Annotated in this window: 114 protein-coding genes, 5 tRNA genes and 1 pseudogene (1 of these 120 running past the window's edge); 30 read left to right on the top strand and 90 right to left on the bottom strand. The window is 40.7% G+C overall.

The window, feature by feature from the left end; all coding sequences use genetic code 11:
- The 3 genes from B5D47_RS08380 to B5D47_RS08370 form a co-directional block, all read right to left on the bottom strand.
- Positions 1-288 carry the beginning of a CDP-alcohol phosphatidyltransferase family protein gene (locus tag B5D47_RS08380; RefSeq protein WP_078931381.1) on the bottom strand. It extends 351 nt beyond the left edge of the window, so 288 of the gene's 639 nt are visible here — the first part of the coding sequence; its start codon is at positions 286-288; the stop codon falls past the left edge of the window.
- A 189-nt stretch (positions 289-477) separates the two neighbouring features.
- A complete protein-coding gene (locus tag B5D47_RS08375; protein WP_078931380.1) occupies positions 478-1,275 on the bottom strand; it encodes a hypothetical protein in 798 nt (265 codons plus the stop codon).
- Entirely contained in the window at positions 1,272-2,096 is an 825-nt protein-coding gene (locus B5D47_RS08370) for a cytidylate kinase-like family protein (protein ID WP_078931379.1), read from the bottom strand. The genes B5D47_RS08375 and B5D47_RS08370 overlap by 4 nt, the downstream gene beginning before the upstream one ends.
- Positions 2,097-2,289: 193 nt before the next feature.
- Here B5D47_RS08370 and B5D47_RS08365 point away from each other — a divergent pair, with 193 nt between their 5' ends.
- Positions 2,290-2,856: an NUDIX hydrolase gene (locus B5D47_RS08365; protein WP_078931378.1), complete on the top strand. Its 567-nt coding sequence runs from the start codon at positions 2,290-2,292 to the stop codon at positions 2,854-2,856.
- A 55-nt stretch (positions 2,857-2,911) separates the two neighbouring features.
- On the opposite strand, the gene B5D47_RS08360 is transcribed toward B5D47_RS08365, so the two are convergent.
- The 8 genes from B5D47_RS08360 to rpoN all read right to left on the bottom strand — a co-directional run bounded on the left by B5D47_RS08360 (position 2,912) and on the right by rpoN (position 10,638).
- Positions 2,912-3,616, bottom strand: coding sequence for a LysM peptidoglycan-binding domain-containing protein (locus B5D47_RS08360; RefSeq protein WP_078931377.1), 705 nt, complete (start codon positions 3,614-3,616; stop codon positions 2,912-2,914).
- The gene (locus B5D47_RS08355; RefSeq protein WP_078931376.1) at positions 3,616-4,695 is read right to left on the bottom strand and encodes a hypothetical protein; all 1,080 of its coding nucleotides are present in this window, start codon (positions 4,693-4,695) and stop codon (positions 3,616-3,618) included. The genes B5D47_RS08360 and B5D47_RS08355 overlap by 1 nt, the downstream gene beginning before the upstream one ends.
- A gap of 138 nt (positions 4,696-4,833) precedes the next feature.
- Entirely contained in the window at positions 4,834-5,850 is a 1,017-nt protein-coding gene (gene holA / locus B5D47_RS08350; protein ID WP_078931375.1) for a DNA polymerase III subunit delta, read from the bottom strand.
- Between the two features lie 18 nt (positions 5,851-5,868).
- Entirely contained in the window at positions 5,869-6,489 is a 621-nt protein-coding gene (gene lexA / locus B5D47_RS08345; RefSeq protein ID WP_078931374.1) for a transcriptional repressor LexA, read from the bottom strand.
- A gap of 302 nt (positions 6,490-6,791) precedes the next feature.
- Positions 6,792-7,058 (bottom strand): HPr family phosphocarrier protein, encoded by a 267-nt coding sequence (locus B5D47_RS08340; protein ID WP_078931373.1) that lies wholly within the window; start codon positions 7,056-7,058, stop codon positions 6,792-6,794.
- Between the two features lie 152 nt (positions 7,059-7,210).
- A complete protein-coding gene (gene hprK, locus B5D47_RS08335; RefSeq protein WP_078931372.1) occupies positions 7,211-8,197 on the bottom strand; it encodes an HPr(Ser) kinase/phosphatase in 987 nt (328 codons plus the stop codon).
- Between the two features lie 231 nt (positions 8,198-8,428).
- On the bottom strand, positions 8,429-8,713 hold the full coding sequence (locus B5D47_RS08330) for an HPF/RaiA family ribosome-associated protein (protein ID WP_078931371.1): 285 nt from the start codon (positions 8,711-8,713) through the stop codon (positions 8,429-8,431).
- 434 nt (positions 8,714-9,147) lie between these two features.
- Positions 9,148-10,638, bottom strand: coding sequence for an RNA polymerase factor sigma-54 (gene rpoN / locus B5D47_RS08325; RefSeq protein WP_078931370.1), 1,491 nt, complete (start codon positions 10,636-10,638; stop codon positions 9,148-9,150).
- A gap of 231 nt (positions 10,639-10,869) precedes the next feature.
- Here rpoN and B5D47_RS08320 point away from each other — a divergent pair, with 231 nt between their 5' ends.
- The 3 genes from B5D47_RS08320 (at position 10,870) to B5D47_RS08310 (ending at position 13,939) form a co-directional block, all read left to right on the top strand.
- Entirely contained in the window at positions 10,870-11,691 is an 822-nt protein-coding gene (locus B5D47_RS08320; protein WP_078931369.1) for a restriction endonuclease, read from the top strand.
- Between the two features lie 12 nt (positions 11,692-11,703).
- On the top strand, positions 11,704-12,894 hold the full coding sequence (locus tag B5D47_RS08315) for a site-specific DNA-methyltransferase (protein ID WP_200806565.1): 1,191 nt from the start codon (positions 11,704-11,706) through the stop codon (positions 12,892-12,894).
- A gap of 352 nt (positions 12,895-13,246) precedes the next feature.
- Positions 13,247-13,939 carry a DUF6261 family protein gene (locus tag B5D47_RS08310; RefSeq protein ID WP_078931368.1) on the top strand — a complete coding sequence of 231 codons (693 nt, stop codon included), beginning with the start codon at positions 13,247-13,249 and terminating at the stop codon, positions 13,937-13,939.
- Positions 13,940-14,121: 182 nt separating this feature from the next.
- Here the strand turns inward: B5D47_RS08310 and B5D47_RS08305 are convergent, their stop codons facing one another.
- Positions 14,122-14,340: a hypothetical protein gene (locus B5D47_RS08305; protein WP_078931367.1), complete on the bottom strand. Its 219-nt coding sequence runs from the start codon at positions 14,338-14,340 to the stop codon at positions 14,122-14,124.
- A 159-nt stretch (positions 14,341-14,499) separates the two neighbouring features.
- Here B5D47_RS08305 and B5D47_RS11455 point away from each other — a divergent pair, with 159 nt between their 5' ends.
- Together B5D47_RS11455 and B5D47_RS08300 are read left to right on the top strand one after the other, a co-directional pair.
- Positions 14,500-14,655, top strand: coding sequence for a hypothetical protein (locus B5D47_RS11455; RefSeq protein ID WP_159443514.1), 156 nt, complete (start codon positions 14,500-14,502; stop codon positions 14,653-14,655).
- 207 nt (positions 14,656-14,862) lie between these two features.
- Entirely contained in the window at positions 14,863-16,179 is a 1,317-nt protein-coding gene (locus B5D47_RS08300) for a DUF1015 domain-containing protein (protein ID WP_078931366.1), read from the top strand.
- Between the two features lie 77 nt (positions 16,180-16,256).
- On the opposite strand, the gene B5D47_RS08295 is transcribed toward B5D47_RS08300, so the two are convergent.
- Positions 16,257-18,239, bottom strand: a complete 1,983-nt coding sequence (locus B5D47_RS08295; protein WP_078931365.1) for a RecQ family ATP-dependent DNA helicase — start codon at positions 18,237-18,239, stop codon at positions 16,257-16,259.
- Positions 18,240-18,324: 85 nt separating this feature from the next.
- Between B5D47_RS08295 and B5D47_RS08290 the strand changes: the two genes are divergently transcribed.
- Positions 18,325-18,407: transfer RNA gene (locus tag B5D47_RS08290), tRNA-Leu, on the top strand.
- A gap of 84 nt (positions 18,408-18,491) precedes the next feature.
- On the opposite strand, the gene B5D47_RS08285 is transcribed toward B5D47_RS08290, so the two are convergent.
- Positions 18,492-20,060, bottom strand: a complete 1,569-nt coding sequence (locus tag B5D47_RS08285; protein WP_078931364.1) for a YifB family Mg chelatase-like AAA ATPase — start codon at positions 20,058-20,060, stop codon at positions 18,492-18,494.
- 228 nt (positions 20,061-20,288) lie between these two features.
- Positions 20,289-21,167, bottom strand: coding sequence for a PHP domain-containing protein (locus tag B5D47_RS08280; RefSeq protein ID WP_078931363.1), 879 nt, complete (start codon positions 21,165-21,167; stop codon positions 20,289-20,291).
- Between the two features lie 177 nt (positions 21,168-21,344).
- Here B5D47_RS08280 and B5D47_RS08275 point away from each other — a divergent pair, with 177 nt between their 5' ends.
- A complete protein-coding gene (locus B5D47_RS08275; protein ID WP_078931362.1) occupies positions 21,345-22,586 on the top strand; it encodes a Crp/Fnr family transcriptional regulator in 1,242 nt (413 codons plus the stop codon).
- Between the two features lie 2 nt (positions 22,587-22,588).
- Here B5D47_RS08275 and B5D47_RS08270 read toward each other — a convergent pair whose 3' ends face one another.
- On the bottom strand, positions 22,589-23,356 hold the full coding sequence (locus tag B5D47_RS08270) for an exodeoxyribonuclease III (RefSeq protein ID WP_078931361.1): 768 nt from the start codon (positions 23,354-23,356) through the stop codon (positions 22,589-22,591).
- 297 nt (positions 23,357-23,653) lie between these two features.
- Between B5D47_RS08270 and B5D47_RS11935 the strand changes: the two are divergent.
- Positions 23,654-23,869 (top strand): annotated as a pseudogene (locus B5D47_RS11935) (hypothetical protein); the annotation flags it as partial.
- Positions 23,779-24,669, top strand: coding sequence for an NAD(P)/FAD-dependent oxidoreductase (locus B5D47_RS08265; RefSeq protein WP_407701153.1), 891 nt, complete (start codon positions 23,779-23,781; stop codon positions 24,667-24,669). The pseudogene B5D47_RS11935 and the gene B5D47_RS08265, both read left to right, overlap by 91 nt.
- An 85-nt stretch (positions 24,670-24,754) precedes the next feature.
- Here B5D47_RS08265 and B5D47_RS08260 read toward each other — a convergent pair.
- A tRNA-Thr gene (locus B5D47_RS08260) sits at positions 24,755-24,827 on the bottom strand.
- Positions 24,828-24,944: 117 nt separating this feature from the next.
- On the opposite strand from B5D47_RS08260, the gene B5D47_RS08255 reads away from it, so the two are divergent.
- Both B5D47_RS08255 and B5D47_RS08250 read left to right on the top strand, forming a co-directional pair.
- Positions 24,945-26,345 carry an MATE family efflux transporter gene (locus B5D47_RS08255; RefSeq protein WP_078931360.1) on the top strand — a complete coding sequence of 467 codons (1,401 nt, stop codon included), beginning with the start codon at positions 24,945-24,947 and terminating at the stop codon, positions 26,343-26,345.
- Positions 26,346-26,359: 14 nt separating this feature from the next.
- Positions 26,360-27,610: a deoxyguanosinetriphosphate triphosphohydrolase family protein gene (locus B5D47_RS08250; protein ID WP_078931359.1), complete on the top strand. Its 1,251-nt coding sequence runs from the start codon at positions 26,360-26,362 to the stop codon at positions 27,608-27,610.
- A gap of 48 nt (positions 27,611-27,658) precedes the next feature.
- On the opposite strand, the gene B5D47_RS08245 is transcribed toward B5D47_RS08250, so the two are convergent.
- The 5 genes from B5D47_RS08245 to B5D47_RS08220 form a co-directional block, all read right to left on the bottom strand.
- Positions 27,659-28,582 carry a M15 family metallopeptidase gene (locus B5D47_RS08245; RefSeq protein WP_159443513.1) on the bottom strand — a complete coding sequence of 308 codons (924 nt, stop codon included), beginning with the start codon at positions 28,580-28,582 and terminating at the stop codon, positions 27,659-27,661.
- A 170-nt stretch (positions 28,583-28,752) separates the two neighbouring features.
- Entirely contained in the window at positions 28,753-30,384 is a 1,632-nt protein-coding gene (gene groL, locus B5D47_RS08240; protein ID WP_078931357.1) for a chaperonin GroEL, read from the bottom strand.
- Positions 30,385-30,626: 242 nt separating this feature from the next.
- A complete protein-coding gene (locus tag B5D47_RS08230) occupies positions 30,627-32,144 on the bottom strand; it encodes a SpoIIE family protein phosphatase (protein WP_078931355.1) in 1,518 nt (505 codons plus the stop codon).
- 26 nt (positions 32,145-32,170) lie between these two features.
- The gene (locus B5D47_RS08225) at positions 32,171-32,833 is read right to left on the bottom strand and encodes an EAL domain-containing protein (RefSeq protein ID WP_078931354.1); all 663 of its coding nucleotides are present in this window, start codon (positions 32,831-32,833) and stop codon (positions 32,171-32,173) included.
- Positions 32,834-33,121: 288 nt separating this feature from the next.
- Positions 33,122-34,561, bottom strand: a complete 1,440-nt coding sequence (locus tag B5D47_RS08220) for an anthranilate synthase component I family protein (RefSeq protein WP_078931353.1) — start codon at positions 34,559-34,561, stop codon at positions 33,122-33,124.
- 167 nt (positions 34,562-34,728) lie between these two features.
- Here B5D47_RS08220 and pepT point away from each other — a divergent pair, with 167 nt between their 5' ends.
- Positions 34,729-35,895, top strand: coding sequence for a peptidase T (pepT, locus tag B5D47_RS08215; RefSeq protein WP_078931352.1), 1,167 nt, complete (start codon positions 34,729-34,731; stop codon positions 35,893-35,895).
- A gap of 41 nt (positions 35,896-35,936) precedes the next feature.
- Complete coding sequence (gene murA, locus B5D47_RS08210; RefSeq protein WP_078931351.1) at positions 35,937-37,220, top strand: UDP-N-acetylglucosamine 1-carboxyvinyltransferase; 1,284 nt, start codon at positions 35,937-35,939, stop codon at positions 37,218-37,220.
- Between the two features lie 132 nt (positions 37,221-37,352).
- On the opposite strand, the gene B5D47_RS08205 is transcribed toward murA, so the two are convergent.
- The 4 genes from B5D47_RS08205 to B5D47_RS08185 form a co-directional block, all read right to left on the bottom strand.
- The gene (locus B5D47_RS08205; RefSeq protein ID WP_078931350.1) at positions 37,353-39,176 is read right to left on the bottom strand and encodes a hypothetical protein; all 1,824 of its coding nucleotides are present in this window, start codon (positions 39,174-39,176) and stop codon (positions 37,353-37,355) included.
- Positions 39,173-40,174, bottom strand: coding sequence for a hypothetical protein (locus tag B5D47_RS08200; protein ID WP_078931349.1), 1,002 nt, complete (start codon positions 40,172-40,174; stop codon positions 39,173-39,175). The genes B5D47_RS08205 and B5D47_RS08200 overlap by 4 nt, the downstream gene beginning before the upstream one ends.
- Positions 40,175-40,746: 572 nt before the next feature.
- Positions 40,747-41,295, bottom strand: a complete 549-nt coding sequence (locus tag B5D47_RS08190) for an STAS domain-containing protein (RefSeq protein WP_078931347.1) — start codon at positions 41,293-41,295, stop codon at positions 40,747-40,749.
- A gap of 219 nt (positions 41,296-41,514) precedes the next feature.
- A complete protein-coding gene (locus B5D47_RS08185; protein ID WP_078931346.1) occupies positions 41,515-42,273 on the bottom strand; it encodes an SDR family NAD(P)-dependent oxidoreductase in 759 nt (252 codons plus the stop codon).
- 114 nt (positions 42,274-42,387) lie between these two features.
- Here B5D47_RS08185 and B5D47_RS08180 point away from each other — a divergent pair, with 114 nt between their 5' ends.
- Positions 42,388-43,137: an RNA methyltransferase gene (locus tag B5D47_RS08180; protein WP_078931345.1), complete on the top strand. Its 750-nt coding sequence runs from the start codon at positions 42,388-42,390 to the stop codon at positions 43,135-43,137.
- On the opposite strand, the gene B5D47_RS08175 is transcribed toward B5D47_RS08180, so the two are convergent.
- From B5D47_RS08175 to B5D47_RS08160, 4 genes are all read right to left on the bottom strand, one after another.
- Positions 43,085-44,080 (bottom strand): sigma 54-interacting transcriptional regulator, encoded by a 996-nt coding sequence (locus B5D47_RS08175; protein WP_159443512.1) that lies wholly within the window; start codon positions 44,078-44,080, stop codon positions 43,085-43,087. The genes B5D47_RS08180 and B5D47_RS08175 overlap by 53 nt on opposite strands.
- Before the next feature lie 132 nt (positions 44,081-44,212).
- Positions 44,213-44,986 (bottom strand): WecB/TagA/CpsF family glycosyltransferase, encoded by a 774-nt coding sequence (locus B5D47_RS08170; protein ID WP_078931343.1) that lies wholly within the window; start codon positions 44,984-44,986, stop codon positions 44,213-44,215.
- Entirely contained in the window at positions 44,971-45,780 is an 810-nt protein-coding gene (locus B5D47_RS08165; protein WP_078931342.1) for an RsmE family RNA methyltransferase, read from the bottom strand. Before B5D47_RS08165 ends, B5D47_RS08170 begins: the two co-directional genes overlap by 16 nt.
- Complete coding sequence (locus B5D47_RS08160; RefSeq protein WP_078931341.1) at positions 45,777-47,285, bottom strand: S41 family peptidase; 1,509 nt, start codon at positions 47,283-47,285, stop codon at positions 45,777-45,779. The genes B5D47_RS08165 and B5D47_RS08160 overlap by 4 nt, the downstream gene beginning before the upstream one ends.
- A gap of 132 nt (positions 47,286-47,417) precedes the next feature.
- Between B5D47_RS08160 and B5D47_RS08155 the strand changes: the two genes are divergently transcribed.
- Positions 47,418-48,557 carry a P-loop NTPase gene (locus B5D47_RS08155; protein ID WP_078931340.1) on the top strand — a complete coding sequence of 380 codons (1,140 nt, stop codon included), beginning with the start codon at positions 47,418-47,420 and terminating at the stop codon, positions 48,555-48,557.
- 42 nt (positions 48,558-48,599) lie between these two features.
- Positions 48,600-49,604: a prolipoprotein diacylglyceryl transferase gene (gene lgt / locus B5D47_RS08150; protein WP_078931339.1), complete on the top strand. Its 1,005-nt coding sequence runs from the start codon at positions 48,600-48,602 to the stop codon at positions 49,602-49,604.
- Positions 49,605-49,788: 184 nt separating this feature from the next.
- Here the strand turns inward: lgt and tkt are convergent, their stop codons facing one another.
- The 9 genes from tkt to B5D47_RS08105 form a co-directional block, all read right to left on the bottom strand.
- Complete coding sequence (tkt, locus tag B5D47_RS08145; RefSeq protein WP_078931338.1) at positions 49,789-51,756, bottom strand: transketolase; 1,968 nt, start codon at positions 51,754-51,756, stop codon at positions 49,789-49,791.
- Between the two features lie 34 nt (positions 51,757-51,790).
- Complete coding sequence (locus B5D47_RS08140) at positions 51,791-52,252, bottom strand: PTS sugar transporter subunit IIA (RefSeq protein WP_078931337.1); 462 nt, start codon at positions 52,250-52,252, stop codon at positions 51,791-51,793.
- Between the two features lie 18 nt (positions 52,253-52,270).
- The gene (locus tag B5D47_RS08135) at positions 52,271-53,725 is read right to left on the bottom strand and encodes a hypothetical protein (protein ID WP_078931336.1); all 1,455 of its coding nucleotides are present in this window, start codon (positions 53,723-53,725) and stop codon (positions 52,271-52,273) included.
- Positions 53,726-54,027: 302 nt separating this feature from the next.
- Positions 54,028-54,675, bottom strand: coding sequence for a CBS and ACT domain-containing protein (locus B5D47_RS08130; protein WP_078931389.1), 648 nt, complete (start codon positions 54,673-54,675; stop codon positions 54,028-54,030).
- 78 nt (positions 54,676-54,753) lie between these two features.
- Positions 54,754-55,458, bottom strand: a complete 705-nt coding sequence (locus tag B5D47_RS08125) for an ABC transporter ATP-binding protein (RefSeq protein WP_200806567.1) — start codon at positions 55,456-55,458, stop codon at positions 54,754-54,756.
- A 38-nt stretch (positions 55,459-55,496) separates the two neighbouring features.
- Positions 55,497-56,300: an ABC transporter ATP-binding protein gene (locus tag B5D47_RS08120; RefSeq protein ID WP_078931334.1), complete on the bottom strand. Its 804-nt coding sequence runs from the start codon at positions 56,298-56,300 to the stop codon at positions 55,497-55,499.
- Entirely contained in the window at positions 56,300-57,331 is a 1,032-nt protein-coding gene (locus B5D47_RS08115) for a branched-chain amino acid ABC transporter permease (protein ID WP_143592643.1), read from the bottom strand. Before B5D47_RS08115 ends, B5D47_RS08120 begins: the two co-directional genes overlap by 1 nt.
- Positions 57,332-57,344: 13 nt before the next feature.
- Positions 57,345-58,244, bottom strand: coding sequence for a branched-chain amino acid ABC transporter permease (locus tag B5D47_RS08110; RefSeq protein WP_078931332.1), 900 nt, complete (start codon positions 58,242-58,244; stop codon positions 57,345-57,347).
- Positions 58,245-58,509: 265 nt separating this feature from the next.
- Positions 58,510-59,646 (bottom strand): ABC transporter substrate-binding protein, encoded by a 1,137-nt coding sequence (locus B5D47_RS08105; protein WP_078931331.1) that lies wholly within the window; start codon positions 59,644-59,646, stop codon positions 58,510-58,512.
- A gap of 238 nt (positions 59,647-59,884) precedes the next feature.
- On the opposite strand from B5D47_RS08105, the gene B5D47_RS08100 reads away from it, so the two are divergent.
- A complete protein-coding gene (locus B5D47_RS08100) occupies positions 59,885-62,338 on the top strand; it encodes a methyl-accepting chemotaxis protein (RefSeq protein WP_078931330.1) in 2,454 nt (817 codons plus the stop codon).
- A 259-nt stretch (positions 62,339-62,597) separates the two neighbouring features.
- On the opposite strand, the gene B5D47_RS08095 is transcribed toward B5D47_RS08100, so the two are convergent.
- From B5D47_RS08095 to B5D47_RS07885, 42 genes are all read right to left on the bottom strand, one after another.
- Positions 62,598-62,834: a hypothetical protein gene (locus B5D47_RS08095; protein WP_078931329.1), complete on the bottom strand. Its 237-nt coding sequence runs from the start codon at positions 62,832-62,834 to the stop codon at positions 62,598-62,600.
- 11 nt (positions 62,835-62,845) lie between these two features.
- Positions 62,846-63,343, bottom strand: coding sequence for a 50S ribosomal protein L17 (gene rplQ / locus B5D47_RS08090; RefSeq protein ID WP_078931328.1), 498 nt, complete (start codon positions 63,341-63,343; stop codon positions 62,846-62,848).
- The gene (locus B5D47_RS08085) at positions 63,333-64,391 is read right to left on the bottom strand and encodes a DNA-directed RNA polymerase subunit alpha (protein ID WP_078931327.1); all 1,059 of its coding nucleotides are present in this window, start codon (positions 64,389-64,391) and stop codon (positions 63,333-63,335) included. The genes rplQ and B5D47_RS08085 overlap by 11 nt, the downstream gene beginning before the upstream one ends.
- A 176-nt stretch (positions 64,392-64,567) precedes the next feature.
- A complete protein-coding gene (gene rpsK / locus B5D47_RS08080) occupies positions 64,568-64,948 on the bottom strand; it encodes a 30S ribosomal protein S11 (protein ID WP_078931326.1) in 381 nt (126 codons plus the stop codon).
- A gap of 20 nt (positions 64,949-64,968) precedes the next feature.
- Entirely contained in the window at positions 64,969-65,340 is a 372-nt protein-coding gene (gene rpsM / locus B5D47_RS08075; protein WP_078931325.1) for a 30S ribosomal protein S13, read from the bottom strand.
- Positions 65,341-65,350: 10 nt separating this feature from the next.
- A complete protein-coding gene (rpmJ, locus tag B5D47_RS08070; RefSeq protein ID WP_074641226.1) occupies positions 65,351-65,464 on the bottom strand; it encodes a 50S ribosomal protein L36 in 114 nt (37 codons plus the stop codon).
- A gap of 133 nt (positions 65,465-65,597) precedes the next feature.
- Positions 65,598-66,932: a preprotein translocase subunit SecY gene (secY, locus tag B5D47_RS08065; RefSeq protein WP_078931324.1), complete on the bottom strand. Its 1,335-nt coding sequence runs from the start codon at positions 66,930-66,932 to the stop codon at positions 65,598-65,600.
- A 20-nt stretch (positions 66,933-66,952) separates the two neighbouring features.
- Positions 66,953-67,417: a 50S ribosomal protein L15 gene (gene rplO / locus B5D47_RS08060; RefSeq protein WP_078931323.1), complete on the bottom strand. Its 465-nt coding sequence runs from the start codon at positions 67,415-67,417 to the stop codon at positions 66,953-66,955.
- Positions 67,417-67,602 carry a 50S ribosomal protein L30 gene (rpmD, locus tag B5D47_RS08055; RefSeq protein ID WP_078931322.1) on the bottom strand — a complete coding sequence of 62 codons (186 nt, stop codon included), beginning with the start codon at positions 67,600-67,602 and terminating at the stop codon, positions 67,417-67,419. Before rpmD ends, rplO begins: the two co-directional genes overlap by 1 nt.
- A gap of 2 nt (positions 67,603-67,604) precedes the next feature.
- Complete coding sequence (gene rpsE, locus B5D47_RS08050) at positions 67,605-68,120, bottom strand: 30S ribosomal protein S5 (protein WP_078931321.1); 516 nt, start codon at positions 68,118-68,120, stop codon at positions 67,605-67,607.
- Between the two features lie 9 nt (positions 68,121-68,129).
- Entirely contained in the window at positions 68,130-68,492 is a 363-nt protein-coding gene (rplR, locus tag B5D47_RS08045; protein WP_078931320.1) for a 50S ribosomal protein L18, read from the bottom strand.
- 10 nt (positions 68,493-68,502) lie between these two features.
- The gene (rplF, locus tag B5D47_RS08040; protein WP_078931319.1) at positions 68,503-69,042 is read right to left on the bottom strand and encodes a 50S ribosomal protein L6; all 540 of its coding nucleotides are present in this window, start codon (positions 69,040-69,042) and stop codon (positions 68,503-68,505) included.
- Between the two features lie 12 nt (positions 69,043-69,054).
- Positions 69,055-69,453, bottom strand: a complete 399-nt coding sequence (rpsH, locus tag B5D47_RS08035; protein ID WP_078931318.1) for a 30S ribosomal protein S8 — start codon at positions 69,451-69,453, stop codon at positions 69,055-69,057.
- Positions 69,454-69,468: 15 nt separating this feature from the next.
- On the bottom strand, positions 69,469-69,654 hold the full coding sequence (locus B5D47_RS08030) for a type Z 30S ribosomal protein S14 (protein WP_078931317.1): 186 nt from the start codon (positions 69,652-69,654) through the stop codon (positions 69,469-69,471).
- 10 nt (positions 69,655-69,664) lie between these two features.
- A complete protein-coding gene (gene rplE / locus B5D47_RS08025) occupies positions 69,665-70,216 on the bottom strand; it encodes a 50S ribosomal protein L5 (RefSeq protein ID WP_078931316.1) in 552 nt (183 codons plus the stop codon).
- Positions 70,216-70,530 carry a 50S ribosomal protein L24 gene (rplX, locus tag B5D47_RS08020; protein ID WP_078931315.1) on the bottom strand — a complete coding sequence of 105 codons (315 nt, stop codon included), beginning with the start codon at positions 70,528-70,530 and terminating at the stop codon, positions 70,216-70,218. Before rplX ends, rplE begins: the two co-directional genes overlap by 1 nt.
- Before the next feature lie 11 nt (positions 70,531-70,541).
- Positions 70,542-70,910, bottom strand: coding sequence for a 50S ribosomal protein L14 (gene rplN / locus B5D47_RS08015; RefSeq protein WP_078931314.1), 369 nt, complete (start codon positions 70,908-70,910; stop codon positions 70,542-70,544).
- A gap of 17 nt (positions 70,911-70,927) precedes the next feature.
- A complete protein-coding gene (gene rpsQ, locus B5D47_RS08010; RefSeq protein WP_078931313.1) occupies positions 70,928-71,203 on the bottom strand; it encodes a 30S ribosomal protein S17 in 276 nt (91 codons plus the stop codon).
- A gap of 10 nt (positions 71,204-71,213) precedes the next feature.
- On the bottom strand, positions 71,214-71,426 hold the full coding sequence (rpmC, locus tag B5D47_RS08005; protein ID WP_078931312.1) for a 50S ribosomal protein L29: 213 nt from the start codon (positions 71,424-71,426) through the stop codon (positions 71,214-71,216).
- A gap of 10 nt (positions 71,427-71,436) precedes the next feature.
- Complete coding sequence (rplP, locus tag B5D47_RS08000) at positions 71,437-71,853, bottom strand: 50S ribosomal protein L16 (RefSeq protein ID WP_078931311.1); 417 nt, start codon at positions 71,851-71,853, stop codon at positions 71,437-71,439.
- A gap of 6 nt (positions 71,854-71,859) precedes the next feature.
- A complete protein-coding gene (gene rpsC / locus B5D47_RS07995) occupies positions 71,860-72,612 on the bottom strand; it encodes a 30S ribosomal protein S3 (RefSeq protein ID WP_078931310.1) in 753 nt (250 codons plus the stop codon).
- Between the two features lies 1 nt (position 72,613).
- Complete coding sequence (gene rplV / locus B5D47_RS07990; RefSeq protein WP_078931309.1) at positions 72,614-72,970, bottom strand: 50S ribosomal protein L22; 357 nt, start codon at positions 72,968-72,970, stop codon at positions 72,614-72,616.
- Between the two features lie 11 nt (positions 72,971-72,981).
- On the bottom strand, positions 72,982-73,257 hold the full coding sequence (rpsS, locus tag B5D47_RS07985; protein ID WP_078931308.1) for a 30S ribosomal protein S19: 276 nt from the start codon (positions 73,255-73,257) through the stop codon (positions 72,982-72,984).
- A gap of 15 nt (positions 73,258-73,272) precedes the next feature.
- Positions 73,273-74,097 carry a 50S ribosomal protein L2 gene (gene rplB / locus B5D47_RS07980; protein ID WP_078931307.1) on the bottom strand — a complete coding sequence of 275 codons (825 nt, stop codon included), beginning with the start codon at positions 74,095-74,097 and terminating at the stop codon, positions 73,273-73,275.
- Positions 74,098-74,123: 26 nt separating this feature from the next.
- Positions 74,124-74,402, bottom strand: a complete 279-nt coding sequence (locus B5D47_RS07975) for a 50S ribosomal protein L23 (RefSeq protein WP_078931306.1) — start codon at positions 74,400-74,402, stop codon at positions 74,124-74,126.
- On the bottom strand, positions 74,402-75,037 hold the full coding sequence (gene rplD, locus B5D47_RS07970; RefSeq protein ID WP_078931305.1) for a 50S ribosomal protein L4: 636 nt from the start codon (positions 75,035-75,037) through the stop codon (positions 74,402-74,404). Before rplD ends, B5D47_RS07975 begins: the two co-directional genes overlap by 1 nt.
- Before the next feature lie 17 nt (positions 75,038-75,054).
- Complete coding sequence (gene rplC / locus B5D47_RS07965; RefSeq protein WP_078931304.1) at positions 75,055-75,675, bottom strand: 50S ribosomal protein L3; 621 nt, start codon at positions 75,673-75,675, stop codon at positions 75,055-75,057.
- A gap of 114 nt (positions 75,676-75,789) precedes the next feature.
- Positions 75,790-76,098, bottom strand: a complete 309-nt coding sequence (gene rpsJ, locus B5D47_RS07960; protein ID WP_078931303.1) for a 30S ribosomal protein S10 — start codon at positions 76,096-76,098, stop codon at positions 75,790-75,792.
- 63 nt (positions 76,099-76,161) lie between these two features.
- A complete protein-coding gene (gene tuf, locus B5D47_RS07955) occupies positions 76,162-77,352 on the bottom strand; it encodes an elongation factor Tu (protein WP_078931302.1) in 1,191 nt (396 codons plus the stop codon).
- Between the two features lie 707 nt (positions 77,353-78,059).
- Positions 78,060-78,530 (bottom strand): 30S ribosomal protein S7, encoded by a 471-nt coding sequence (rpsG, locus tag B5D47_RS07945; RefSeq protein ID WP_078931300.1) that lies wholly within the window; start codon positions 78,528-78,530, stop codon positions 78,060-78,062.
- Positions 78,531-78,549: 19 nt separating this feature from the next.
- On the bottom strand, positions 78,550-78,924 hold the full coding sequence (gene rpsL / locus B5D47_RS07940; protein WP_078931299.1) for a 30S ribosomal protein S12: 375 nt from the start codon (positions 78,922-78,924) through the stop codon (positions 78,550-78,552).
- A gap of 173 nt (positions 78,925-79,097) precedes the next feature.
- Positions 79,098-83,363 carry a DNA-directed RNA polymerase subunit beta' gene (gene rpoC, locus B5D47_RS07935; protein WP_078931298.1) on the bottom strand — a complete coding sequence of 1,422 codons (4,266 nt, stop codon included), beginning with the start codon at positions 83,361-83,363 and terminating at the stop codon, positions 79,098-79,100.
- The gene (gene rpoB / locus B5D47_RS07930; protein ID WP_078931297.1) at positions 83,356-86,898 is read right to left on the bottom strand and encodes a DNA-directed RNA polymerase subunit beta; all 3,543 of its coding nucleotides are present in this window, start codon (positions 86,896-86,898) and stop codon (positions 83,356-83,358) included. The genes rpoC and rpoB overlap by 8 nt, the downstream gene beginning before the upstream one ends.
- 294 nt (positions 86,899-87,192) lie before the next feature.
- Entirely contained in the window at positions 87,193-87,570 is a 378-nt protein-coding gene (gene rplL, locus B5D47_RS07925; protein ID WP_078931296.1) for a 50S ribosomal protein L7/L12, read from the bottom strand.
- A 161-nt stretch (positions 87,571-87,731) separates the two neighbouring features.
- A complete protein-coding gene (gene rplJ, locus B5D47_RS07920) occupies positions 87,732-88,274 on the bottom strand; it encodes a 50S ribosomal protein L10 (RefSeq protein ID WP_078931295.1) in 543 nt (180 codons plus the stop codon).
- Between the two features lie 3 nt (positions 88,275-88,277).
- The gene (gene rplA, locus B5D47_RS07915; RefSeq protein WP_078931294.1) at positions 88,278-88,958 is read right to left on the bottom strand and encodes a 50S ribosomal protein L1; all 681 of its coding nucleotides are present in this window, start codon (positions 88,956-88,958) and stop codon (positions 88,278-88,280) included.
- A complete protein-coding gene (gene rplK / locus B5D47_RS07910; RefSeq protein ID WP_078931293.1) occupies positions 88,958-89,392 on the bottom strand; it encodes a 50S ribosomal protein L11 in 435 nt (144 codons plus the stop codon). Before rplK ends, rplA begins: the two co-directional genes overlap by 1 nt.
- Positions 89,393-89,534: 142 nt before the next feature.
- Positions 89,535-90,095 carry a transcription termination/antitermination protein NusG gene (nusG, locus tag B5D47_RS07905; RefSeq protein ID WP_078931292.1) on the bottom strand — a complete coding sequence of 187 codons (561 nt, stop codon included), beginning with the start codon at positions 90,093-90,095 and terminating at the stop codon, positions 89,535-89,537.
- A 16-nt stretch (positions 90,096-90,111) separates the two neighbouring features.
- On the bottom strand, positions 90,112-90,300 hold the full coding sequence (gene secE / locus B5D47_RS07900) for a preprotein translocase subunit SecE (protein WP_078931291.1): 189 nt from the start codon (positions 90,298-90,300) through the stop codon (positions 90,112-90,114).
- A 31-nt stretch (positions 90,301-90,331) separates the two neighbouring features.
- Positions 90,332-90,404, bottom strand: a tRNA-Trp gene (locus tag B5D47_RS07895).
- Between the two features lie 53 nt (positions 90,405-90,457).
- Positions 90,458-90,634 carry a 50S ribosomal protein L33 gene (gene rpmG, locus B5D47_RS07890; RefSeq protein WP_078931290.1) on the bottom strand — a complete coding sequence of 59 codons (177 nt, stop codon included), beginning with the start codon at positions 90,632-90,634 and terminating at the stop codon, positions 90,458-90,460.
- 53 nt (positions 90,635-90,687) lie between these two features.
- Positions 90,688-90,760, bottom strand: a tRNA-Thr gene (locus B5D47_RS07885).
- Positions 90,761-90,906: 146 nt separating this feature from the next.
- Here B5D47_RS07885 and epsC point away from each other — a divergent pair.
- Entirely contained in the window at positions 90,907-91,773 is an 867-nt protein-coding gene (gene epsC, locus B5D47_RS07880) for a serine O-acetyltransferase EpsC (RefSeq protein ID WP_078931289.1), read from the top strand.
- A gap of 273 nt (positions 91,774-92,046) precedes the next feature.
- Complete coding sequence (radA, locus tag B5D47_RS07875; RefSeq protein WP_078931288.1) at positions 92,047-93,396, top strand: DNA repair protein RadA; 1,350 nt, start codon at positions 92,047-92,049, stop codon at positions 93,394-93,396.
- Between the two features lie 149 nt (positions 93,397-93,545).
- Here the strand turns inward: radA and B5D47_RS07870 are convergent, their stop codons facing one another.
- Positions 93,546-94,745, bottom strand: a complete 1,200-nt coding sequence (locus B5D47_RS07870) for a TraB/GumN family protein (RefSeq protein ID WP_078931287.1) — start codon at positions 94,743-94,745, stop codon at positions 93,546-93,548.
- Positions 94,746-94,781: 36 nt separating this feature from the next.
- Positions 94,782-96,164 (bottom strand): tetratricopeptide repeat protein, encoded by a 1,383-nt coding sequence (locus tag B5D47_RS07865; RefSeq protein ID WP_159443511.1) that lies wholly within the window; start codon positions 96,162-96,164, stop codon positions 94,782-94,784.
- Positions 96,165-96,212: 48 nt separating this feature from the next.
- Here B5D47_RS07865 and B5D47_RS07860 point away from each other — a divergent pair, with 48 nt between their 5' ends.
- Positions 96,213-97,967, top strand: coding sequence for a hypothetical protein (locus B5D47_RS07860; RefSeq protein WP_078931285.1), 1,755 nt, complete (start codon positions 96,213-96,215; stop codon positions 97,965-97,967).
- Positions 97,968-98,210: 243 nt separating this feature from the next.
- The gene (locus B5D47_RS07855) at positions 98,211-99,695 is read left to right on the top strand and encodes an MGH1-like glycoside hydrolase domain-containing protein (protein ID WP_078931284.1); all 1,485 of its coding nucleotides are present in this window, start codon (positions 98,211-98,213) and stop codon (positions 99,693-99,695) included.
- Between the two features lie 139 nt (positions 99,696-99,834).
- Here B5D47_RS07855 and B5D47_RS07850 read toward each other — a convergent pair whose 3' ends face one another.
- Positions 99,835-101,211, bottom strand: coding sequence for an ATP-dependent 6-phosphofructokinase (locus B5D47_RS07850; RefSeq protein WP_078931283.1), 1,377 nt, complete (start codon positions 101,209-101,211; stop codon positions 99,835-99,837).
- A gap of 499 nt (positions 101,212-101,710) precedes the next feature.
- Between B5D47_RS07850 and B5D47_RS07845 the strand changes: the two genes are divergently transcribed.
- The 3 genes from B5D47_RS07845 (at position 101,711) to B5D47_RS07830 (ending at position 106,489) form a co-directional block, all read left to right on the top strand.
- Positions 101,711-102,220: a hypothetical protein gene (locus B5D47_RS07845; protein ID WP_078931282.1), complete on the top strand. Its 510-nt coding sequence runs from the start codon at positions 101,711-101,713 to the stop codon at positions 102,218-102,220.
- A gap of 133 nt (positions 102,221-102,353) precedes the next feature.
- Positions 102,354-105,389 carry a hypothetical protein gene (locus tag B5D47_RS07840; RefSeq protein WP_078931281.1) on the top strand — a complete coding sequence of 1,012 codons (3,036 nt, stop codon included), beginning with the start codon at positions 102,354-102,356 and terminating at the stop codon, positions 105,387-105,389.
- Positions 105,390-105,808: 419 nt separating this feature from the next.
- Positions 105,809-106,489 carry a tRNA-uridine aminocarboxypropyltransferase gene (locus B5D47_RS07830; protein ID WP_078931388.1) on the top strand — a complete coding sequence of 227 codons (681 nt, stop codon included), beginning with the start codon at positions 105,809-105,811 and terminating at the stop codon, positions 106,487-106,489.
- On the opposite strand, the gene B5D47_RS07825 is transcribed toward B5D47_RS07830, so the two are convergent.
- The 3 genes from B5D47_RS07825 to B5D47_RS07815 all read right to left on the bottom strand — a co-directional run bounded on the left by B5D47_RS07825 (position 106,486) and on the right by B5D47_RS07815 (position 109,339).
- Positions 106,486-108,177 carry a glycoside hydrolase family 3 protein gene (locus tag B5D47_RS07825; protein ID WP_407701152.1) on the bottom strand — a complete coding sequence of 564 codons (1,692 nt, stop codon included), beginning with the start codon at positions 108,175-108,177 and terminating at the stop codon, positions 106,486-106,488. The genes B5D47_RS07830 and B5D47_RS07825 overlap by 4 nt on opposite strands.
- Before the next feature lie 5 nt (positions 108,178-108,182).
- A complete protein-coding gene (gene trxB / locus B5D47_RS07820) occupies positions 108,183-109,136 on the bottom strand; it encodes a thioredoxin-disulfide reductase (RefSeq protein WP_078931279.1) in 954 nt (317 codons plus the stop codon).
- A gap of 130 nt (positions 109,137-109,266) precedes the next feature.
- Positions 109,267-109,339 (bottom strand) — tRNA-Cys (locus tag B5D47_RS07815).
- 75 nt (positions 109,340-109,414) lie between these two features.
- On the opposite strand from B5D47_RS07815, the gene B5D47_RS07810 reads away from it, so the two are divergent.
- From B5D47_RS07810 to B5D47_RS07795, 4 genes are read left to right on the top strand one after another with little or no spacing between them, the layout of a single operon-like run.
- Entirely contained in the window at positions 109,415-110,266 is an 852-nt protein-coding gene (locus tag B5D47_RS07810; RefSeq protein ID WP_159443510.1) for a GNAT family N-acetyltransferase, read from the top strand.
- Positions 110,267-110,297: 31 nt separating this feature from the next.
- Positions 110,298-110,831, top strand: coding sequence for an NUDIX hydrolase (locus B5D47_RS07805; RefSeq protein ID WP_078931386.1), 534 nt, complete (start codon positions 110,298-110,300; stop codon positions 110,829-110,831).
- Positions 110,832-110,857: 26 nt separating this feature from the next.
- The gene (locus B5D47_RS07800) at positions 110,858-111,394 is read left to right on the top strand and encodes a hypothetical protein (protein ID WP_078931277.1); all 537 of its coding nucleotides are present in this window, start codon (positions 110,858-110,860) and stop codon (positions 111,392-111,394) included.
- Positions 111,395-111,409: 15 nt separating this feature from the next.
- Positions 111,410-112,480 carry a threonine aldolase family protein gene (locus B5D47_RS07795; RefSeq protein ID WP_078931276.1) on the top strand — a complete coding sequence of 357 codons (1,071 nt, stop codon included), beginning with the start codon at positions 111,410-111,412 and terminating at the stop codon, positions 112,478-112,480.
- A 169-nt stretch (positions 112,481-112,649) separates the two neighbouring features.
- Here B5D47_RS07795 and B5D47_RS07790 read toward each other — a convergent pair whose 3' ends face one another.
- The 3 genes from B5D47_RS07790 to B5D47_RS07780 all read right to left on the bottom strand — a co-directional run bounded on the left by B5D47_RS07790 (position 112,650) and on the right by B5D47_RS07780 (position 113,786).
- Positions 112,650-113,006 carry a hypothetical protein gene (locus B5D47_RS07790; RefSeq protein WP_078931275.1) on the bottom strand — a complete coding sequence of 119 codons (357 nt, stop codon included), beginning with the start codon at positions 113,004-113,006 and terminating at the stop codon, positions 112,650-112,652.
- 35 nt (positions 113,007-113,041) lie between these two features.
- Positions 113,042-113,368: a hypothetical protein gene (locus B5D47_RS07785; RefSeq protein ID WP_078931274.1), complete on the bottom strand. Its 327-nt coding sequence runs from the start codon at positions 113,366-113,368 to the stop codon at positions 113,042-113,044.
- A gap of 94 nt (positions 113,369-113,462) precedes the next feature.
- Positions 113,463-113,786: a hypothetical protein gene (locus B5D47_RS07780; RefSeq protein WP_078931273.1), complete on the bottom strand. Its 324-nt coding sequence runs from the start codon at positions 113,784-113,786 to the stop codon at positions 113,463-113,465.
- A gap of 69 nt (positions 113,787-113,855) precedes the next feature.
- On the opposite strand from B5D47_RS07780, the gene B5D47_RS07775 reads away from it, so the two are divergent.
- On the top strand, positions 113,856-114,101 hold a 246-nt coding region (locus tag B5D47_RS07775; RefSeq protein ID WP_078931272.1), incomplete at its 3' end, for a transposase.

Raw genomic sequence — 114,101 nt, 5'->3', positions numbered from 1 at the left:
CATTTTTGCGTCAAACGAATTAAGAGCCGAAATAAAAACCGTCAAATTGAGCATTACGTCGGCAAACGGGTCAAAAAGTTTTCCTAAATCACTTACCTCGTTGTGTTTTCGCGCATAATGCCCGTCCCAATAATCCGTCAGTTCCATAACGATAAGCGAAGGAATCATGACACAGGCAGAAATAAACGCAAGAGTTTTATTGCCGGTCCAAATCGGAATATTATAAAGCAGAAAAAAAATCGGTGCAAAAATCAACCGGGCAACAGTAAATTTATTAGAAACTTTCATATTCCTAAGTATTCTGACAAGCCGTTAAAAAGTCAAGTAATAAAAAGGGATTGTAAAAATATGGGCGTATCGGCAACAAGTTGCCGCCGGCTGTTCCACCCCTCGCTGTCCGCTCGTCCGCCTTTGGCGGATTGCCTTGCAAGGGTTCCATAGCCTTACGCAAAATTTAATCTTAAAGCAAAAATTCCGCTACAGATTTTTTTCAAGCCTGCACGAAAGAATTTCTGTTTTTCTTTTAAATTTAAGCGTATAGACAGAAGGCAAAAGCTCATTCTGAGGAAGCGGAACAAGCAGGTTTTTGCGGGTTTTTAGAACCCATTCCCTGTAAGCCTTTATTTTTTTCTCAAAAAAAGAATCTTTCTGTCTATTTTTTGAATTTTCGTCTGGCAAAAGCTCACCAGAAAAATCAGATGAAAGCCGGATATTTTTTCCATCATCAATATAAGAAGAATCAACAGTTCCAATTACGCGGTACCAGACTCTCGGCAGAGGAATTAAAAGTTTTTTTGGCAAAATATAAACTTCGACCGCAAGACTTTTATTTTCCGGAGAATCTACAAAAAAAGTCGATTTTCCGGCTTCGATAAAAGTTTTATTCAAAGTAACGCTCATATTGTCCGGCAAAATTCCAAATTCAGAGTAAAGGGCAATTCCTGTAAAAGCCGAAAGCGCAATATAAAATGCAATCAAAGCAGGAAAAACAGTTTTCCAAAAAACAGCTCCCAAAAAGCCGGCGGCAAAAATAGCAAAAAAGAAAAATTTTTCCGTCAAAAATACAGAAAACTCAAAAGCTGGATTTTTAATAAAAATAAAGCCGCCGGCTCCAAACGCAACAACAACGCTTAAAAGCAAAAAAATTACAGAAATTCTCGCTTTTAAAAACTTTTTATGAAAAATTCTGGCAAAGCCTGCGCAAAAAAGGCAGCCGGCAACTCCGCCAAGACATAAACTTATTATTGCGAATGAAAGACAGGCGTAAAAACTCATTGTGGATAAGCCTTAAAATCCTGAACAACGTTTATCGCAGATTCAACCTTGTATTCCGGAAGTTCAGCCTGAGTAATTGTAAGAGCCCGCTCAACAATCGCTGTAGAATCTGCAACTCCGTGCAATATTACTTTTCCGTCACGCGCAGTCGCATGCAAGAAATTTATATTCAAGCAGTATTCGAGAATCAGCATATTTACAATTCGCTGGCAAACAAGCATCTCGTCAAGGCGCAAACGTCCAAGCTCTTCTTTTTTCTGGGTGATTGAAGCTTTTACAAGTGTAACAATCATTTCTGCGGCAGCATCCAAGTCCACAGCCGAAGTGTTAATCACAGCATGATAAAGAGTCGGGTCGTCAACCTGACAATTAAAAAAACTTTTGTAAAAACCAGACTTCTGTTTGTCTGCAACCGCAAGTTTTTTTTCAGCACGTTTTTCGTCAAGCTGCAAAAGCTCGTTCAAACGCTGAATTCGGTCATTTTTTGAAGCCAAGACTCTAAAGCAAAAATGGTTTTGAACAGAATTAAGAATCACAGAAGAACCGCGGCCAACAATCACACAGTTGTTTTCATCGGCAACTTCCAAAACGGCCGTCTGCAAATAATCAAGATATTCATCGCGGTCTTTTGCAAGAGAAGCAAAAAATCCCGGCGATTTTTCATCGTATTTATGAAGTTTTTCCTTTGGAAAGCCAAGCGCAACTATTTTCTTTTCCAAATCTTCACGACCAACAAATGTATAATTCATTTTTTTTGCAACAAGTTGACTAAGTTCATCTCCAAGTGCTGCCGACTGTCTAGAAAAAGTAATTATTGCCATAAATCCTCCATTGGAAAACTGCAAGGGCTAAAAATTCAACAATTTTAAATGCTGTAAAATTTAATTTTGAACGATTTTTTTCCCTTTAAACTTTTATCACTTTAAATATAATAAAATAAAGTCGATTTTAAGTCAAAACTTTAAAAATATTGCAAAAAATTACAAATTTTTTATAAAAACAAGGAAAAAAACAATGGCAAATTCTTTCAGCGACTCGCAGCTCGTATGGACAGAAGGCGAAAAAGAAATCCTTTTAAAAACTCCGATAGCAACAGTCTGCCAGACACCTGCAACTGCAAGCGACGGTCAAAAACACAATTACATTTCAATTGATTCAAGGGACTGGGTTGCCGTAATTCCTGTCAAAGATGAAAATTTTATAATGGTCAAGCAATGGCGGCACGGAGAAAAAGCGCTTAGCATTGAATTTCCGGGCGGCGTAATTGATGACGGCGAGTCTCCACTTCAAGGAGCAATCCGCGAATTAAAAGAAGAAACTGGCTGTGTTGCAGAAAAAATGCTCTATCTTGGAAAAATAAATCCAAACCCGGCTTTTATGACAAACCACTTTCACGTGTTTGCGGCCTTTGACTTAAAAGAAACAGGCTCTCAAAATTTAGATTCTGACGAATACTTAAATTACCTTGAAATGCCAAAAAACGAAGTTTACGAAAAAATGGGAACTCCGCAAATGCCTCACGCTCTTATGTGCAGCGCGCTAATGATTTTCCGGCAGGCGGAAGATTCTGGAAGTTTTTAGATTAAAACAAAAAAGGCAGAAAATGAAAATTTTCTGCCTTTTTTTACGCATTTTTTTATTTTTCAGCATTTACGGCAGAATAGCCGTCATACTTTTTTGAAGGAGAATAAACGCCTTCGCGATATTCACCTGTCAAACTAGGAATTTCCATTTTCATTCCAGGCATAATCAAGTTTGGATCGCTTGGTTTTGGCATATTAGATTTGTTTGCCTGATACAGATTTTCCCAAAGCAATGGATTGTTGTAAACATAAGGCCGGCCGGAAATATTCCAGTAACAGTCTTTTGTTTCTTCCCATGGACGAACAATATAATACTGCGGAAGCGGCGTAATTTCTTTTATATCGGCAAGAGCTTCTAACACTTGTTTTGCATAGGCTGCGGCTGTCGTGTAATCTTCTGTCTTGTAAGCATCATCTGCACTTGCATAAGCTTTTTGAGCGGCTGAATACGCCATTGGGAAATTTTTATCTGCATTGATTGACTTTGCATAATCAAGACGCTTTGAAGCATTTTTCATTACAGAATCAGCTTCCGATTTTGCAAGCATTTTCTGAATATATGCCTGAGAAAGGGCCGCATTTTCCTCTGCTTTTTTTGCATAGTCTTCAGCAAGAACATAATCTCCTGCATCCAAAGCATTCTGGGCCTTTTTTGTATATTCGTTAGCAAGCTTTTGATAAGTGTTATTTTTATAACTTACAGCAAAAAGCACAGAGGCAGAAATTACCGCCAATAAAACTGTAATACTTTTTTTCATTATTTAGCCTCCGATGTATTCTGTGAATCCTGAATTACCGATTCAGCGGCATTTGCGGCCGCATTTTCAACAGCAATTGCAGTTTCTGCGACTTTTTCTGCCGTTTTTGCAGTTGTACCGTCTTCAACATTGATTACCGCATCTTCCGGATTAGCAAAATTATCTTCTTCAAGCAAAACTGCATCTTCTGCTTCGATTCCTGCAACTACGCCTTCGAGAGGAGCGATTGTATCTGCTTCTTTTGCATAATTTTCAGAATCAGCAACCTTCTGTTTTGCAGCATCAATTAAAGCCTGCGCGGCAGCACGTTTTTCTTTAATCTCTTCGTACAAAGCGGAATATGTTTCTTTTGCAGTTTTATATCCGTTAAATGCGCCTTCGATATTCGCTGTCACATAAGAAGAATCCGCCTTCTTAAAAATTTCAGAAGCTTTTTTGTATTCTTCTTTTTTTGCAACACCAGCTCTTACCTTGTCGGCGTTTCTTTTTGCTTCGAGCGCAGCCTGTCTTTCGCGGGCCGCATTTGCCTTAAGACCTTTATTTACAACGTCATTGTAAGCGGCAAGCGCTTCATTTGCCTTTGCAAGAAGAGTTGCTCCGTCTTTGTCTGCTCCAAAAGCAGAATATTCTTCAAGAGCCTTTTTTCCATCGTCGTAAGCTTTTTGATTTTCGTTTGCAAGAGAAAGCGCATCTGCCTTTTCTTTAAGGGCGCTGGCCTGGCTTGCAGAAGCAAGAGAGTTATAACGGGCAGTAAGGTCTTTTATTTCCGCAGAATAATCTTTTGAAGAATCTGTTTCGACATTGTTTTTTATAGAAGTATATTTTGTTTCTGCAACAGAAAATCCGTCAGAAAAATATTTTTCCGCTCCAAATTCGATTGCGCTCTGCCGGGCAGCTTCCGTCAAAGCAAGAAGAGATTTGTTTGCCGCTGAAAAATCAACAGTCTCCTCTACATCTTTTTTAATTTCCTCTACTGCATCTTTTACAGTCGGCTCCGGCTCAGCTTCTGGAGTTGAACCGCAGGAAATTACAAAAAGAACAGCCATAATACATGCAAGTGCTGAAATTAACTTTTTCAATTTTTCCTCCAAATAAAAATTCAAAAAACAAAATGAATTTCATCATTACTCTGTTTTTTAATTTTTCTCATAATAAAAAATTATAACCCAAAATCAAGAATAATTATAATTAAGTTATCGGCATAGAGCAACATTCATTTACTCGTATTCAGAACAATAAGCGCCGTTTTTTATTATAATTTCGTAAATCATTAGAGATAGTAGAGTATCTTGAAATGCTGTTCCCGAAGAACGAATATCAATGTCTGTTTTTGAAAGCAGGGCGACAATCGCAGCAACCTGACCGCTAGACCAGATTCTGCTTGCCGAAGAATACTGAGACCGTGCGGTTTTTGAAGTAAAGCCGTTTTTCTTTAACTCAGCTTCGTTTGGAGAGCCTGCCGCATGCAACGACTGCCAAAGCGCAAGTTTTCTAAAGCAATACAAAAGCCCCGCAATTATTACAACGGCATCGCTGTCTTTTTTTGAAAGCCTGATTTTCTGAAGAATTTCCAGACAGTCTTCAAACCTTTTTCGCGGCAACTTCTGCTCAACCATTGCCCCAAAAAGTGTAAAAGCCGATTCTTCACGATTGTGCGCCAAAATCTGTTCAACATCGGCGGCAGTAACAAAATGTCCCGGCTCAAAACACATAAAAAAGCGGCTGCATTCATTTCTGAGAGCCTCGGTATTATTCTCTACCATTTCCAAAATCGAAGCCGCGGCGTCTGGCTCAAGGGCATAACCGTTTTTCTTAAAAAAAGAGTACAGCCATTGCTCCTTGCGATTTTCAAACATCTCCCAAAAAACTTTTTTATTTGCAGCGGGAACAAGTTTTTCAAGTTTAGAATCAACTTTTAGCTCATCAGAAACAAGAACCAGCACTGTCGTCTCTTTTTTTGTTTTTTCGGCAGTCTGAACCCACTGTGCCAGCATATCGATGTCTTTTTTGTCTTTTACAAGCTCCGCATTGCGGATTGTAACAAAGGTTGCAGGAATAAAAAGCGACTCTGTCATCAACTGAGCGACAACATCGCTCATATTCAAATCCGTTCCGTAATAAACAAAATCGTCACTGCTGCCCATTTTTTTGCGCAGTTCTTCTTTTAATGCGAGAATCTGATCATTTTTTTCACCGGCTTCAGGTCCGGTATAAAGATAAATCGGCGCTGACATTGCAGAATTTATTCAGTTTTAGTATGTGCGGACAATATTCGAGAGAATTCCAACAACGCGCAGTTCTTTTGCATAAATCGGCTGAAAATCAGGATTTTCCGGCTGAAGTTTTATTCTGTCTGACTCGCGATAATAGCGTTTTAAGGTGATCGCATCATCAATTACGGCAACAACAATCTGTCCGTCAACAGCAGTCTCGCACTGTTCAATAATCGCAAGATCCCCCTCGAGAATTCCAGCGTTTATCATGCTTGTACCGCGAACACGAAGCGCAAAATAACTTTTTCCAGGACGAATAAAAGGCTCTGTCAGGTTTATGTAACCGTCCAAATTTTCTTCGCTCAAAAGAGGTTTTCCTGCGGCGACAGTGCCGAGCAAAGGAACTTTTCCAATATAAGCAGGACGAGGAATGCTTTCATCGCTGCTGTCATTGCGGATAACACGGATGGATCTGGAACTTTTTGGTTTAATCGAAATACAATTCTTTTTTTGCAAAGCGGCAATATGATCCTGCACTGCCCGAATTGAAATTTCAAAATGCTCACTTATTTCGCGAACAGTCGGCGGATAAGAATTTTCCTTTGAAAAAACCGAAATAAAATTTAAAACTTCACGCTGACGCTCTGTAAGTTCTTTCATTTTTCCTCCCATAAAAAGTCAACGAGAAAATTTCAATTTTCGATTTGACTTTTTATGCCCATTCGCAATGAAATGAGAATGGGCAGTTGATAAGAAAGTTTGCAACGCAAACTTGTGAATAAAAACTTTGACGCTATCTTAGGCAAAGTTTTTATTACACTCTCCTTAATAAAACTCCGCGTTAGCGGCGAGCCACGGACGGCGAGAATCACAGTTTGTGAAAGCAACGCTTGAACAAACTGTAATGATAAAAATTACAGGGATGTAATTTTTATCATGCCTCCTTAGATTCGAAAATTTCTCTATTCTTCTTCAAATTTTTTATCAAAAAGCTGAGCAATGGCATCGGCGCATTGAACTTCATCAGCACCGTCCGTCCTGAGAGTAATATTCGTGTTGTAGGCTGCAGCCATTGTAATTACACCCATTATTGACTTTGCATTTACTTCGGCATCATCTTTAATCATTGTAACTTCGCAGGCAAATTTGTTTGCTGTCTGCGCAATCAAGGCAGCAGGACGAGCGTGAATTCCAGCACGGTTGCGTACTGTCAAAATTTTTTCTGTCATAAAAAAGACCTCTTTGCAGAAACTGCCAAAAAAGTAGATTTTGCGATAATTGAGTTATTGAAAGAACCTTATATAAAATATAAGCAGCATGGTTATTTCAACAGCTTAACAACCGCTAATAAAACTATTCAGGCAACTTCTTTTTATAATTTTTAGTAAGAGTCGTCAGAACCATAATAAGTGGTTTGTGCCTCTCCGGATTCAATCCATTTTAGAATATTCTGGTTAAAATCCCTTGCAGAATTATAACCCATTGCTTTTAAGCGTTCATTCATTGCGGCAGCTTCAATGATAATTGGAAGGTTTCTTCCAGGACGAACAGGAATTTCGATTGTAGGAACTTTTACTCCAAGCAAATCAGTACTCGTCTGATCAGTGCCAATCCTGTCATAAATTTTATTTTGATCCCATTCTTCCAGTTTGATTATAAGCTGAACTTCTTTTTGCTCGCGGATTGAGCCGACTCCATAAAGCTGACTTACATTTATGATTCCTAAACCGCGAATTTCCATGTGGTGGCTTATAAAAGTATTTGCGCCTTGCCCCAAAACAGAGTTTCCGTTTACACAGCGAATTTGAACAATATCATCCGCAACAAGCCGGTGTCCGCGCTCAACAAGTTCAAGCGCACATTCAGATTTTCCAACGCCGGAATGTCCCATGAGAAGGATTCCAATACCGTAAACTTCTACAAGAACTCCGTGCAATGTCTTTTTAGGAGCAAAAATATTTGAAAAAACGCGCAAAAGCCGCATTGAAAATTCAGAAGACTCAAGGCTCGTCTGCAAAACAGCACAGCCGTTTTTCTCCGCAATTTCCAAAAAAAACTCATCTGGCTCAAGGCTGTGAGTAAAAACAACGCATGGAATGTTATAAGAAAACAATTTTTCGATTGAAGAAGATTTTTTTTCTTTTTTGAGCTTTAAAAGATATGCCGTTTCTCCATGTCCAAAAAGCTGAACCCGGTCACAGTCAAAAGAATCATAAAAACCCGAAAGCTCAAGCCCCGGACGGTTTATATCTGGCACAGAAATCGTACGGTTAAGTCCCTTTCGACCAGCAAGACACCTCAAATTAAGGGCGTTGTGGCCTTTTAAATCCATATCGAGCAAATCGAGAACTGTAAACGGTTTATCCATATTCATCACTATACAAACAATAAGGACACTGTTCAAGACAAAAAAACTTTTTTGCGGCTATTTTTTTAATATTAAAAAATTTTTAAACCAGAAATTACCCCAGAAAGACAAAAAAAACCGTCCAAAAGTCTTATCAACTGTCAGACGGCATTTAAAATTTTACAAAATTTTTGAAAAAATCTTTTTATTCAACTTAAGCACAGATTTTTTGTGCAAAAACTGAACTAAACATTATTTTTCCTGAATTTTATCTTTTTCCTTTTTGATTTTTGTATCAAGCACGTCCATCATTTTGTTGAGTGCAGCACCAAAATCAAAATCCTTAGCACTGACATGAGCCTGAGTTCCCCAACGGAAATTGGCAGTCGCATCGAAAGAATATTCTTTTTCGTGCTTTACGCGAACCGTCAAATCAATTATAAGGTCATCCGCGTATTTAATTCTTTCAAGTTTTTTGTCAATCATTTCCGTCTGTTTCTGTTCCAGGTCGAATGAAGCTGATACATTTTTAGTCATAGTAGTTTCCTCCAGATGTAAAATCAGCGGATTTATTTTTCTAAATCTGCCCTCTAGAAATAAGTATAATATGGCTTTTTAAATAAGACAAATTTAATTTTAAGGATTTTTTGGAGCGCATTTTTCTTAAAAAGAAAAGTTTTCCGGCAATAATTGTACAGCTGCCGCAAAAACCGGCTTTCCACCCTTCGCCAGGCGCTCATTGCCGTTCCGGCAACTCCGGGGTTCCAGGCCGGGCTACATACCCGGTCGTGCGCAAATGCGCACACGAAAAATAAACGGGTTTTGCGCAAGCAAAAGCCGCAGCATGCGCCAGCATGCAGACCCGGTCGTGCGCAAATGCGCACACGAAAATAAACGGGTTTTGCGCAAGCAAAAGCCGCAGCATGCGAGACAGCATGCAGACCCAGACATGCGCTTTTAGCTCATGCAGTCTACTGTCTTGAATACGAAGAATCTATATTTAATTGGGAGCGGTATTTTGCAACAGTCCGCCGTGCAATTTTTATTCCGCGCTCAAGCAAAATGTCTGCAATTTTCTGATCGCTCAAAGCTTTTTTATCATCTTTGTGTTCTTCAAGAATTTTTTCCAATTCAGCCATAACGCCCTGTTTTGAAGCCGGAACCTCTTCTGTTTCCGGCAGGTTTTGACCGACAGCATTTGTAAAGAAAAATGAAAGCTTAAACAGTCCCTGGCTGCACCGCAGATATTTTTCGTTTGCCATGCGGCTTATCGTCGCTTCGTGAACATTGATAATCGCCGCAACGTCTTTTTGCCGCAGCGGCTTTAAATAACGAGGCCCTTTTTCAAAAAAATCTTTTTGAAGGCGCACAATCTGCTGACAGGCAAGCAAAAGTGTTTTTTTTCTGAATGCAAGACTTTCCATAAAATCATTTGCAGAGCGGACACTTTCCATTATAAACCTATGTTCGGAACGTTTTTTTTCTGATTCTTCGGTAGATTTTGTAACCCGGCTTCTGTCCAGCGAAAGTTCGTAAAAATCTTTGGAAAGTTCAACAACCGGCAAAATTTCATCATTTGCGCGGACAGTGTATTCACCGGTTTCCTCATTTTTTTCGACATAAACATCTGGCGCAATGCAGATATTGTCAGAAGGCGAAAATTCTGAGGCAGGAAAAGGATTGAGCTGTCTGATATAAGCAACAGCCTGTTCAATTTGAGTTTCGGTAAAGTCCAGCAAACCAAATTTTTGAGCGTCATCTGGATTTTCGCGGGCAAAATTGCGGATTTTTTTTAAAATTTTTGGAATTTGCGGAGGATTTAAAAAATCAAAATGTCCGTCCAAGATAAAAAGCGCCGCTTTTGGAGAATTTTCATTTGCTTTTGCCTGAATAAAAAGACTTTCCTCAAAATCTTTGCAGCAAGTTCCGACAGGATCAAGCTGCTGAATCTCAGAAAGTGTTTTTTCGAGAAGTTCTGGAGTTTGAGCCGAATCCTTTTTGTCTAAAAGAGAATAAGGATCAAAAATAAAAAATCCACGGTTGTCCAAATTGTGAATCAAGGCAAGTCCGATTTTTTCCTGCGCAGGTGAATGAAAAACCGACAAAAACTGCTGTTCAAGATGTTCAGAAAGAGTTTCCCGATTGTCAGGAGAAGATTCGAGAGCAGATTGAAAATTGTCGCTTGCAATTTTTCCAGCCTGAGTTACAGAACCGATCCTAAGGTTGTCAGAAGAAATTCCAGAAACTTTTGCATCTTTTACGCCGTCAAACGCAGCGTCTTTTGTAATTACAAGAGCAGGATTTCTGGCAACCGTCGTGTAAATTTCCTGACGCAAATCGAGGGAAGACATTGCAAGAAGTTTTACGGACATGAGCTGTTTTTGGCTCAATTTTTGCGCCTGAACCTGCCGCTGCTGTTGAGAAACGCGCTGCTGTAAAGAAATCGAAGGAATTTCTGACATATATAAATTATACAACTTTTTTTAACATCGCGTTAGGGGGGCAATTTGTAAAATTTAGATACAATTCTTGTCACAAAAAACGCACGTTTAAAAGGACAGAATTTATAGGTCAATATTTTTACTGAACTGCTCCGCAGGTGCCACAATTCCTAACGAAAAAAGCTATGGAAGTTTTGCCAAAAATTGTGCATAGTAATTATGTAAACGCTACTTATTCTGGAGAATAAAATCATGAATATTTGGACACAACGAAGCATAGAACTTGCAAATCAGCACGATTATTTAGACCAACTGTTCAAAGTTTATCCTCTTTCGGCAAATGAAAAACGTGATTTATCAAACGACGTTGTAGAAAAATTAAAAGCATTGCTTCAAACTCGCGATTCAAAAGGCTTGATAAATCTTTTGCTTGACCAAGTAAAAGGTAATGGCGATGAAAAGCATCCTTTCCCAATAAAATATTCTTACGTTTCATATTTGAAAAACGACCGCTCAGCAATAGAAAGAAATCCAAAAACAGTTGAACGAATCGCGAGTTATCTTTATGAAATGGGACTTGCTGGAATCCTTGAAAAAACATCTGCACCAAAAGAAACAAACAGACAGATGGGGCAACTTTTTAAAAACTATATTGACCAAGCAACTTTAGGATTAAAAGTTACAAAAGATGAAATGTCTTTCTTGAATAGCGAAGAAGATATAATTTTTAACTGTTCTGATTCACAAGGTGAAGATTTTGCAAAAAGAGTTCTTGGCTATCAACGAGATAAAGGACTCGATTTTATTGCAAAAGTAAAAGAAACATACATAATCGGCGAAACAAAGTTTTTAACTGATTTTGGCGGACATCAAAATGCACAGTTAAATGATGCGATTGATACTTTAACATCTTCAATTCAGTCGACAAGTTTTCATGTAAAGAAAATCGCAATCTTAGACGGCGTTTGTTACATAAAATCTGGAAGCAAGATGTATAAGGAAATAACAAGCTTCTCTGATGATACAGTTGTTCTTTCTGCAACATTGCTACGTGAATTTTTAGGCAGTCTGTAAGGAGCGAAAAAAATGGAACTTACTTACAACGGAAAAAAAACGAAAAAAGAAATCCTCGAAACTCTTCCACAATCGGAGTTGTCAAAGCCGATTGCAGAAAAAGAAAATATTTTGATTAATGGTGACAACTTGGAAGCCTTGCGGATTCTTGTTCACAATTCAAATCTAAAAGGCAAGATTGACTTAATTTATATCGACCCGCCTTTTGCAACTAACGGAACTTTCACAATCAGCGAGGAACGCACAAGCACAATAAGCTCAAGCAAAAAAGACGAAATTGCTTACACAGACAATCTTCTTGGCGAGGAATTTCTAGAATTTTTGCAGGAACGTCTTATTTTAGCACGTGAACTTTTAAGCGACCGCGGTTCTATTTATCTTCATATTGATTACAAAATCGGACATTATGTAAAAATCATAATGGATGAAATTTTCGGGGCTGAAAATTTCAGAAACGACATCACAAGAATAAAGTGCAATCCTAAAAATTTTTCACGCAAGGCTTACGGAAACATAAAAGACTTGATTCTTTTTTATTCAAAAACAAGTAATCCGATTTGGAATGAGCCTTTTGTTCCTTTTTCAGACGAAGACAAAGCCCGGCTTTACAAAAAAATTGACGAGCATGGCAGATTTTACACAACAGTTCCTCTCCACGCTCCGGGCGAGACAAAAGACGGAGTTACAGGCGGAACTTTCAGGGGAATGTTGCCACCAAAAGGCAGGCATTGGCGCACTTCTCCAGCAGAGCTTGAAAAACTAGACGAGCAGGGATTGATTGAATGGTCAAAAAACGGAGTTCCACGCAGAAAAATCTTTGCGAATGAACAGAAGGGAAAAAAACTACAGGACATTTGGGATTTCAAGGATTACCAATATCCAGTTTATCCGACAGAAAAAAATCTTGACCTTTTAAAGCTTATTGTTCAGACTTCCTCAAATCCCGAAAGTTTGGTCATGGACTTTTTCTGCGGTTCAGGAACAACTTTGATTGCAGCCCAAGAACTTGGCAGAAATTGGATTGGAATAGACAAATCCGAAAAGGCGATAGAAGTTGTAAGAAAAAAACTGAATGAAGAAAATGCCGCACTTTTTAAGACCGATTTTGAATTTGTTACTATTTTGGAAAAACAAGAGCAGAATTCGCATAATGAAAATATCCTTGTTATGCAGAAAACTCCAAAAGTACTAGTAACTGCGTGAGTTTGATTTTATTTTTCAAATTTCCAGTTTCGGCATCATGCCGATTGCTGACTTTTCAAATTTTTCAACTTCGGCGTCACGCTGAATCCCGCTTTTCCTAATTTATTTGTTTCGGCATTGTGCCGATTGCCGTCTTTTTCAATTTTCCTGTTTCGGCATTACGCCGATTAGCGTTTTTGCAAATTTCCAGTTTCGGCGTCGCGCCGATTGCAAACCTCGTTTTTTTAATCGGCAAAGCCACGCAAAAAAAACAGATATTTCTAAAACCCATGCTATAATTTTTATCAGGTTTCGCAACTGCTACATTGGCAGCGCGATTTATCAGTTCAAAAAGTTTTCAAAGGGGGAATTTATGAACAAACTTACAGCTAAAGCCAGAATCACCGAGGTGGACGGGCTTTCGGATTCAATCATCCGCATTTTCGGCGCGGACACAAAGGCTCAGGAAGACACCTTCCTAAAAGGCCAGATAGCGGAGCTTACAACTTTAAGCGACGCAATTACGGCTGCGATTTTGCAGGACAAGGCGGTGTCGAATCTTGACGAGGCGGACTCAAGGCGCGACGAGGCTGTCAGAAATCTTGGCGCGCTTCTTTCGGGCTACGCGGTTTTTCCGCTGGAGGAGAAAAAAGCTGCGGCTCTTTGTTTGAAGACGGTTTACGACAAGTATGCGAAGTCGGGAATCTTGAGCGCGAGCTATGTTTCTGAAAGCTCGATGATTGAAAGCATGCTCGGCGACTTTACGGCGGCGGAAGCTAAGGCGAATATTGAAAAACTTGACGGCGTTGCGGAGATGGTTTCGGCAATCAGGACGGCGCAGGACAATTTTACGGCGGCGAACGACGCTTTTGTAAAGGCGGAAGGCAGCAAGGGCGCGAGCGCGTCAAGCTACAAAAAGCCGATTCTTGCAATCATAAACGACAAGATTGTTCCGTACCTAAACACGATGGCGATTGTGGGGAACACGGCGGTCGCGGATTTTGCAAAAGGCGTTGAGAGCGAAATCAGCCGCGTGAACGAAACAGTCGCAAAAAGAGGAAAGTAGGATTTTATTTGCAATGCGCAATGAATAATGCGTGATTTTTATTGTGTGTTGTGCTTTTTCAGGCAGCTTCTGCTTTACGGTGGAAGCTGCTTTTTTATTTTCTTTTTAGGAAGCGTTAGGGATTGTAGCGGTGAGCGATTTTGCGTCTTTTTTGAATGCCGGTGTAAAATAAATTTTGTATTTCATAAATCGGCGAACGCTTCCTGTGCGGTGGCGTAGGTTTTTAGCGTGCCGTCTTTGACAGCGGCGTTGTACTCTTTTTCTCCTGATTTGATTGATTCCACAAGTTCTGCCGGATATTCATCTTCTTTTACATAGGAATAAACTTTTTTGCTCATCTTGTTTATCGCGTCTATCATTTCCACAAGTTTGTTGTCCGCGTTTTTTATCACAAGAGTCATATTTCGCCTCCTGTTTTGAATATAGCACAGAAAATCGGAATTTTCCATAAAGGAAGATGTGGCTTCTGCTTTTAGCAGGGGCTGTTTTTTTTAACAGATTGTCATTCTCTTGCTTGACAAGGGAATCTATTACACGTGATTGTCGAATCAAGTCCGACAATGACAGATGGTTTTAAGTACGGCAATGACAAAATTATGGCCGATATTTTCTTTTTAGGAAGCGTTAGGGGGTGTAGCGGTGAGCGAAGCGAAAACAGACGCCTGCGTCTGGTCGAAGGCGCGCAAGACGCCGCAGCCGCGGAAGACCCGGCCTGACATATTCTTTCAGAAAAAAATCTTTTTTCCCAAAAAAAAATTAAAACGACAAAGGCAAAACAAAAGTAAAAAAAGTCAGGAAACGCCCGAATACCAAAATTGACAAGGACGGCGGTAAAAGACATAGAACCGCAAGAAGCAAAGCTTGTTGCTTGACAAGGACGTCAAAGAATTCCCAACACGGGAAAAATTCGCTAGAATAAAACAATGAAAACTTTTGAAAAATTTGGAACTGCTATTCCGCAGATTCTTTTGCCAAAAAACATTGATTTGAAAACATGGTCGGTTATTGCCTGCGACCAATACACTCAAGACCGCGAATATTGGGAAAACGCAAAAAAAATTGCCGGCGAAAAGCCGTCGTCGCTCAACTTGATTTTTCCGGAAGTTTATCTGGACAAGTCGGACGAAGATGCAAAAAATGAACGCATCCATAAAATTCAGTCTGCAATGGATGAATATCTCGAAAAAGGCGTTTTTGATTCTCCTCAGGAAGAATGTGTCTACATTGAAAGAAAAACTGCCTACGGCCGCACAAGAAAAGGTCTGGTTATGTGCGTCGATTTGGACAGTTACGAATGGAAACCTGGCTCAAAAGCCTTGATTCGCGCAACAGAAGCAACTGTTCCTGAAAGAATTCCGCCAAGAATGAAAATCAGAAACGGCGCAAAACTTGAGCTTCCGCATATCATGCTCCTTGCAAACGACCCGAATGATGAACTTGTCGGAGGAGCCGGAAACCTTGCAAAAAAGCAGATGCCGGTTTATGACGGCGATTTGATGCAAAATTCTGGCCATATTACAGGCTGGGCGGTAAAAGGAAGCGACGCTGAAAAACTGCTCGAAAGCGCGCTCTCTGATTTGGCAAAAGCCGGAACAGATTCTGACGGAAACACCTTCCTTTTTGCGGTTGGCGACGGAAACCACTCCCTTGCAACAGCAAAAGCCGTCTGGGAAGAAAACAAATCCCGTCTTCCTGCAGATTCTCCGGTACGCTATGCCCTTGTCGAAATCGTAAACATTTATGACGAAGGACTGACTTTTGAACCGATTCACCGTGTCTTGTTTGGAATTGACAGCGAAAAGCTCATTTTGACCGTTGCACAAAAACTTGGCGGAAAAATCTGCGGATTGAAAAATGAATCTGAACTTGAAAAAGAAGTTGCTTCCAGGAGCGCAGACGGCGCACGGTACGGATTTATCTTTACCAAGAATGGAAAAACTTCGTTCAAAATGCTCGAAACTCCGGTCAAAGATCTGGCAATCGCCGCTCTTCAGCCTGTAATCGACGATTTCATGACCGAAAATAAGGCTCAAAAAACGCAGATTGATTATATCCACGGAAGCGACGAAACTGTCGGACTCGGAAAAACCGAAGGCAATACAGGAATTTTGCTGCCTCCGATTGCAAAAGACTGCTTTTTTGCGACAATCAACGGCAGAGGTCCGCTTCCTCGAAAATCATTCAGCATGGGCGAAGCAAGCGAAAAAAGATTTTATGTTGAAGCGAGAAGACTTTTTTAGTTTTTAATTCCAATTCTGCACAAAACCGATAAAAGCCACGTCGGAAAGACATTTTTCTAAGCGTGGCTTTTTTAATTTTAAAACTTTTGAATCTGCTCCAAAATTTCCTTTCCGAATTTTGCCGCCTTGTTTTCTCCGATTCCGTAGCAGTCCAAAAGTTCATCCATTGACTTTGGCTTTTTTGCCGCAAGCTCGTGCAAAGTCTTGTCGCCAAAAATTACATATGGAGGAACATTCATCTCTTCAGCCTTGTTTTTCCGCCATTTTTTTAAGCCGGAAATCATAAGAAGCGTATTTTGGTCGGGCGATTTTTTTTGAGAATTTTCCACATTCCCCTCAAAAGAAGAATTTTCCGTTTTTTTGAGAAGAACAAAATCCGCCCGAAGAGAAGATTTTTTTGATTTTCCGTTTTTTCCAGAAGGCTTTGGAAAAAGAAGTCCGCCGGAAGAACCTGTGCCCGCCCGGTTTTTCGGAACAAAAGTTCCCGTAGCCTTGAGAGATTTTTCAGACGGCAAGGCATTTTCGAACGGAAGAAGAATTTTATCCCGGTTTTTTAGCACGCCAAGACCTTCTTTTGTGAGCATCAAAATGCCGTAATCTCCGGTTTTTACAAGATAATTTTTTTCGATTAAAAGAGAAGCCAGTTCCATCCACTGGGCTTTATCAAGTTCCCGGCCGATTCCCCATGTCGAAATCATATTGTGCGAATTGTCGAGAATTTTTTTATTTCTAGAACCCAAAAGAACATCAGCAATATATGCCGCTCCAAAATGCGAATTTGTGCGGATTATACAACTCATAAATTTCTGGCAGGGAATCGTCATATCAGAAAGAACGGCTGGGCCTTTTGAGCAGATGTCGCAGCAGTGGGCGTTTTTTTCTTTTTCATTGTCATAAGATTCGCCAAAATACGCCAAAAGTTTTTTTCGGCGGCATTCACGTGCCGAGGCATAATCCGTCATCGACTGCAAGAGATTTTCTGATTTCTGAGGGTCGGCGGCATCCGTAAAAAAATGCCTTATTTTAAAAATATCAGCCCCGGAATAAAGCAAAAGCGCTTCGCTCGGAAGTCCGTCCCGTCCAGCACGTCCAATTTCCTGATAATACTGTTCAAGAGACTTTGGCAAGTCATAGTGAATTACAAAACGCACGTTCGGCTTGTCAATTCCCATTCCAAAAGCCAAAGTTGCCACCATAATCTGCACCTGATCGCGGATAAACTGGTTCTGATGATTTTTTCGCTCCTCGTCAGAAAGCCCGGCATGATAATTTAGAGCCGAATATCCAAGGTTTAAAAGAACCTGCGTAAGAGAGTCAACCTGCTTGCGGCTAAAACAGTAGATTATTCCGCTTTCGTCCCAATGCCTGCGAATACAATCAACAACCTGACTCACAGCATCATTTTTTCTGGCAACCGACAAAAAAATATTCGCCCTGTCAAAACTCGAAATTTCAACTTCCGGTTCTTTTAACGCAAGGTTTTGAATAATATCCGCCCGAACCTGAGCCGTAGCGGTCGCAGTGAGTGCAAGGCAAACCGCATTAGAAAACTGTTTTCTTACAGCAGAAATTTCAAGGAATTCCGGTCTAAAGTCGTGTCCCCACTCAGAAACACAATGCGCCTCGTCAATCGTAATGCAGCTGACTTTTACGCGGCTGTCGTGAAGCAAATCCTGGATTTTTGGAGAACTCAAGCCTTCCGGCGAGACATAAAGAATTTTTGTTTCTCCGCGACGAATCGAATTCATCGATTCAAGATATTTATCCCAGTCAAGAGTGCTGTTCAAAAAAACCGCATTTACTCCAGAAGCCAACAAACTGTCCACCTGATCCTGCATAAGAGAGATAAGAGGCGACACAACGACAGTGATTCCGTCAAAAATCAAGGCAGGAATCTGGTAACAGAGGGATTTTCCTCCGCCGGTCGGCATAATTGCAAGAGTATCTTTTTTATTAAGCACATTGGAAATTATTTTCCGCTGTAAAAGCCTGAACGAATCGTAACCAAAAACTTCCTTTAAAACTTTTTCCGGTTCGCAGCCAATATAATCTTTATTCATTGTTATTCCGGGTCAATTATACAAAAAAATCGCATTATAGTGTTGCAAAAAAATATTTTTTTCTGATATAATAGTATCTGCATTTGCCGAAGTGGTGGAATGGTAGACACGAAAGACTCAAAATCTTTTGCAGGCGACTGTGTAAGGGTTCAAGTCCCTTCTTCGGTATAAAAAGAATCTGTTTTTTTTAAGCAGGTTCTTTTTTTTACTTCGGACGCTTTTTTAAACGGCTTTTCCGTCTGCAAAATCAAGCTATTCTCCCGGCAAAACAAATTCCAAAGGCCCGCTGTTTCCTCTCAATTCGACAGCTTCTCTTAAGTCAGAAAATTCAATCCGCAAATGATTTTCCATATCGGCAATCGTCCTTGCAATTTTTAAGCACGCGCTCACTCCTCTTTGCGACAAGCTGTTTTTTTTGCGCTGATTTTCCAGAAAATTTTCCATTTCTCCGTCCAAAACGCAAAATTCGGAAATCTGCTGCGGACTAAGCCTCGAATTTTTCACGCCACGCTCCCGCTGTTTTTTTACCGCCACTGCAATTTTTTTGCGCAAAGCCCCGGTCGAAAAATCTTTATTTTCTTCACCGCCATTATTCCGCTCTTTTTCCTTTTCAACCGCCGAAACACAAACCCTCAAATCAACTCTGTCCAAAAGAGGTCCGCTAAATTTTCTCCAGTACATTTCTACAGAACGCGCGCTGCAAAGACAGATTTTTCCTTCAACTCCGTAATTTCCGCATGGACAGGGATTTGCCGCCATCAAAAGCTGAAAATTCGCCGGATAGACCGTGCTGCGCCCTGCCCGGCTCAAAGTAACTGTCCCTGTTTCGAGAGGAACGCGAAGCATCTGCAAAACACTCGTCCTAAACTCCGCCGCCTCATCCAGAAAAAGAACTCCATTGTGCGCCAAAGAAATTTCTCCCGGCCGGCAACTCACTCCACCGCCGCAAATTCCCTCTATGCTTGCAGTCTGGTGCGGCATTCTAAAATCACCTTTACGCATTATCGAAACGGACGGCGGCAAAAGTCCTGCCAAACTGTGAATTCTCGTTACGCTTTGGGATTCTTCCAGCGGCAAAAGAGGCAAAAGCCCCGGAAATTTCTGCAATGCAAGCGTTTTTCCACAGCCGGGAGGTCCAAAAGCAAGCAAATTATGTCCACCGGCCGCAGCAACCTGCAAAGCACGGATCAGTTTTCTTTGTCCGCAAATTTCCGCCATCTCAAAACCTTCATCAACCGGAGGAAAAAGCACATTTTCAACCCAAACCGAACCTTTTGGCGCTCCCTGGTCTTCAGAAAATTCACTACCTTCACAAAAAATTTCCGGTTTATAAAGCGCATCAAACGCCTCTGCAAGATTTTCCGCCGCAAAAACCTTCATTCCGCTAACTTCCTTTGCTTCGCCGGCATTTTGCGAGCTTACAATGCAATAATCAATTCCTGCCAATTTTGCGGTTCCGGCAGCAGCATGAACGCCCCGGACAGGACGCAAAAGCCCCGAAAGCTCAAGTTCGCCCATAACAAGCACACTTTTTTCAGAAAGATTTCCTTTTTGAGCATCAAGAACTGCCAGCGCAAGCGCCAAATCAAAACCAGCGCCTTCTTTTTTCAAATCCGCCGGAGACAAACTGATTAAAACCCGCTCCAAAGGAAACTCAAACCCGGAATTTCTGATTGCCGAGCGCATTCTCTCCCTGCTTTCCTTGACAGCTCCGTCCGCAAGACCAACAACGTCCACAGCAGGAATTCCGCGTCTTAAATCAACCTCAACGGCAACAAGCGAGCCTTCATATCCAAACGGCGAAAAAGAAAAAATTTTCATAAAACCGACCCCTTAATAATTCTTAAAAAGTTTCTATAATAATAAGTGGCCGTAAAAGTAAAAATTTTACAAAAAATTCACAAAAAAAATCAAAAATTTATTCTTTTGGGCGGCAAATTTCCGTCAAACCGGCTGCTCTGGGTTCGCTCACGCTCATTGCCTCCGGCAACTTTCGCCCGACGCATCCGGCGCAGAATTTTCCGTTCATAAAAATCTATTCTCTAAAATTCATTTTGCCCATTCAGTATTTTTAAAATCAAAATCTTCGCCAAGAGCAGGCTTTAATTCTTCAAACCAGAATCTGTCATCAATTTTTTTATTATCAAACATCCTGCCCAAATGCCTGTCCGCCCTTACACCTTTTCCGTGAAAATCACTTCCAGCAGTAACAAACATTCCAAGCTTTCTGGCAATTTCTTCAAGACGGTAACAATGGCTCTTTCTTGCTCCAGGATGCCAGGCTTCGAGTCCCATAACTCCTGCCGCATGGATTTTTTCAAGTTCTTCCTCAAGCCTTGCGATTCCTACAAAAAGCGAGCATGGATGGGCAATTACAGGAATTCCGCCAGACGTTTTTATCGCTTCCACCGCAGTTTCAAGATTTTCGCCAGTATGGTTTACATACCATTTTTTTCCGTGTCCTAAAAAACGGTCAAATGCTTCCTGACGGTTGCGGACAATTCCTTTTTTTACCAAAAAATCCGCAAAATGAGGACGTCCAATCTGGCTTGCAGTAAAATTTGACTGAATTTCTTCAAGAGTAAAATCGTAACCGTCTTCGTTCATTTTTCTGACAATCTCAGAATTCCGGTTAAAGCGGTCTTCCGTCAGATATTCAATGGTATTTTTTAATTCTTCGCTTTTACGGCGCAATCCCAAACCCAAAAGATGAAATTCGCCTTCTGGCCAGGCAACTGTAATTTCGATTCCAGGAATAAAATTCACTCCGGTTTCCAAACAGACCTTTGCAGCGTCATTTAAGCCGTCAACCGTGTCATGGTCGGTCAAAGCCCAGACCGTAAGTTTTTTTTCAAAAGCATATCTGGCAGAATCGGCCGGAGAAAGAATTCCGTCAGACGCAGAAGAGTGACTATGTAAATCAATCATTTTTCAAATATAGCACAAATCAAAAAGTTTTAGAATTAAACACTCTCAAATGATTTTTTTTGAAAATATGATTTAATCAGTTAAATTTTTCATCAAAATATGCTAAATCTTAAGGAACTAATTATAATTTTGGATTATAATTGAATTATAAAACCTGTATTCTATGGGAGAAAAGTTATGCCAAAAGTGATGCAATACAATAAAGGTTCAATCATTTATTTTGCAGGAGACCGCGACGACAGGGTTTTTATTTTGCAAAAAGGCTGCGTAATAATTTCCACAACAGACATAGAAACAAATCTTCCTGTTACAGAACAGATAAAAAACGGTGAATTTTTTGGTGTAAAATCGGCATTGGGTCATTTTCCGCGCGAAGAAACAGCTACGGTTTTAATCGATTCGGTTTGTCTTTCGCTGACAGTTCAGGAATTTGAAACGATTTTTTCTTCAAACAAGACTTTGATTTTAAAAATGCTCAGAGTTTTTTCAAACCAGCTGAGAAAAGTTCACACTCAAATTGAAGAGATTCTAAACAAAGGACAAAACATAAACCGTCAGAGCGGACTTTTGGGCGTAGCCCAGGCTTTTTTTCATGACGAAAAATGGCGCAGCTGCGCAGATGTCTGTCTAAGATATTTAAAATACTATCCAAATTCAGCAGACGAGAACGCGGTCAAAAAAATGTTCGTAACAGCCGATGCAAGGGCAAAACAATCGCAAAGCCTTGCTTTTGACGAAGGAACAGAAAATGTTTCGTTGAACGACAAATCCTTAAAAGTTTTTGAACTTCCGGCATTTGCCCGTTTTGCAAAAAAATATTCTTCTGGACAAGTTATCATAAGCGAATTTGAACCTGGAGAAAGTTTTTATCTGATTCAAAAAGGCACAGTCCAGCTTGTAAAATGCGTAAACGGTCAAAACAAAAATCTGGACATTTTAAAACCTGGCGAATTTTTTGGCGAAATGGCGATTTTGGACAATTCTCCGCGCTCAGCAACCTGTCTTGCCGTTGGAAACGTCCAGTGCCTGGAATTCAATAAATCAAATTTTGAACTTTTAATCACCGGAAATCCGCAGATTGCGCTCAATATTTTAAAACTTTTCTGCAAACGCATTTATGACCAAAAGCGGCGCTTTAAGATTCTGGTAATTCAAGACACACAGGCGCGCGTTGCGGATGTTTTTTGCATGCTCGACGAAATGAATCCACCGGTAAATCCAAACGAAAAACAGCGCAGATTTAACGTTACAATCCAGGATGTGGCGCATTGGGCGGCTCTTCCGATTGCAAAGACAACTGACGAAATAAACCGTTTTATGGCTTCTCGAAAAATCGAAGTTTTTGAAAACAATATTATTGTAAACAACATTGCCGACATGAAGCGAATCGTAGACACACGGACAACAAGCCGGCAGTAATTTTAAATTTCGCAGTCGCAGACCAGTTCGACAGGACAATGGTCGGAACCAAAAATTTCGGTATGAATTGCAGAACTTTTCATCTGAGCTTTTAGGGAATTGCTCACCAAAAAGTAGTCGATACGCCAGCCTGCATTTTTTTCGCGTGCATGAAAACGATACGACCACCAGCTGTAAACATTCGCTGTATCAGGATAAAAAAATCTGAACGAATCGGTAAAGCCGGACTCAAGAAGCTGTGTCATTTTTGAGCGCTCTTCGTCGGTAAAACCGGCATTGTGCCGATTGGAAGCCGGATTTTTTATATCGATTTCTTTGTGGGCAACATTCAGGTCGCCGCAGACAATTACACCTTTTTTTTGGGAAAGATTTAAAAGATAATTTTTAAAATCATCTTCCCAGCGCATGCGATAATCAAGGCGTTTTAATTCGGTTTGAGAATTTGGAGTGTAAACCGTCACAAGAAAAAAATTCTTGTATTCAAGAGTGATTACGCGGCCTTCGGTGTCGTGCTCAGGAATTCCAATTCCGTAAAAAACCGAAACCGGCTCGTATTTTGTAAAAATTGCCGTTCCAGAATAGCCTTTTTTTTGAGCATAGTTCCAATATTGAAAATATCCCGGCAAATCCATTTGAATCTGCCCTTCCTGAAGCTTAGTTTCCTGCAGACAAAAAAAATCTGCATCCAAAGAATTAAAATCCTCGTAAAAATTTTTGCCGGTAACAGCACGAAGTCCGTTAACGTTCCAAGAAATAAATTTTAAATTCATACAAAAATTATATAATAATTTTTACAGACGCAAAAGCACACGACAGGGTCTGCATGCTGGCGCATGCTGCGGGTTCTGCTTGCGCAAAACCCGTTTATTTTCGTGTGCGCATTTGCGCACGACCGGGTATGTAGCCCGGATGCTTGCATGCTGACGCATGCTGCGGCTTTTGCTTGCGCAAAACCCGTTTATTTTCGTGTGCGCTAAAAGCGCACGACCGGGCTTGTAGCCCGGATTGGAACCCCGGAGTTGCCGGAACGGCAATGAGCGCCTAGCGAAGGGTGGAAAGCCGTTTTTTTGCGGCAACTGTACGATTATGGCCGGAAAACTTTTCTTTTTAAGAAAAATGCGCTCCAAATTCTTTTTAAGTTTTTAAAATATGCTAAAATTAAACTATGGTTGAAAACAAAAAAATTTTTGATTTGGCGGTTATTGGCGGCGGACCTGCGGGAATTTCTGCGGCGATTTATGCCCGCCGTGGCAATTTTGAAGTTTTGGTTTTGCACAACGGTGGCGGTTCGTTGGAAAAGGCGCACAAAATTGAAAATTATTACGGTTTTAAGGACGGAATTTCCGGGGCGGAACTTTACAATGAAGGTCTTTTGCAGGCGGAAAATCTTGGAATTGCCGTAAAAAAACTGGAAATTACGCATTTTGAGGTAAATTCTGACGGAAATTTTGAAATTTTGGCCGGCGAACAGAAATTTGAGGCAAAATCTTTGGTTCTTGCCACTGGAAACAAAAAACTTCGTCCAAAAATCAAAGGCTTGCAGGATTTTGAAGGAAAAGGCGTAAGTTTTTGCGCTGTCTGCGACGCTTTCTTTTACAGAAAGAAAAATGTTGTAATCATTGGAAACGGAAAATTCGCGTTGAGCGAGGCCGATGTGCTTGCCAATGTCGCTTCTTCCGTAAAAATTCTTACAAACGGCGAAAATTGCGATGAATTAAAAAAATTGAACACAAAATATTCTATTGATGAACGGAAAATCGAAGAAATCAAGGGCGACGAAAATTCTGGACTTGTAAACTCGCTTGTTTTTTTTGACGGAGAAATTTTAAGCACCGACGGAATTTTTATTGCGCTCGGAGAAGCCGGGGCCGCAGACTTTGCAAAAAAAGCAGGCATTTTTTTGGACGGCGACAAAATAAAAACTGACGAAAAAATGCAGACTAATTTTCCGGGGATTTTTGCCTGCGGAGATTGCACTGGCGGACTTTTGCAAGTAAGCAAAGCGGTTTTTGAAGGGGCATTGGCCGGTTTGAGCGCGATCGCGTTTTTAAGGAATAAAGCAGGAAATTATCCAAAAAGCTGATAAAATTTTTTATACCGATTAGATGCAACAAACAGTTTTGCAATTTTTTACAAATCGTTGCAATGAAAGGATTTAAAACAAATAAAGCCAACTCCCGGACTTGAACCGAGTACCTGCTCGTTACGAGGGAGCTGCTCTACCAGGTGAGCTAAGTTGGCGTATTTAAATATGTTAGCAAAATTTTTTTGGAAAATCAACTGTCTGTTTATTGAGCTTTATTGACGCTAACTGTTTATTGCTTGATTTTATTTTTTGATTTTGGGAAAATCTTTTTTATGACTTCCCGCTCATTTAACACTGTTGAACTTATGCTTTCCCGGCCAGTTGGGTCGCTCATTATAAAAAACGCAATTCCAACTATTATTACGATGATGGTAAGCGCCATTTACAATACGGCAGACACTTTTTTTGTAAGTCAGCTTGGTACAAGCGCTTCTGGTGCTGTCGGTGTAATTTTTTCGCTTATGACGATGATTCAGGCCGGTGGCTTTATGATTGGAATGGGGGCAGGTTCTATTACAAGCCGTGCGCTTGGCTCTGGAAACCGCCAAAAAGCGCAAACTTTTGTTTCTACGGCAATTGTCTGCGTTTTTAGCCTCGGACTTATTTTTTCGATTTTAGGAACAATTTTTAACAAGCCTCTGGTTAGACTTCTTGGCGCAACTGACACAATTTTTCCTTTTGCGCTTGATTACGCGCGTTTTATAATTTTTGGCTGCCCTTTTATGATGAGCGCATTTGCAATGAACAATCTTTTGCGTTTTCAGGGCAAGGCCGCTTTTTCGATGATTGGAATGGTTACTGGCGGAATTTTGAATATGCTTTTAGATCCGCTTTTTATTTTTGTCTTTAAAATGGGAATTTCTGGAGCGGCGATTGCAACTTTAATAAGCCAGATTACAAGTTTTTTTATCCTGCTTTCTATGTTTTTCTTTAATCCGCAAGTTGTAAAATTCAATATAAAGTCGGTTGCAAAAAAATTTTCTGTTTATTTTGACATTGTTACGACTGGACTTCCAAGCCTTTTTCGGCAGGGCACAACTTCTATTTCTACTATCTTTATGAATATCGGCGCGGCAAAATACGGCGCCCTTATGTCCGGTTTTGCGCTGACCGCAGCTCAGACGGCAGATGCCGCGGTTGCAGGAATGTCTATCAGCAACAGAATTTGCCAGCTTTTAATGGCGGTTGCAATCGGACTTGGACAAGGTTTTCAGCCTGTATGCGGAATAAATCTCGGCGCAAAAAAATATGACCGCGTTAAACAGGCTGTTGCTTTTTTGGTAAAAGGAACTTCGCTCGCAATGGCAGTTCTTGGAACTGTCGTTTTTATCTTTGCCCCGCAAGTTGCACATTCGTTTCGTGACGATGAAGCCGTTATAAAAGTCGCTTCAATTGCTCTCAGACTGAGTTGCTGCGTTCTTGCATTCCATTCAATTATTTTTGGTTCAACAATGCTTTTACAAACTGCAGGCGAAAAACTTTCTGCAACAGTGCTTTCGTCACTCAGACAGGGAATTGTTTTTGTTCCGATGATTTTATGTCTGCCTTACGCCGTTCAGTTTTTTGGATTTGAACCAATTGCTGGAATTATGCTCACTCCGGCTTTGAGCGATTTGCTTTCTGCATTCATCACTTTGCCGTTTTTAATAAAATATCTTAAAAAATTAAAATGAGTTATAATCGGATTATGAAAAATTCATTTGAAAAAGTTGCGGCAAATTCTCTAAATCATAAATGGCAGGATGCGGTAAAGCGGGAAATTCCAATTTACGACCGGGGAAATTCAATTCGTTCTGATTTTGACAGAGATTACACAAGACTTTTGCACTGTCAGGCTTTTAGCCGGTTAAAACACAAAACTCAGGTCTTTTATTCTCCGCACAACGACCACGTATGCACACGAATGGAACACGTTCTTCACGTAGCCTCAGTTTCTGACACAATCGCAAAATATCTTGGGCTCAACACCGAATTAACCCAGGCGATTGCAACAGGGCACGACCTGGGACACGCGCCTTTTGGCCATACCGGTGAAGAAATTTTAAACAGCCTTATGGAACAGAGACCGGGCGCAAACGCTCCTAAAAAATTCTGGCACGAAAGGAATTCACTTTTTTTTGCAGATTATATCGAAACTCTTCCAGACCCAGACGGTTTTGAGCGTACATTGAATTTAACTTATGCTGTCCGCGACGGAATTGTCTGCCACTGCGGCGAAATTGACCAGCAGGGATTAAAGCCTCGCGAAGAAAATATTCCTCTTTACGACATAAAAGTTCCGGGTTTTGTACAGCCATTCACCTGGGAAGGCTGCATTGTAAAACTCAGCGACAAAATTGCATTTTTGGGAAGAGATTTGCAGGACGCACGGCGCTACCATATTCTCGACATGGGCTGTTACCGTCAATTGCGCGAAATTGTAGGCAGCACTCTCGGTTTTTCAAGCTCTGGAAAAGCAATAAACACAACCGTCTTAATCAACGATATGATCGTAGACCTCTGCAAAAATTCAAGTCCGGAAAAAGGCCTTTGCTTTAGCGAACCATATTTTAAGTTTATAAGCGAATTAAAAAAATTCAGTTTTCAAAAAATTTACAGCCATTGGCGACTGCTTGAATTTAAAAATTATGCGCAAAATGTTTTGGGAACGATTTACAGAACCTTGATGGGCACACAAAGTTTTGCAAAAAATGGCAGAATTCCATCTTCCATGCGCTATTTTAAGAATCTGAGCTCAACTTTCGAAGACTGGCTAATCCGGTATTCAAATTACATTCCTCAGGACGCTCCTGACAGAAAAAAAACACTCCGCTACGAAACGCCGGTCGTCTTTGATGTAAACGAATACGAAAATTACCAAAAATGCGTAATTGAATATATTTCTGGAATGACGGACAATTTTGCAATCGCCTGCTACGACGAAATCATCAATTTTTAAAAAACTCAGTCAAAAAAGTCCGAACGGTGCGAAGAAAAAAACGAAATTTTACATTCCTGTTAAAATTTCCGGGTGATATTCAAAGTGCATATTGTCAAAAATTATCCAGTTTCCGCCCCAAATAAATCCTTCATCTTCAAAAATATCGATTACTTTTTGAGGCGGCATCCAGCGCTTTTCGAGCGGAGTGAGCATCCAGTTTTTCGGATCTTTGTCGCGAGTCCAGCTCCAAAAAATTGCCTTTCCGTAGAGCCTTTTCGGAATCAAATCGACGGCAATTCCATACGAATGAAAAGATTTTCTTCCGCCAGTACCTTCAATTACGCGCCAGTTGTAGGCATCTGCCGATTTTAAATTTTTTACAAATCCGTCAATTTCCGGGTCGTCGTCTGCAAGTTTTAAAATCCGTTTTTCAACATTTAAAAGAGGAGTTTTTATCCGTTCATGAATTTTTGTCGGTTTTCCCAAAAAAGTTGAATAAGCTATGTGATCTTCAATTATCACCTTGGATTTTGCAGCATACAAAAAATCAAAAAAGAACATCGGCGTGCCCTGAGAAGTTTGCCTGTTTTTGCTTGAAGAAAAATTTCGCACTTCCTCGATTTCTTCCGCATTCATTTCTTTCGGATCTTTTAATTTTGAATATTGATAAATAAGTTTCCAATATTCATTTTTGTTTTCAAGCTCATCTTCCGGCAAAAGCCTGCCTTCCGCCCACCACAATTCTGTCTGTTTTTTTTCTTCTTTGCCTGGAAAAATCGGAGCAGAAATTTTTACAAGCCAGTCATTTTTTTCTTCGTCGTAAAAGCTTTCAAAAAAAACGTCAGGATAAGATTTTCTAAAAATTTCAAGTTGAACAGGTTCGTCCGGAAGTTTTTTTTCTTCTGCCAAACCGCTTATTTTTTCGGCAAAAATCGAATTCAGTTCATTTTGTTTTTTTACATTTTTAATTGCAAAAAAAGTCCCTGTCAAAAAAAATAAAACTGCTAAAAAAATGAAAAATTTTGCTGTAAACCTTGTATGTCTGAAATTCATCTGCCTAGAAAATATTCTATACCAAAATTCTTCAGTTTTAAACAAAAAAGCACAAAAAAAGACCTTGCTAATGATTTTCTCAAAAGCAAGGCCTTGACTAGTCTTTTCTAGTAATCCATTCCCATTCCAGGATTTGGAGCGGCAACTGGAGCCGGTGGTTCTGGAATATCAGTGATTGCACATTCTGTTGTCAAAAGCATGCCTGCAACCGAAGCAGCGTTCTGCAATGCTGAACGGGTAACTTTTGCAGGGTCAATGATTCCGTCTTCCATAAGGTCAACCCATTTTCCTGTGCGAGCGTTGTAACCAACACCTTTTTTCTCGTTCTTTGCTTTTTCTGCAACAACTGCACCGTCAACACCTGCATTTTCTGCAATCTGGCGGATTGGTTCCTCGAGGGCACGGCGTACAATCTTAAATCCAACTTTTTCGTCATCAGAAAGACCAGCAGAAGCCTCTTCTGTAAGAGCAGCGGCAGCTTCAAGCAAGGCAACTCCACCACCAGGAACAATTCCTTCTTCCAAAGCGGCGCGGGTAGCAGCCAATGTGTCTTCTACGCGGAATTTCTTTTCTTTCATTTCTGTTTCTGTGATTGCACCAATATTGATTACAGCAACACCACCAGAAAGTTTTGCAAGACGTTCCTTGAGTTTTTCTTTGTCGTAGTCAGAAGTAGATTTTTCAATCTGAGCCTTGATTTCTGCAACGCGGTCAGAAATTGCCTTTTTGTCGCCTGCACCATCAACCAAAGTTGTATTGTCTTTGTCGATTTTTACAGATTTTACCTGACCAAGCTGGCTAATATCAGTCTGCTCAAGTTTAAGTCCGAGTTCTTCAGAAATTACAGTACCGCCAGTCAAAATAGCAATATCCTGAAGTATTTCCTTTCTTCTGTCGCCAAATCCAGGAGCCTTAACAGCAACGCATTTGAGAGTTCCGCGGATTGAGTTCAAAACCAAAGTTGCAAGAGCTTCGCCGTCCATGTCTTCGCAGATAATTACGAGAGGTTTTCCAGTCTGAGCAACTTTTTCGAGCAATGGAAGAAGATCTTTCATTGTAGAAATTTTCTTGTCGTGAATCAAAACATAAGCATCGCTGTAGTTGATTTCCATTCTTTCGCGGTCTGTTACAAAGTAAGAAGAAATATAACCGCGGTCAAACTGCATACCTTCAACAGTCTTAACAGTTGTGTCCATGTTTTTAGACTCTTCAACTGTGATTACGCCGTCTTTTCCAACCTTTTCGATTGCATCGGCAAGAATTTTACCGATTTCAGGGTCGTTGTTTGCAGAAACTGTAGCAACGTGAGTAATATCTTCAGAACCTTTAACTGCGCGGCTGTTCTTTTTGATTTCTTCAACAGCAACAGCAACAGCCTTGTCAATTCCGCGTTTTACTTCAATTGGAGTAATTCCAGCAGCAACAGATTTCAAGCCTTCCTTAACAATTGCATAAGCCAAAACCGTAGCAGTAGTAGTACCGTCGCCGGCAACATCGTTTGTCTTAGAAGCAACTTCTTTAACAAGCTGAGCTCCCATGTTTTCAAAAGGATCTTTTAATTCAACTTCTTTAGCAACACTTACACCGTCTTTTGTAATAGTTGGTGCGCCAAATTTCTTGTCCAGCATAACAAGACGTCCACAAGGACCAAGTGTAACTTTTACAGCACTTGCAATCTGCTCAACACCAGAAAGCATCTTTTTGCGTGCATCTTCATTGAAAATCAACTGTTTTGCCATTTTCTATTTATCTCCTATAAAATTATTTGACAATGAATTTTATGTTTATTTATAGATAAAAATACAAAAACAAAGCAAAAACGGCAAGAAAATTCGAAAAAAGGGCTGAATAAATTTCAGGGCGTCTCCGCCTTCGGCGGCCGGGTCTTCCGCAGTTCCGGCTATCGCCTCCATTGCCTTACGGCAACGGCTTCGCCGCTGCTCCACCCCCTGACGCACGCCAGCCACAGCAGCAGACAAAACTACAGCCCCTTATACCTGAGAACAATCACCGTAAGGTCATCCTTCCAGGGCACACCTTCCGTAAAAGACTCAAAGGCATCCATTAAATCTTCCAGCACCTTTTTAGCAGTTTTTCCCTCAGAGTTACCGTTTTTCTGACAAGCCCGGTCAAAGACCTTTCCAAGGATTCTGCCATCCATTTCAAACCCCATAAGATTCCGGCTTTCCACCAGACAGTCCGTATAAAGCAGAAGATAAGTTCCTTTTTCAAGTTTTTCTTCCACCGTCTTCCACTCTTCCGGCAGACCTTCAATTCCTATAAAAGTACCCCTAAAGCCTTTTTTATCTTCACCCAGGGCCGCAGTTTTTTTACCAGGTCTTTTTATAAAAACATCGGGATGCCCCGCATTCACGTATTCAAGGGCAGAACCACAAACCCGCAAAAAAACACCAGTCAGATAGTTTTCCACCATCCCCTTTGCCTCCGTCAGGAAGCGGTTAAAAGCCTTAAGCATTGCGTTCAGTTTTTTATCAGAATACATCCGGAAAATTTGGGAAGCCAGATACTTAGACAAAATTCCTACCAGGCCGGAAGCAACCCCGTGGCCAGAAACATCAAAAAGCGAACAGCCGGAAAACCCTCCGTTTCTGTCCGCATAAAAATCGTACACATCCCCCGAAACGCTGGACATAGGCTTAAAGAAAAAAGCCGCCTCCCAATCCTTTGACTGCGGCGCCGCCGACTTATAAAAACTCTTCTGCACCAGTTCCGCCATCTTCATATCCCGAGCCTGAACCTGCTGCTGCTTCAAAAGAATTTTATTTTTCAGCATAAGGTCTTTCGTCTTTTCGGCAACTTCTACGTTTACAAGGGTGTCCAGAAGATTTTTTACAGTAACAATCCCGCGATACTTTCCTTTGGACAGGACAACCACCGGCGAATATATGTTTTCCGAATCCCTTTCCATAGCCTCCTGAGAAACTTTTATCAAAGATTCATTTTCGTCAGCAAAAAGAAAGTCCTTTTTCATAAGGCTACCAATAGTCTTTCGGGAATAAAGGTTAAACCCATACCTGGAACTAAAAAGCCCTAAAAATTTTGAGCGGGTAATGGTTCCCAAAACCCGGTTCTCCCCATCAACCACAACCGCCAGAAGACAGTTTACATTGCTCTGGAAAAGTTCCAGCACCTCTGGCACCGGAGTTTCAGCAAAAAAGGTAATTCCCTCAACACAAAAATCCCCGATTTTAGTCCTGCAGTCCTTCAAAAAAGGAGAAAGGGCACTATTTTTTTTGACGCCCTCCTTCTCCAGACTTACATCCTGTTCCTCAGAGCCGCCACCGCCGGCTTTTCCAGCTTTTCCAGCATTTTTTTTCGCATCAACACCACCAGACTTTTTAGACTTCTGCTCCCCTTCAACATTTTCGCTGTAACGGAAAGAAGCCACCGTGGCAAAAGATTTTTTTCCGGCTTTTTCAAAAACCTTCTCCCCTTTCCCGATAAAAAATCCCTGGGCAAAGTCCACCCCCCAGTTCAAGAAGGGCCTTCAGCTCATCTTCGTCCTCAACCCCCACAGCAACCCGTCTTTGTTCCTATACTCCGGCAGAAATCGACAAAATTTTTTGCCATAGAAAATTTCAGACTATCGTTTTGAATGTTTTTAACGGCAAGACGATCCAGCTTTACAAACTCGGGATTTAGACGGTAGACATTTTTCATACCAAAGTCTCTCATATTGTCCACAGCCACAGACAAACCCGCTTCCTTAAAAAAATCCGAACATTCCTTTATTTGAAAATCCAGTTCCTCAGAAAAATCCCTTTCAGAAAACTCAATGATAACGTTCCGGCAGTCGATGCCATATTTCTGAAAAGCCTTAACAAAATAGTCTTTTTGAAAATCCCGGTCAAAAAGAGAAGCAGCACAAAGGTTTATAAAAAGTTTTTTCCGCAGCCCCAGAGCCCGGGCAGTCTTAACAGCACTCTTAAAGCACAGTTTGTCCAGCCCCCACACATCTTTTTCCGCCTTTTTCTGGGCAAAGATATTTTCGGGAGAGAAAAAGGAATTATCTTCAAAACCTTCTCCAGCGTCAAAACGAACAAAACACTCATACCCAAAAACCGAAGCATCTTTCAAAGAAATAACCGGCTGAAAAACCGTATAAAGATTCTTTGACGTCAAAAAATCATCAAGCCTAAAAAGCGGCCCAAGTTTAAGTTTATCCATGCCCCCGATGTTACAAAAACAAAGTAAAAAAAAGGTTTTTCCCAGGTTAAAACACCGTTAATAACAATCTCCCAGAATTTTCCCCAGTATCCCATTTTTTACAGGGCGTCTCCGCCAGTGGCGGCCGGGTCTTCCGCAGTTCCGGCTTCTGCCTCCATTGCCTTAGGGCAACGCTTCCGCGCTGCTCCACCCCCTGACGCATCAATCTGGCTGACAAAAAAAAACAAACTTCGACCCTAAACCGGCAAATTTCCCCCGACACAGTTTTAAAAATATCAGAGGTTTACTTTACTTTGTCAAAGTGTCAATCAAAGCCCCAAGTTTTTCCTGAGTTTCGGTAAATTCACGTTCTGGAGTCGAATCGTAAACAATTCCGCCACCGGCCTGCAAACTAAAAATTCCGTCTTTGCACAAACAAGAGCGGATTGTAATGCAAAAATCCAAATCTCCGTTATTCTGGATATATCCGACCGCCCCGGCATAAAACCGCCTTTTAATTTTTTCCAAACGGCTCAAAATCTGCATTGCGCTTATTTTTGGCGCTCCGCTCACAGTTCCGGCCGGAAAAGACGCCCTCAAAACCTGAATCGGCTTTACGCCTTCGCGCACAAAACCTTCCGTATTTGAAACAAGATGAATTACATGGCTGTAACGCTCACATTCCATATATTGAGGAACTGTCACGCTTCCACTTTTGCAGACTCGTCCCAAATCGTTTCTTGCAAGGTCAACAAGCATAAGGTGCTCGGCGCGTTCTTTTGGATTTTCGCGTAGAGTTTTGCTCAATTCTTCGTCTTCGGCCTCGTTTTTTCCGCGATGAATCGTTCCCGCAATCGGATGAATTGACGCTTTTCCTTCACGTACGCGCACCAAACTTTCCGGAGAAGCTCCTGTCAACTGAAAATTTCCAAAATCAAGATAAAACATATAAGGCGAAGGATTTACTTTTCTGAGTTTTCCATAAACCTGCAAAGCCGTCGCCTTGCATTCAATCTGGACACGGCGGCTCGGAACCGCCTGAATTATATCTCCGTCAACAATGTGCTTTTTAAGTTCTTCAACTTTTTGAATATATTCGCGCTTAGACTGCTCAATATCTGTCAAAATTTTGTATTCAAATTTCCCAATTTCGTTTTCAACATAAGAAAAATCCATGTCGTTTATTCTTTTGACCATTTTTTCAACAGCCGCTTCTATATCGATTTTGTGCTCTTTGTAGTTAAAACCGAAAATGTGCATTGTTTCGGTAAAGTGATCAAAAACAATGTAAATATGTCCGGCAATAAAAAGGCTTTCAGGAACTCCAAGCTCATCTTCCTGCTCAAAAAAACGAATGTTGTCGCATCTTCTTGCAAATTCATAACTTAAATATCCCATTCCAGAAGCTGGAACCGGAATATCAGAAGAATTTTCAAAATTTTTGTGCTGCCGGGCAACATACAAAAGAGCGTCCAGAATATCAGCTGGCTTTTTACGGCCAAGAGCGTCAAGAGAATCCTCCACAGGAACAAAAGGCACACGGGAGCCGTCAATTAAAAAAGCAACTCCATCATCGTCCTGAACAATTTTAAAGGCTTCTTCAGCCATCAAAATCGAGTAACGTTCACGCCCTTTTGCAAAACTTGCCGATTCCAAAATGCCAACCGCCCCGATTTTGCGGGCCAACGAATAAGGCGTATAGCGTTCACTAGAAATACATTTATAAACCGAATCAAAAATATCTGCCATAAAAAAACTCCAGTCATTGTTTCTATTAAAAGAAACAATATATCAACATTCTGTTTCTGTCAATAGAAACAGGTAAAAAACAGCAACTTTCAAATACATTGTAAAGAGTTTTAAAACGCTTTAACGTTCCTCTGTTTTATTTTTCGTTTTTTGCTTATAATGCTTTTATGGCTTTTATTTCTGACGGGCAAAAAAATGCTCTTCTTGAACGGTTTTTACGGTATGTTCAGATTTGGACAACCAGCGACAGTTCCCGTGCCGATTCGGGTTTTCAGCCTTCGACCGAAAGACAGTTTGACTTAGCTAGGCTTCTAAAAGAGGAACTTGAACAACTCGGTCTTTCCGACGTTCAAATTACAGAAAAATGCTACGTTTACGGTCGGTTGCAGGCTTCGGACGGAGCAAATGTTTCAGATTCATTTTGTCTTCTTGCGCACATGGACACTGTAGAAGAATGTTCAGGTCAAAATGTAAAACCTGTTCTTACACAAAAAGACGGCGACACGATAATTTCGACGGACGGCTCAACACTTTTGGGCGCTGACGACAAAGCAGGAATTGCCGAAATTATGCAGACACTTGCTTTTTTTAAGGAAAATCCGCAAATAAAACACGGCGAAATAGAAATTTGCTTTAGCCCAGACGAAGAAACTGGACATGGAATGGACAACGTTCCTCTCAACCTAATAAAATCAAAACAAGCTTACACTGTAGACGGCGGAAATTTGGGCGAACTCGAAACCGAATGTTTTAACGCCTGCAAAAGCGAAATTAAATTTACAGGAATTTCAACTCATACAGGAAGCGCGCGCGGCAAAATGGTAAATGCGACGGTTATGGCGGCAAATTTTATTGCTTCACTTCCACGACACGAAGCTCCAGAAACAACCTGTGGTTTTGAAGGATTTTTTGCGCCAATGGAAATTTCCGGTACAATCGAAAAAGCAGAAGTTACTGTTTTTTTAAGGGATTTTTCCACAGAAGGAATGGAAAACCGAAAAGCTTTAATCGAAAAACTTGCACAGACAACGGCCCTGATTTTTGGCGGAAAAACAGAAGTAAAACACACTTTTCAGTATGCAAACATGAAAAACGGACTTGAAAATTCTCCTCAAACCGTGCAAAAACTTGTAAACGCATACAAATCTGCCGGAATTGAGCCGATTTTTCCGCCAATCCGCGGAGGAACAGACGGTTCACAGCTTACAGAAATGGGAATTCCAACGCCAAATATTTTTACTGGCGGCCACGATTTTCATTCTCGCTCAGAATGGGCAAGTTTGAACGAAATGAGCAAGGCTTTGGAAGTCCTTATAAATTTGTGCTCAATTTAAGCCGAAACAAAATATGAAAAAATAACACTTTGGAGAACAAAATGTTTGAATACAAAATCGAAGGCGGAATTCCAATCCGCGGAACCGTAAAAGCAAGCGGAAACAAAAATTCTGCTTTGCCGTGCATTGCGTCTTCTCTTTTGACAGACGAAACTGTAATTTTGCGAAATATTCCCGACATTGAAGATACTTCGGTAATGATTTCAATATTGCAATCGCTCGGAGCAAGTGTCGAAAAAATTGAACATCACACCTGGAAAATCGAAGCAAAAAAAATCGAAAAAACTGATATTCCAAGTGAATTGAGCAAAAAAATCCGTGCTTCAATCCTTTTTGCAGGTCCGCTCGTTGCAAGAGCTGGAAAAGCTGTCATGCCACCTCCAGGAGGCGATGTAATCGGCCGCAGGCGTCTGGACACTCACTTTCTCGCTCTTCAGGAACTTGGCGCACGAATAACAGTTGACGGTCCATTTACTTTTACAGCAAACAAGCTCGTTGGAGCAGATTTATTTCTTGACGAAACTTCCGTTACGGCAACAGAAAACGCAGTTATGGCGGCTGTTCTTGCAGAAGGAAGAACAAAAATCACAAATGCGGCCTCAGAACCGCACGTGCAGGATTTATGCAACATGCTCGTTGCAATGGGAGCAAAAATCTCAGGAATCGGCTCGAATATCCTTGTAATCGACGGCGTAAAAAAACTCCACGGAGTTGATTTTTCAATCGGACCGGATTTTATGGAAATCGGTTCGTATATCGGACTTGCCGCGGCAACAAAAGGCTCAATTACAATTACAGGAGTCCGCGCAGAAGACATGAGACCTTTGCGCGTTGCATTTGGCAAGCTTGGAATAACATGGACAATCGAAGGCGACACTTTGACAGTCGCAGTCGGTCAGGAAATGAAGGTGAATACTGACTTGGGAGGAATGATTCCAAAAATTGATGACAGTCCTTGGCCGGGATTTCCGCCTGATTTAACTTCGATTATGACAGTTGTTGCAACCCAGGTTGAAGGAACTGTTTTGATTTTTGAAAAAATGTTTGAAAGCAGAATGTTCTTTGTTGATAAACTTATAAGCATGGGCGCAAGAATTACACTCTGCGATCCACACCGCGCAGTTGTTTCCGGCCCAAGCACCTTGCACGGAGATAACCTTGTTTCGCCGGATGTGCGCGCGGGAATGGCAATGGTAATTGCAGCAATGGCCGCACATGGCGAATCGACAATTTCAAATATTTATCAGATTGAACGAGGATATGAACATCTTGTAGAAAAATTGCAAAGTCTTGGCGCACACATAAAACGTGTGGAAATCAGCTAAAACTGCAAAAATTAAAGCTACAAAAAACAACTTACGCCAGATGCGCAGGGCGTAAGTTGCAAATTTATTTGCAATGGAGCGGACAGCGGAACCCGAAGCAGCTGGTTAGAGCGCAAATTGCCGTCCAAAATTTTAATTCGTTTTTCTAGTCACAAAATAAAATACTGCAAAAAAGAAAACCACAATCCAAAATCCGAGGGCCACTAAAAGAGAGGCCGTTCCGGCGACACTCACGAGCATAAAATTAAAAAGCTCGGCGATTGACAAAATAATTTGAATAAACGCGTCGCATGCCAGGGTGCAAAATGGAATTATAAAAACCCAGACAAATTTAAAAACCTGCTCTTTGTGAATTCTAAAATTCCAGGCCAGTCCTGCAAAGAAAATTAAAATCGTCATCATTATGAGCGGATAAGTGATTCGTTTTATTAAAAATGCGCCGGAAATTTCGTTGGAAAAACCAAAATTCTGCGCTTTTCCGGCAGTTTTTAAAAGCGTGTCCAACGGCATTGTCCTTAATCCGGCGCTCTGCTCGCAAGCCGTAAAAAAATCTTCCACCGACATGGCAAGCACTGTCGAAATCGGCTGCGTTTTTTGGTCGGGATGCAGAGAATCTGAAAATTCGTATTTTGGAAGAATTATTTTTTCGCGTCCGTTTCTGTCCAGACTTTTTAACAAAATATACGGAACCCGTTTTACTTTTTGAGGCAGGTCAAGCTGAGCACGCAAATTTTCGTCAAAAGAGCTGACTGCAACCGAAAGCATTTTTGCGTAAGGAACGCTGAATGACTTTATAAAACTTCCGTTTTTAGCAAAGGTTGTCACCGTCAGACCGCGCAAATACTGCACCATTCCGCCGTTGTCATAAACCGGTGTAATTCCCTGAATGTAAACAACATCTGTCTGTCCGTCCGAATGTTTTACCGTAAAATAAACATTCAGGAAATTTTCAAAAGTTCTAAGGCTGTCGGTTTCGTCGATAAAAAAGCACTGTTTTTCCATACGGTTGCGCGCAATCGTCAAAAATTCCGTCACATCCGGATCAGAAGCCCATTCGACATCCTGCTTTGAAATTTCCACAAACTGGTAATAAGCTTCAATATTATTGCCCTCGGAGAGCGCCTTATACGCAGAACGCTTTTTTGCAAACAGGATCTGGTCCCGCGTCTTTTCTGAAGGAGAAACAGACTGCAAAACGTTCCATGCCTGGCTTGCAAGCCTGCGCGCTTCTTTTATGTTTATGTCTTTTTCTGAACCAGTGGTTGTGGCAAGCTGGGCAAAATAATGAGATTCAAACCATTTGCCTTTTTCTGCCGCCATTTTTGATTTATTGATGAGGGAAGTTACCGTTTCGCCAGAAATTTCATCAAAAATATGAAGTTCTCCGCCTGTTTTTACTTTTTCTGTTTCTGGAGAAATTTTCTTTATTGCTTTTAATACCGCTTCCGACTTGTCGATCAAATTTTTTCCTTCCGAACTTGCCGGCCGAATTTTTAGAATCTGACTTCCGTAACGGTGAGCCAAAACATAATTTTCGGCAGCAAGAGATTCGTTTCCAAGCTGAATATATTCTGTCAAAAGCCGTTCAGAATTTTCAGCATAGTCTTTTTTTCGCTGGACAATCGGAGATGCAATTTCTGCAACTCCGCTCATAACGGCAACTAGAATCAGCGACAAAACCATAGTTCTTTTAAAATCTTTTACAATAACCGGACTAAAGCGCATCTGTGCTTTTTCGGAATCAATTCCAAAATAAATCGAAAGAGCAACCAAAAAGCCGGAACTTAAAACCGCAGGCAAAAATCTAAAAAAACACAAAAATCCGCGGCAAAAAATATAAGTCCGCCGGTATTCCTCGAGAACTACGGGAACGCTTCCAATAAAAGAAGAAATTCCAAGGCAAAGCGCAAAAACCAAAAAAGCATAAGAAAAAATTATTGCAGCGGATTTTCTCATTGTTTAGCCTCTTTTTTGTTTTTATATTTGAATATGAATAAAAGAATTCCAGAAACCAGAATGAAGGCAAATAAAAAAAGATTTATCGCGACAAGAAGAGGTTCTGAATTTTCAAAAATTTTTTGAATAAAATTCATTTTTTCGCCAGGTTCGACTGCAAGCAAATGTTCATTCCATGAAATCCGCAGATTTTTAAAAATAAATCCTTTATAAAAAGAATAATTCACAAGACAGACAACGCCAGCGACAAACATTACGCTTAGCGCATTTATAAGCCGCCAGCCGCTCGTATATTGAAACGAAATTACCGAACAAAGCGCAAGAACAAAACTCAAAAACGAAATCCAGCTCAGCCAGCCACTATTCCAGGCAGAACGTGCATTTTCTATCAAAGTTGAATAAACCTGCAAAGGCACGAGCAAAACCAGAGGAAGCTTTACGACGTCGCGAATCAAAGTGTCTGAATATTTTCCGTCATAAAGTTCTTCCACAGAAGAATCAAAAAATCTGACGATAGAGCCTGCTTCTCCAGTAATTCCGCTCAAATCAATAAAAAGACCGTTTGATTTTCCATTTTCTTCAACCCGGGAAAAATAAAAAACGCCTCCTGCCTCCGGCCTGAAAAAACCAGACGACAAAAGTTTTTTTTGATTATTTTCTGTTTTTTTGTCTTCGTAAGATTTTTGAAGGTTAAAGCAAACTGGCACCAGACAAAACCAGGTAAGCGCGCACAAAAAAATATAGGCGCCAAGACGAAAAAAATGATTTTCCCGATGGCGGATTCCATAAAAAATTGTAAATCCGAGAACAACACTTACAGTCAGCGGAAAAGCGACAAAAAGACCGCGGACAAAAAAGTCCCAGTTAAAAAAATTCAATTTTTCGCCTGCAACCAAAAGTGTCAAATCGCAGCAAAGCATATAAATTCCTGCGGCAACAATCAATCCCAAAAATGTTGCAACAAGATAATAAATAATCATATTAAAAGCGGTCTTCATCAGCTTTTATAAACCTCATACTCACAAGTTATCCACAAGTTGTGCACACAAACTTTCGTTAGTTATTAAATTTTCGGCAAAACGAACAAACGTTATTAAAAAAAAATAACCGGTTTTAAGATTTTACCCATTTCGTTAATTTCATACAATACAACAAAATAACAAAACAGGCATTCAATTCGGCAAAAAACCGTTCACAAGTTCTGTCCTTTTTCATTCTAAATTTTTAACTATACGCACGTTTCTAAACATTTTATCCACAAGTTATGCACAAGTATCCACAACTTATACACAATCTTCCGCACAAAACCACAGTTTATCCACAAGTATTTCAAAAACGTATTTATTTACAAAACTCCTCCAATAATTTCTGTCAATAATTTCCACAAGCAAACTTCTGCCGAGTTTTATTTTGCCAGTTTTTTTTATTTTGGGCATAAAAAAATCCGCCTGCACTTTTCATGCCAGCGGATTTAATTTTCAAACAAAGTTTTACGCGCCACTTCTTTTGCTCACCTTCAAAAAGCACAAGAGCCGGCACAAAATTCCATGCAATTTTTTTATAAAAATTTTTATCCCAAAAAAACTGCGCCCTGCTGGTCAATTGCAAGAATCGACTTACATTCAGAACAGCGGAACCGTCCACTTCTTGTCGCCTTAAGGCGTTTTGAACAAACAGGACAGCTAAAAATCTTCGGAAAAACGCTTTCTTCAACCTGAGTTCCGTTTTTGAAAAAGTTGACAGCATCTCCCATCGAATCTTTAATATTAAAAAACTGGCTAAAGCCCAAAAGCTGGAAAACTTCGTAAACCTTCGGCTGAATTTCGAGAAGAACAACATCTCCGCCCTTCGGTTTTACCATTTTTAAAAACGCAGTAAAAGAACCAATTCCAGTCGAAGAAACATAATTCAGAGAAGCGCAGTTAAAAATAAGATTTACATAACCTGCTTCGACAACCCTTGCAATTCTTTTCTGAAAAAAGCTCGAATTGTAAGTGTCAATGTATCCAATCAAATATATTGTCAGGCAGTTTTCAACCTCTGGTACTTTTTCAAGATTTATTCTGAGACTGTCATCTTTTTCGTCATTAAATCCAGGAACAATATTGTTGTTACTCATAAAACCCCTGCTAACATTCGATATTGTTAAATTATAAGACAAAAATCGCTATTATGTCAAATTTATCAAATTCCAGAAAATCAAAAAAATACAGCACATCCACCGCCCGCAACCTGCTTTTCGCAGTTTTATCCGGCAAAGCCGGACGCTTCGCGCTGCTACAATCAGGGCTATATTTTCGGTTCACGTGAATTTTTATTTTTGCGCGTAAAAGTCACTTCATTTTCCGGCGTTCAAAGGACTCCATCCACGGTCAACTTTCAGCAAGACTCCGTTCAGATCGTCATTTTTTAGCAAAAACTCCGCCTTGCTGGCAATCGATTCCCTTTCAATCAATTTTTTTCCGGGCATTTTGTTTTTGCCTTCCTCAAGAATTTTTTCGCTCTGATATTCAGTTTCGGTAAAGCCCGGCAAAATCGCATTGCAGGTAATTCCGTCGTCCGAAAATCCGCAGGCAACCGACTGCACAAGAACGCCAAGTCCAGTCTTTGCGCCGGCATAAGCGGCATTTGTCAAAAACTCCGAACGAAAATTTGTTCCTGTTCCGCCAAAAAGCAAAATTCTTCCAAAGTGATTCTTTTTCATTCCCGAAAGAACCGCACTCACGCAAATTCCAGGAAGGGCATAATCTAAAAGCGAAATTTTCTGCCACTCAGAAAAACTCATTTTATCTAAACTTTTTTGCAAAAAAGGTCCGTAGCAGACGCACAAAATGTCTGTTTTTTGGATTTCATTTATAAGTCCGGAATTTTGCAGATTTTCAAAAGGTTCACGCTCAAAATCAAACGGCACAATTTTTATTTCCGGCTTATTTTCAAATTCACTTTTTAGCTTTTGTCTTGCTTTTTCAAGTTTTTGCAAATTTCGTCCATGAATTATTAAATTCGCTCCGTTCTTAAAAAGCATTCTGGAAATTTCAAAACCAATTCCACCGCTTCCGCCAACAACAAGTGCGGTTTTTCCTTCAAAATTTTTCATGCAAAAAATTATACAGCAATTTTTTTAACTAATCAAAAAATCAAAATTAAATGACAGCCTTTTGCAAAAACGCTAAAATGTCTTTACAAGTTTTTCATCTGGAGCAAACCACAAATGAACCTTAACAAAATTGCAATCGTCCTTGTAAATCCCGAAGAAAGCCGCAACGTTGGAGCGGTTTGCCGCGCAATGGCAAACAATGCGCTCTCTGACCTGCGAATTGTCGGCTTAAGAGAAAATTTTGACGACGAGCATGTAAGGCGGCTTGCAATTCACGCGGCAGACATTTGGGAAAACGCAAAATTTTTTAATTCGATTACAGAAGCCACAAAAGACTGCGCGCTTTCCGCAGGCACAACACGCCGGCGAGGAAAAAAACGCAAAGACAAACTCTTGCTCCCGGAAGAATTTGCAAAACTCGCCTCGGATGTTTCAGGAACAGAAAAAAGCAAAGGACAGACTGTCGCGGCAGTTTTTGGAAATGAACGCACAGGTCTTTCCGACGAAGAACTTTCAGAATGTACAATCGGAGTTACGATTCCTTCTTCGCCAGGCTTTGCTTCCCTAAATCTTTCGCATGCAGTTCAAATTATTGCATATCACTTTTTTAGGACTCAGACAAAAATAAGTCCGGGCTATGTTCCTGTAAACCTCGAGCGTCTGGACAAAACTGTAAACACGATTTCAGAAAGCCTCAAAAAAACAGGTTTTTTCAAGGTTGCCGGAAGAGAAGACATGGAAAATTTTTGGCGGGGAATTCTTTCAAGAGCGTCTCTGAGCGAAGGCGAAGCTTCCTATATTGAAAAAACCTTTACCAAAATTGCAGGTCTTGCTCAAAAAAATGAATCAGCTCAGGACCAATAACATTTTTATTGCAGTTTCTGACCGCTTTTGCCAGACAATTTTCAAGTTCGCGAATATTTCCAGGCCAGTCGTAATCTTGAAGTTTTAAAAGTGCGGTTTTGGAAATCGAAAAATCCAGTCCGCGCTTTTTAAAATATTCAGTAGAAAGTTCAGAAATGTCTTCTTTTCTTTTTCTTAACGGCGGAATTTCAATTTCGACTGCGCTTATCCTAAAAAACAAGTCTTTCCTAAAACCGCCATTTTTTATTTTGTTCCGCAAGTCCTGGTTCGTTGCAAAAATAAATCTTACATCGACTTTCCGGCTTTCATCGCTTCCGATTTTTCGGATTAAACCGTCCTGAACGGCAAGCAAAAGTTTTGGCTGAAGATGCAGCGGAAAATCGCCAATTTCATCAAAAAAAATCGAGCTTCCATCCGCCCTGCCAATCAAACCTTCGCGCTCACAGTTTGCGCCAGTAAAAGCTCCGGTTTTTACGCCAAAAAGTTCACTTTCGACAAGATTTTCGGAAATCGCCGAAATATTTTCTGTTATAAGTTTTTTGCCTTTTTTTCCGGCAGGGCTCATTTCGTGCAGAATTTTTGCAGCAAGCGACTTTCCAGTTCCACTTTCGCCAGTAAAAAGAACGCAGTCCTTGAGCCTTGCCGCTTGTTCAATCTGAAGACGTAATTTTTTTACGCTCGGCGAAGAACCTGCCAAGTTAAAAGAGACATTTTTTTTGCAAAAAGAATTTTCTTCGTCATCAGTTTCAAAATCAATCATTTTTAAAAGGTGCGGAAACCCAAACGGAAGATGAATTACATATTTTGGAATATCAGAACTGTGCTGAATCTTTGTCGTCAAAAAGAAAATTTTGTGTCCGTTGTATTTTGTTATTTCGTCAAAAAGCTCATCGCCCTTAAAAAGCTCATAATCGCACAAAAAAATACAGTTCGCAAAATGCAAAAGGCAATTTTTAAAAGATTTTTCTGAATTTAAAACTTCAAAACAACAGAAACCAGAAAACACATTTGCGCACATCGAAACAAATGCTGGATTTTGCGAGAAAAAAAAGATTTTGCCTTCCAAAAAAAACTCTCAGGAATTCTTTTTAAAAAGTCTGTACCAGAATACTAAAATTATATAACGCAAATACGGAAAAATGAGAAAAATTTTCAAAGGATTTTTAAAAATTTCCGCCCAAATTTCAAGTCCACGATCAAAAGTCTTTTCGCTCACTCTTTTTACGCGGTCAGAAAAAATTCCAATGCAATCTTTGTAATACAAAAAAATGCTCGAAGCAAAATTGTTCCGCCGATTATAAGCCCACAATTTTTTTTCTTTTATTCCATCGCTCACAATTACGAGGGAAGGCGACGCTTTGTAGATTGCCTGAACCACATCTTTTTCAATATCCTTTGAATAATAACCGACATAACGGCCGACAATCTGAAGGTTTGGCAAGGTTGAACGCAAATTTGACTCTGCCTTTTGAAGAGCCTTTTTTCGGCCTCCGAGCAAAAACAGCGATTTGTAGTGATATTCCATAACCGACAAAATCGCAATTACTGCGGAAAAAGGATTGTATCTTACGGGAACTGTTTTTTTTAAGAATTTTGCGCCCCAGATAATACTTTTAGAAACCGGCAAAATTAAATCGGCAGAATGTAAATATTTGCTAAAATTCTTTTTCTTTTTTCTGCCCTTTAACAAATCCCAGACAGAAAGAAAGACTATCTGTTTTGTGCCGGGTTTTGCGAGAATTTCAAGAATAACTTCGTCCATGTCGCCAGGATTGCAGACATCGACCGGAACGCCAAGCAAATTTATTCTTTTAAGTTTTGAATTTTCGTTTCTTAATTCTTCTGCCATATTTTTCTTCCCGTTACCGCATTCTGCACGCAGGCAATGCCATAAAGCGCTGCAGTTTCGCATCTTAAAATATTTGTTTCAAAGTGAACTGGAACAATTCCATTTTTAGAAAGGATTTCTATTTCTTCGGGACTTATTCCGCCTTCCGCCCCGCAAAAAACCGCGCAATTTTTTATTTTTTCAGAATCCGGGATAGCTTCGTAAAGATTTTTTGTTTTTTCGCTTCGTTCGTACAAAACGCAGGCAAAACCGTCTTTTGAATTTTCTCCGGCAATTTTTTTCCAGAAAGCGCAGGCTTCATCCAGCGTCAAGGTTTCTGCAATTTCGGTCGAAACCGGACTTCCGCTCTGCTGACGAGCTTCTTTTACAATCCGCTCATAACGTGAATTACGGAAATTCTTTTCTGCTCCGCCATTTTGCGTAAATTTCCCAGTCACAGGAATTATCTTTAAAACTCCACATTCTGCCGCCTGCCTTACAATCAAATCCATTTTTGAACTTTTTGCAATAAACTGAAAAAGATACAAATTTGTTTCCGGGCAATATTCGCTCTGACTTTCGCCTTCTTCTTTTAAAACTTCCAAAACAGAATCGCAAACTTGCAAAGTTACCGCGCGCCTGTTTTCATCAATTTTTGCAACCGTCGTGCCAGAAAGTTTTCCGTCTGGCAAACGGACATAAAGCATATCGCCGACAGAAAGCCTGAGAACTTGTTTTAAATAACGAAAATCTTTTCCGTTAATTTCGATGAGTCCTTTTTTGTCTGGATTTACTGTCGAAACAAACTGCCTCATTTTTTTTCGGCAGACAGCGATTCGTCTTTCAAAGCCGCCTCTTCCTGCAATTCTTTAAGAGTTTTTGTATTTTTTACAAGTTCTTCAAATTCAGCCTTGGTTCCGCTCAAAATATCGAGGGCCGCAACAAGCTGAACGTCCCAATCCAAATCGTAAAGCATTGTGCCTTTTGTGCGGGTTACTTCGTTTCTTACGAGTTTTCTGAGTGTCGGTAAATCGATTGCAGTGTATTTTTCGTGCAATTTTTCTGCAAAATCTGCAATCTGCTTTTCCGTCATATTTTTATTCTGTTCAACGACTTTTTCAATTTCGTCGCTTTTCATCAATTCGGTATACTGCTTTTCGCCATCTTCTGTAAAATCCGGGAATAAAACTTCTCTGTCCGGCGGAATTCCGATTTTGTCGATATTAGTATCGCTCGGAGTGTAATAACGCGCCATTGTAATTTTTATGCCGTCTGTCGAAGAAAGTGGAAGCACCTGCTGAACAGAACCTTTTCCGTAAGTGCGCTGGCCAACAAGGTAAGCCAGATGATTGTCTTTTAACGCGCCAGAAAGAATTTCAGAAGCAGAAGCCGAACCTTTGTTGATCAAAACTATAATAGGAATATCTTTTTTAAAAGTCGTTTTGCGTGGGCTTGCCGTAAAAACAGAATTTTCAAAGGCAAGACGGCTTTTTGTCGAAACAATCGGCCCTTTATCAATAAATTTATCCGCAACATCAACAACAGACGTTATAAGTCCGCCAGGATTGTTGCGCAAATCAATTATCAAAGCAGAAATTTTTTCTTTTTTAAACGAATCCAAAGCCTGCTGAACGCGCTCTGCTGTCTGCGGTGTAAATTCAATAATTCTTACATAACCTACAGTTCCGGCTTTTTCAACTTCCTTTATTGTTCCAAATTTTACCGTCGGAACTTCAATCATCTCTCTTTTTAATGTCACCGGAAATTCAATATTTTGTCCACGGCGAATCACAAGGTCGACTTTTTCTCCGACAGGACCGCGTAAAATATCCAAAACTTCGTCCATTGTTATTTTTGAAGTGTCAGTTCCGTTTGCAGAAATAATCAAATCTCCAGCCTGAATTCCAGCCTTAAATCCAGGTGTGTCTTCTACAGGCGAGGCAACTTCTACATAAGCCGGTTTTTCTGGAGTAGAAATAAATGCCTTGGAAATAGAAAGTCCAACTCCTCCAAATTTTCCTTTTGTAGTGTCATTTAAACTTCTAAAAGTCGAATTGTCCAGGTAGACGGTGTACGGATCGTTCAAGGCAGAAAGCATTCCTTTTAGAGCGCCCGTATATAGCGTTTCAGGGTCAACCTCATCAACATAATTTCTCTGAACAAAGTCAAAAACTCCGTTCATCATTTCCATATATTGCTGTGAACGTTTATTTATTTTCGATGTCGAATTTGAAGAAGATTCGGCAAAACACTGAGAAGCAAAGATTATTGCATAAAAATACAAAAAAACAACTTTTATGCCATGTTTAATTTTTTTCATAGCCTGTATTTTAGACTTCAATCTATTTTAAGGCAAGAGAAAGAATTAGGTTCCTTTTTTTTCGGAAAATTCATATTTTTTCTATAGAAAGAACCTCTGTATTTTCTGTTTTCACTATGCTAGAATAAAGCCATGCAAATCATTCCAATCGCAAGCGGAAAAGGAGGCGTAGGAAAAAGTCTTCTTTCTGCAAATCTCGCAATCGCACTCGGACAGGCCGGCAAAAAAGTAATTCTGGCAGACCTCGACTTAGGTGCATCGAACCTTCATCTTGTAATCGGCCAGTTTTCTGCAAAAAAAGGAATCGGCACTTTCATTACAGGCGAAAACAAATTTGAAGACATAATCCAGCCGACAGAATACGAAAATGTTTCTTTTATCGCAGGAGACTCTGAAATTCCGGGCCTGAGCACCTTAAAAAGCGCCCAGAAAAATTCAATTATCCGGAATTTCCGCAATTTAAACTGCGACTACCTTATAATCGACCTTGGAGCCGGAACCCACCTTACAATCCTCGATTTATTTCTTCTTTCTCCACAGGGAATCGTAGTTACGGCGCCAACAGTCACGGCAACCCTCAACGGCTATCTTTTTTTAAAAAACGCAGTTTTCCGGCTCATGGCAAGTTCATTCAAAAAAAACAGCCCGGCCGCAAAATATCTTGAAAAACTCAAAAACGACTCATCTTCCCTCCAGAGGCTTTACATTCCAAAAATGATTGAAGCGCTGCGCGAGATTGATCCGGAAAATGCGGCAGTTTTTGAAAACCGCATGAGACAATTCCATCCGCGCCTTGTCATGAATATGATTGACGAACCAAAAGATGCCGACAAAGCCCTGAAAATTCGCCGTTCATGCCAGCAATATCTCGGAATCGACGTAGAATCTCTTGGAGTAATGTACCGCGACACCTTGCAGGACAAAGCGCTTTCATCAAGATTGCCGGTCATAAACTACAAACCAAATGCGGTAATCAGTCAGGCAATTTACAGAATTGCAGAAAAAATTCTTCAGAGCGAAACATTTCAATTTGATGATTTTTCAACGGACGTTCTCGACTCAACATACGAACTTGCAAACGAAGAGGCAAATGACGACTATTCTCAAAAAATGTCCTATGTCGAAGACTTGGTTGGCACAGGAGCGCTGAGCATGGGAGAACTTGCAGAAACTATAAAAACCCAGCAGTATGAATTAAATCAACTCAGAAACGAAAACCTGCTTTTAAAATCAAAACTTGTAAAGGCGGCTTCTCAGGGATTTAAGATTTAAAATAAAAATACGCCTGTTTTTAGAAAATACTTGGAGAATAAAATGAATTTTCTACCTCTTTATATCAACTATCCGTCGTGGATTCATCCGGAAATCTTTCCTGGAGTTCCTGTTTTGGGACTTATCCGCTGGTACGGTCTTATGTACATTTTTGCGTTCGGAACAGCCTTTTTGGTTCTAAAAAAACTTCTAAAAGAAGGCGCCCTCGACGAAATTTCTTCCGACGGAACGCTAAGAAAAGCCACAGAAGACGACATTTTTAGTTTTATTGCCACAGGAATCATCTTCCTTCTAATCGGCGCGCGCATTTTTTCAACCTTAGTCTACGATACTTCCGGAATTTACTGGAAAAAGCCATGGCTAATTTTTTGGCCGTTCAACTCTTCAGGACAGTTTACCGGACTTGCAGGAATGAGTTATCACGGAGGCTTTATCGGCGGCTTAATCGGAATGATTTTCTGGTGCAAAAAAAACAAACGCCAGACGCTAAAATGGATTGACGCAATGGTTACGGCAATTCCTCTCGGCTACACATTTGGCCGTCTTGGAAATTTCTTAAACGGCGAACTTTACGGCCGCATTACAAGCGCCCCTTGGGGAATTATTTTTCCGCAGGCAGAACGTTTTTCGGCTTCATTCCAATGGGTAAAAGATTTTGCATCTCAGTGCGGACTCCAAATTTCCGGTTTGCTCGTAAATCTTCCGCGCCATCCAAGCCAGCTTTACGAAGCGTTTTTCGAAGGTCTTGTACTTTTTTCAATTCTCTGGTTTTTGCGCAAAAAAAAGCCGTTTGACGGATTTTCTGGAGCAATTTACACGATTGGATACGGAATCTTCCGCTTTTTTATCGAATATTTCCGCGAACCAGACTCAGACATTGGTTACAGAATCGCCGCCGACACAAACGCGCCTATTTACCTCAACACTTCGCTTTTTAACATTTCGACAGGTCAAATTTTGTGTCTTTTAATGGTGCTCGGCGGAATTTCGCTGGCAATTTTTTCATATTTTCTTGCAAAAAAGAAAAATCAACAAAAATCCGCCTGACAAAACTTCTCTCAAAACGTTTGAACTCGTTTAAAATAAAAAAACTGACTTAAAATTCATTCATCCGAATTAAAAGTCAGTTTTTATTTTTTTGGGGCTTCCCCACTTGCGCGGGTCGGGTCTTGCAGGGTTTCATTCGCAGGCGAACGGCTCACGCCGCCCTTTCAGCCCCTAAGCCACTTTTTTAAGCTTCAATCAATTCAGCAAGTTTATCTGCGGTAAAACCGAGAGCCTGTGCTACATTTTTTCCTGGTCCTGATTCACCAAAACGGTCAATCGTAAACAAATCTTTGCGGCCAGTTGCAATTCCTTCCCAGCCACATCTGCAGCCGGCTTCTGCAACAATCACACGTTTTGCTCCGCCAAGAATTTCATTCATAAGTTTTTCATCGCTTTCAAACAAATTCTTGTCCAAAATCGAAACAACACGGACAGTTTTTCCGCTTACTTTTTTAGCGGCATCAAGAGCCATATTCACTTCGGAACCAGTTGCAACGACAGTAACGTCAGGATTTTCGCCACCATTTTTTACAACATAAGCGCCTTTTTTGATTGTCTCTTTCCAGTTTTTGTCTTCTTTTTCATAAACAGGAACATTCTGTCTTGTAAGAGCCAAAACAACCGGATGATCTTTGCTTTCCATTGCAATATGCCAGGCAGCAACGGTTTCTTCCGCATCGCCAGGACGCAAAACCTGTACACCAGGAATTGCACGCAAAGAAGAAAGCTGCTCAATCGGCTGGTGTGTCGGACCGTCTTCGCCTACGTAAATCGAGTCGTGCGTCAAATCATAGATTACAGGCTGTTTCATAATCGAAGCCAAGCGGATCGAAGGGCGCATGTAGTCGCTAAATACAAGATAAGTTGCTACAAACGGACGAATTCCGCCATGAGCGCACATTCCAAGAGCTTCACTTGCCATTCCAAACTCGCGGATTCCATATTCAATAGAGCGGCCTGCGCGGTTAGACGGAGTATAAGTTCCTCCATCGCACTTCATTCCAGATTTATTTGAACCTTTAAGGTCGGCACTTCCGCCAACAAGACAAGAATATCTAAGTCCCATTGCGTTTATCATGTCGCCACTTGCAGAACGTGTTGCAACATTTGCACCGATTTCATAAACAGGATCTTCAGCTTCTCCGTCGGCGGTTCCGTCAAACGAAGCCTTCCACTGTTTTGCAAGTTCAGGATTTTCTTTTGCCCAGGCTTCAAACTCTTTGTTCCAGTCTGCTTCTTTTTTAGCAAAACCAGCTTTTTTGTCTTCAAAATAACGAAGAGCCTGTGGATCTACATAGAAAAATTCTTGTGGATTTATGCCGAGCGCTTTTTTTGTTTCGGCAACATCTGCCTCTCCAAGAGGTTCTCCGTGAACAACAGGAGTTCCCTGCTTTGGAGCGAATTTTCCAATTACAGACTTGAGCATAATCAAAGAAGGCTTGTCCGAACATTTTTTTGCTTCTTCAATAAGCTTTAAAAGACCTTCAACATCATACATGTCGCCTTTTAAAACCTGCCAGCCATAAGCCTCGTAACGTTTTCCAATATCTTCTGTAAAAGTAATATCTGTAGAACCATCAATAGAAATTTTATTCTGATCATAAAAAACAATCAGTTTTCCAAGTTTATTATGTCCTGCAAAAGAAGAAGCTTCGGAAGAAACGCCTTCTTCAAGACAACCTTCGCCACAAAGAGCGTAAGTGTAATGGTCAACAATTTTGTGTTCTGCCGTATTGAATTTTGCAGCCTCGATTGATTCTGCAAGCGCCATTCCAACGGCAAGGGCAATTCCCTGACCAAGCGGACCAGATGTGTTTTCTACGCCGTCAGTCCAGCCAAATTCTGGATGTCCAGGACAAACAGAACCTACTTGACGGAAATTTTTAATGTCGTCAAGCGAAACTTTATAACCGCTCAAGTGCAAGATTGAATAAAGCAACATAGAACCGTGTCCGGCCGAAAGCACAAAGCGATCACGATCTGCCCATTTTGAATCAGCAGGATTATGCTTTAGAACTTCTCCGTACAAAATTGCAGCGAGTTCAGCACATCCAAGCGGGAGTCCAGGATGACCTGATTTTGCTTTTTGGATAGCATCGATTGACAGACTGCGGATTGATTTTGCAACGGCAGCAATTCCTTTTGTGTCCATAATAAAACCCCTAAAATTTTTATATCAACTCAAATTAAATTCTTCGGATCAACGGATAAATTTCGTTTAATCCAAGTTTTAATTCAAGCGCTTTTTTAAAATCACTTTTTGATAAAAGTTGCGCAAGAAGCGAAATAATCTGCAAATGCGATTGAACAGAACTGCTCAACGGAATAATCAAAGTCTGAACTTTTTTATTATCCATTGCATTCATATCAATCGGATTTTTTAAATAACAGATAAAAATTCTCTGATCTTTTGGATTTTTTAAGAGCGGCTGCTGAGAATGAGGAATTGCAATTCCGTTGCCAACAGCAGTGCTCAAAACAGCTTCGCGGGCGCAAAGACCTTCATAAAGATTTACAGGAAGGATTTCTGAAGGAAGATTTACTTTTTCTGACAGCGATTTAAAAACTTCAAACGGCGAATCCCCCTCAATATCTCTATAAACACCGCCAGCACGCAAATATTCACCGATGTTTGCATCAGGAACCATTCAATCCTCCGCAGAAAATCAGACAACCTTAAACTGTTCGGCATAACATCTGTCCAAAGCATTTCGCAGTTCAGGACAAATGTCTTCAAAATTCATTTCCATGCCTTCGAGCGACAGTTTTAACGCATCTCTGTCATCATCTTTACATTCGTTTTCATTGGAAAGCATATCCAAAATTCTGGCAGCATGTGCAAACAACTGAGAGAGAATAACAAGTTCTTGCTGCGGAAACCGTTCGATTTTTTCACCGGCTCCATCAATATCAAAAACCAAATTCTGAACTTTTGCGAACAAGCCTAAAGCCTTATGCCGCAACGACGCAACCGGAAAATCTGCCAACCAATTATAATGCTCACGTAATATATCACTTCTTTTTATAATTTGCAACGTAATGAATTCTTCTTCTTCCTTAGAAATTTCCATTTCTTCTGGCAGAAAATCCTTAAGAATTTCTTCCGGCTCAATTTCTTTTTTGTTAAAAAGCCTGTCTTTTATAATGCAGTCGAGCAAACAGGCTGGAGGCTGCAAGGCCGGCAAACAAGCCTCAAGCCCAGAACCAAGCATTTCCCGATTCCATTTTCCGACAGCAGGAACATCTTCGCCCTTTTTCCAGAGCCTTGTTTCTACACCAAAAAGCTCCATGCTGATTTTTTTTGTCGTATTTAAGAACTCGTGGATTGAACCGCAGGCCGGCGTACAAAGTTCCTTTCTGTGCTCTAAAAACGCAAACGAAAGCTGCTGTTCCATGCTTGAACAAGGTCCCATTTTGTCAAAACTTCCAAGCAGCTCATTTTCGAGGTTTTCGTTCCAAAGTTTTATTTTTCCGATTTCTTCATTCAATTCCAAAATCGTTTTTCTATGGTTCAAAATCGGAAAAATTTCAATAATTCCCTGATCCCAATCAACCATTCTGCACAAAATGCGGTCGCCCTTATGAAAATTAAAATCCGAAATAACTTTTTCAAGCGAAATTCCTGTCAGATTGATTTTCGACGGCAGCTCAAAATTGTTATTTGCAATTTCGGTTTTATTATTTATCGGGTCAGCGGCAATATATTGGCTTGCATATTCATCACCAAAAAAAGTAAAAAATTCTCTTGCCGTGTTGCAGTCGGTCGTCATTATTTTTTTTGGCAAAATTCTATCGTTATAAATGAATTTCAACTGCGACGAAAGTATTTCGCTATCCGCAAAAGGAATACAACGGTCACCAGGAATAAACAGTTTCTGCTCAAGTTCTTTAGCGGTCGGAACAAAACTAAAAAACATTCCGTTAAAAACTCCAGCGTGTGTCATATAATAATGCCCTTCAAGAGCGAACACTCTGTCATCTGCCCGCAAAAATTCGTCGATTTCTTCTACTGTCGCTTTTTCGCCGTAAGGTTTGAGTAATAAATTTATTTCTGTTGTCGTAAAAGGTCTGTCAAAAGTTCTCAAAAACTGCGACAAAGCTTTTTCAATTTTTCCATACATACTTATAATTTACAAAATTTAAGCCCCTTCCGTCTATCAAAAACTTTTCTTTAACAGTCCTTTATAAAATAAACAAACGCAGAATAATTTTTGACAGCAGGGAGGCTTTTTGCGTTGCAAAAACCAGGCTTTCCGGGGTTCCGCGCTAACCGCGCTCCATTGCTCAAGAGCAACGGCTTCGCCGCCCCTACAATCCTTGCCGCAAACATTTTTCTGCCGTTACACAAAATGCACGGTTAAAAAAATGCCGGCATTTCTACCGGCATTCCATTATTTTTTATTTAGCAATCTAAAAAGTGCAATTACTTTTTTTCCCGAATGTCGAGAATTTTTACATTTTCCTGTCGGATAATTTCTTCAACAGTCTCTTTGCTCAAATTTCCGATTTTTACCGTAATAATCCGCTTAGAAACGTCGCTTCCGTCAGTCGTTACTACAGAAACAATATTTCCGTTTTTTGCAGCCACGGCAGTTGCAATTCTTGCAAGTTCGCCAGGTTTTTCTGCAACTTCAATCACTGCCCGTACTCCAGGCAAGGTTGCTCCAAACATCGAAATAAACGCGTTAAAAAGGTCGGTTTCGGTAATAATTCCAGAAAGAATTCCGTCTTTCATTACAGGCAGACATCCGATTTTTTCGGTCGCCATTGTTCTTGCCGCTTCTTCAATAACTTCATCAAAATCAACAGTTCTTACGTTTTTTACCATTATCTTTTCAACTTTTAATTTTGAAAGAAGATAACCCAATTCATACATATCAAGGGTCGAAGCGCTGGAAGGAGCTGCTTTCTGCAAGTCATTCTTCGTTATAATTCCAACCAGTTTTTTTGATTTATCAACAACTGGAAGCTTATTGATTTTTTCTTTTATCATCAAAGCCTTTGCATCCGTCAAAGATGTATCTGGCGAAACATAAATTACATTTTTGCTCATAAAGTCACATACTTTCATAATTTCCTCCAAAAAGTTTACAGAATACCAACCGTAAATAATTCTAAGTCGCGTTTTATAAAAAAGCAAACAAAACAATTAACCGCCAAGATACGCAGCCTTTACAGCCGGATCTTTTATCATGTCGCTTGAATTTCCCGACGAAGAAATGCTTCCGGTTTCCAAAATATAAACCCGGTTTGCAATGCTCATTGCCTTGAACGCATTCTGTTCAACAAGCAAAATTGTCGTTCCGTCCTCGTTGATTTTTTTGATAATTTCAAAAATTTCATCAACAAGAATCGGCGCAAGTCCCATGCTCGGTTCATCAAGCAAAAGAAGTTTCGGATTCGCCATAAGTCCGCGGCCCATTGCGAGCATCTGCTGTTCTCCGCCCGAAAGAGTTCCTGCAAGCTGCTTTAAGCGTTCTTTCATTCTCGGAAAAAGTTCAAACACGTGTTCCATATCCTGCTTGATTTTTTCCTTGTCATTTCGGGTATAAGCTCCCATTTCAAGATTGTCTTTTACAGACAAATTTGCAAAAATCCGTCTGCCTTCAGGAACATGAATCAGCCCTCTGTGAACAATCTGAGCCGCCTGAAGATTTGTAATGTCTTCTCCGTCAAAAACAACAGAACCGCTCTGTTTTTTAATCAAATTAGAAATTGAATGTAAAGTTGTTGTTTTTCCAGCGCCATTCGAGCCGATAAGGGAAATAATTTCGCCTTCATTTACATCAAACGAAATGCCTTTTAGAGCGCGGATTGCACCGTAATTTACAACAAGATTTTTTACTTCAAGAATTGCCATAGTTTCTCCAAAAATTTCCGATTCAAAAACTCTTAAGCAAGATTTTCCGCTTCAGAACCCAAATAAGCTTTAATTACATCGGGATTTGATTTAATTTCCTCCGGAACTCCGCTCGCAAGAACCCGGCCGTAATTCAAAACATAAAGACGCTCGCAAATTCCCATTACAAGTTTCATATCGTGTTCAATAAGAAGAATCGTCAAATTAAATTCTTTGCGGATAAACGCAATAAGTTCCATAAGTTCTTTTGTTTCCTGCGGATTCATACCAGCGGCAGGTTCGTCCAGCAAAAGCAGTGTCGGATTTGCAGCAAGGGCACGGCAAATTTCAAGTTTTCGCTGTTCACCGTAAGGCAAATTTGAAGAAAGCTCGTTTTCTTTTTTTTCAAGACCAAAAAGTTTAAGCAGATTCCGAACCTTTAAACTCATCACTTCTTCATCTTCAAAAAACTTTTTAGTACGAAAAACCGCATCCCAAGGCTTAACATTTCTCTGACTGTGCATTGCAATCCGAATATTGTCGCTTACGGTCAAATTTCCAAAAAGCCTGATATTCTGAAAAGTTCTCGCAATTCCAATCAAATTAAGCTGGGCCGGTGTTTTTTTATTTACAACCTGAACTTTTCCGTTTTTATCCCAAAAAGTAATCTGTCCGCCAGTCGGAGTGTAAACGCCGGAAAGCATGTTAAAAACAGTTGTTTTTCCAGCGCCGTTCGGTCCGATCAAACCGACAAGTTCGCCTTTACGCAGTTCCATATTGAGTTCGCTGACAGCCTTAAGTCCACCAAAAACGATAGAAAGGTCATTTACCTGAAGAATCAATTTTTCATCACTCATTATTCTGCCTCCCCTTCATTCTTTTTTGTGTCCACAACTTCATTTTTTGCCTTTTTGGAAAATCTGCTTTTAAGGCTAAAAAATCCGTTCACAAAACTCAATTCCTTCATTCCCATAAGTCCCTGAGGTCTAAAGAGCATTACAATGATTAAAACAACCGGATAGAACAAAAGACGGTAATTTCCAAGGAATCTCAACGCCTCCTGAATTGCAGTCAAAACGAAGGCCGCAATTACCGTACCGCTAATACTTCCCATTCCTCCAAGAACAACATAAATCAGCATATTTACAGAATTGTTGAACGAAGCAATATCCGGCTTAATAAAACCAACAATCGGAGCATAAAGCGCGCCGCCAAGACCGCCAATAAACGAAGCAATCACAAAACCAATCATTTTGTATTTAAAAACGCTGATTCCGTTAGAATTTGCGGCAATTTCATCTTCCCGAATAGCCTTGATTGCCCGGCCGTAAGTTGAATGTAAAAAATTCTGCAAGAGAACAATCAGAATAACAAGCATTCCAATGCTTACAAGATAACTCATTGCAGGTCCCCAAAAAAGGTCGTCGCGCATAAAACTGTATTTAAAACTTTTTCCGTTCGGACCGCCAGTAACTGCCTTGAGGTTTACAAGAACTACACGCACAATTTCGCCAAAAGCAAGGGTTACAATCGCAAGATAGTCGCCTTCAAGCTTTAAAGTCGGAAAACCAATCACAAATCCAAAAATCGCCGCCAAAAAAGGAGCAACAAGCATGGCAACAGGCAACGGCAAACCAACATCCTGAGTAAAAATAATTACCGAATAAGCGCCAATCGCTTCAAAAGCACACTGTCCCAAAGTAAGCTGACCGACAATTCCCGTAACCATATTTACAGAAATCGCAATTACAGCATTGATTCCGCCCATCGTCAAAATCTGCGAAGTATAAGCGTCAATCAAACCAACGCGGATTAAAACAAAAGGAATTACAATCGCCGCCAGAGCCACAACTCCTGGAATTAAAAAATTACTTTTTTTCGTATTCATCATAAACCAGCCCCTAAACCTTAACCTTTACTTTTTTGCCAAGAAGACCGGCAGGTTTAACCAAAAGAATTACAATCAAAATACAATAGGCAATTGCGTCCGCATATTGAGAAGACAGATAAGCCTTTACCATAGTTTCCGCAACACCAAGAATAATTCCGCCGACCATAGCTCCAGGAATAGAACCAATTCCACCCAAAACAGCCGCAACAAACGCCTTTAATCCAGGAATATAACCCATTAGAGGATCAACCTGCGGATAAGCAACAGCATAGAGAACGCCACCTGCGCCAGCAAGAACAGAACCGATTACAAAAGTAACGGCAATAATCCTGTTCGAATTAATTCCCATCAAACTTGCAGCGCCAAGGTCATAACTAACAGCCTGCATTGCTTTTCCGGTTTTTGTGTAGTTTACGACATAGTTCAAAACAACCATAAGAACAGCCGAAAGCAAGATTACAATAATCTGAACATTGCTTATTGAACCGATTCCAAAACTAAAGTTTTTAATCGCCATTGTCGGAAAAGAACGTGGCTCCGGACCAACAAAAGGCAAAACGCGCATAACATTCTGCAAAATCAATTCCACAGCAATCGCCGTAATCAACGAATTCAACCTCGGCGCATTTCTCAAAGGTCTGTACGCAAGCCTTTCAATCGCAAGACTCAAAAGTCCGCAAAAAACCATTGCAGCCAAAAAAGCACAGACCATTCCAGCTGGAGTTGTGCCCATCGCACACAAAACAAAATATCCTGCATAAGCGCCAATCATCATAACGTCGCCATGCGCAAAGTTAATCAACTTAACAATGCCATAAACCATCGTATACCCAAGGGCAATTAAGGCATAAATACTTCCCAGCGAAAGTCCATTGATAAGCTGCTGAACAAAAATTGTTACGTTGTTCAAACTTATCCTCCAAATATATTAGTTCTGTTATATTGTAAAAAATTTTTTGTTTTTAGTAAATCAAGGCATCGTGCATTATTTACAGGAGCACAAATATTTTTCAAACCGGCTCTTCACGGTTGCGCTATCCGCTCCATCCGCCAAGGCGGACGCTACGCGCCGTTACGATCCGGGCTAAGCCTTCTGCAAAAAAAAAGCGCCATTCCTTCGAGAAAAACAATTTCCCAAATTCATGACGCCTTTGTCAAATCAAGCAAGCTTAAACTTACGGCTGTACTGTAGTTTTATAAACTGTAGAAAGTTTTCCGTCAGCACCTTTTACCAGTTCAAGCATTACAGCAGATTTTACAGGGTTACGTTTTTCATCAAAAGTAATATGACCTGTAACATAGTCGCCTTCAGAAGAAGCAAGCGCATCTCTTACAGCAACACTGTCAGTTGAACCAGCAGCCAGGATTGCGTCTTTAATCATATAAACCGCATCATAACCGAGGGCTGCAAAAGCAGTCGGAGTGTGATTGTATTTTGCCTTGTAGTTTTCAACAAAAGTTTTAACTGCGCCAGTAGTTGCGTCAGCAGCATAGTGGTTAGAATAAAAACCGTTCAAAACCTCATCGCCGGCATTGTCGGTAAGGCCGTCCCAGCCGTCAGCACCAACAATCGGAGTGTCAATTCCCTGAGCGCGCAACTGTTTAGCAATAAGAGCTACAGTTCCGTAGTAATCTGGAAGATAAACAACATCAGGTTTAGAATTCTTAATTTTTGTAAGCTGAGCATTAAAGTCTTTGTCGCCAGTGCTGTAAGATTCCTTAGCTACAACAGTTCCAGAAGCAGAGAAAGTTTTTACAAAATTTTCTGTAAGACCTACAGAGTAGTCGTTTCCAACATCATAAAGAACAGCGGCTTTTTTAGCCCCGAGAGTTTCAAGTGCAAATTTAGCACCGACAGTTCCCTGGAACGGGTCAATAAAACAAGCGCGGAAAACAAAATCGCCGGCTTCAGTAATTGCAGGAGCTGTAGCAGCAGGAGCAATCATCAAAACTTTCTGAGCCTGAGCCAGAGAAGTAATTGCCATTGTACATCCAGAAGTCAAAGATCCAACAATGAGCTTTGTTTTTTTCTGTGTAACGATTTTTTTGTAAGCATTTACTGATTTTTCAGGATTTCCTTCATCATCTTCGCTCACAATTTCAATTTTTTTACCGTTAATGCCACCAGCAGCGTTAATTTCTTCAGCTGCCAAATTGATTCCATTTAAACAGTCAACACCGTAAACAGCTACAGCACCAGAAAGAGGTCCAATAGCACCAATTTTTACCGTTTCTCCAGCTTTTTCACCACAACCGGTAAAAGCGAAAAGTCCTGCAACAGCAAGAGCAACCGCACCCAAAACTTTTTTCATTTGAGTCCTCCAAAAATTCAACTTGAATAAACTTTAATTATTTTCTTAATTTTAGTAAATAAAATAAATAACAATTTTTTCACTTTTTAAAGTTTTAAAGCACAAAATTTCAAACCAGTCAGGTAATATTCAAAAACTCTATTTTATAATTATCAATTAAATCAAAATTTTAAAGTTTCTTTTTTCATATTATATATTATAATTAAAGATAGGCGATTTTACTTTTCGAGGTTTAGTCATGAATAAAAAATCAATTGCTTTTTTAACCCGCTCATTAATCGATGCAACTGGTCGCAACATGCTCAAAGGCATTATAACAGGCTGCAAAAAAGATAAAATCCCTTTAGTCACATTTCGAGGGCCAATCTTAAACAAAGGTGAAGGTTCTATAATCTATCACCTGTTGACGGATGATTCATTTTCAGGAATCATTTCCTGGGCTTCTTCCGACGTAGACAAGAAAACCACTGATTTTTACAAAAGATTTCAAAAAACGCCCCTTGTCTGCATGACCTTTCAAGTCGAAGGCAAACCTAGCATTGTCACAGACTGCAAAACAGGACTTATCGAACTCATAGACCATCTTGTCGACGTCCATCACTTTACAAAAATCGCATTTATACGCGGTCCAGAAACCCACATCTACGCAAAAGAACGTTACGAAGGTTATCTCGAAGGCTTAAAAAAACATGGGCTTCAGGCAAATCCCGCATTGATTTCCGAATGTGGCGGCTGGGCAATTGCTGACGGCGAAAAAGCGCTCAGCAACTGGCTCAACAAAGGTCTAAAACCAGGAAAAGACTTTGATGCGGTTGTCGCTGTCGGAGACAACGTCGCTATCGGCGCCCAGGAAGAACTCATCCGTCAAGGCTATTCCGTTCCTCACGACGTTGCAGTCTGCGGTTTTAACGGAACAGACGACGCCGCCTGGTCAAATCCGCCAATCACTTCTGTCGAAATGCCGTTCTACAAACAGGGACTTCAGGGCTACGAAACACTCTCAGCCATGTTGCAAAATAAAGAGTATTCCAAACTCTTCAGATACAAAACCCGTCTTATTTTGGGCGAATCCTGCGGTTGTACCTCAACTTCCGTAAATCATGCCGCTTTTGAAATCTCCGCTGATTTGTCAAATTCTCAGGAGAAAAAACTTTTAAAAAAGGCTCAAAAAGCAAATTTCCTTTTTGGCGAAAACTTAATTTCAGAAACATTCTCCAGTTCAGAATGGAAAAATGAACTTTCTCAAAAAATTTTGCAGACAGTTCAAAACGATTTCTACACAAAAGAAGAAATTACAATTTTCTTTACAAATTTTGTGCCGAAATTTGTAGATTCATTTTCAAACGACATTCTCAGCAAAGAACCTGGCGCATTATTAAAAACCGTCACAATCGGCTTGAACAATTTTGAAAAAATCTCTAAAAATTTCAACGTCTGGCAGGACATAATCTCGACAATACGAGCATCCGCACTTTTAACAATGAACTGCCAATGCAAAATTTACAAAAAGTGCGAAAATCTTTTCCAGCAAGTACGCGTACTCATAAGCGAATTTGACTGCCGCACTCAAAAACAGGCAAATCTTCTTGCAAGCCGAAAAGAATCAGTTCTCCGCCAAATCAGCACAGACATTCTTTCATGCTCAAATTTGGACAAACTGTTCGAAATCATCACAAAGGCTCTTCCAAAAATTGACATTTCAAGCTGTTACATTGCGCTTTACAACGACTGTCATTACACCGAAGAAAATCAGGAAATTCCGCAGACGAGCCAATTAGTGCTTGCAATAAAAAAAGGCGAACGAATTTCTCTTCCAGAAGGAGGACTTACGTTCAAAACAACAGAAATCATTCCAAATTCAATCAACAATTCCGACGAATACGCAATATACGAAGTAGAATCTCTTAACATTCAGAACACTTATCTCGGTTATATTGTTTTTGAATCAGAAACTGCAAGCGGAATCACATACGCAACTCTCCGGGAACAAATTTCCTGCGCAATTTCAAGTTCCAACCTGCTCGAAGAACGCACAAAAAGCCAGGATCTGCTCCAAACAACACTGCATGTCATGTCAGACAAGGCCGACGTTGTTTCAAACCAGTCAGAATCCATCACTTCAAACATCACAAATATTTCAACCTCAATGGATTCAGTCGTTGGAAACATTAAAGACATTTCCGGAAACATTAGAAACGTTGCCGACACTGTAACTTCTGCCAACCAGATGATAACAGATGCCGACAAATCAATAAAAACGCTTGTTCACATTACCGAAGAAATTACGCACGCAATCGACCTTATCAACGACATTGCAGAAAAAACAAACGTCCTCGCGCTCAACGCCGCAATCGAAGCTGCCCACGCAGGAGACGCCGGACGAGGCTTTAGCGTAGTAGCAAAAGAAGTAAAGGCGCTTGCGGCACAGACAGTTTCTTCAACTTCAAAAATTCAGGAACTCGTAAAAAAGAACAACCTGAGCACAAAACAGGCAGAAGAAGTCATCAATTCAACCAACAAAGCAATCAAAACAATTGCCAGCCTTTCAGAAAACATAAAAGACTCTATAAACGAGCAGGTTCAGTCGTCTACAGAAATATCAAATCGCCTGCAAGACGCATCAACCGGAGTCGAACAAATTTCAAGCGCAATTGCAGAAATTGCAAAACTCGGTTTAAAACTAAAAAAATAAAACTTTTTTAGCGGACGCCACAACTTCTTTTCTTATCGGCTCTCCGTGGTTCGGTACCCCTCAGTCCTTCGGACTGGCTTTGCCACCACTGCGGGCCGGGCTCATTTTCCTTCCAACCATACAATCCAGCGTCATTTTAAATTTAAAAATTCTAATCTTACGATTGTATTTTAAAAAAAATGCAAATGTCTTTAAAAAAATAAAGCCGCCCTTACAAAAACCGAAGGACGGCGTAGACAGGAACAAACTTATAAATAAATTATGCCTGTGCTTCTGCAGGAGCATCAGATGAAGCTTCAGCAGGTTTTGCTTTTCTTGCTTCTACTCTTGCAATGTTTTTCAATGCAGCGTTACAGTATTTGCATACTTTAACTGTTGCACCATCAATTTCCTTTTCGTAAAGGATTTTGATATTTTCTTTTCCACAGCGTGCACATTTGCCACGTCCGTGGTTTACTTCGTTACGGATACCAGTTCCGCGATGTGCTTTAGACATAAGTTAACTCCTTATTTTGCTTCTTCAGCAGCAGGAGCTGCTTTTGCAGTCTTAGCTTTAGCTGATGCTTTTTTTGCAGCTGGCTTTTTAGCAGGTTTTTCAGAAGCATCTGCTTTTTTTGCAGCTTTTTCTTTAGATTCTTCAGTTGGAAGTTTATAATCAACCAATTCAAGAATTACCATGTCTGCAGCGTCGCCCTGACGGAAACCAATCTTAAGGATACGAGTGTAACCACCCTTGCGATCCTTCATTCTTGGACCAAGTTCAGTAAAGAGTTTGTTCAAGATTTTTTCATCCTGAATAAACTTTGCGGCAATACGACGGTTGTGAACTGTGTCAACCTTGCTGCGTGTAATCAATTTTTCAGCAGCCTTACGAACTTCTTTAGCTTTTGCACTAGTAGTTGTAATGCGTTCAAATCTGAAAAGTGAAGTTACCATGTTGCGCGACATAGCACGACGATGTGCAGTTGTGCGCGAAAGCGGATTAAAACCATTCTTATGATTCATTGGATTCTTCCTTTTGCTTTGGATTTGCCAAATTTACATTCTTAAGATGACTGTAATCTGTCATTCCAAGTGTAAGTCCCCATTCAAGGAGTTTTTCTTTAATTTCAGTAAGAGATTTCTTACCAAAGTTTCTTGTCTTGGCGATGTCATCTTCTGTCTTTCTTGTCAATTCTCCGATTGTGCGGATATTGGCATTTTTAAGACAGTTTGAAGAGCGAACAGAAAGTTCAAGTTCTTCAACTGGAGTATTAAGCAATGAACGAATTCTTTCATCACCTTCATCCATATCATCTGAGCCAGAAACGTCACTGTCATTAAAGTTTACAAAAATTGAGAAATGATCTTTAGCAATCTTTGCAGCTTCAGCAAGTGCATCTTCTGGAGAAATTGTTCCATCAGACCAAATTTCAAGAACCAGTTTATCGTAGTCGTTTCTTTCACCAACACGGCAAGGTTCAATTGAATATTTTACCTTGCGAACTGGAGAGAAAATAGCATCCATTGGAATGGTGCCAACTACTTCAACATAGTTGCTGTTTACTTCAGCAGGAATATAACCTCTGCCCAAGTCAACCTGAATTTCAATGCTAAGGTTTGCACCTTCCATCATTGTGAATACAGGAACATCTTTAGAAAGCACTTCAAGCTGACCTTCTTTTTCAAAGTCATTGCTTGTTACTTTTCCAGGTCCTTTGAACTCAAAAAGGAGAGTATCCTGTTCTGCATCGTTTGGAAGCTTAAAACGAATCATTTTCAAGCTGTTTAAAATCTCAAGTGTATCTTCCGAAACGTTTGCAATTGAATCAAATTCACTCTGAATTACACGAGGAACGCCCTCAGCATCAAATGAAGTAATCCGTACAGATGTTACTGCATATCCCTGAATAGAAGAAAGAAGTACACGTCTAAGAGTATTTCCAATCGTTGTACCAAAACCTGGTTCAAATGGATAAGCAATAAATTTTCCGTAATTTGGATTTGTTTCGAGATGTTCAAATGTAATACCCTTTGGTTTTTTGAAACCCTTCAAGAGGTTTTTACGTGCCATCTGAACTCCTTTTATTTACGCTCAACAATGAGCCTGCAATAATGACAAATCAAAAGACTGCCATTTTTTCATACTTTTTTACCGGAAATCCGGTCAAAACCTAACTATTACTGACCTTAAACATAAAAAAACAACAAAAATGGACATTGCTAGAACATCCATTCTCATCATTTATTTTACATACGGCGAGTCTTGCGTGGACGACATCCATTGTGTGGGATTGGAGTAACATCAGAAATTGATTTTACTTTAAGTCCCAAAGCACCAAGAGCACGAACTGCATTTTCGCGGCCCATACCTGGTCCTTTTACAAATACGTGAACTTCACGCAATCCGTAACTTACTGCTTTCTGAACAGCTGTTTCTGTAACTGTCTGTGCAGCAAATGGAGTAGATTTTTTTGCTCCACGGAATCCAAGTCCGCCTGAAGATGCCCATGAAAGAGCATTTCCATTCAAGTCTGTAATTGTTACGATAGTATTGTTGAACGTAGCCTGGATATATACGTTTCCTTCGTATACGCTCTTCTTTTCCTTTCGTTTTTTTACGGTAGCCATTAATTAAATCCTCCGTCCTATCAGACAGCCTTTTTCTTGTTAGCAACTGTCTTCTTCTTACCTTTGCGAGTACGTGAATTAGTACGTGTGCGCTGACCACGAACTGGCAAACCTTTGCGATGACGAAGACCACGATAGCAACCAATGTCCATAAGACGTTTAATGTTAAGACCGATTTCTGAGCGAAGATGTCCTTCAACCTTGTATCCTTCATCGATTACAGTGCGAAGTCTAGCCTGCTCATCCTGATCAAGATCATTCATCATCTTGGTAGGATCAATCTTTGTTTTTTCGCAAATCGCTTTTGCAGATGAACGACCGATACCGTAAATATAAGTCAATGCAACAACGACGTGTTTATTTGGGAGGTCAACTCCCGCAATTCGAGCCATCTGTTACTCCTCAACCCTGTCTCTGCTTATGTTTTGGGTTAGAACAAATAATGCGGATAATTCCGTTTCTTTTAATAACCTTGCACTTATCGCAGATGGGCTTTACGCTGGTTCGTACTTTCATAAAAGTCCCCCTAGGGAAAGCATGATATTAACCCGAATCATGGCAATTCGCAATGAATTACAATTCAGGTTATCTAATATACCACAAATTCCCTTTGTTGTTCTATAGAAATTCTATAAATTTTCTTAAAATTTTACAAATTTCTTGAACGTAATTTACCCTTCTTAACAAGACCCTCTGAGTGGTGCATTTTAAGAAGCGCTTCAACCTGACTCATTGTATCAAGGTCAACGCCTACCAAGATTAACAAAGAAGTGCCACCCATCAACATAGCAATTGACTGTGGGAACTTAAATGCAATCTGAATAATTGTCGGCAATACTGCGATTGCAGCAAGATAAATTGAACCAGGCAACACGAGACGGTTTAAAACCTTCTGCATGTATTCTTCTGTTTTGTCAGTACGGATTCCTGGAATAGAACCACCGTTTTCTCTGATATTTTTTGCGATTTCTGTGGGGTTCAGGGTTACCTGTGTGTAGAAGTATGCAAAGAAAATAATCAAAAGTACCAACAATACATTATATGTAATTCCAGTCGGCTGCAGTATATAAGAGAGTTTTGAAACCCAAGTTGCTGAAGCCTTGCTGGCACCAATACTTGAAACAATCTGAAGCGGGAAAGTTAAGAACGATGATGCAAAAATTACAGGAATAACTCCCGACGGATTGATCTTGAATGGAATATAAGTACTCTGTCCACCGTACATTTTCCGTCCAACTACGCGTTTAGCATAGTGTACAGGGATTTTACGTTCGCCGGACTGTTCATAAACTACAAGTGCAATAATTCCGAAGAACATCAAAATTACTACGATAACTGCAACAGCATTGATTTCATTGCTGCGAACTTTCTGTATAAGTTCCATTACAGCATGTGGAAGACGAGCTACGATACCTGCGAAAATGAGAATCGAAATTCCATTTCCAATACCATGAGCCGTAATCTGATCACCAAGCCAAACAGTAATCATAGCACCTGTAGTAACAGTGAGCATTGCAAGCAGCCTGAATGCAACATTACTTTCAAGAACAATTGCTCCTGGAATACTGTTTGCATAAACCGTTACAGCAGCAGACTGAATCAAACATACAAAAATTGTGCCGATTCTTGTCCACGCTGCAAATTTGCGCTGACCTCCATCTTCCTGAACAATGCGTTTAAGAGATGGGAAAATAATCAGCGCCAGCTGCAAAATAATCTGTGTTGAAATGTAAGGCATAACACCAAGCATGAACACAGAGAAATTAGAGAATGCACCACCGGCAAAAAAGTCCATGTAACTTGCAAATGCGTTTTCGCCACTCTTTGCAAGATTATTGAAGTATTCAACGAGTACTCCAGCATTAATTCCAGGAATTGTCAGCACGCATCCAAGACGGAATATTGCAAGAATAGCTAATGTAAAGAGCAGACGATTTCTCAACTCTTTAATTCTAAACATATTTACAATTGGATTGTTTGCCATGTGTGTCTCCGGTACTTATTTTAATTAGCTTTTGTTTCAGAAGCTTCTTTAACAGAACCGCCAGCTTTTTCGATTTTAGCTTTTGCCGAAGCAGAAACTTTATCTACATCTACTGTAAGTTTTTTTGTTAAATCACCAGTACCAAGAATTTTTACCAAAGAATCTACTTTAGAAATAAGACCTTTAGCAACAAGAGTTTCCTTGTTTACTGATTCGCCATCTGAATATTTTTCTTCAAGAAGAGAAACATTTACAACCGAATATTCTTTCTTGAATGGGTAGTTAGAGAAACCACGGTGTGCAATGCGACGGTAAAGAGGCATCTGTCCGCCTTCAAAACCTACGTATGTTTTTCCACCAGAGCGAGACTGCTGTCCCTTGTTTCCCTTTCCTGCAGTTGTTCCACGACCTGAAGAAGAACCGCGGCCGACAATGCGCTTTTTCTTATTAGCACCCTGTGGTGCACTCAATACGAAATCAGACATTATTTTACTTCCTCGACTGTAATCAGGTGTGATACAGCTTCAGCCATTCCAAGAACAGCTGGAGTTGCTTCCAATGTGTTTGAAGAGTTAATCTTTTTAAGACCAAGACTGCGAACTGTTGCAACCTTAGCTGGTTTCTGTCCAATTGTACTTTTTACAAGTGTTACCTTGATTTTCTTAGCCATGATTAACCCCACATTTCCTGCAGAGATTTACCTCTGTTAGATGCAACAACTTTTGCGTCCATAAGACTTTCAAGAGCTTCAAATGTTGCACGAACTACATTGACTGGGCTTGAAGAGCCCAATGACTTAGAAATTACGTCTGTTGCACCAATTGAATCCATGATTGCACGAACTGGACCACCTGCGATGATTCCAGTACCGGCACAAGCTGGTTTCAAAAGAATTGATGAACTCTTGTATTTTCCAAGAACATCGTGTGGAAGAGTACCATTTTTTACTGGAACAGTAATAAGGTTTCTCTTTGCACGATCAATACTCTTTCTAATAGCTTCAGATACATCATTAGCTTTGCCAAATCCATATCCTACGCGACCTTTTCCATCGCCTACAACTGTGAGAGCTGAGAATGACATACGGCGTCCACCTTTTACGGTTTTAGCAGTACGATTCAGTCTAACAAGTTTTTCAACGAATTCTTTCTGTTCTCTTTCTTTTTCGAACTTGTTCTGGCGTTCCATTAGACTCTCCTAGAAAATGATACCTGCTTTGCGGGTTCCATCTGCGAGTGCCTTTACAACACCATGATACAGATATCCGTTGCGGTCAAAAACTACAGTTGTAATTTTTTTGTCATGAAGACGTTTTCCAAATGCTTCACCAAGTTTTGCTGCACCTTCAACAGTTGCTTTCAAGTCAGCAAATTCTTTTTCCAAAGTAGAAATAGAAGCAAGTGTTACACCTTCGTCATCATCAATTACCTGAGCGTAAAGGTTACAGTTGCTACGTGTTACTGTTAAGCGTGGGCGAGCAGCTGTTCCGTAAACTGACTTACGGATATGAACCTTACGATGAAGGCGCTTTCTTGCTTTATCATTAAGTTTCTTAAACATACGCTACACCTTATTTTACGCCAGTCTTTCCGACTTTGCGTCTGATAACTTCGTCGCTGTAACGAATTCCCTTTCCCTTGTAAGGTTCTGGGAGACGAAGTTTGCGGATCTGTGAAGCAAATTCACCAACCAGCTGCTTGTCAATACCAGTAATAGTAACTTTACCATTAGCATCTGCTGTAACAGTAAGACCATCTGGGATTATTGCGATAAAGTCAGAAGAAAAACCAAGGTTCATTACAAGATTTTTTCCCTGAACTTCAGCACGATAACCAACACCAGTGATAATCAAAGATTTTGAGAATCCCTGAGTAACACCAGTAACCATATTATGAACCAATGCACGGTAAAGACCGTGTGCTGCGCCAGCAGCTTTTGATTCATCAACCGGCGAAACAGTAAGTTCTCCGTCTTTAACTTCGAAATTTACTTTATCGTTTACATGCTGTTTAAGTTCACCTTTTGGGCCCTTTACAACAATTTCTCCGGCATTAACTGTAACTGTAACTCCTGCAGGAATAGCAACAGGAAGTTTACCGATTTTTGACATCTCTTCCTCCTATTACCAAACTTTGCAAACGAGTTCGCCACCAACCATTTTTTCACTTGCTTTCTTTCCAGTTGTTACACCAGAAGAAGTTGAAACGATCAGTGTACCGTATCCATTAAGAACACGTGGCAACTCTTTATAGCCAGAATAAATACGACGTCCTGGAGTTGAAATCTTTTCAATTCCGTGGATAACCGGCGCATTTGCTTCATCATACTTCAAGAAAATACGGATGATAGAATGACCTTCTTCCTGAACTTTCTTAAAATTCTTAATATAACCTTCTGTTTTAAGGATCTTAACAATTTCAAGCTTAAGTTTAGATGTAGAAACATCTACTTTTTCGTGGCGAGCCTGAACAGCATTACGAACCTTAGTGAGCATGTCTGCTATTGGGTCTGATGTACTCATTTTCTTTCTCCTCCACTACCAACTTGATTTTGTTACGCCTGGCAAAAGGCCTTCACTTGCTAACTTGCGGAAACAAATACGGCAAATTTTGAATTTGCGCAAATAACCGCGTGGACGACCACAAATCTGACATCTGTTATAGCGACGAGTGCTATATTTAGGTGTGCGATCTGCTTTGATAACCATTGATTTCTTAGCCATTGTTCCTCACCTACTTTCTGAAAGGCATATTGAACTTGGTAAGCAATGCACGAGCTTCAGCATCTGTGCGAGCACTTGTTACAATCGAGATGTTCATACCAGCAATCTTTACGATTTTATCGAAGTCGATTTCTGGGAAGATAATCTGTTCTGTAATACCAAGAGAGAAGTTTCCGTGTCCGTCAAAACCTGTTGCTTTGATTCCGCGGAAATCCTTTACACGAGGTAATGCAACATTGATAAGGCGGTCCAAAAATTCATACATAATGTTACCGCGCAATGTTACCATTACACCAACTTCATTGCCCTCACGAAGTTTAAAGTTAGCAATACTCTTTCTAGCCTTCGTCTTAACAGCATGCTGTCCAGTAATCTGAGTTAAATCAGCTACTGCGGCATCAAGGAGTTTCTTGTTAGTGAGAGCTTCGCCAACACCCATGCTTACTACTACTTTTTTAATAGCAGGAATCTGCATTACGGATGTGTAACCGAGTTCTTTGAAGAGCTCAGGAGCGATAGTGTCCTTATAGACTTTCTTAAGCCGTGGTACGTACTTATCCATTACAGTGCTTCTCCACACTTACGGCAAACACGAGTTTTCTTGTCGCCGTCAATTTTGAATCCAATTTTAGTTGGACCGCATTTTTTACATACGATCGCAACGTTTGAAATGTTAAGTGGAGCTTCGATTTCTGCGATTCCACCCTGATCCTGCTGACTGCGTTTTCTCATTGCTTTTTTAACCATGTTAATTCCAGATACAATTACTGCATCTTTTTTAGCAATTACGCGAACAACAGCACCACGTTTGCCTTTGTCTTTTCCAGCGATTACCTGTACGGTATCGTCTTTACGGATCTTAAGTTTCTTTTCCATATTGATTCTCCTTACAGTACTTCTGGAGCGAGTGATACGATCTTCATGAAGTCCATATCACGGAGCTCACGTGCAACAGGTCCAAAAATACGTTTTCCTTTTGGATTTCCATCAGCATCAACGATAACGCAAGCATTGTCATCAAAGCGAATGTAAGTTCCATCTGGACGACGGTATTCTTTTGAAACACGAACGATTACAGCTTTTTCAACTGTACCTTCTTTAATAGTAGAAGTAGGAATTGCTTCCTTGATTGCTACTACTACAATATCACCGATACCGGCATAACGGCGGTGTGTACCACCGAGAACCTTGATAACCTGAGCAACTTTTGCTCCGGAGTTATCGGCAACAGTCAATTTTGATTGCATCTGCAGCATTTTATAACTCCTTTAGCTTATTTTGCTCTTTCGATGATTTCTGCAAGTCTCCAGCACTTATCTTTGCTGATTGGACTGCATTCAATGATGCGAACTGTGTCACCAATGTGAGCTTCGTTCTTTTCATCATGTGCCTTACACTTTTTAGTCTGTGTAACGTATTTCTTATAGAGAGGGTTCATTCTCTTTGTATCGATTGAAACAACGATGGTTTTTTCCATTTTGTCGCTTGTTACGATACCTACGAACGAACGTTTTGCTCCCTTTTTAGTCTGAACTTCCTGTTCTGCCACGGGTTAGCTCCTACTTAGTCTGTCCGGCAAGTTCTTTTGCACGGATGAGCGTATTAAGAGTCGCAATCTGGCGGCGCATAGTACGCTTCTGCATTGGGTTATCAACATGGCCGATTACCATCTGGAAACGGAGATCCATGTATTTCTGTTTCATGTCGTTACGTTCAGCTACCAATTCAGCGTAAGACATTTCTTTTACATTCTTTTTCTTTGAATTAGCCATATCTTACTCCTTAGTCGATAGTTGGTTTGTATGCAATCTTTGTTCTGATTGGAAGTTTGTCTGCAGCAAGCTTAAGAGCCTGTTCTGCAAGTTTAATATCAATTCCACCAACTTCAAACAAAATTACACCAGGTTTAATGTTTGCAGCCCAAAATTCTGGAGAACCTTTTCCCTTACCCATGCGAACTTCCGATGGTTTTTTGGTAATTGGTTTATCCGGGAATACACGAAGCCAAACATTTCCCTTACGTTCAAGCTTACGGTTGATAGCAACACGGGCAGCTTCAATATGACGAGCCTGAAGCCAAACTGGTTCGAGAGCTACAAGAGCAATCTGACCAAAGTCAATATTGTTAGCACGTGTGGCATTTCCTTTTACTTTACCGCGCTGTACTTTACGGTGAATAACTCTTTTAGGACTAAGCATTTTATGTTACTCCTTTGAAGAATCTGCTGCGCGAGCAGGGCGTTTTGCTCTTGAGTCATTAGACTGAGAGCGGTCACGATGAGGCTTGCGAACAATCTGTCCAGCATCTTCATTCTTTTCAATACCGTAGTTCATACCGTTATAAACCCATACTTTTACGCCAATTTTTCCATAAGTTGTATGAGCTTCGTATGTAGCGTAATCAATGTCTGCACGGAGAGTATGAAGAGGAACACGTCCTTCCTTATGTTCTTCCGAGCGTTTCATTTCTGCGCCACCAAGACGACCTGACAAACGGATCTTAATTCCCTGTGCTCCACCTTTCATTGCGTTAGAAGAAGCCTGCTTAAGAGCCTTGCGGAATGAACCACGACCTGCAAGCTGGCGTCCAACGTTCTGTGCAATAAGAGAAGCGTTGATATCAGCACGTTTTACTTCTTTGATCTTAATCTGAACTTTTTTAGAAGCAAACTGTGCCTGAATTTCAGCACTGATCTTTTCGATGTTAGCACCTTTTACACCAATAATTACACCTGGGCGTGCTGTGTGAATTACAATTGTAACACGCTGCGGGTGACGTACGATTTCGATTTCTGCAATATCTGCGTTCTGGCATTCAGGTAATTCTCTTACCAACTTGCGGATTTTAATATCCTCAAGAACCAGGTCTGCATAGTCGCGAGGACCAGCATACCAGCGAGACTGCCATGTCTTGTTAATTCCAAGACGCAAACCGATAGGATTTACTTTCTGACCCACTTTATTCCCCCGCCTTCTCGTCAACAATGACGGTGATATGGCACATACGTTTTAAGAGCTGATCAGCACGGCCGCGAGCACGGAACCAAACTCTCTTAAGTCTCGGACCTTCATCAATACGAATTTCCTTGATGTAGAGCATATCTTCATCGAGATTCTTGTTTGCATACAGAGCGTTAGCAACAGCTGATTTAAGTGTACCTTTAATCAACTCTGCACCTTTCTGTGGCATATTTTCAAGAACTGCCAAAGCTTCTGAGCATTTCTTCTGCTTAATTACATTAGCAACTGGACGAACCTTAGTTGGTGATGCAATCAGGAATTTTGTAGTGGCTACATAACCTTTTTTCTCTGCCATAGTATCCACCTTTAGTTAGCACTCTTATCAGTGCCGCCATGTCCTTTAAATGTACGAGTTGGAGCAAATTCGCCGAGCTTATGGCCAACGAGATTTTCAGTAACATATACAGGAATCCATGACTTACCGTTGTAAACACTGATTGTGTTTCCAACCATTTCTGGAATGATTGTAGAGCAACGAGAATATGTTTTAATCATTTTCTTGTCTGACTCTTTATTCATTTCAATAACTTTCTTGTAAAGGCTCTTTTCAATAAAAGGTCCTTTCTTAACTGATCTTGACATTGTTAACTACTCCTACTACTTCTTACGGCGTGAAACAATGAAACGGTTAGAAGGCTTTCTCTTGTTGCGAGTCTTATAACCTCTACATGGCTGTCCCCAAGGTGTAACAGGCTGATGTCCTTTACCAGCACCTTCACCACCACCAAGCGGATGATCAACCGGGTTCATAGCCATACCACGAACTGTTGGACGGATACCGAGCCAACGTCTGCGGCCAGCTTTACCAAGCTGAGTGTTCATACGTTCTTCATTACCAACAACGCCAATTGTTGCATAGCATTTTCCAAAGACACGGCGTGTTTCACCTGAAGGAAGGCGAATTACAACATATTCACCGTCTTTAGCAGCAACAAGAGCAGAAGCACCTGCTGAGCGGGCAAGCTGTCCACCACGGCCAAGTGTCAATTCAATGTTGTGAACTGTAAAACCAACAGGAATTACTTCAAGTGGCAGTGCATTTCCAACAGTTGGAACTGCGTTTTCACCAGACATAATTTTCTGTCCTACAGTAAGTCCTTTTGGAGCAATAATATAGCGTTTTTCGCCATCTGCATAATAAATCAAAGCAATGTTTGCGCTGCGGTTTGGATCGTATTCAATTGTTTTTACGGTTCCAGGAATTCCGTGCTTATTGCGTTTAAAATCAATTACGCGATACTTTCTTTTGTGTCCACCACCCTGGTGACGTACAGAAATACGACCACCCTGACCGCGTCCACCATTTGACTTAAGACCTGATACCAGACTTTTTTCGGGTTTATCGGTTGTCAGTTCTTCTCTTACCAAATCGATGCGGGTACGAGTACCAGCAGTGTATGGTTTAAAAACTTTAAGAGCCATCTGGTTCCCCTTAATTTAGCGAAGGCTTAAACGCCCTCGAATACCTTAATTGTTTCTCCTGGAGCAAGACGAACAATTGCCTTTTTCCAGTCGGCAGTTTTTCCAGGTTTTCCACGAACCCTTTTAACTTTACCGAGAACATTTACAGTAGTAATTTTTACAACTGTAACATTGAAGAGTTTTGATACTGCTTCTTTAATCTGTGTTTTGTTAGCGTCTGGGGCTACTTTAAAAGTATATTTGCCCTGTTCGCGCAAAGCTGTTGCTTTTTCAGACAGTACTGGCTCAATAAGAATATCAGTCATTATTTAGCCTCCCCTTCTTTATAGAATTCTGAAAGATTCTTAGCTGCCGATTCGAGCAAGATAACTTTTCTTCCGTAGAAGAGGTCATGTGCACGAAGACGGTTGAAAGACAAGAAGTAAACATTGTGGAGATTACGTCCAGCCTGTTTAATTTTTGCATCATCATCTTTAAGAATAACGACTGTGCGTTCATCCTTAGCAAAATTGTTAAGAACTTTCAACAAGTCTTTTGTTTTTCCGCTTTCAACAGTGAAATCTTCTACAACAGTAAGTCTGTCGCTCTGAGCCTGCAAGCTCAAAATTGATTTCATAGCAAGGCGCTTAACCTTTTTAGGGAGATCAAAACCGAAATCACGTGGTTTTGGTCCAAAGATTGTACCACCGCCAACATTGATTGGAGATTTTTTATCACCACGACGAGCGTGACCTGTTCCCTTCTGTTTGTATGGCTTAGCATTTGATCCGTGTACTTCAGAACGAGTTTTTGTACAAGCTGTTCCAACACGTTTGTTTGCTAATTCGTTATTGATGGCATAGTAAATAACATCTTCATTAACTGGAAGTCCGAAAATGCTATCATCAAGCGTAATTGTGCGCAGTTCTTTACCATCGGTTGAAAAAACTTTCTTATCCATTTCTCATTTCCTCCGGATTACTTCTTTACTGCAGACTTGATGATAAGAGTGCAATCCTTAACTCCAGGAACAGCACCACGTACCATAATAACTTTAAGCTCAGGGTCGATTTTTACAATCTTAAGATTCTGAACTGTTACACGATCAAAACCCATGCGTCCTGGCATTTTTACATTTTTAAGGCTGTGTCCAGGTGTTGTACAATTTCCTGTACCACCTGCTTCGCGATGGAATTTAGAACCGTGAGTTGCACGTCCACCATGGAAGCCCCAGCGTTTCATAACGCCCTGGAATCCCTTACCTTTTGAAGTTGCTGTAACATCGAGATAAGATGTTGATTCAAACAACTCAAGACCAATCTGATCGCCTACTTTAACTTCCTGTTCGAATTCTCTGAATTCTTTCAAATGACGTTTTGGCGATACATTTTCTGGAAACTGACCTTTGTATGCTTTGTTGATTTTTGAGTCTTTTACATCTTCAAGACCAAGAACAACAGCATCGTAGCCATTTGCTTCCTTTGTTTTTGTAGCAACAACTGTATTCGGTTCTACATGGATCACGGTTACTGGTGTCAGTTCGCCGTTGCTGTCGAATACCTGTGTCATTCCTACTTTTTTTGCAATCAGACCTTTCATTCTGATATTTCTCCTATAGAAGAAAGTTAACTTTCTTCTCTGTCGGCCGCCATCCCTGATCCAAGGGACCGTTACCGTTTTTCAATAAGACTTAACTGCGACGCAGCCTAGCTCTTACTGTTTAATTTCTACATCTACGCCTGCAGGCAATTCAAGTTTCATCAAAGAATCCATTACATCAGATGTTGGATTCAAAATGTCGATAAGGCGTTTGTGAGTTCTCATTTCAAACTGTTCACGTGACTTTTTGTTTACGTGTGGTGAACGAAGAACTGTTACCTTATTGATTCTTGTTGGAAGTGGGATAGGACCAGAAACTTTTGCTCCTGCCTTCTGCACTGTCTGCACGATTGATTTTGCGCTCTGATCGATAAGTTCAACATCAAAAGCACGAAGTCTAACACGAATTTTTCCGTTAGCCATTTATTCACTCCAATGATTAAGCACAGTGACTAAAAGTCACTGCACTTTTAATCACTAATTTTACTATTCGATGATTTTTGTAACCTGTCCAGAAGCGATTGTGCGACCGCCTTCACGGATAGCGAGTTTAAGACCTTCATCCATAGCGATTGGGTGAATAAGTTCACCGATGATTTTTACGTTATCACCTGGTTTTACCATGTCTGTTCCCGGTTCGAGTTCTACAGTACCTGTAATATCAGTTGTACGGAAGTAGAACTGTGGGCGGTATCCAGAGAAGAATGGTGAGTGACGTCCACCTTCTTCCTTAGAAAGAACGTAAATCTGTGCTTCGAACTTTGTGTGTGGGTGGATTGAGCCTGGAGCTGCAAGAACCTGTCCACGTACAACGTCTTTCTTTTCAACACCACGGAGGAGGATACCTACGTTGTCACCAGCCTGACCCTGATCAAGAGTTTTCTGGAACATTTCGATACCTGTTACAGTTGAAGACTGTGTTGGGCGAATACCTACGATTTCTACCGGGTCGTTCATGTTAACAACACCGCGTTCGATACGTCCAGTAACTACTGTACCACGGCCAGAAATTGTAAAGATGTCTTCAATTGGCATAAGGAATGGTTTCTGATCATCGCGAACTGGATCATCGAACCAGCTGTCCATTGCCGCAAGAAGTTCTTCGATACATTTTGTATTTTCTGGATTGTCAGATTCATTCAAAGCTTTGAAAGCAGAACCTTTGATGATTGGTGTATCAGCAGAGAATCCGTATTTCTGGATTGTATCTTTTACGTCTTCTTCTACGAGCATCAACATTTCTTCATCGCCGTCGAGCTGGTCAACTTTGTTGAGGAATACGATAATCTTTGGTACACCTACCTGACGAGCGAGGAGGAGGTGTTCTTTTGTCTGAGCCATAACACCGTCAGTAGCAGCAATTACGAGAATTGCACCGTCCATCTGAGCAGCACCAGTAATCATGTTTTTTACATAGTCAGCGTGTCCTGGACAGTCGATATGAGCGTAGTGACGTTTGTCTGACTGATACTCAAGGTGACGTGTGTTGATTGTAATACCACGTGCTTTTTCCTCTGGAGCATTGTCGATTTCATCGTACTTCAAAAGCTTATCACCGTATTTTTTTGCACAATAAGTAGTGATAGCCGCAGAAAGCGTTGTCTTACCATGGTCTACGTGACCAATAGTACCAACGTTCATGTGAGGTTTAGTTCTAACGAACTTCTCCTTTGCCATGTTTTTTCTCCTTTGCCGAATTATTTTTCTTTTATCCGGCTTAAAAAAGATGATTTATGTGATGCACTTTAAGCCAGAATGGAACCATTTTCGTACAGAAAACGGCACATTCGCATACACACTATTTTATTTTTATCTGATTTATGAAAAGTTGTTACAAAAACCAATTCTCCATAATTTCGAAGAATCTTTCCGACACCACCTGTCATCATCAGATTAAAATCTAAATAATTAAGTCTGGCGTTCAGAATTACCGACAAACAAAGGATTGTCTGTCTCAGAAACCGCTAGACTTTGTTTCTAGGGCTACCCAGCCTGAAAACTGCAGAGCAATTAACTTTACGGCTTAAGTCAGACTTAATAAAAAAAATTGAAGTCTGTCTGAAAAATTCAAAGAACCCTTAATCTGAATACATTTACTCAGACTGTTTTATATTTATATATTTTTTTGTAAATAATTTCAATACTTAAAAGCAAAATAATTTGATATTTTACATAAAATTAAGTAAAAAACAGAGTTTTATTTCGGGAAAATTCAGATTAAAAAAAACAAAGTGTCGTTTTTTTTCGTGGCAGAGATTGCAGGGGCGGCAAAGCCGTTCCGAAGGAATGACAACCCCGAAAAGCTCGGTTTTTGCGCAGCAAAAAGCCACCCAAATAAAAAAAGCCTGCCAGATTTAACCGACAGGCCTTTATCAAAGAAAAAACTACCAACGATAGTGAGCAAATGCTTTGTTTGCTTCTGCCATCTTGTGTACGTCTTCCTTCTTTTTATATGCAGAACCAGTATTGTTGAATGCATCAAAAAGTTCTGAAGCCAAAGTTTCTGCCATTCCATGACCGCTTCTGCTGCGAGCTGCACCAATAATCCAGCGCATAGCCAAAGCTTCACGACGAGAATCTCTGATTTCCATCGGAACCTGATAAGTTGCACCACCAACACGGCGAGACTTTACTTCTACCAATGGCTTAACGTTTTCAAGAGCCTTTGTGAATACTTCGAGAGGATCCTGATTTGTTTTTGCCTTAAGTTTGTCCATTGCTTCATAGACAATTTTTGTACAAGTCTGTTTTTTTCCGTCCAGCATCATGCGTGAAACAAATTTTGTTACAACAGGGCTGTTGTATTTTGCATCTGGCATAATAGGACGATTTACTGATTTCTTATGTCTTCCCATAGTAATTCTCCTTTAAATATTATGCCTTAGGTCTCTTAGCACCGTACTTAGAACGACCGCGTTTGCGTCCTTCTACACCAAGAGTATCTTTTGTACCACGAATAATGTGATAGCGTACACCTGGAAGGTCCTTTACACGACCACCACGGATAAGAACAACTGAGTGTTCCTGCAAGTTATGTCCAATACCTGGAATGTATGCAGTAACTTCAATTCCATTTGACAAACGAACACGAGCTACCTTGCGGAGAGCTGAGTTTGGTTTTTTCGGTGTAACAGTCATTACACGAGTGCAAACGCCACGTTTCTGTGGACAAGACTCAAGTGCGGGAGCTTTAGTCTGGTTTGCAAGTGTCTGTCTACCTTTACGAATCAACTGATTAATTGTAGGCATCGCCTAATCTCCTATTTGTATGCCGGTCAGCACCCCGGTCAAAATAAACAAACAAAACTACACTTTAAAAGTATAGGGTATTCAATCTTACCGAATTTTTTAATTGTCGGTCAACTGAATTTTATCAAAAACCAGCAAATTTATTAAAAAAAATCACTGGTTTTTGATTATGATTAGTCTTCTTCAGAAGCACTGTCGTTGATTGGAGGATATGCTACTTCTTTTTCGCGTTCCTGCTCAAGACGACGGCGTTCCAAAACTTCTTCCATCTGAACATCAAGGTCGTTGTCAGAACCGTCAAACAATTTTACGTTTCTGTAATCTTTAATACCGGTTCCAGCAGGAATTCTGTGGCCGATGATTACATTTTCCTTCAAGCCGCGGAGGTGATCTTCTTCACCCTTGATTGCAGCGTTTGTAAGAACACGTGTTGTTTCCTGGAACGAACATGCAGATACAAAGGAATCTGTTGCAAGAGCAGCCTTTGTAATACCCTGGAACATTGGACGTGCAACTGCCGGCTGACCGCCTTCTGCAATGATACGTCTGTTTTCTTCACGGAAGTGGTATTTATCAACCTGCTGTCCGTAAATGAATTTTGTATCTCCAACAGATACGATTTCTACCTTGCGGAGCATCTGGCGAACAATTACACCAATATGCTTGTCGGCAATTGTTACACCCTGTGCAGAGTATACGCCCTGAATTTCGTTCATAAGGTAATCCATCAGCGCATTTTCACCGAGGATTGCAAGAATATCATGTGCACTTGCCGCACCGTCACAAAGCTGTTCACCTGCAACTACCTGGTCGCCATCACGAACCAACAGGCGGCGTGTCATTGGAACAACATGTTCAAACTGTTTTCCGTATTCATCTTCTACGACGATAACACGTTTACCTTTTGTAATTCCCTTGAACTTAACACTTCCGGAAATCTGTGCGAGTACGCAAGGAATTTTCGGTTTTCTTGCTTCGAACAATTCTGATACACGTGGAAGACCACCTGTAATATCGTTTGTTTTTGCAGCGGCAACTGGCATGCTTGCAAGAGTTTTACCTGCTTCAACCTGCTGTTTGTCTTCTACACGAAGAACAGCACCTGCCGGCAAGTAATATGAACCAAGTTCGTTTCCAACTTCGTCTGTAATAAGAATACGAGGCTGTTTTACGTCCAGATGCAAATCACTGATACGGCGTTCTGTCTTTCCTGAATTTACATCGACGATTTCTTCGAGTGTCTGACCGAGAATTACATCGTCAAAGTGAATGTATCCGCTTACTTCAGCAATGATTGGTTCAGAGAATGGGTCGAATGTACCTATAACATCGCCGCTCTTAACGATGTCGCCGTCTTTTACCATAATTGTTGAACCGTTGCTGATTTCAACTTTCTGTTCGTTGCTGGCAAGATAAACTACACCGTCTTTAATGATGATGTGGCCGTTTTCTTTTGCAACAATATTTCCAGATTTCTTTTCAACAAGAACTGTTCCCTTAAGAACGCGTGCTCCATCTTCAACAATAACCTTATCTCCTGACTCAACATTGAGAGTGTCGATAAGACGGGTTGCCATCATGCTTCCCTTACGAGTAAACAGCCAGTGTCCGTCATCTGTAACAACGTGAGTTCCAGCAATTGTTCCGATAAGAACGTCGTAAGGAAGAACGATTTTGTTATCTTCTGTTTCCTTAGATGCTGTACCACCGACGTGGAATGTACGCATTGTAAGCTGTGTACCTGGCTGACCGATTGACTGGGCAGCGATAACACCGACAGCTTCACCGATTTCAACAAGCTTGTTACGGGCAAGGTTTTTGCCATAACATTTTACACATACACCATGTTCAGCTTCGCAAGTAAGAACTGTTCTGAGTTTTACTTTTTCAACACCGGCATCTTCGATTTTCTTTGCAAGTTCATCTGTAATAAATTCATTTGATTCGCAAAGAACTTCTCCAGTCACAGGGTGAATTACGCGCTCAATAGAGAAGTGGCCTGCAATTCTCTTTGAAAGCGGAGTAAGAATTTCGTCACCATTTTTGATTGCAGAATATTCAATACCGTTGATTGTTCCACAGTCTTCAAGATTAACAACAACATCCTGAGCAACATCAACAAGACGACGAGTCATGTAACCGGCATCGGCTGTCTTAAGCGCAGTATCTGTAAGACCTTTGCGGGCACCGTTTGAAGAAATAAAGTACTCGATAACCGAAAGACCTTCGCGGAAGTTTGATTTTACAGGCAATTCGATAATGTCGCCGTTAGGTTTAGCCATCAAACCACGCATTGCAGCCAGCTGAGAAATCTGTTTTTTAGAACCGCGGGCACCGGAATCAGCCATCATATAGATTGTGTTGAATCCGTTCTTGTCTTTCTGAAGCTTGTCGTACATGATTTCTGTCAATTTTTCGTTTGTACGAGCCCAAATATCAGTTACTTTGTTGTAGCGTTCATCTGCTGTAATTACACCGCGAGAATACTGGCCAACAATTTCTTCAACCTGTTTGTTTGCTTCGTCAACCATCGGTTTCTTTTCTTCTGGAATAAGAATATCTTCCATAGAAAGAGTTGCACCGAAGAATGTTGCGTTGTGATAACCACAAGCCTTTACAGCATCGAGCATCTGAATTGTAAGCCATGCGCCCTTTGTGTGATAAACTTTTTCAATCATCTTGCGAAGATCTTTGTCACCCATGCGCTGGTTTACAAATCCTACACCGTCAGGCATTTCTGCATTAAAGCGAATGCGTCCTGCTGTAGTTGTGATTAAATCACCCTGTTTAAAGTCGCCGTTAAATGAATCTATCGGTGCTGGAACCTTAATTTCGGCATTCCATTCGATATATCCGTCTTCAGCAGCCATTATAACTTCATCATCATTTGAGAAGCGTTTTCCTGTTCCCTTTGCATTTGGTTTTACTGAAGTCATATAGTAAATACCAAGAACCATGTCCTGCGATGGATAAACGATTGTGTTTCCGTTTGCAGGGTCAAGAAGGTTGCGTGCAGAAAGCATCAAAGTCCAGCATTCCATCTGTGCAGCCTGTGTAAGAGGAACGTGAATAGCCATCTGGTCACCATCGAAGTCGGCGTTGAAAGCCTTACATGCGAGAGGGTGAAGTTTAAGTGCTTTTCCTTCAACAAGAACAGGTTCAAATGCCTGAATACCAAGACGGTGCAATGTAGGAGCACGGTTAAGCATTACAGGATGTTCGCGTACTACTTCATCAAGAATCGCATATACTTCAGGAGCTTCCTGCTCAACAAGAGTTTTTGCTTTTTTGATGTTGAGAACAATGTCTTTATCAACAAGTTTCTTCATTATAAATGGCTTGAACAATTCAAGAGCCATTTTTGTAGGAAGACCGCACTGCCAGAGCTTAAGTTCCGGACCAACAACGATTACCGAACGACCAGAGTAGTCTACGCGCTTACCAAGAAGGTTCTGGCGGAAACGTCCCTGCTTACCTTTAAGCATATCGCTGATTGATTTGAGAGGTCTGTTTGAAGCGCCTTTTACAACGCGCTTGCGTTTTGAATTGTCAAACAATGCATCAACTGCTTCCTGAAGCATGCGTTTTTCGTTACGGATAATAATATCCGGAGCCGAAAGCTGCATAAGTCTTTTAAGACGGTTATTGCGGTTGATTACACGGCGATAAAGGTCATTCAAGTCTGATGTCGCAAAACGTCCACCATCAAGCTGAACCATAGGACGAAGATCAGGCGGAATTACAGGAATAACGTCCAAAATCATCCATGAAGCTTTGTTGCCTGAAGAACGGAAATCTTCAACAATCTGAATGCGTTTGAGAAGACGTTTGTCTGTTTTTGTTCCCTTTTCGCGCATTTTTTCGCGGAGCTCAGCAGCAAGTTCATCAAGGTTAAGGTTTTCGAGCATTGTTTTAATTGCTTCTGCGCCCATACCTGCTGTGAATTCCTGTCCATAGCGTTCAACATCTTCATTGTATTCATCTTCCGAAAGAAGCTGACCTTTTTTGAGTTCTGTGTCGCCCGGATCAATTACGATATATTTTTCGTAATAAAGAACTGAACGAAGCTGGGCAACCTGCATATTGAGCAAAAGACCCATGCGGCTTGGAACAGAGCGGTAATACCAAATGTGGCTTACAGGAGCCGCAAGTTCAATATGACCAGTGCGTTCACGGCGAACCTTAAAGTGAGTAACTTCAACTCCACAACGGTCGCAGATTACGCCCTTATAGCGAATTGACTTGAATTTTCCACAGTAACATTCCCATTCTTTTGTAGTTCCGAAAATGCGTTCACAGAAAAGACCGTCTTTCTCTGGTCTGAGAGTACGATAATTGATTGTTTCCGGTTTTTTTACTTCACCGTAAGACCAGCTGCGGATATCGTCCGGGCTGGCGAGTTTTATTTTAATTGAATCAAAATCCTGAATATCACGCATCTTCATTCTCCTTTTCGAAACCAGAACTTGCTTTGTCAATCAGCTCCTGGTCGCGTTCGGTAAGGGCAATTCTCTTTCCCTTTGCGTCATAAATTTTAAAGTCCAAAGCAAGACCACGAAGCTCCTGTACCATTACGTTAAATGATTCTGGAACACCAGCTGCTGCCGTCGGGTCACCTTTTACGATTGATTCGTAAACTTTTGAACGTCCATTCATATCGTCAGACTTAATCGTCATCATTTCCTGCAATGTGTTTGCAGCACCATAAGCTTCGAGTGCCCAAACTTCCATTTCTCCAAGACGCTGACCACCAAACTGAGCTTTACCGCCAAGTGGCTGCTGAGTAACAAGAGAATAAGGTCCTGTTGAACGAGCGTGCATTTTATCGTCAACAAGGTGATGCAGTTTAAGGAAGTAGATTACACCAACAAAAATCGGATTTACAAATGGTTCACCAGTACGTCCATCGCGAACAATCTGTTTACAATCCGGACTAAGTCCTGCTTCGACAAGTTTTTCAGCAATCTGTTCCTGAGAAGGAGTCTGGAAAGCCGGAGACTCAAAATACTGATTGAGGTAGCGGCCTACAATTCCGAGTTCAGATTCCATAATCTGACCAATGTTCATGCGGGAAGGTACACCAAGCGGGTTAAGACAAACATCAAGCGGAGTTCCGTCTGCCAGGTACGGCATATCTTCTTCTGGAAGAATACGTGCAACGACACCTTTGTTTCCGTGACGTCCAGCCATTTTGTCGCCTTCACGAAGTTTACGTTTATTTGCAATAAGAACTTTTACAACTTCATCAACGCCAGGGTTCAAATCATCGCCTTCAGTTCTCTTCATACGCTGGACATCGATAATTACGCCTTCAATTCCATGTGGAACGCGCAATGAAGAATCGCGAACTTCTTTTGCCTTTTCACCGAAGATTGAGTTCAAAAGCTTGAATTCTGGAGTTGTTTCTGTTTCTGATTTTGGAGTAACTTTTCCAACAAGAATATCTCCTGAACGAACTTTTGCACCAATGCGAATAATACCTTCTGCGTCCAAATTGTTGAGCATTTTTTCAGATGTATTTGGAACATCGCGGGTGATTTTTTCCGGGCCAAGTTTAGTTTCGCGGATTTCAGTCTGGAATTCCTTGATATGAATAGAAGTATACATATCTTCTTTTACTACGCGGCGACTGATAAGTACGGCGTCTTCGTAGTTGTAACCATTCCAAGGAACGAATCCAACGAGGAGGTTGCGGCCGAGAGAAAGTTCTCCGTTGAAAGTTGCCGGACCGTCAGCAAGAACATCGCCTTTTTTAACTTTTTCGCCAACTTCAACAGTAGGACGCTGATGGTTACAAGTATCGTTGTTAGTTCTCTGATATTTGAGAAGAGGATATTCATCAATTTTATCAGAACCGTCAACCTTAACTTTAATAAGGTCGCTTTCTACCCAGACAACTTCGCCATCGTGTTTTGCCTTAATAAGAACACCAGAATCGTAAGCTGCTTTTGCTTCCATACCAGTTCCAACAAATGGTGGTTCCGGGAACAAAAGTGGAACGCCCTGACGCTGCATGTTACAACCCATCAAAGCACGGTTAGCATCATCGTGTTCAAGGAATGGAACGAGAGATGCAGAAACCGAAATAACCTGACGTGGAGAAACGTCCATGTACTGAATGTCTTTTACGTTGCGTGTTGTATAATCGCCAACGTGACGACAAGAAACCATTTCTGTCGGGAAAGAACCGTCAGCCTTCATGCCTTCAGCAACCTGACCGATGTAGTATCTGTCTTCGTCCATTGCCGAAAGATATTCAACTGTGTCAGTTGCTTTTCCGTCAACAACTTTGCGGTATGGAGTCTCAAGGAATCCGTATTCGTTTACACGGGTAAAGATAGCAAGAGAAACAATCAAACCGATGTTTGGACCTTCAGGAGTTTCAATCGGGCACATGCGTCCATAGTGAGTGTAATGTACATCGCGAACTTCAAATCCAGCACGGTCACGAGAAAGACCGCCAGGACCAAGAGCGTTAAGACGACGTTTGTGAGTAAGCTCAGAAAGAGGGTTGATCTGATCCATGAACTGAGACAACTGAGAAGAACCGAAGAATTCTTTGATTGCAGCCACAATCGGTTTAATCGAAATCAAATCCTGAGGCTTCATTGTTTCGGTTTCTTTTAAGCTCATGCGTTCTTTTGCAATTCTCTCCATGCGGGCAAATGCTGTTTTGAGAGAATTTGTCATAAGTTCACCTACAGAACGAATACGACGGTTGCCAAGATGGTCAATATCATCGAGAACTTCATTTCCAATGTAAACTTTTACAAGATGCTTCATCGTATTGATGATGTCGCTCTTTACAAGAGTATGAGTTTCAACAGGTTCTGAATAAATGTCGAATTTTTTATTCAACTTATAGCGGCCAACGCGTCCAAGGTCATAATGACGAATATTGAAGAACATGCCTTCAAGTTCGTTTTTTGCAGCTTCGGCAGCCATTGGTTCGCCTGGTTTTAAAATAGAGAATACAGCAGTAAGAGCATCTTCAAGAGTTGGTTCTTCGTCAGAAGCGCCTTCTTTTGTGTACTTCATATCTTCGCGTTCAAAACAGTTGATGATCATTCTGCTGTCAAGCGAAGGATTGTGTTCTTCTTTGTTGCCTTTCTTTTTGCGTGCATCAAAAAGGATGATTGTGATTTCTTTTACATCCTGAGAAATGAGGTCGTCAACTTCGTGCATGTGGAGAGTTGAACCTGCGCGAAGAAGAACTTTTTCTTCTCCATCTTCATTTTTGATTTTTACGGCACGTGCGAGAACTTTGTCTACGAGCTCTTCTTTTTTTGCAGCGTCAACGGCTACAGTTTCTGTTTCGTAGAACTGGTCAATGATTTCTTCGCGAGTTGAAAAACCAAGCGCGCGGAGGAAAATTGTTCCAAGGATTTTCTTTTTGCGGTCAATTTTTGCATAAATCAAATCTTTTTTCTGGTCAATTTCAAATTCCAGCCAAGAACCACGGTAAGGAATAATGCGAGATGAATAAACGCCTTTTTCGTGATTAAAAATTACACCTGGCGAACGGTGAATCTGAGAAACTACAACGCGTTCAGCACCGTTTACGATAAAAGTACCGCGGTCTGTCATGAGCGGAATATCGCCCATATATATATCTTTCTGAAGAATTGCGCCTGTATCCTTAAAATTAAGGTTGATTCTTGCTTTTAAAGGAACAGAATAAGTCAATCCTTTCTGTTTACACTGAAGTTCTGTAAACTTAATATTTTCTTCTTCGAGTTTGTAAAATTCATATTCCAGCGACATATTGCCGTCTGGACTTTCGATTGGGAAAGTTGAATCAAATACTTCCTGAAGACCTTTGTTTTCAAGAGGTTCATTGTTGTCCAGCTTTTCTTTCTGCAGGAAACTTTCGTAAGATGAAAGCTGAATGTCGATGAGGTTCGGAATTTCCATAAAGTTCTGGATATTTTTTCCGAAGTACTGACGATTGATGGTTCTGCTTTTGGCGAACATCTAGTTCTCCTATGAGGGACTTTACTTATTAAAATTGCTACATATCAAAAAATCCGTATGACATACAGAAATTAAAGATACAGCACAAAATTAAAAAGCTATATGCCGGTTTTACGGCAAAAACATCATCTGGCGACGATGCTAATATCATTTTTTTGGACTTTCTAAAATCCACTTTAGACACTAAAAGCTTACATTTAGAAGCCAATATTTTATTAACCCTAAACGTAAGCATTTAATGTGAATGTCGTTTATGCGACTTTTTTTAAGTAATCCGGTCTAACCGAAATTGACTTATTTTTTAGAAGCTTTACCACCAGCTTCTTCCATTTTCTTGATGAGTTCATCAGCTTCAGCCTTAGAAACACCTTCTTTAAGTGTTTTTGGTGCGCCTTCAACCAAAGTTTTAGCTTCACCAAGACCGAGTCCGAGAGCTTCTTTAACTGCTTTGATAACTGCAATCTTTTTAGCTGCATCGAAGCCTTCGAGAGTTACAGTGAATTCTGTCTGTTCTTCTTCTGCTGCTGCTCCACCAGCTGCTGGACCTGCTGCTACTGCAACTGCTGCTGTAACACCAAATTTTTCTTCCATTGCTTTAACGAGTTCTGAAGCTTCGAGAACTGTCATGTTTGCGATTGCGTCGAGGATCTGATCCTGTGTAATTGCTGCCATATTATCTTCTCCTAAATAGGCATGTTAAATCATTTTGATTTAACTCAAGTTTAATTGCGGGCGGAACAAACTGAACCGTTATTCCGCAATTTTATATTTTTGCAGGGACAGTCGACAGCTATGAAGCCTGACCCTGCTTCACAAGAATTGCAAAGTGATTACTAAGCTTTTGCTTCTTCTGCTGGAGCTGCTGCTCCACCTTCCTGTGATTTTTTATCAACATAAGCCTGCAAAGTAGCAGCGAGTTTCTGAACTGGGCCATTGATTGCAGACATGAGCATTGCGATAAGCTGTTTCTTTCCAGGAACCTTAGAATAAGCTTCCATTTTAGCCTGATCGTAAATTTCATTGCCGATATATCCGCCCTTGATTACAAGAGCAGGAGCGTCTTTTGCAAAGTCATAAAGAACTTTTGCAGCTTCGTTACTGTCTTCTTTTGCCATTACAACGGCTGTTGGACCTGTAAGGTAGTCAGAAACGTTGTCGATTTTCATTTCTTCAAAAGCAACGCGAGCGAAGTTATTCTTTACAACCTTCATTGGAGCTTCGTGTTCACGAAGTTTATCACGAAGTGCCGAAATCTGTTCTACTGTAAGACCACGATATTCTGTAAAGATGAAGTCATTATACTCAGCAAAAACTTTTTTTGTTTCTTCGATAGCTGCTGTTTTAGCAGGCTGGAGTTTTTTAGCAAGAATAGCCATAGATTATGCCTCCTCCTTAACATCTACCCAAACACCAGGACCCATTGAAGAGCTTACTGATACTGAGCGTACAAAGTCAGCCTTTGCATCAGCCGGCTTTTTGCGGTCAAGTTCTGAAAGAAGAGTTGTTACGTTTTCTGCAACCTTATCTGCATCCATAGAAACTTTACCTACAGCGATGTGGATTACACCTTCTTTGTCTGCACGGAATTCTGTACGACCTTTTTTAAGTTCGCTGATTGCATGAACGAGGTCATTTGTAACAGTTCCTGTTTTCGGGTTAGGCATAAGACCTTTGCGTCCGAGAACCATACCAAGACGACCAACATCTTTCATCATATCTGGTGTAGCAACTGCAACATCAAAATCAAGCCAGCCGCCCTTTACTTTGTCGATGTATTCAGCAGCACCTGCATAAGTTGCACCTGCATCAAGAGCTTCTTTTGCGCGTTCTTCTGGACAGAATACAAGAACTTTCTTTTCTGCAGTGAACTGGTTTGGGAAAACCAATGTATCACGTACAGTCTGGCTTTTTCCAAGACGAAGAGCCACATGAAGTTCAACAGTTTCGTCGAATTTTACAAAGTGAATGTCTTTTACAACTTTGCAAGCTTCAGCAACTGCGTAGTGTTTCTGTGGATCATACTTTTTAAGAGCTTCAGAATATTTCTTTCCGTGTTTCATTATTCAGCCTCCACTTCAACACCCATACTGCGTGCAGTACCGGCAATAATTTTTTTTGCAGCTTCAATGTCGTTTGCATTGATGTCTGGCATTTTCTGTGTTGCAATTTCAGTAAGCTGAGCCTGTGTAAGTTTGCCTACTTTGTCGCGAAGCGGGTTTCCTGAACCTTTTGGAAGACCAAGTGCTTTCTTGATAAGAACAGCAGCCGGTGGAGTTTTCAAGATAAATGTGAATGATCTATCCTGATAAACTGTAATGATTACAGGGATGATAAGTCCCTTTTCCATTGACTTTGTTCTGTCATTGAACTGCTGAACGAACACAGGTGCAGAAACACCGTGAGGTCCGAGTGCAGGTCCAATTGGTGGGGCCGGAGTAGCCGATCCTGCTGGACACTGTAATTTAATGACAGCTGTAACCTTTTTTGTAGCCATTTTATAGCTCCCTTAATTGGTGTCGGACTTGGACTCAAAAAAAGAGCCCAGTCACTAGCGAAATACCTCTGTCCAACGGACTTGTATTTCTTCCAAATATAGGAAAAGCCCTATTAAAAAACAGGGCTGATTCTATGCGATTTTAGATAAGTTTTTCAACTTGAAGAAGGTCAACTTCAACCGGTGTCGCGCGTCCAAAAATCTGAACCATAACACGAAGTTTGCCTTTTGTAGGGTCGATTTCCTCAACCGAGCCACTGAATGTTGCAAATGGTCCTTCGGTAATTTTTACCTGATCGCCGATTGCATAATTCTGCTTAATCTTAACGTTTTTCTCGCCTTTAATTTCGCCGGCTTTAAGAAGGAGAGATTTTGCTTCTTCGGCAGAAATAGGACGCGGTCTTTCAGAAGGATTAGTTCCTACAAAACCTGTAACTCCCTGGATATGACGGATTTTTCCACAAAGGTCTTTCCAGCCAAAATCAGGCAAGTCCATTTCCAGCATAATATATCCTGGAAGAATCATGTTTTTTCTGCTGCGTCTTTTTCCGTCTTTAATTTCTACAACTTCTTCTTCTGGAACTTTTACATCTGTAATGATATTTGAATCAAGTTCTCCAGCTTCGAGCATCTGATTAACAGTCCGAAGAATTTTCTTTTCGTAACCAGTATAAGTATGAACTATGTACCAATTTTTAGACATAAATCAAAACCCTCTTTTATGCAGCAGGGAAAAGGAGGCCCATCCCAGCAGAGAACAGAAGATCAAATGCGCCAAGGATTACGGCAATGACAATTGAAGAAATAACAACAACTTTTACAGATGAAATTACATCATCTTTTGTTGGCCAAACAACCTTTTTAAGTTCAGCACCACATTCTTTGATAAAATCAACTGCTTTTGCCATAATTTTCCTCTATAAAAACTAATTTTAATAACAGGCCGGGCAAGACTCGAACTCGCGACACTCGGTTTTGGAGACCGATGCTCTACCAACTGAACTACCGACCTAAATATATCAAGCCGTCTTAAAAAAAAGACAGCCTTATATAAAATTTAAAAGCTTATTTTGCTTTTGTTTCTTTGTGCAATACTTCTTTGCGACAGAAAGGACAATACTTATTCTTTTCAAGTTTGCCAGTAATATTTTTGCGATTCTTAGTTGTTGTGTAGTTCTTGCGTTTGCAGTCTGTACACTGAAGGGCAATAATATCAATTGATGTCTTTTTCTTGCTACCCATTTTTATATTCTCCTAAAAAGATTTTCAAAAATGCTTATTAAGCGTTAGCTTCTAGCTCTCGAGCGGAATCGGACCGCTGACCTCATCGTTACCAACGATGTGCTCTGCCTACTGAGCTACAAGAGCAGGTCAACAATGACGTGTTATAGAAGTGTATAGAACATACAATTTTTCGTCAAGAGCAAAATAATTCATTTCTAAAAAATATAGTATTTTCTTGAATTTTATGCTAGTTTTCTAACGTAATATTTTTCTTTTTTAGGGGAAGCCCAATGGATATGCACAAACTGGTTGACAAAATTCTCGAATCGTACGAAGAAGTCGGCGGAATAAACGGCGAAGGAATAAACAGTTTTCCAAACAGAGAAAATGTCGTTTCTGTAATAAACGAATTACAATGCCTCGTCTTTCCGGGCTACAGGACAGCAGAAGATATTGACCGGCACAACTTGCGCTACGTAACCGGCGAACGCGTCAATAAAATCGTAAACATGCTTACAAAAGAAATTCAAAAAGCGCTGGTTTACGAAAGAACAGTCCGCAACGAAAGCATTTCCGAAGAAGATCTCGAAAAATCCGGATATTACGAAAAAGCGGAAAAAACAGCTCTCGGCTTAATCGAAGCTCTGCCAGAAATCCGCCGCCTTATCCATCTTGATGTAATTGCGCTTTTTGAAGGCGATCCGGCGGCAAAAAGCGATGAAGAGGTAATAGTTTCGTATCCAGGACTGGAAGCAATTGTTGTCTACAGACTCGCCCACTACATTCACAAATGCGGAGTTCCTGTAATTCCAAGAATTATGAGCGAATACATCCACGGAAAGACAGGAATTGACATTCACCCTGGAGCAGAAATCGGCGAAAGTTTTTTTATTGACCACGGAACGGGAATTGTAATCGGCGAAACAACCATTATTGGAAAAAATGTAAAAATCTACCAAGGCGTAACACTCGGCGCCCTCAGCGTAAAGAAAAATTATCAGGACAAAAAACGGCACCCGACAATTGAAGACAATGTGACAATTTACGCGAATGCAACAATTCTCGGCGGAGAAACAGTAATCGGAAAAGGCGCTGTAATCGGCGGAAATACATGGATTATAAAATCCGTGCCGGCTGGAACCATAGTAAATCAGTAAAATTTAATTTTTTGCGGTAATTCTAAAAAAAAGCTTAATTACCGCAGCAACAAAAACCATTTAAACAAAAAAAAACAGGGTTCGCTAAAGACAACGTTTTCAGCGAACCCTGCCGTCCAGCAAGCTGGACATCGGAGAGAGTTTATCAGCTTTTTTACAAGCTGAGATTAATATAATCCGTAGCAGAAAATATGTCTAGTACTTTTATAAAAAAAATTGTCAATTTTAATAAAATTTTGATATTTTTAAGCACAAATTCGGTAGAATAAAAACATGGCAAAGAAAAAATCAATCACAGTCTATAAATGCTCGGAATGCGGCTACACACAGCCGACATGGCTTGGCCGCTGCCCGGAATGCGGTTCATGGAATACTCTTGAAGAATGTATTTCCGACCCAAACTCAACAGCGGCAGCTTTTGGACAGAGCGCAACAGAAAAAATCAAGCCGGTTCCTCTGGCAAATGTAACGGCGCAGGAAAACGCGCGTGTCTCGACAGAAATTGGAGAATTTGACCGCGTCTTAGGCGGTGGAGCAATGAAACGCAGCGCAATTTTAATTGGAGGAGAACCGGGAATTGGAAAATCCACGCTTATGATTCAGACAGCGGCGGCAATTGCAAAAAAATACGGCAAAGTTCTTTATGTTTCTGGAGAAGAAAGCGCAGGCCAGCTAAAAGGCCGTGCAGACAGATTGAATCTGGACACAAAAGGAATTGAAATTTTATGCACAATGAGGCTCGAAGATATAAAAGATGCTCTTTCTGCCCTGAATCCGCTTTTTGTGGTAATAGATTCGATTCAGACGGTTTATTCGGTTGAAGCCGGAATTGTTCCTGGAACAATAAACCAGCTTAAATTCTGCGCGAATGAACTTACAGGCTGGGTAAAAAGCCGCGACAGCGTTTTGATAATGTCGGCCCATGTTACAAAAGAAGGAAATATCGCCGGTCCAAAAAGCCTTGAGCACATGGTCGATACAGTGATTTCGTTTGAAAGAAATGACGATGAGGTAAGATTTTTGAGGGCGCAGAAAAACCGCTTTGGTTCTGTTGACGAGCTTGGAATTTTTGCAATGACCGACAAAGGTCTTGAAGGCGTTGGAGATCCAAGCACAATGTTCATTACAAAGCGCTCCGGAAAAATGCCGGCAGGAATTGCAAACACTGCGGTTTTTGAAGGAAGCAGGGCTTTTATCGTAGAAATTCAGGCATTGACAGTTCCGGCAAAATCTTCGATAAGCAGGGTTTATTCTGACAAGATTGATTCTGCGCGCGTTGCCCGGGTTGCGGCAGTATTGGAAAAACGCACCGGAATACGATTCAGCGACCAGGATTTATACATAAATGTTGCAGGCGGAGTGCGACTTACAGAAAGCTCGATTGACGCGGCTTTGGCAGCAAGCCTTTATTCCGCAAGGACAGACCTTTCGATTCCGGAAAACACAGTGATTACAGGAGAACTCTCTCTTGCAGGAGAAATAAGGCCTGTCGCAAGGCTGAAGCAACGGATTAAAACAGCCGGAGACTTGGGCTTTACGAGCGTGCTTGCCCCGGAAAAAGACAACGGAAGCACAAAAATAGAAAGCATTAAAGAAATGATAAAGATTTTGTTTGCAAAGTAAGGCGAAAAACTAAAACTTAGCCCGGGGTGGAGTGGCGCGCAAAGCGCGTTGCGAAGCGAAGCGGCGCAATGCAACCACGCAACACCGGTTTTGTTTTTGAATGGAACGCTGACGAAAAATGTTTTTGCGTCGGAAAGATGCGCTCCTGTTTATTTTTTAAAAAGTCCTTTTACAAATTCTGCAATTACAACGGCAAAATTTGCGCCTGCGGCAAAAGTTCCGATTGAAGAACCGAGCGACGACAAAAAGAAAACGAGGAGGACACGGAGAATCCGGTTTTTGTAAAAACCTTTTAATGTCAAATCGTCCTGAAGAGTTTCCATGTCGCTTACTTTTGGCTTGCAAAATGTTGCCTGAACCAGCCCTGTAAAAAGGCCGACGCCAACGAGAGGACAAAGACTTGTAAACGGCGCTCCGACAATGGCTGTCAAAACAGCAAGCGGATGTCCAAATGCGATAATTGTTCCAAGTCCGGCAAGCGCTGAATTCCATAAAACCCACGCTCCAAGAAGCTGCGCGCCTTTTGTAATTCCGCCATAAACAAAGCCTGCGGCAATCAGGGCAACGATGAGAGCGGCAATTGTCCAGCCTGCAATTTTTGAACCGACTTTTTTTGGAGGAACTTCTGATATGTCGGAAACGTCGGATGAGGTTTTTCCGGCGGCAAGTTCTTTTAGATAAGCCTCAACGCCTGGAAGATGTCCTGCGCCCAAAACAGCGAGAGTTTTTTTGCCCTTGCAATCCCAAATTTTGCTTGCAAGATAGCGGTCCCGTTCGTCGATTAAAACTTTTTTTACAACCGGCATATAGTCTGCCAGTTCTTTCATCATGCTGTCCATTTCGGAAGAATTTTTTAAATTTTCAATCTGTTCTCCGCTTACTTCCTCTTTGTCAAAGGCACTTGCAAGAAGGGCGGAAATCAACTTGCATTTTCCCCAGAATGAGTTTACTGCCCAGGCGCGGCGCAATGTTACTTGAATCGGGCGGTCTACCATTGCAACAGGGATGTCGCGCTCTTTTGCGCAATTGTCCGCCGCACGCATCTCGTCTCCGGGTTTTACACCGACATTGCTGCCCATTCTTCTTTGAAAACCGGAAAGGACGAGGTTTGCAAGCAGCAAAAATCCTTGATTCGCCTTTAAAACCTTTACAATGTCAAGATTTTTCCAGTCTTCCGGGTTGTTTAGAGATTTGTAGCGGCCTTCGTCAAGTTCAATCGCAACACAGTCCGGCGATTTTTCTTCGACCGCTTTTTTTACTTCGTTGCAGCTTTCCTGACTGATATGCGCTGTTCCTATAAGAATGATTTCTCTGTCGTCAAATTTCAAAACTTTTTCTGTCTGACTCATTTTTAAATTCTCCACTCGGGGATTTTTTAGGATTTTTTATTTTATTCCGCTCGCCCACTGAGCCAGCCTGTATTCAAAAAACATCGGGCTCTGCATTGCGGTAACTTCATTATAATATTTTTGAGCCAGACTGTCTTTGCCCGTAAGTTCATAATAAAGCGCGAGATAAAATAAATATCTGCCTTTTTTTGTGCGGTTTGTTTCTTTAGAGATATTAAGGGCAACCTCCGAGTCTCCGCCACGGTCGTGATACATTCTCACGATTTTGTAGTCAAGGCTCTGTCTGTTCGTGAGTTTTTTCATCAGCGATTCGGTAAAAGTCCGAAGCTCTAGATTTTTCTTTTGCTTAAAAAGACAGGCTGTTATCATCAATTTGTAAGAAATGCTGTCCGGATTTTTTTTAAGGGCCTGTTCAAATGCTTTTTGAGATTCCTCCCAGCTTCCAGCTCCCCAGGCAAGAATTCCAAGACTTTCGTAAGCGTAATAGTACTGCGGATTTTTTTCGACAGTCAAACGGTAGTAAGAAAGAGCCTCTTCGCGGCGCCCCTGCTCATCGTAAAGACCGGCAAGGTACGCATAACCCAGAAAATATTCCGGCTCAAGCGCGACCGCCTGCTTCCATGCAGATTCTGCGCCGGAATAATCTCCTGTCATGCGGCTCCATGTTCCTAAATCAAACCAGTAATCAGTGTTTGAAGGGTCGATTTTTATTGCGGCTTTTATGTATTCAATCGCTTTTTTATACTGAGTGTTTTCTGCTTCGTATTTTCCGAGATATGAATTTACCTGCGGATTATTAGGATTCAGCTTGTAAAGTCTGTTGAAAGCGTCTTTTGCGTCATCGTCTTTTTCCATATAGTAGCACATTTTTCCGTAACCAAGCAGGGCTTCTTCGTTGGTTCTGTCGCCAAAAAGCGCTTTTTTATAATAATCCCGGGCGTTGCGCCAATTTTTTTTGAGCGACTGCTCGTCCGCAAGCTCAATATTTGCCTCGGCATTGTACGGTTCAATTGCGAGAATCTGTTTTATGAACTTTGCCTTGTTTACCTTGTCGCCTTTTTGTTTTGCCGCCATAAAATTCAAATTCAGAACTTCGATATTTTTTGGTTCTTTTTCAAAAAGCGATGAAGCGATTTTTTCCGCCTGCTCAGTTTTTCCGGAAGAAAGCAAAAGACTGCCTTTTAAGCACAAAAGTTCCGTGTCGTTCTTTAAATTTTCAGGAATCGACTCAAAAAGGCTCAAAGCCTGTTCAATTGTTCCATTCTGCAAGACTGAACTCAATTTTTGCACAAATTGAATTTCCTGCGACGAATTTGCCGGCTGAGAATTCTGGGCAAAGGCTACAGGAATACTCACCGCTGCCAGAAAAAACACCGCGCAAAAAATAATTACCGTTCTTTTTTGAAATAATTTTTTCATTTTTCCTCTCATTGAAAATTTTGCTCTCATCAGATAGACTGAAAGCAAATGTTTAGACATCCATTTAGAAAAGCTTTCGGTTTAACCTTCCTTTACGGTTTTATTATTATCGGAATTTTTATTCTCCAATTTAGAAGCGAATCAGTTATTTTAAAAAATGCAGGCCTTTTAAGAATATCGGTTTCTCAAACGCAGGATGCCGACGGCAACATGTCGCTCAAAAACACAGTCGGCGTTTCTTTTAAGGGAATTTCGTTTACGGCGGACGACGTTCATCCAGCTGTTCTCCTCAATTCAAAAACTCAAAATCAAACTCCGCTCACCCTGCTTTCCTGGGAACAGCCTTCTCCGCAAAGTTTTAAATTCAACTTTACAGAAAACACAGCTCTCACTTTTACGGTAAGCGACACGAGTCCGCGCGCAAGCCTTTCAATCGCCGCCCAGCTGCCAGACAGCGACTCATCGCTTTCTCTCTATTATAATCCGGTTTCTGGCTATTCGGTTACAGAACAGAGCCGCTCAAAACAACTTTTTAGTTCAAAAAACATTTCTTACACAATGTCTGCAAACCAGATTAAAGACACCCAGATTATCCTTACAAAAAATGCAAATGTTGCAATGTACACCCGGCTTGACCCGACTAAGGCATTCACTTTTGCTTCTATTCCTATGGATTCTCAGACAGCAACAGCCGCAGCCTACGAAACAACAGTCAGCGATTTTAGAAACACGCTTGTTTCCCAGGCAAATTCGGCTTTTTCAGATTCTTCTACGATTTCGGAAACAGTTGTCGCCGCTTTTGTAGCAGAAATGGCTTCTCAATCGCGCTATCAGGAAGCAATCAAAGCGGTTCCAGATTCGTTCAAAAACGGAGCAAGAAGAACGTATTTTACTTCTCCATACTTTAATACTCTCGTAGCAATGAATCCGAGCCTTGTAATGGCAAATGAAAATTTTGCGTCAATGATTCAAAACGCCATCGAACACAATTCCATCGACGTTTTCTCTGCCGACAACATTGCAGACTACATGCTCAGAAACGAAAAACTCGAAAACGTAAAGCTCCTTGCCGCCCTTCCGGCAACAATTCAGGATTTCCAGCCAACTCTCGTTCAGGCAACCTCAATTCTTCAAGTTTATCTCTCGCTCAAAAAAGCAGACAGTCCGCTTGCAGAAGCATTCCAGCTGGTTACAGAACAGTGCTTAAATTCAATCACTCAGGCATGCACGCTTTCAGTTTCTGACGACACACTCACCCTGCACGACAGAGATTTTGCAGCCGGATTTGTCCAGACTGTCGAAACCGGAACCGTCCTGATTAACTACGGAAAACTCTTTGCAGTTCCAGAATATTGCGCAGGCGGCTACATGCTCATAAACACGGCTTTTGCCCAGAACAAAGCGGCAGACCTCCGCACACTTGCAGAACTTTACCCGATTTTGATAAAAAACAACGCAAATTATCCACATTCGCTCGTAATGGACAAAAATTCAAACGAAACAGTCTGGGCCTGGACTTGCGCCTCAAACATCACTTACGAAGAAAACGAAAATTCTTCTGAAGCTTTAATCACAGTTTCATTCAAGCAAGGCGATTCTCATTACATAATCATAAACGGAATAAAACCTTTCGTCGGAATCGAAATTTACGGACTTTCATTCCACACAGACCCCCGCTTCGAAACTTACAATTCGTCGGGCTACATTTACAACGAAAAAACGCACACTCTGTTCTTAAAGTCGCGGCACAAAGTTTCAAACGAAAAAATCCGCCTGTACTTTAGCACCGTCCGTAACGAATAATAAAAATTTGGAGCGCATTTGGCCTTAAAACCAAAATTTTCCGGTTAAAATGCACATTTTTCGGAATTTCCGGCTCTTACTTCAAGTCCTCGCTTCGCTGCGGTCTTTCCGTGGCGATCCGGGCTATGTTTTGCTGTAAAAAAATTGTTTTTTTTACGTAAAATTTTGTTTTTTATGATATAATCACAGAATAATCATTCATTTGTAGTTTATTTTTTACGCATTTATATTTAAGGGGCAATTGTGAACAAACGCGACTTTCCTAAAATTCACTTCTACGATCAGGATTTTGTAGATATTTACGACAAAACATGGACTTGGCTTTCGGGATTCTGGTTAAATTCAAAACTCGCAGAAGATCCAACCGACGGTTATTTTGTCTATCCTCAGGACAACGACGGAAATCCTGTTTTAACTTCAACAACAGAACCAAAAAGTCCAAACACAATAGCTTCTGCCACAATTGACCAGTTTGAATCTATTTTTTCTTCATTTTTTCTCGTTTATTCAAACCGCAATTATCCGGCAAACCAAAACCTTGACTATTTTTACTCAAAACAGGAACAAAACGGCGCAATCCGCTGGAAATACGATTTAAAAACAGGCAGCCCGGTTTTTACAGAAGACAACCCTGAAGGAATCGGTCTTCCGCTTTTTGCCTGGGCAGAATTCAACCTTTACCACAAGTCTGCAAACAAACGCCGCGTAAAAGAGATTATGCCTGTTCTTCAAAAATACATGGAATGGGTGGATCAGACTTACAAACAGCCAAACGGTCTTTACAGCGCGCCGTTCTCTGCAAGCACAATGTTCAATTCGCCTCGCCAAAATACTTATTATGCAGTCGATTTTAACTCTGCAATGGCAATCAACTGCGCGCACATGAGCGCTTTGGGCGACATTCTCAACGACAAGGAAATAAGTTTCCAGTACAAACGCGCATATTTTTCCCTCAAAACGAGAATCAACTCAATGATGTGGGACAACAATTCAGGTTTTTACTACGACCTGGACAAAAACGAGGAAAAACTTTCTCAAAAAACAATTGCCGGTTTCTGGCCGCTTTTGGCAGAAATTCCAAATGCTGACCGCGCAGACGCTTTAATCGACCATCTTTCAAATCCTTGCACCTTTGGAACAGACCATCCGTTCCCAACATTGAGCGCAGACAGTCCAAACTTCAACGAAAACGGCGAAGGCTTCTGCGGCGCAGTTTATCCGGCATTCAACTTTATGGTTATAAAAGGCCTGGAAAAATACCAGCATTACGCGCTTGCCCGCGAATGTGCAATCAGACACCTTTATTTTATTCTCGAAGGATTACAGCCTGCAAACGGAAAAAAAGGCGACATGTACGAAGCGTACAAACCTTGCAAAGAAGGCCATGCTGTTATGGAATCGGATCCAAAATATCCAAAACAGCGCTATCTTCAGACCGTCGGACTTTCAACAATCGCGCTTATGATAGAAAACGTAATCGGTCTTTCAATCAGCTTGCCGCGCAAGACAGTAGACTGGATTATTCCAAACCTCGAAATTATGGGAATCGAAAAACTTTCCCTCAAACGCAACTTAATCACAATTTTGAGCAACAAGTCTGTCCGCGGCTGGGAAATCCAGATGGAAAGCGAAAAGCTCTATTACTTTACAATCAATATTCTCGATCAGAAGAAAAAAACTCTGCCAATTCCAAGCGGAAAATGCTCAATGCTGATTGATAAACTTTAAAACAAACTTTAAAAACCTTAAAAAAATCCTTTTTTTTCAAAGTCTGTTTATAAAAAAAGCCTGCTGTTTTTTTGAAGCTAAACTTCAACTTTTACAGCAGGCTTTTTTATTCATTTTATTTTTAATTTTGCCCAAAAACTTAATCGTGACTTTCGTGCATTTTCTTGTATTTTTCAGAAAGCGTATTCAAGTTATTCACCATAAGAATCGGCTGTCTTGTAGCATCCAAAGCATCGCGCCACAAAGCGCCTTCCGGATCAACAAAATTGCGCCTTCTAGTCACCATCTGAATCGGCAAATGAACATACTTGTTGTTTACAAGACCTACGACCATCTTTGTTTTTCCAGCCATAGCCGCATGCGCCGCATAACTTCCAAGACGTTCACAATAAATCGAGTCGTTTGCAGTGGTTACAGAAGAACGGATCTGGTAGCTTGGATCAACGTATTTTAAGTTGATGTGAATATTCTTCGACTTAAAGTATTCATTTATCTTGTCGCGCAGGAAAAGCCCGATATCTGCAAGTTTTTTGTTGCCGCTGGCATCGGTTTCGTCAGTAGTAGCAAGCAAATCCTGACCTGCGCCTTCAGCAACGACAATTACCGCATGATGGCGTTCCATAATTCTTTTTTCCAAATGTTCTAAAAATCCGTTCGGACCGTTCAATTCAAAAGGAACTTCTGGAATAAGACAGAAATTTGTCTCGTGACTTGCAATCGCCGTTTCAGTTGCAATAAAACCAGATTCGCGTCCCATAAGTTTTACAAGACCAATTCCGTTAATCTGGCTAAAAGCTTCCATATGGATTGAAGAAACCGCTTCTGTCGCGCGCTGAACAGCAGTTTCAAAACCAAAAGAACGGTCAATAAACAAAAGGTCATTGTCAACAGTCTTAGGAATTCCAACAACAGAAACTTTTAAACCGCGCCTTTCAATTTCGTTTGCAATATCAAGCGAGCCGCGCTGAGTTCCATCACCACCAATAATAAAAAGCATATTTATATTCAACGATTCGATGGCATCAACAATTTCGGCAGTGCGGTTTCCGCCGCCACGGCTGGTTCCCAAAAAAGAACCTCCAATTTTGTGAATATCATCAACCGAATCAGGATTCAAATCAATCGTATCAAAACCGCTTTCCGGGAAAAATCCCTTAAAACCAAATCTAAAACCGCGGATTTTTTTTACACCATAGCGATAATAAAGACAGCGGACAACGGCACGGATTACATCGTTCAAACCAGGACACAGACCGCCGCAAGTACAAATTCCTGCATTTACATGAGCCGGATTAAAATAAATATATTCACGCGGACCGGCTTTTTGCATAAGATTGGAAACATCAAGGTCGTCTTCTTTTGGCGAATCTTCAAAAACATTTACCGCATATCTTACAAACGAAGAATCTTTTACATAGTTTGCACGAAAATCACCATGCTTTGTAGAAAGCTCAATCGGCGAATGAACTTTGCAAGGCCCGAGCTGTTCAATACTAAAATCATATTTCTCTGCCATAAAAACCTCTTTTTGTGAGCAATAAATATCCAGAAAACCTCTAAAAACCGAAATTTCCAAAGACACTCAAATTTTACAACGTATAAAATCTTTTTTCAAATAAATCTATGGTTATTCTTCGTTAATTTTTATTTTTTTTGGAGCGCAATTTACTCACAAACCGGCTCTGCACGGTTCCGCTTTCGCTCCATTCAAAAGGCGAAAAGCTCTTTCCGCCTTTTGAACGCTGTGCGCCGTTCCGATCCGGGCTAAGTTTTTTCGGTTAAACGCATATTTTTGCAAAACACTTATAAAATATTGCTTTTTTTTATTGTTTTTTTTGCAGAAAATTCATTTAAATATCGTCATTCTGCAAATAATGCCCTTATTTTTTCCCGATTTTATTGTATACTAGAATACAGCAGTTTTTATCCGCTGTTTATTCAACATAAAAACTGCGTATCCAAAAAATAATTTATTTGTTCTACGATTAAAGAACGCCAAAACGAGGAGGCTTTTAATGAAAAAGTTAGTTGGTATTATTTCTGCATGTCTTATGCTTTGTACAGCAGCATTCGCAGAAGGTTATTTTAGCGCTGAAGACCAGGAAAAAGGAACTATTACAGAAGACAAAGCTGTAGAAGATGGTTTCGTTCTTCATGCAACAACAGAAAAATACATGAACATTACTAAAAAACCATTGCACAAAGCAGCAAACGGCGAAGAATTCAACATGGCTCTTCAGCTCCAGGGCAGCGGAAACGCTACTTCACGTTCGGTTTCTTTCCCGGCAAAAGCAGGCGAAACAATCACTGTTTGGGGAAACTCTACTTCTAAAACAGATATGCGCTCTATCGTTGTAATCGGACCAGACGGAAAATCTGTAGCAGAACTTTCAATGGACAAAGATGTTAACGGTGAAGGCGGACTTGCTTCTGAAGGTTCTGTAAAAGTTTCTGTTGACGGAACTTACACAGTTTTCTCTAAAAAATCAGGCATCAATATCTACAAAATCAACGTTGGAAAGTAATTAAATCCTAACTAAATTAAGCGCGCAGACTTTTCCTAAAACGAGAGTCTGCGTTTTTTGTTAATACAAGATACAAGTTTGCATTGCAAACTTACTAAGCAATTGCAATTTCGACTTTTTATGGGAGAACAAGATGAAAAAAATTGTTTCTTTGGGTCTTTTTGCAGCCCTTGCTTTTTCTGGATTTGCTCAGTCAGCACGTCCGGACTGGTCAAGCGTTGCAGCCCCAAAAATCACATCTGTAGGTCTTAGCGAAGGAAATCCAAACGAAATTACCGTAAATTTTAACGCTCCTACAGACGCAAAAACAGCCGACAAAGGCTATGTAGAAATGAAGGGTCCGTTCGGAAGCCCTGTAAAAAACACATTCGGAAAAGCGCGCAGAGCCGCAAAACATTCTGAATTCACACCTGAATTTTCCGGAAAATACACATTCACTGTTTATACACAGCGCAATAACGAATCAACAGCAAAAGCTTCTGAGCCTGTCGCATTCGACTTTAGCCTTCCACTCACAAAGCCTGTTTTAAGCGTTTTAAATATTGGCAAAAGCACACTTTCTGTAAAATGGGATCCTGTCGTAGAAGCAGAAAAATACATTGTTTCTTACACAGAAAACGGCAAAACAAAAGAACTTCCTGCAACAACAGGTATTTCCGCAGAAATCAAAGGTCTTAAAGACGGCGATTTCAGCGACATTATAGTTTATGCAGTTCGCGGCAAAGAAAGAGTAGCTTCTTCAACAATGCACAAACTCGTGCGTCAGGAAAAAGAACGCGTATGGACATTCACAGAATTTGGAACTTCTACAAACCCTGCCCGCAACCGTTTTGAACTTCTCGATCCAAACAACCTTAAAGTTGCACTTTATTCATGTACTTACGACGAAAATACCGGCAATATCCTTGAAAAAGGCGGAAAATTCGAAAGTTACTTTGATGGAATTTCTTTCTACTACACAGTAATAGATCCTAAAAAAGAAAACTTTGAACTTACAGCTACAGTTCACGTAGACTACCACAACCCAATGGCTGACGGACAGGAAGGTTTTGGTGTTCTTGCGATCGACCGTCTTGGCGTTGAAGGCCAGCCTTTGATGATTGCTTACAATAACTCGGCAGGAGTTATTACACGCAAATTTACAACACACATCAACGGCGTAAAAAAAGAAATTAAAGACGGAATTGGCGCCCGTTTTGTAAGCGGACTTACCGACGAAATTATTGCTCTTGGCGACGAAGGAATTAAATCTCACGCAACAAGCAAATCAGACGCATTCTCTTATGACCAGGGCTCAGATGCAATCAAGACAGGCGACACATATCGCGTTACACTCAAAAAAGACAACACTGGTTACCATGCAATCTACAAACGTGCAATTCCTTCAGAAGACACAAAAGAAGAATTCATAATGTACGATCCAGAGAACAACAAGCTCCTCCAGCTCGACAAAGACCACATTTACATTGGTTTTGCAGTAGCACGCGGATGCAACGCAACTTTCTCTGACGTTGTTCTCAATATCACAGATCCTAAAAAAGACCCTCCAGCTCAGGAAGAACCGCCGGAACTGGTTCCTCTTTCAACAACAATCGACTGTCCAACAACATGGTACAATAAGAAATATCCATTCGCATTTACAACAAATGCAAACGGAACTATCAGCGTAAAAACAACTGACGGAAAAGTTCTCATCAAAGGAGACAAAATTACAGTTCCAGAAGGAAAAGTTTTTGCTGACTATAAAAAGACAATCAAAATCAACACGGATTTGAACGACCTTCTCGTTACCTTCGATCCAGAAGACAATTGGCGTCCAGCTCCTAAAAAAGTTATTGCTCAGTTCAACGCAGAAGATAACGACTACGAAATGAACTACAAGCCGGTAACTTTCTCTCACACAATCATTTCTAAAACATACAAGGGCAAGGTTCTTTATGTTTCTCCAAATGCAAATGCATTCGGAAAAGGCACTAGCGATGATCCTCTCGACCTGGGCTCAGCAGTTGCATACTGCCAGCCTGGACAGAAAATCATTCTTAAAGCAGGAACTTACTATCCTGGAAAGAGCCTCGAAATTGAACGCGGAAACGACGGTACTGAAAAAGCAAGAAAATATCTTGTTGCAGACGCTGGAACACGTCCAATCATCGACTTCTCAAAATCTAAGGCAAAAGTTACTGCAGTAAACCTTTACGGAAGCTACTGGACACTCCAGGGATTCGATATTACAGGTACTCCTGGAGACGTAAAAGCCCTTCAGGTTGCAGGAAATTACAACGAAATCAGAATGGTAGACACTTACCTTAACGGCGATACAGGAATTCAGATTTCTGGACGTTCTTCTGAGACTTTTGACAAGTGGCCACACGACAACTTGATTTACGGCTGCGAATCTTTCGGAAACTCTGACCCTGCTCAGAACAATGCGGACGGTTTTGCTTCTAAACTTACATCTGGCGAAAACAACGTATTCCGCAACTGTGTTGCACACCACAACGTAGACGACGGATGGGACTTCTACTCTAAGGTAGAAACAGGTGCAATCGGCGCAGTTCTTATCGATAACTGTATTACTTACGCAAACGGAACAAAGCTCGACGGAACAGGAAACGGCGATGGAAACGGATTTAAACTTGGCGGCGACGGAATCGCAATCAAGCATATTCTCCGCAACTCAATTTCCTGGGGAAATGGAGTAAACGGTGTAACCTGTAACTCTAACCCGGCTCTTATTCTTGATCACGTAACAGTTTACGGAAGCGGAAACTACAACGTTTCTCTTTACGGAAAAGGCAAAGCTGCCGCTAACCCACGCGTATTTAAGGCAGATGGAGTTCTTTCTGCAAACGGCGGCGCAGGCGACAACTTTGACGCTTCTAACGATCCAGACCTTGCAAAACGCCTTGCTGCAAAAAACAACTACTTCTTTAACGGTGCAAAATCTGTAAACGTTGACGGAACTGCAGTTGATATTGCAAAAACATTTGTAAGCACAGACATTGCAAAATGGGCTAACGGATTTAACACTGACGGTTCATTTAACCGCATTCCACGTAACGAAAACGGAGTATTCGATATTGGCGACTTGTTCCGCCTTACAGACAATGCTCCAGAAAACACTGGTGCTGACTACAATTACGTGTCAAAAAATGCAAATGCTAAATAATTTTTAGAAACTTACAAAAAATCTAAAAATTGACCGGAAGTGCCGCCCAAATTTTGGGCGGCACTTTTTTTTGCGCTCGACCGGGCTTGCAGCCTGGATTGCTGCATGCTGTCGCATGCTGCGGCTTTTGCTTGCGCAAAACCCGTTTATTTTCGTGTGCGCTAAAGCGCACGACCGGGCTTGCAGCCCGGATGCTTGCATGCTGTCGCATGCTGCGGCTTTTGCTTGCGCAAAACCCGTTTATTTTCGTGTGCGCTAAAGCGCACGACCGGGCTTGCAGCCCGGATTGGAACCCCGGAGTTGCCGGAACGGCAATGAGCGCCTAGCGAAGGGTGGAAAGCCGGTTTGAACGTAAAATGTGCTCCCCAAAAAAATAAAAAGCGGTTTCTTTTCGTTTGATTTTTTTTTATAATTCCAAAATGCGCGATTTTTGTTACAAATGTTTTAGACCAAAAGATAGTTGTGTCTGCGAAGTTTTAAAGCCTTTTGACCCAGGAATTAAATTTGTTTTTTTAATGCACCCGAAAGAAGCTAAAAGGCAGCGCACTGGAACTGGACGAATTGCTCACGCCGGCTTGATTGATTCTGAAATTATTATGGGAATCGATTTTACAAAAAATGAACGGTTGTGCGGACTTTTGCAGGACCCGCAGTATTTTCCGGTTTTGCTGTACCCTGACCAGAATGCATGGAATTCTAAAAAAGAAGGTTTTAAAGAAGAACTTAACGGTCGAAAACTTTTGGCGATTATTATTGATTCAACATGGTTTTGCTCAAAAAAAATGATTAAACTTTCGACAAATATCATGGCGCTTCCAAAACTGAGTTTTTCCGGCGAATATCGTTCGATTTTTACTTTTAAGCGCGAACCGCATCCTGAATGTGTTTCGACAATCGAAACCTGCTATTATTTGATAAGGGAATTTCAGGAAAGCGGTCTTATTGAAAAGACCTCAAATCCCGAAAGTTTAATGGACGCTTTTAAGATGATGATAAAATTCCAGCTTCAAAAAGAAAATGACAGGATTGCAGGTCTTTTGCCGAATACTCACGCAAATGACTACAAATTCACGAAGAAAAAGGAAATTCCCGATTTTTAATTGAGCGGAAGCTCGCCGTCTGCCTCAAATTCGCCGTTTAGAGCGCCAAATAACGCTTTGAAGGTGTATGGCGAATAACTGTAGCCGAGCAAAATTGTGTCCGCCCACTTGCAGTTTAACACCGGAACTGGAGAAAGAACCGACATTATTACAACTTTTTTGCCAAGGTTTTTCAAATGTTCTGCAATCATTGCGCTGCGTTCATTTGCGACACAGATTATTATTGTGTCATAATTTTTTGCAGTTGTTTGAATATTGCGGCTCATCCAGTCTGCCTGATTTGGTCCCATTTCGTAGTCGAATTTGAATTCCGCACAGTTTGAATAGCGCTTTTTTGCCTCTTCAAAAAAATCAGGAAACTGGGTCTGGCCAGCAAGCAAAATGCGTTCGTTTTCGTCAGGAGCAAAAGGCAGGCATTTTCCTGTTTTGTAGGCTGTTATTGAACGGCAAGCCTGGCTTAAAAAGAATTTCTGCCCTTCTCTGTCAGGAATTTTCTGGTCAAGAGTTGCCGGATCTGGATAAAGAGGAGCGGCATTATTGCTCTTAAAATAATTCAATTTGTATAAAATTACGCGTCTTGCGGCTTTCTGGACAGTTTGCTTAAAAGCCGTGCTTGATTCCATTAGGGCAAGGTTTGAAGTCCACAAGCTTTCGTTCCAGCGCGCAGTTGTAGAAGAAATTACAATGTCGTTTCCAGCTTCGATTGCAAGACGAAAAGCCCGGCTTAAACTTCCAGCGTACATTGTCGCTCCGTTCATCATCATATCGTCAGTAATAATCAAACCTTCGTAGCCCAGACGGTTGCGCAAAATGTCGGTTAAAAAAACTTTTGAAAGACTCGCCGGTTCACCGTTTGAAATAATTTTTGGAAAACTCAGATGACCGCTCATAATTGCAGGAATTTTTTCGGCAATTAAAAATTTAAACGGAACAAGCTCGCGGTTTTCGAGAGTTTTATAGTCAATGTCAATTTGCGGAAGATTTCCGTGGCTGTCGAGGCTTGTGTCGCCATGTCCCGGAAAATGTTTGGCTGTCGGAATAACTCCGGCAGCAATTGAGCCGGCAGAAAAACTTGCGCCAAGCTGGCCTACAAAATCAGGATTTGATCCGAAAGAGCGTGGACCGATTACCGAAGACTGCAAATTTGTGTAATTGTCTACGGTCGGAGCAAAATTCATATTTATTCCAAGAGCCTTGATTTCGCGGCTTATGTAATAGCCAGAATAATAAGCGTCGATTGGATAACCGCTTGCGCCAATTGCCATGTTGCCAGGAGTTTCGGAAGTCTCACCTTTTACATGACGAATCCATCCGCCTTCCTGGTCAGTTGCCACAAAAAGAGGAATACGAAGTTTTCGAGACTGTGATTTTTTTTGAAGTGTTGCAACAGAACTTGCAACAAGTTGCGTATTGTCTGTGTTCCAGCCAAAAACTTTTACGCTTCCAAGCCCGCGTTCATAAACCCATTTTATTAAAAGCTCGCTCGGTTCTGCGCCTGCCCAGCCAAACATTAAAATCTGGCTTAAAAGTTCGTCATTGCTCATTTTTCCGACCAAAAAATCAGCAAGCTCTTCCGCAGGATAATCGCTCCAAAAATCCGCATCTTCAGGAATTTTTGTCTGCGAAAAACAAAAACTGGCAATTAAAGCAAAAATTGTGCAAACAAGGACAAGTTTTTTTTTCATCATATTTTTTATTCACTTTTAGAATTTGACTGTTTTGAATTTTTAAGCAGGGTTACGTATTCGTGAGCCTGATGAGCTGCGATTGCTCCGTCCGAAGCCGCCGTAATAAGCTGCCGGAAAGGCTTTGCCCGGACATCGCCTGCCGCATAAATTCCCGAAACAGCAGTTTCCATTTTGTAATTTGTAATAAGATAACCGCCCTCGTCTTTTTTTAGCATATTTACAAGTTCTGTGCGCGGATTCATTCCAACAAAAACAAAAACCGCATCGCACGAAAGCTCTGTTTTTTCGCCAGAAATATTGTTCTTGAGCAAAACAGAATCCACTTTTGCTTTGCCGTTGATTTTTTCAACCTGAGTGTCGTAAAGAATTGAAATATTTTTTACTTTTTGAATTTTCTGCTGAATTGCCTTTTGAGCACGAAGTTCTCCGCGTCTGTGAACAAGAATTACGCTGTCTGCAAGCGAAGAAAGATAAAATGCCTCTTCGCACGCACTGTCGCCACCACCAACAACGACAATTTTTCCGCCACGAAAAAAAGGCCCGTCGCAGGTTGCGCAATAGCTTACGCCACGACCGCTAAATTCTGCTTCGCCCGGAATTTCAAGTTTTTTATGAGCTGCGCCTGTTGCGACCAAAACAGAATAAGCCGAAATTTTGCCATTTTCTGTCTCGATCAAAAATTTTCCCTTGATTTTATCTATTGAAAGAACCTTTGTTTTTTGAATTTCTGCGCCAAAACTCTCTGTCTGAGAGAGCATATTCTGAATAAAAGTAGAGCCTTTTACTGATGGAAAAAAACCTGGAAAATTTTCCAGATTAAAAATATTCAACGCCTGACCGCCGGTTTCGCCGCAATCAATTAAAAGAGTAGAAAGTCCGCTTCTGGCTCCGTACTGCGCCGCAGTCAAACCAGCCGCGCCTGCGCCAACCACAACAAAGTCGTAAAAATCTTTTTGCATATTTTGATTATACAAAAAAAAATGCCCTTACTCTACATAAGGACACATATATATAAACGGGAACAGGCTTTGCCATTGGCTCCCGGAAATAAAAAAGCGGAAGTAATTTTGCAATCACTACCGCTTTTTAAGGCGTCTAACAGAATCGAACTGTTCAATCACGGTTTTGCAGACCGTTCCCTTAGCCACTTGGGTAAGACGCCGTATTTGCTCAGTATATAAAAAATAAAAATTCGTGTCTAGTCTTTTTAACCTTTTATCGCTAAAATATGTGGAAAATGTTTATTGAACTAATGCAGGATGCTGACAAAAACGAAATTCTCAGTTATATGCTTCCTTACGAAAAATTCTCGGTCACTCTTTATTCGGAAATTCTCCACGGAGGAAAATCAATTTACGTTTTAAGAGGAAATTTTGGCGAAATCCACGGAATTTTCAGCTGGTGGCAGGGAAGTTCAATTCACCACTGTCTGCCGGAACTTTACGGAAAAAACCGAAGCGAAATCGAAAGCGCCTTTGTAAAATTTTTTGAAGAAAATTCAATAAAATACATTTTTAGCATTTCGGGCGAAAAAAGCGGCACTTTAATGCTAAAAAAAATTCTCGAAAACAGTTTTGAAAAAACACCAAAAGTTCAAATCGAATATTTTTTAATGGAAAACGGACGTTTTGACTCTGCAAAAGACCTTGCAAGAATGAACCGACAGCTTTCCGTAGAAAAATGCGGCGAACAGGAAATTTCAAGAGTGTTTCCTCTTCAGGTTGAATTTGAAAAAGAAGAAGTTGTTTTTGAACCAGAACTTTTTAACGAAGACCATTGCCTTGCAAAATTTGAAAATTTTGTCGACGCTGGAGCAGTTTTTGTCGGAAAAATCAAAAATGCGCCGCTTTGCAAACTGACTGTAAGCGCTCAAGGAAAAAATTATGTTCTTTTGGGCGGAGTTTTTACGGTTCCAAAATACAGAAACTGCGGACTTGCAAAAGCGCTTTTAAACAGCGTAAGCCAGAAATTTGCCGCGCAGTCAAAAAAATGCACGCTCTTTGTAAAAACAGAAAATAAAGCGGCAATAAAAGTCTACGAAAAAACAGGATTCAAAAAATTCTGCAATTTTGAGATTTTATATTATTAAAACAAAACATAAAAATTTTATGGGAGATTTTATGAACGATTTTAATTTATGCCCAAACTGCGGAAGCAAAAACATAAAAAATGTCAAAAACCGAAAATGGCTGTGTCAGGACTGCGGTTTTGACCTTTACAACAATGTTGCAAGCGCCGTCGGTTTAATAATCTGCGGCAAAGAAAACAAAATTCTTCTGGAAGAACGTGCAAAAGAACCAAAAAAAGGCTTTCTCGCTTTTCCGGGAGGATTTGTAGATCCGGACGAAACAGCAGAACAAGCCTGTATCCGCGAATGTATGGAAGAAATCGGAGCAAAACCTGTGGAATTAAAATATCTTTGCAGTTTTCCAAACACTTACGAATACAAAAATATCACCTACAAAACCTGCGACCTTTTTTTTGAAGCAATTTTGCCAGAAAATACGGAATTTTCCGCACAAAAAAGCGAAGTTGCCAGCTTAAAAAGAGTTTTAATTCAAACAGAAGAAGATGTGGACAACGCAAACCTCGCCTTCGAAAGCGCAAAAAAAACTTTAAAACTCTGGCTAAAAAAGGTAAACTCAAAAGGGTAAGATAATTTTAATCAAAAGGAAAAAATATGGACGTAAAAAACTTAACAATTGCATTTACAATCGCCGGCTACTGCATTTTTGCCGCGCTTATTATTTCAATTCCATTCAAAATAAAAAAATTAAAAAGTGAATGCGGCGAATTAAAAATGGCACTAAGGTCAGACTTTCCTTTACGTTCGATTTTGACCTTTGCAGTCTGCGCGCTTTTGCTCGGAGTAATTCCATTCCGAAATTTCCAGCTTTATCTTTCGGTAGTCTTTATTTTGACGGCACTTTTGGGTTCAAGCATTGCGTCAAAACAAGTCGTAAACAGCGGAATAAACGGCATTTACGAAAATATGATAATCAGCGACACAACCGCCATAAAATACGAAAACATTCTCTCTTTGCCAACACTTAGTTACGAAAACCAAAAAGAAACGACAAATGTCGATTTTAGGCTTCTCGAAATTTTGACAAAAAGCGGAGCAAAAATCACTATGGTTTTTCCAAACGAACAGACAAGAAATCAGGCGCTCAACGTAATTCTTGAACAGTGTCCGCGCCTAAAAACAGAAGAATAAATCAGGAAAATAAAAATGGACGAAATCAAAACTACTCAAAACGAAGGGGAAAAACTAGCCTTTCAATCAGATTATATGGAAGGCGCGCATCCTGCCATCATAAAAAAACTGGCCGAAACAAACCTGCTGCACACAAGCGGCTATGGCTCAGACAAATTTTGCGAAGAAGCAAGAACTTTAATCCGCAAAGCCTGCGAAACTCCAGACGCGCAAATACAGTTTTTGACAGGCGGCACTCAGACAAATTCAACAGTAATCGACTGCCTTCTAAAAAAATGGCAGGGCGTAATTGCAGCCGAAAGCGGACACGTTGCGGTTCACGAAGCTGGAGCCGTTGAATACACAGGCCACAAAGTAATCGCACTGAAAGCTCAAAACGGAAAACTTTCTGCAAAAACTATCGAATCTTACATAAAAGATTTTTACGCCGACGCAAACTGGGAACACGTGGTTGAACCAGGAATGGTCTACATTTCCCAGCCAACAGAATTCGGAACAATTTACTCAAAACAAGAACTTTCCGACATTTCAAAAGTCTGCCGCCAGCACAAAATTCCACTTTTTGCCGACGGAGCACGACTTGCCTATGCGCTCGGAAGCAAAGAAAACGACGTAAGCCTAAAAGACCTTGCCCGCCTGACCGACGTTTTTTACATTGGCGGAACAAAATGCGGCACACTGTTTGGCGAAGCCGTCGTAGTCCCAAAGCCAGAACTAATTCCTCATTTTTTGACACAGATAAAACAGCACGGCGCATTGCTTGCAAAAGGGAGACTTCTCGGAATTCAATTTGCTGAACTTTTCAAAAACGACCTTTACCTCGAACTCGGAAAAACAGCAGATTCTTACGCGCAAAAAATTCAGGACGCGCTCACCGCCGCAGGCTACAAACTTTATTTTGTTTCTCCGACAAACCAAGTTTTTTTTGTAATCGAAAATTCAAAATTGCAGCCGCTTGAACAAAAAGTAATGTACGGATTTATGGAAAAATACGACGAAAACCACACCGTAATCCGTTTTTGCACAAGCTGGGCAACCACAGAAAACGACGTAGAAAAACTTTTACAAGTCATAAAAGAAATGTGATTTAAATTTTTGGACGGCAATTTGCCCAAAACCAGACAATTTGCGCAAATTGCGCTGTCCATAACTGGAAAAACCGGCTGCTTTGGGTTCGGTAGCCCTCATTGGCGGCTTCGCCGCCAACTGCCGCCCGTCGCATCCGGCGTAAGTCCACCGTATTTTTTCTTAAAAATCATTCTTCGTAATCGAAAATTTTAGTTTCGTCTTCCAGAAAAAGCCAATACTTAGAATAAGGCTTAATCCAGTCGCCATTTTCCGACCAAAAACCACTTCTTACGAGCACATAAATCCAAGTTCCGTTTTGAGCTTCCTTGACTTTTAAGACACGCACTTTTAGTCCGCCTTCGTGGTTTAAGGTTTTTGCAACAATTTTGCTAGACAAAACAGGCTCACTTCTCAATTCAACCTGACCATTTATTGTAAAAATTGAAGATTCTTTTATTTCATGGCAAAGCGAAAATGCCGGCAAAACAAAAAATAAAACTAAAAAAACACTGATTAAATTTCTGTAAAAATTAAAATCTTCCATAAAAACAAACTCTCCTCAAATTAAAAATAATTTTTTTATATTTTTTCAAAAGCCGAAATTATAAAAACTCCGTCTTTTAAAATTTCAAATCCATTTTTTTGATTTTCGTCAATTTTTCCTTCCAGATGAATTTTATTTCCCTGAAGCTTTGTAACATCTTCCAAAACAAAATCCGCGCCGTCGGCAACTTTTAACGAAAAAATTCTTCCGTCATCGCATACAATTCCCGGAAAACCAACCGGCGAATTTCCGTACCATTTTATAAAGCCTTCGATTTCTAAAGTTTCGTCATTTTTTGAAAACGAAAAAACCGCGCCGCAAAAAAACAAGGCAAAGGCCAAAAAGCAAAATATTTTTTTCATTCAGTTTTTCTCCCATAAAAAGTCAAGATTAAAACTTTCGTTTTAGGATTGACTTTTTAAGCTGTTTCGCAACAAAGTACGAAACATCCTTTTTTTATTTAATTATCAAATATATTTTTTCCGCACCCGTTCCAGACGAAAAACTGACAGAAACACTCGAACCGGAAAAAGTTCCTATTCCGTGAATTAAAATTCCATTTTCCGGTCTTAACTCAACACTTTTTGCATTAGCGTAAAAAATTGCAGGTCCATAATATTTTTTTTCATTCACAGAAAAAGAATATTCAGAATCGAAAATGTTGTAAGCGGTCATTGGATATTCATAAGGAGCTGAACTGTAATCGCCTGAATTGTATTCGAGTGTACAGTCTGCATCTTTATTGTGCGTATAGGTTGAATCTCCAAAAAGCGCCAGCATGAAAGGATACAATAAAAGTGCAGTCGAAAAATACCTAAAATTTTACGAAAATAAAGAGAGGTATTTCGAATGCAAAGGTACAGCAAAGAATTCAGGGAAGAAGCAATTTCGCTTTCAGATGAGATTGGACCAAAGAAGGCAGCACAGCAGCTGGGCATAAACTACGCAACCATAATTGACTGGAGAAAGAAAAGAAAAACAAAAGAAAAGAAAGAAAAATCAACAGAAGAACCAAAAACTGTCGAGGAACTGCAGAAAGAAATTGCAGAATTGAAAAAAGCCAATGACATACTGAAGGATGCCCTCGGTTTTTTC

The organism is Treponema berlinense (assembly GCF_900167025.1).
GTDB lineage: Bacteria > Spirochaetota > Spirochaetia > Treponematales > Treponemataceae > Treponema_D > Treponema_D berlinense.
Note: the sequence above shows the minus strand (reverse complement) of the source record. Positions and strands in the feature narration are given on the sequence as shown.

Excerpts from the sequence above, each read along its gene's own strand:
- B5D47_RS08375 (WP_078931380.1), bottom strand. The coding sequence starts at position 1,275 with ATGAGTTTTTACGCCTGTCTTTCATTCGCAATAATAAGTTTATGTCTT.
- B5D47_RS08370 (WP_078931379.1), bottom strand. The coding sequence starts at position 2,096 with ATGGCAATAATTACTTTTTCTAGACAGTCGGCAGCACTTGGAGATGAA.
- B5D47_RS08365 (WP_078931378.1), top strand. The coding sequence starts at position 2,290 with ATGGCAAATTCTTTCAGCGACTCGCAGCTCGTATGGACAGAAGGCGAA.
- B5D47_RS08360 (WP_078931377.1), bottom strand. The coding sequence starts at position 3,616 with ATGAAAAAAAGTATTACAGTTTTATTGGCGGTAATTTCTGCCTCTGTG.
- holA (WP_078931375.1), bottom strand. The coding sequence starts at position 5,850 with ATGTCAGCGCCGATTTATCTTTATACCGGACCTGAAGCCGGTGAAAAA.
- lexA (WP_078931374.1), bottom strand. The coding sequence starts at position 6,489 with ATGAAAGAACTTACAGAGCGTCAGCGTGAAGTTTTAAATTTTATTTCG.
- B5D47_RS08340 (WP_078931373.1), bottom strand. The coding sequence starts at position 7,058 with ATGACAGAAAAAATTTTGACAGTACGCAACCGTGCTGGAATTCACGCT.
- hprK (WP_078931372.1), bottom strand. The coding sequence starts at position 8,197 with ATGGATAAACCGTTTACAGTTCTCGATTTGCTCGATATGGATTTAAAA.
- B5D47_RS08330 (WP_078931371.1), bottom strand. The coding sequence starts at position 8,713 with ATGACTAAAAATGTATCAGCTTCATTCGACCTGGAACAGAAACAGACG.
- rpoN (WP_078931370.1), bottom strand. The coding sequence starts at position 10,638 with ATGTCAGAAATTCCTTCGATTTCTTTACAGCAGCGCGTTTCTCAACAG.
- B5D47_RS08320 (WP_078931369.1), top strand. The coding sequence starts at position 10,870 with ATGAATATTTGGACACAACGAAGCATAGAACTTGCAAATCAGCACGAT.
- B5D47_RS08315 (WP_200806565.1), top strand. The coding sequence starts at position 11,704 with ATGGAACTTACTTACAACGGAAAAAAAACGAAAAAAGAAATCCTCGAA.
- B5D47_RS08310 (WP_078931368.1), top strand. The coding sequence starts at position 13,247 with ATGAACAAACTTACAGCTAAAGCCAGAATCACCGAGGTGGACGGGCTT.
- B5D47_RS08305 (WP_078931367.1), bottom strand. The coding sequence starts at position 14,340 with ATGACTCTTGTGATAAAAAACGCGGACAACAAACTTGTGGAAATGATA.
- B5D47_RS11455 (WP_159443514.1), top strand. The coding sequence starts at position 14,500 with ATGACAGATGGTTTTAAGTACGGCAATGACAAAATTATGGCCGATATT.
- B5D47_RS08300 (WP_078931366.1), top strand. The coding sequence starts at position 14,863 with ATGAAAACTTTTGAAAAATTTGGAACTGCTATTCCGCAGATTCTTTTG.
- B5D47_RS08295 (WP_078931365.1), bottom strand. The coding sequence starts at position 18,239 with ATGAATAAAGATTATATTGGCTGCGAACCGGAAAAAGTTTTAAAGGAA.
- B5D47_RS08285 (WP_078931364.1), bottom strand. The coding sequence starts at position 20,060 with ATGAAAATTTTTTCTTTTTCGCCGTTTGGATATGAAGGCTCGCTTGTT.
- B5D47_RS08280 (WP_078931363.1), bottom strand. The coding sequence starts at position 21,167 with ATGATTGATTTACATAGTCACTCTTCTGCGTCTGACGGAATTCTTTCT.
- B5D47_RS08275 (WP_078931362.1), top strand. The coding sequence starts at position 21,345 with ATGCCAAAAGTGATGCAATACAATAAAGGTTCAATCATTTATTTTGCA.
- B5D47_RS08270 (WP_078931361.1), bottom strand. The coding sequence starts at position 23,356 with ATGAATTTAAAATTTATTTCTTGGAACGTTAACGGACTTCGTGCTGTT.
- B5D47_RS08255 (WP_078931360.1), top strand. The coding sequence starts at position 24,945 with ATGACTTCCCGCTCATTTAACACTGTTGAACTTATGCTTTCCCGGCCA.
- B5D47_RS08250 (WP_078931359.1), top strand. The coding sequence starts at position 26,360 with ATGAAAAATTCATTTGAAAAAGTTGCGGCAAATTCTCTAAATCATAAA.
- groL (WP_078931357.1), bottom strand. The coding sequence starts at position 30,384 with ATGGCAAAACAGTTGATTTTCAATGAAGATGCACGCAAAAAGATGCTT.
- B5D47_RS08225 (WP_078931354.1), bottom strand. The coding sequence starts at position 32,833 with ATGGATAAACTTAAACTTGGGCCGCTTTTTAGGCTTGATGATTTTTTG.
- B5D47_RS08220 (WP_078931353.1), bottom strand. The coding sequence starts at position 34,561 with ATGGCAGATATTTTTGATTCGGTTTATAAATGTATTTCTAGTGAACGC.
- pepT (WP_078931352.1), top strand. The coding sequence starts at position 34,729 with ATGGCTTTTATTTCTGACGGGCAAAAAAATGCTCTTCTTGAACGGTTT.
- murA (WP_078931351.1), top strand. The coding sequence starts at position 35,937 with ATGTTTGAATACAAAATCGAAGGCGGAATTCCAATCCGCGGAACCGTA.
- B5D47_RS08205 (WP_078931350.1), bottom strand. The coding sequence starts at position 39,176 with ATGAGAAAATCCGCTGCAATAATTTTTTCTTATGCTTTTTTGGTTTTT.
- B5D47_RS08200 (WP_078931349.1), bottom strand. The coding sequence starts at position 40,174 with ATGAAGACCGCTTTTAATATGATTATTTATTATCTTGTTGCAACATTT.
- B5D47_RS08190 (WP_078931347.1), bottom strand. The coding sequence starts at position 41,295 with ATGAGTAACAACAATATTGTTCCTGGATTTAATGACGAAAAAGATGAC.
- B5D47_RS08185 (WP_078931346.1), bottom strand. The coding sequence starts at position 42,273 with ATGAAAAATTTTGAAGGAAAAACCGCACTTGTTGTTGGCGGAAGCGGT.
- B5D47_RS08180 (WP_078931345.1), top strand. The coding sequence starts at position 42,388 with ATGAACCTTAACAAAATTGCAATCGTCCTTGTAAATCCCGAAGAAAGC.
- B5D47_RS08170 (WP_078931343.1), bottom strand. The coding sequence starts at position 44,986 with ATGGCAGAAGAATTAAGAAACGAAAATTCAAAACTTAAAAGAATAAAT.
- B5D47_RS08165 (WP_078931342.1), bottom strand. The coding sequence starts at position 45,780 with ATGAGGCAGTTTGTTTCGACAGTAAATCCAGACAAAAAAGGACTCATC.
- B5D47_RS08160 (WP_078931341.1), bottom strand. The coding sequence starts at position 47,285 with ATGAAAAAAATTAAACATGGCATAAAAGTTGTTTTTTTGTATTTTTAT.
- B5D47_RS08155 (WP_078931340.1), top strand. The coding sequence starts at position 47,418 with ATGCAAATCATTCCAATCGCAAGCGGAAAAGGAGGCGTAGGAAAAAGT.
- lgt (WP_078931339.1), top strand. The coding sequence starts at position 48,600 with ATGAATTTTCTACCTCTTTATATCAACTATCCGTCGTGGATTCATCCG.
- tkt (WP_078931338.1), bottom strand. The coding sequence starts at position 51,756 with ATGGACACAAAAGGAATTGCTGCCGTTGCAAAATCAATCCGCAGTCTG.
- B5D47_RS08140 (WP_078931337.1), bottom strand. The coding sequence starts at position 52,252 with ATGGTTCCTGATGCAAACATCGGTGAATATTTGCGTGCTGGCGGTGTT.
- B5D47_RS08135 (WP_078931336.1), bottom strand. The coding sequence starts at position 53,725 with ATGTATGGAAAAATTGAAAAAGCTTTGTCGCAGTTTTTGAGAACTTTT.
- B5D47_RS08130 (WP_078931389.1), bottom strand. The coding sequence starts at position 54,675 with ATGAAAGTATGTGACTTTATGAGCAAAAATGTAATTTATGTTTCGCCA.
- B5D47_RS08120 (WP_078931334.1), bottom strand. The coding sequence starts at position 56,300 with ATGAGTGATGAAAAATTGATTCTTCAGGTAAATGACCTTTCTATCGTT.
- B5D47_RS08115 (WP_143592643.1), bottom strand. The coding sequence starts at position 57,331 with ATGAATACGAAAAAAAGTAATTTTTTAATTCCAGGAGTTGTGGCTCTG.
- B5D47_RS08105 (WP_078931331.1), bottom strand. The coding sequence starts at position 59,646 with ATGAAAAAAGTTTTGGGTGCGGTTGCTCTTGCTGTTGCAGGACTTTTC.
- B5D47_RS08100 (WP_078931330.1), top strand. The coding sequence starts at position 59,885 with ATGAATAAAAAATCAATTGCTTTTTTAACCCGCTCATTAATCGATGCA.
- B5D47_RS08095 (WP_078931329.1), bottom strand. The coding sequence starts at position 62,834 with ATGTCTAAAGCACATCGCGGAACTGGTATCCGTAACGAAGTAAACCAC.
- rplQ (WP_078931328.1), bottom strand. The coding sequence starts at position 63,343 with ATGAATCATAAGAATGGTTTTAATCCGCTTTCGCGCACAACTGCACAT.
- B5D47_RS08085 (WP_078931327.1), bottom strand. The coding sequence starts at position 64,391 with ATGGCACGTAAAAACCTCTTGAAGGGTTTCAAAAAACCAAAGGGTATT.
- rpsK (WP_078931326.1), bottom strand. The coding sequence starts at position 64,948 with ATGGCTACCGTAAAAAAACGAAAGGAAAAGAAGAGCGTATACGAAGGA.
- rpsM (WP_078931325.1), bottom strand. The coding sequence starts at position 65,340 with ATGGCTCGAATTGCGGGAGTTGACCTCCCAAATAAACACGTCGTTGTT.
- rpmJ (WP_074641226.1), bottom strand. The coding sequence starts at position 65,464 with ATGAAAGTACGAACCAGCGTAAAGCCCATCTGCGATAAGTGCAAGGTT.
- secY (WP_078931324.1), bottom strand. The coding sequence starts at position 66,932 with ATGGCAAACAATCCAATTGTAAATATGTTTAGAATTAAAGAGTTGAGA.
- rplO (WP_078931323.1), bottom strand. The coding sequence starts at position 67,417 with ATGTCTGATTTCGTATTGAGTGCACCACAGGGTGCTAATAAGAAAAAG.
- rpmD (WP_078931322.1), bottom strand. The coding sequence starts at position 67,602 with ATGGCTAAGAAAATCAAGGTAACACTTGTAAAAAGTACAATTGGACAG.
- rpsE (WP_078931321.1), bottom strand. The coding sequence starts at position 68,120 with ATGGAACGCCAGAACAAGTTCGAAAAAGAAAGAGAACAGAAAGAATTC.
- rplR (WP_078931320.1), bottom strand. The coding sequence starts at position 68,492 with ATGTTTAAGAAACTTAATGATAAAGCAAGAAAGCGCCTTCATCGTAAG.
- rplF (WP_078931319.1), bottom strand. The coding sequence starts at position 69,042 with ATGTCAAAAATCGGTAAACTTCCTGTTGCTATTCCTGCAGGAGTTACA.
- rpsH (WP_078931318.1), bottom strand. The coding sequence starts at position 69,453 with ATGAGTACATCAGACCCAATAGCAGACATGCTCACTAAGGTTCGTAAT.
- B5D47_RS08030 (WP_078931317.1), bottom strand. The coding sequence starts at position 69,654 with ATGGCTAAGAAATCAATGGTTATCAAAGCAGATCGCACACCTAAATAT.
- rplE (WP_078931316.1), bottom strand. The coding sequence starts at position 70,216 with ATGGATAAGTACGTACCACGGCTTAAGAAAGTCTATAAGGACACTATC.
- rplX (WP_078931315.1), bottom strand. The coding sequence starts at position 70,530 with ATGGAAAAGAAACTTAAGATCCGTAAAGACGATACCGTACAGGTAATC.
- rplN (WP_078931314.1), bottom strand. The coding sequence starts at position 70,910 with ATGCTGCAGATGCAATCAAAATTGACTGTTGCCGATAACTCCGGAGCA.
- rpmC (WP_078931312.1), bottom strand. The coding sequence starts at position 71,426 with ATGGCTAATTCAAAGAAAAAGAATGTAAAAGAAATGTCTTACGCTGAA.
- rplP (WP_078931311.1), bottom strand. The coding sequence starts at position 71,853 with ATGCTTAGTCCTAAAAGAGTTATTCACCGTAAAGTACAGCGCGGTAAA.
- rplV (WP_078931309.1), bottom strand. The coding sequence starts at position 72,970 with ATGGCAGAGAAAAAAGGTTATGTAGCCACTACAAAATTCCTGATTGCA.
- rpsS (WP_078931308.1), bottom strand. The coding sequence starts at position 73,257 with ATGTCAAGATCAGTTAAGAAAGGACCTTTTATTGAAAAGAGCCTTTAC.
- rplB (WP_078931307.1), bottom strand. The coding sequence starts at position 74,097 with ATGGCTCTTAAAGTTTTTAAACCATACACTGCTGGTACTCGTACCCGC.
- B5D47_RS07975 (WP_078931306.1), bottom strand. The coding sequence starts at position 74,402 with ATGACTGATATTCTTATTGAGCCAGTACTGTCTGAAAAAGCAACAGCT.
- rplD (WP_078931305.1), bottom strand. The coding sequence starts at position 75,037 with ATGGATAAGAAAGTTTTTTCAACCGATGGTAAAGAACTGCGCACAATT.
- rplC (WP_078931304.1), bottom strand. The coding sequence starts at position 75,675 with ATGAAAGGTCTGATTGCAAAAAAAGTAGGAATGACACAGGTATTCGAC.
- rpsJ (WP_078931303.1), bottom strand. The coding sequence starts at position 76,098 with ATGGCTAACGGAAAAATTCGTGTTAGACTTCGTGCTTTTGATGTTGAA.
- tuf (WP_078931302.1), bottom strand. The coding sequence starts at position 77,352 with ATGGCAAAGGAGAAGTTCGTTAGAACTAAACCTCACATGAACGTTGGT.
- rpsG (WP_078931300.1), bottom strand. The coding sequence starts at position 78,530 with ATGGGAAGACATAAGAAATCAGTAAATCGTCCTATTATGCCAGATGCA.
- rpsL (WP_078931299.1), bottom strand. The coding sequence starts at position 78,924 with ATGCCTACAATTAATCAGTTGATTCGTAAAGGTAGACAGACACTTGCA.
- rpoC (WP_078931298.1), bottom strand. The coding sequence starts at position 83,363 with ATGCGTGATATTCAGGATTTTGATTCAATTAAAATAAAACTCGCCAGC.
- rpoB (WP_078931297.1), bottom strand. The coding sequence starts at position 86,898 with ATGTTCGCCAAAAGCAGAACCATCAATCGTCAGTACTTCGGAAAAAAT.
- rplL (WP_078931296.1), bottom strand. The coding sequence starts at position 87,570 with ATGGCAGCAATTACACAGGATCAGATCCTCGACGCAATCGCAAACATG.
- rplJ (WP_078931295.1), bottom strand. The coding sequence starts at position 88,274 with ATGGCTATTCTTGCTAAAAAACTCCAGCCTGCTAAAACAGCAGCTATC.
- rplA (WP_078931294.1), bottom strand. The coding sequence starts at position 88,958 with ATGAAACACGGAAAGAAATATTCTGAAGCTCTTAAAAAGTATGATCCA.
- rplK (WP_078931293.1), bottom strand. The coding sequence starts at position 89,392 with ATGGCTACAAAAAAGGTTACAGCTGTCATTAAATTACAGTGTCCAGCA.
- nusG (WP_078931292.1), bottom strand. The coding sequence starts at position 90,095 with ATGTCTAAAAATTGGTACATAGTTCATACTTATACTGGTTACGAAAAG.
- secE (WP_078931291.1), bottom strand. The coding sequence starts at position 90,300 with ATGGCAAAAGCAGTTGATTTTATCAAAGAATGTGGTGCTGAACTTAAA.
- rpmG (WP_078931290.1), bottom strand. The coding sequence starts at position 90,634 with ATGGGTAGCAAGAAAAAGACATCAATTGATATTATTGCCCTTCAGTGT.
- epsC (WP_078931289.1), top strand. The coding sequence starts at position 90,907 with ATGGATATGCACAAACTGGTTGACAAAATTCTCGAATCGTACGAAGAA.
- radA (WP_078931288.1), top strand. The coding sequence starts at position 92,047 with ATGGCAAAGAAAAAATCAATCACAGTCTATAAATGCTCGGAATGCGGC.
- B5D47_RS07870 (WP_078931287.1), bottom strand. The coding sequence starts at position 94,745 with ATGAGTCAGACAGAAAAAGTTTTGAAATTTGACGACAGAGAAATCATT.
- B5D47_RS07865 (WP_159443511.1), bottom strand. The coding sequence starts at position 96,164 with ATGAAAAAATTATTTCAAAAAAGAACGGTAATTATTTTTTGCGCGGTG.
- B5D47_RS07860 (WP_078931285.1), top strand. The coding sequence starts at position 96,213 with ATGTTTAGACATCCATTTAGAAAAGCTTTCGGTTTAACCTTCCTTTAC.
- B5D47_RS07850 (WP_078931283.1), bottom strand. The coding sequence starts at position 101,211 with ATGGCAGAGAAATATGATTTTAGTATTGAACAGCTCGGGCCTTGCAAA.
- B5D47_RS07845 (WP_078931282.1), top strand. The coding sequence starts at position 101,711 with ATGAAAAAGTTAGTTGGTATTATTTCTGCATGTCTTATGCTTTGTACA.
- B5D47_RS07840 (WP_078931281.1), top strand. The coding sequence starts at position 102,354 with ATGAAAAAAATTGTTTCTTTGGGTCTTTTTGCAGCCCTTGCTTTTTCT.
- B5D47_RS07830 (WP_078931388.1), top strand. The coding sequence starts at position 105,809 with ATGCGCGATTTTTGTTACAAATGTTTTAGACCAAAAGATAGTTGTGTC.
- B5D47_RS07825 (WP_407701152.1), bottom strand. The coding sequence starts at position 108,177 with ATGATGAAAAAAAAACTTGTCCTTGTTTGCACAATTTTTGCTTTAATT.
- trxB (WP_078931279.1), bottom strand. The coding sequence starts at position 109,136 with ATGCAAAAAGATTTTTACGACTTTGTTGTGGTTGGCGCAGGCGCGGCT.
- B5D47_RS07810 (WP_159443510.1), top strand. The coding sequence starts at position 109,415 with ATGTTTATTGAACTAATGCAGGATGCTGACAAAAACGAAATTCTCAGT.
- B5D47_RS07805 (WP_078931386.1), top strand. The coding sequence starts at position 110,298 with ATGAACGATTTTAATTTATGCCCAAACTGCGGAAGCAAAAACATAAAA.
- B5D47_RS07800 (WP_078931277.1), top strand. The coding sequence starts at position 110,858 with ATGGACGTAAAAAACTTAACAATTGCATTTACAATCGCCGGCTACTGC.
- B5D47_RS07795 (WP_078931276.1), top strand. The coding sequence starts at position 111,410 with ATGGACGAAATCAAAACTACTCAAAACGAAGGGGAAAAACTAGCCTTT.
- B5D47_RS07790 (WP_078931275.1), bottom strand. The coding sequence starts at position 113,006 with ATGGAAGATTTTAATTTTTACAGAAATTTAATCAGTGTTTTTTTAGTT.
- B5D47_RS07785 (WP_078931274.1), bottom strand. The coding sequence starts at position 113,368 with ATGAAAAAAATATTTTGCTTTTTGGCCTTTGCCTTGTTTTTTTGCGGC.
- B5D47_RS07780 (WP_078931273.1), bottom strand. The coding sequence starts at position 113,786 with ATGCTGGCGCTTTTTGGAGATTCAACCTATACGCACAATAAAGATGCA.